Here is a 115,343-nt window from a genome sequence, read left to right as displayed (position 1 = left end):
GTAGAACTCATGACGAGCGCAGTGCAGTATTAATTAAAAATGGTGTTTTTAAAGGTTATGGTTACTTTAACTTAAATCATCAAATAAATAATATAAAGATTTTAGAAACCATAATAACTCCAATGGAAAACAATAGAGATACGCAACACATCATACAAGCCTATCTTAGAAAACATCCAAAACTTAAAATTATTCCGATAAATCTTGAAGCCTAAACATTAAAAATCTTAAATTTGAGATATGGCATTGGATAAAAAAAACACGAACTGGCGCGATAAACTTCATGAAATTATTTATGAAGCCGATACACCATCTGGAAAAGCGTTTGATATTATTCTGCTTGTTTTTATTCTTGCCAGTATTGCTTTAGTAATGCTGGAAAGTGTAAATCACATAGATGCAAAATATCATTATTGGATAAATATAGGAGAATGGGCTGTTACCATACTTTTTACAATTGAATATATTGCTCGTATTATAACAGTAAGAAAACCTTTAAAATATATATTTAGCTTTTATGGTGTCATTGATTTTTTATCTACCATCCCAAAATATTTATCTTTTATTTTTGTAGGTTCTCATGCCCTTATAACCTTAAGAGCATTGAGACTTTTAAGGGTTTTTCGTATTTTAAAAATTGCACGTTACTTGGGTGCTTCCAATCAACTAAAAGACTCTATTATAGCGAGTCGTGTTAAAATTTTTGTTTTTCTGTTTGCTGTCTTGGTGTCTTCTGTAATTTTTGGATCGATTATGTATTTAGTTGAAGGTGAAGAAAATGGATTTACAAACATTCCTAAAAGTGTGTATTGGTGTATTGTAACCTTAACTACTGTAGGTTTTGGTGATATCGCACCACAAACCGCTCTAGGACAATTTATAACCTCAATTATTATGATTTTAGGTTATGGTATTATTGCAGTTCCTACAGGAATTGTTTCTGCAGAATATGTAAAAAACAGTAATAAAAAGGATAAGGAAGACGAAGAAGCTTCCAAAAAAGGAATTATAACGGAACGTTATCCAAACGTACACTTAAATACCCAACGTTGTAAAAATTGCCATGAAGAATACCATAAAGACGATGCGCGTTTTTGTAGAATTTGTGGAACGGCTTTACATTAAATCATGACTTCTGAAAAGCTACTTATAAGTGTGGTTGGACCTACCGCCATAGGAAAAACCAGTTTAGCCATTAAGCTGGCCAATTATTTTGATACCGAAATTATTTCAGCAGATTCAAGACAATTTTTTAAGGAAATGAGTATTGGTACTGCTGCACCAACCCAAGAAGAATTATCTCAAGCCAAACATCATTTTATTCATCATAAATCTATTTCAGACCACTATAATGTGGGTGCTTTTGAAAAAGATGCTATAGAAACTTTAAACACACTTTTCAAAACCAAATCTACAGTAATTATGGTTGGTGGATCTGGTTTGTACGTAGATGCTGTTACAAAAGGTTTAGACGATTTTCCTGAAGTAGATAGTGAGATTCGTAAGAATCTTAACTTACAACTATCTAATGAAGGTTTAGAGACCTTACAGCTTAAACTTAAGACATTAGATCCAAAAAGTTACGATAAAATTGCTATCTCAAACCCACAGCGTGTTATTAGAGCTTTAGAAATATGTATTGGTACTGGAAAACCCTATTCTAGCTTTCTTCAAAAGAAAAAAAATAAACGCAACTTTAAAACGATTACCATTGGTATTACTGCAGATAGAGATATTATTTATGACCGGATCAATCGTCGTGTAGATATTATGATGTCTTCTGGTCTTTTAGATGAAGTCAAACAATTGGAAACTAAAAAAGACTTAAATAGTTTAAATACTGTGGGCTACAAAGAACTTTTTAAGTATCTTGAAGGTGAATGGACTTTAGAATTTGCTGTTTCTGAAATTAAAAAAAATTCGCGACGCTTTGCTAAAAGACAACTCACTTGGTTTAAGAGACAACAAGAAACTATTTGGATTGCACATAACGAGCCTTTTGAAAACTGTATTTCCAAGTTAAAACCATTTTTATGATTGATAAATTAAAATTATTAATTTCTAAAACTTACCATTTAAAAGATAAAATTGCGTTTTACCCAAGTATTATTGCACTTTTTGGTATACTACTAGCCTACTTTATGCTGTTTCTTGAAGAGAAAGGCATAACTAAATATCTTTTAGAGTATATTCCAGATGTGGTTGTTAACAACACAGAAACTTCCCGAAGTCTTTTAACTACTTTTATTGGAGGCTTAATTTCTATTATGGTATTTAGTTTTTCAATGGTAATGATATTACTTAATCAAGCCTCAAGCAATTTTTCTCCACGACTTTTACCAGAGTTAATTTCCAATAGACGACACCAACTCATACTAGGTTTTTATATTTCAACAATTGTGTATTGTATTTTTATACTGGTTTCTATTGAAGAAAACAGTAACGAATATCAATTACCAGGCTTTTCGGTATTAATTGCTATTGCTTTAATGCTGCACTGTTTAGCTAGTTTTATATATTTTATCCATTCCATTTCTCAGGAAATACAAATTAATAACATTATGGATAAAATTTTAAATACTGCTAAAAGGCGTTTAAATAGACTTATTGATAGTGAAGATGATACCGAAGTTAATTTTCCTGATAGTACTAAATTTCATATTTATAAGGCTACAAAAAGCGGCTATATAACCAATATCGCTCTAAAAAATATTGCTGATATAGCTAAAAAAAATGATTCTAAAATTAAAACTATTGGATTTAAAGGTTCATTTATAATAAAAAATCAACCTTTATTTAAGTCTGAAAAGAAATTAAATGAAGACTGTATCAAAGATATAACCAATCAATTTGAATATTCTACTAATGAGTTGATAGATGACAATTATGTCTTAGCATTTAAACAACTTACAGAAATTGCTGTTAAAGCTATGTCTCCAGGAATTAACGATCCTGGAACTGCCTTAAATGCGATAGATTATTTGTCCGAATTGTTTAGTATACGGTTATTAAAAAGCGATTATAGTTATACAAAAATTGAAGATGTAGCTTGGGTAAATATTACCTCTGTAAACTTTAGTACACTACTCTACCAAGTTATGGCGAGTTTAAGAACTTATTGTAAACGAGATATCTCTGTAGTTCAAAATTTAATTAAGATGCTTCAATTTTTAAAAGAAATTGCTCAAAAAAACACACATAAGGAAGCGATAGATAAAGAATTGGAATTGTTAAAAGGTGATATTAATTCGTCAATAACAAACAAAGAAGATTTAAAATTTTTAAATGAATTATTTTAAAATATTATGGATAAATACATTAATAAAATTGAACAACATTTAATTCATTTTAATACTGAAAATAAAGCTGTTTCCAATCGTGGCGTAGATTGGCATTTAGACCACAGCTTAAGAGTTATGGTTAGTGTTACGAGTCAATTGAAAAAGAGTAATCCGGATGATTATATTAAAACCTTTAATTTAAAACGTGACCTGATTTTTTTAACTAAACAAATCCCTACTGGACAGGTTCAAGCTCCAAAGCATGTTAATACACTAACCAAAATAAATAAAGAGGAAGTTCTTTCTTTATTAGAAAAAGTAAAGATCAATAATTCTCAGTATTTAAAACTTCCAAAAAATGCTTATTTCAATCATCCTTTTTTTGGACATTTAAATAGAAAACAGACCAAACGTTTTTTAGAAGTACATACACATCATCATCTTAAAATTATAGACCGTATTTTAACATCTAAATAAAAAAAAGCTTCAAATTTTAATTTGAAGCTTTTTTTATATCTAGTAATATTCTTATTCGTTAATTACCAATCTAAATCCTTCACCGTGGATGTTTAAAATTTCAACTTTATCGTCTAATTTTAAGTACTTACGTAATTTAGCAATATACACATCCATACTACGAGACGTAAAGTAGTTATCATCTCTCCATATTTTAGTTAAAGCTAATTCTCTAGGCATTAAATCATTAACATGCAATGCTAATAAGCGTAATAATTGGTTTTCTTTTGGAGATAATTTTTCTGGCTCTTGCCCCTTATAACTTAAGAAACGTAATTTAGAGTTAAGCTCAAAATCACCAATAGTAAACATAAACTCATTACTATCTGCTACAGTTTCAGTCGCTTTACGCTGTATAATGGCTTTCATTTTCATTAAAAGCACTTCACTATCAAATGGTTTATTTAAATAGTCGTCTGCCCCTACTTTGTAACCTTTTAACACATCTTCTTTCATAGCTTTAGCTGTTAAGAAAATAATAGGCACATCCGCATTTTTTTCTCTAATCTCTTTTGCCAGAGTAAAACCATCTTTATATGGCATCATGACATCAAGAATACAAAGATCAAAATCATTTTTCTTGAATTTTTCAAAGCCTTCCATACCATTTTTAGCATGAGTTACTTCGTAGTCATTCATGGTTAAATAATCCTTTAAAACAATTCCAAAGTTTGGATCGTCTTCTACTAAAAGTATTTTTTTCAATTGTTCTTCCATAGTGTTATGATATTAAGGGAAGCTTTATAGTAAAGGTGCTTCCAACGCCTTTTGTACTTGTTACACTTATATTTCCGTGGTGATCTTCTACAATTTGTTTAACGTAAGCTAAGCCTAATCCATGACCTTTTACGTTATGAACATTCCCAGTGTGCTCTCTATAAAACTTTTCGAACACTTTTTTCTGTACTTGCTTTGTCATTCCTGCCCCATGATCTTTAATATCTATTAAAATAGAGCTTCCTGCAAGATGTGTAGACACCTCAATTTTTAGAGGTTTGTCTTCTGGTGTATATTTTATTCCATTTTCAAGAACGTTTACTAAAACATTAGTGAAATGCGATTCGTTTGCTAATACGGTAGATTTTATTGCATCAAAATTGGTTATAATTTCTCCGTTTCTATCTTCTACCATTAATTCTACATGGTTAATAGCTTCTTGTAATAAGTCATGTAACTTAATACGTTCTTTAGAAATGTTAAGTTCATTCTTCTCCAACTTAGAAATCCTTAGTACATTTTCTACTTGCGCATGCATACGTTTATTTTCCTCTTTAATCATCCCTAAGTAACGTAAAACTTTTTCCTTGTCGTCTATAATTCTAGGGTTTCTAATAGAATCTAAAGCCAAATTAATAGTAGCTATTGGTGTTTTAAACTCGTGGGTCATATTATTTATAAAATCGGACTTTATTTCTGAGATTTGACGTTGTCTAATTAATTGTAATAATGCACTAGAGAATGCCAGAATTATAATACCAGTAAAAAGAATCGATAATAATAAATTACTATAAATACTTGAAAACATATAGCGTTCTCTTTTTGGGAAATTTACAAGTAAACGGTAATTATTATCATCATTTTCGTTATCAAAAATAGGCAGACTAAAGGTATCGTTATTTTCTATTTGAAAATCTTCCGATGAAATTTTAGTCGCCAAATTATTACTGTAAATGGCAAATTCAAAATCTAAATCTATATCTTCTGCTTTAAGTTTAGTTTCTAACAACTCTCTAATTTCTTCATTAGTCGTTCTTTTATAAATAGGCGTTCTAAAAGCATAATCCATATAAAACGACTCCCATAAAATTTGCTCACGCTCCGAAAGTGTAGAAATTTCATTTACAATATCTACTAAATCAACATCTTGAGCACTAGAGTTATTTAAAACTTTTGTTTCTCTATTGTTTATAATTCGTTTAACATTAATGGTATCTAAACCAATATCAAATAATGCAGAACTTAACTTAAAATTTTCTTCTAAAATCCCATTTCTATATAAGAGAGTTTTATTGGTGTTTTTATTATCTTCTTTTATATAAAAATTAATGATGGCTGTGGTATCTATTTTACCTCCATCATTAATAAGCTGATTAATTTTTATAATACTGTTTAACTTCTCCTTTTTCTCAATATTCTGAATGGTATAACCTATACTTTTTTTTACAGAAAAATTGAATTGATTTTCAAAAGAATTTATAGAATTGTTAATATAATAAGCCTGAAGGCAAATAATACCTATTAAAGATAGGCTCATTAAAACAACCAGAATTATAAATTTGTTTTTGCTCATTGACGCAAATTTAACATTTTAACATTTGGTCGTTGTGTAGTTTAACCTAACGTTAACAAATATGTTAAATTTGTCCGCTGTCTATCAATTCTATAATTTGAAAATGAATATTCTTAACTTGATGTTTTGTAGTTTTTAAGTCAAGATTTTTTATAACAAAATCGGAATTTTCTATTTTAACTTTGTCACTTAACTGATTGGAAATTATTGACTTGACTTTTTTTTCAGTACTATTATCGCGCTCTACCACTCTTTGTACTCTAATTTCTAAAGGAGCAGTAACGGTAATAATAGAATCGAAATGATTTGTATTAGAGTTTTCAAAAATTAAAGCAGATTCGTAAATAACATATTTAGAACTTTGTTTTTTTAGCCATTTCTTAAAGTGTCTAGACACTTTAGGGTGCACAATTGCATTCATTTTTTCCAATAAATCCTTATCCGAAAAAATCTTTTGAGCTATATAAGCTCTATTTAATTCTTTATCTAAATAACTTTCTGCTCCAAACAATTGTTTTAACTGCCTAATTAAGACTTTAGAAGTAACCATTAATTTTTTAGCTTCTAAATCTGCAATATAGACTGGTATATCAAATGTACTAAAACAATTAGCTACTGTGGTCTTTCCACTTCCAATGCCGCCTGTTAATCCTATAATTTTTACGCTCATTTTGTAATAATATACTCTAGTTTGGTTTGCTTCATTCGAGCATCTTTAATCTTAGGATTAATAACACGTAATTCTGGAAACAGAAAATTATTTAATGTATTCGTTTTTTTATAATCAGCAATGATTTTAAAATCTGAAGTTGTAATAGACTTAAAATCATTTAGAGGTACGGTATAAGTAACTTTAATAGTTTTTGGAAAATAATTTATAGATAAATTACTTGGCACATTTATAAGCTCTACAGAGATATCTAGCTCTCCTTCTGTAAAACGCTCTCCTTTTACATTTATTGAAAGTTGCTCTGGTACAACTTTAATTGTGTTTGGATAATTATCTAAATTAAGCTGAAATACTTTAGAAATACTTGAATTAATATTATCAAACTTAGCAACTTTATTAGATAAAGAAGTTATAGTATCAATTATATTTTTAGGACCAATTACTTTTACAGAATCTACACTTAGACTATATGGTTTTAAAGCTCCAAAGCCATTTTCAAAAGAAATCTCTGTAATTGCCTTAATGGGTACTTTTCTAACAAAATATGTATCGAAAAAAATCTTTAAATTTTGATTTACCAATTTAAAATCTTTTATTCTAGTTGATAGTTGCTCTTTTATAGCCGCAAAAGCTTTATCTTCATTTATCTGATAGTAATCTTCTGAAACTGAGAAATCGTCTGTTAGACTTAGTTTTACAGACGGATTTTTAAATACATATCTCATCCAGAAAAAACCTGAAGCCTCAAATTTAACTAAAAGATATATCTCTTCCTTATTTTCAATAACAATATCATCTGGTATGTCTTGAAAATCTATTTCAAACTGTAAAACATTAGTATAATTACTTGATAATTTAACTAATATTAAAATAAAAAAAGCCATTATAAAAAACAGAAAAAAAGCATTTAGCCGTTTTGTCTTTAGTATAGATTTTATAAACCTAATTAATTTAATCATAGTTATTTTTTAAAAAATAAATGCGGAAATAAAGCTTCTGGCGATTTTTTATTTAAAGATAAGATTATAGTTGACTTTAAAAAACCTATTCCATAGGCAAAAAATTGAATTTGAAGCGCTACTATAACTTGAAGTGCAATTAAAACATTACGCATAGTCACTAAAGCCAAAACAAACACTAAAGCGTTATATGTTAGTAATAACACAGCCAACCATTTAAATTGAGTGCCTAAGGTCACTAAAGCAATAATTACTAATATCACATAAGTAGTAGGTAACCAATAAGTGAGTTTTTTGCTATCTGGATGCCAGAAGTTTAAAATTGGTCTTACAGATCCAAATTTATAAACTTGCTGATAAAATTTTTGCCAAGAAATACGTCTTTTATGAAAAACTGAGGCTTTATCGATTAGCTTAGAGTTATAACCTAAATTCCATAATCTCAAAGTAAGATCTGGGTCTTCTCCAGGATGTATAGTTCCAAATCCTTTTGAAGCGAGAAAAGCTTCTTTAGAAATACCCATATTAAAGCTTCTTGGCTGAAATTTATTTAATGCATTTTTATGTCCTCTTATTCCTCCAGTAGAGATAAAGCTAGTCATTACAAAATTTATAGCTTTTTGTAAAGGCGAAAAAGATGGATGTGCCGTATCTGGTCCACCAAAAAAATCAACGTAGAGATGATTTAAACTTTTTTCTACTTCAATTAAATAATTTTCTGTCAAAAGACAGTCACTATCTAGTATAATATAATAATTACCTTTAGCCTTAGACATACCGTAGTTTCTAGAATCTCCGGGACCAGAATTTGCTTTATAATAGTAAGCAATATTCAGAAACTTATTAAAAGCTTTAATAATATGTTCACAGGTTAATGTACTTCCATCTTCTACAATAACAATTTCGTATGGCTTATCGAATTTAAGACTGATAAAACTTTTTAAAAGTTCATCAATTTCATTAGGCCTGTTGTAAACCGGAACAATAAAAGAATAGAGTCTTGACATGTTTACAAATATAGTAAACAAAAAAAAGCCACCTTATTAAAGGTGGCTTGAAAATATGATAAATTATATTTTTTAATTTTTAATTACTTTAATTGTTTTAGAGGCGTTACCAGAAACTACTTTCACAAAGTAATATCCTGCATTTAATTCACTCATATTTACCATAACTTTATTTGTGTTTGGTGTTGTAGAATAAACTGTTTGTCCTAAAACATTAATAACACTTACAGAACTTAATTTAGTTGCTGCATTTATAGTTAATTCATTAGACACTGGGTTTGGATAGTAAGAAAAGTCTAAATTATTTGTATTAAACTCTTCAGTACTCAATGCACTTAATAAATCTACTGTAAAAGCTCCTACATGAAAATCATAGTCTTCAATATCATTTGTAATACCATCACTTCCCCAGAATGCAAATCGAACATCTCCTGAAACAGCAGATAAATCAGCTAAATAATCTGTTCCATTAACACTTGGTTGATTACCTGCATTCCATGTTGTAAGAGTTGTCCAAGATACTCCGTTATCAGTAGTCATTAATAACATAACTTCATCATCACTACCCATAGTATCACCTGCAGAAGTTGACCCACTGAAGTTATAGTTAGTTACGGCTACTTGTACTTTTAAACCATGTGGTGTACCAGATGGAATTGTATATGTTGGTGATAATAACCACTCTCTATCTACATTACCTGTAAATAAATTTAATGCATTAGAATTTACAACGTTTGCATTAACATCAAAATAGGATCTATTTCCTCTCCAATCAGAAGCTCCTAAACCACTTGGTCCAGCAGCAACTTCTCCGTCTGCAGCTTCATCCCAACATGTAGTAGGAGGATTATTTGTAAAGTCTGTTGTCGATGGGAAGACAGTTATAGTAGCACAAGCTGTTCTAAAATTACTTGGCCCTGAGAATGAAGACAAGTCTCCACCACAAACCGCTCTTACGTAGAAAGCATAATCATTTTGAGGGTTTAAACCTGTTATTACATAAGGATTAGTAACTCCAGAAACAGTTGGTGTTCCAGTTGGCGTTCCTCCTGCCGTAACATCTACAATCTCTATATCCCATACTGTTGCAGTCCCATTATCTGTCCAGCCTAATTCTGCTGTTGTTGCAGTAATATTAGTTACTGTTAACATACTTGGTTGAGGACATGCTGGTAATTCTACAAAACTAACATCGTCAATTGCAATATCGTCATAAAAACTTCCTGAATCTGCTACAGAAAATCTTGCTTGAGCAGGTCCTGTGAAAGTTAATGTACTTAAATTAATTGTTTTTAATTCCCAACCTGCTGTATTTGTATTATAAGTTCCAACAGTATTCCATGCTGCACCATCCCAAACTTCAACAGTTAATGTTGCATTAGCATTACCTTCATTATCACTAATTTCAAAAAATGTTAATGCTGGTGTTGTTAATGGTGTTAAATCTACAAAAGGTGACTCTAAAACACTTACATTACTTGTTAATCCTGAATCATCTACTACAGCATAATAATTACCAGATGTTGTAGAACCGGTAATTGTACCAGCATTTCCTACATGGTTAGGCCCAGTTAAATTAAAGTCCCAATCGTCTCCTCCTGCAAGAGTCCAACAATCTGGAACTACACCTGCATTTTCAAAATCTTCTGTGTATGGAGCTGTAAAAGTACTACAAACAGTAGAGAAAGCTAATGGACCAACCCAAGTTGAAACATCACCTCCACAACTTGCTCTTACGTAAAATTCATAAGCATTATTAGGTGTTAAACTCATTACAGTATAAGGATTTGATACCCCAGTTGCTGTTGGTGTACCTGTAGGTGTTCCTCCAGCAGTAATATCTACAACCTCTACATCCCAAACTGTTGCTGTACCATTTTCTGTCCATCCTAAGTCTGCTGTAGTATCTGTAATATTAGCTACTGTTAACATATTTGGTTGAGGACAAGTTGGTAATTCGTCAAAATTAACATTATCTATAGATAAATCTCCTTCAAAAGTACCTGCACTTGTAGCACGGAAGGTAACTGTAATAGTCTGACCCGCGTAAGCTGCTAAATCTATTGTTGCTAGTTCAAAAGGGTCTGTATCATTAGCTTGTTGTTGACCTGAAATTGTAAATACATTATCTGTACCATTAACTAAAACATCAAGTGTTCCCATAACTACACCATACATATGATAGTTGAAGCTTAAAGATGGAGCTGTTAATCCTGATAAATCCACAGAAGGTGATATTAATTCTGTGATATCTCCAGAAGCACCAGCAGAAGCTTCAGTATAAAAATAGTTTCCAGTTGTAATAGTAGGACTTGGTCCTGTATCTGCTGAACCTGTATCTGTTCCTGGGGCAGACTCCCAGTAGTATGCTCCTCCAGTTCCTGTCCAACAATTAGAAGAAATAAATGCTGAAGTAGCAGTTGGGAAAGCTTCAAAATCCTCTAAATAAGGAGCTACAAAAGCATTACATGCTGTTGTAAATGTAAAAGGACCAACCCAAAGACTCAATGTGCCTCCTCCACAATCGGCTTGTACATAATAGTCATAACTCATATTAGCTGTTAAACCAGTTGCTTGGAATGAATTAGTCGTAGCAGTATCCGTTGCCATATTTGTTGGTGCATTACCTGAAGGTAAAATTTCTATATTCCAGTTTGGTGTTGCTGTAGAATTATTATCTGTCCAACTTAAATCTGCAGTTGTTGTTGTAATATTCGCAACTGCTAAATCACTAGGATCCGCACATAAAATCTCTCTAATATCTAAAGTATATGCTGTAGATTGTGGTGTTGCCCATGTTGAAATTACAACATAGTAGGTTTGACCGTTAGTTACATTATAATCAAAATCAAAATCTGCAGTAGATGCTCCATTTGTAGCTCCAGCTATACAAGTCGTTCCAATATCACCACAACTACTATATAAAAACATACCTGCATAATTAGCACCAATACCAGACAGAGCAAAATTTATTGTTGCGTCTGATGTTGCTGTATAAGCATACACAACATCGTCACCATTTAAATAACCGTTTGTGGAACCACAACTAGCACCAGGTGATCCGTTATAATCATCTGCATACACGTTAGTATTATCTGAAGTATTGTAAGGTAAAGCTCCAACAACAATTGGGTTACCACAAACCTGACCTACTGGTGGCGCTGGTCTTGTTTCAAAACTTTCCTCTGTACATCCCATAGCATTTCCATTTGCATTGTAAGGGGTAATGGTTACATAATATAATGTACTATACATTAACGTTGGTAATGCATAAGAAGTTGAATTACCATTATCTACATTATTAACTACATCTACTCCTCCAGGAGTAGTTCCTACAGATAAAAAGTATCCAGTTGGTACTCCTGTAGCTGCAGCCCAAGTTAAATTACTTTCTTCATTAACGTTTGTAGCTCCATTTAATGGTGCTGTTAAAGTAGTACAGTTTGGTGGATTTGATGCTACTTGAGCTCCACTAAAATTATCAATATAGAAATAGTAGTCTCCAGAAGCCCAAGTATTTAATACTCTTAATTTCACATCTGAACCGTTTGGTAAAGAAGCTCCAGGTATTACAACATTAAAAGTTGCACAAGTATTAGCAACGACATGGTTTGAATCGTTTATAGTTCCAGAAGGAGCTGTAGTCCACGTCGTTCCATTATCTAAGGAAAATTGTAATTGAGCCGTACCCCATCCTGCTGGAGTAGCAACTGTTGCTGCAGACCAGTTTACAATTTTATAATCAAAAGAAACTGTTAAATCTGTTCCATTAGATTGCCCAACAAAATTGGGAGTCCCTAGATTTCCAGTGGAAGTAGTTGCTCCAGAATAGATATTAGATCTAAATGAATTACCTTCACAAGCCTGCGTTGCAGTACCAAAATATCTATTTTGAGTCCAGCCAGCCGGTAAAGCGGTTGCCGCATTAAAATTCTGAGAAAAGCCTACTTGTCCGAAGGTTATCGCAGAACATAACAGCATTAAGAATAATGTAATTTTTTTCATATGAAATTTTAAAATTTGTTAGTAAACTATGAAAATAGGTCTTTAATCGATAATAATCCTAGTAATACGATAGACTTTCGATAAAATCATTATAATACCCGATAACATACATCAACTAATACGTTGTATTAATAAAAAAAGGAGCTATACCCAGGGTAAAGCTCCTTTTTTAAGAATCAATTAAAACTAATTAATTATTTAACCACGCTTTTCTTAAATTATTTTGTGCTTCTGTAGCATCTGGATTTACATTTAGTGTTTCACCCATAGTATAAGATTGTGTCAACTCTTTATTAATTACTATTTCTTTACCATCTCTAACTAATACAACATTAATTTTTGTTCCTGGTTTCCACATAAAAACTTTAGTAAATATAGCGTTAGCGTTTTGTAAAGACACCGCTTCTCCGTCAATAGACTTTATAATATCGTTCGCTCTAACACCATTCTCAAACCAAAAGCTATTTTTTTCAACTAAAGGTGTAAAAAATATAGTGCCCTCATTTGGATTTGCTGTAACAATTAAAGCATTACCATTTTGAATATAATTGGTTTTTATTTTAGCTTCACTAACTTGTAAACCTACTTTTTTAAAGAAGTCATTATAATTAATTGGTGTGTTTCCAACAACATGAGTGTCTAAAAATGCTCCAACACTTGGATAAGTCATTGCTGTAATTTCTGTAATTAAATTATCGTCTACAAAAGGTTTATTTTTACCATATTTATTAGACAATTCTTTCATTAAAGATAACATACTTCGATTTCCGTTAGAAGCTTCTCTCATTAAAATATCAATACACATTCCAATTAATGCGCCTTTCTGATAAACATTAATATACTGGTCTGCATATGGGTCTTCCAAAATATTTTCACTCATTTCAGTAAAACTCATAGCGTCATTCATTGCCGATGCAGAATTAATTTTACTTAAAATTTTAGCATAAAAATCTTCTTGAGACTGTAATCCTTCATAAATCTGGAAGTGAGTTGCGAAATATTCCGTTACACCTTCATACATCCACAAGTGTTTAGAAAATGTAGGATCATTATAATCGAAATAATGTACGTCTTCAGAATGTACACTTAATGGTGTTACAATATGAAAAAACTCATGAGAAACTACGTCTATCATACTTTCTGCTAAAGCTTCTTCAGACATCATTTCTGGTAAAATCACCACTGTAGATGTATGGTGCTCTAAAGCTCCAAAACCTCTAGGAGCATCTTCATTATTACCAGCTAAGTATAAATAAATATCATATCTTGGTGTACTATTAATATCTCCTAAGTATTTTTTTTGAGCTTGCATCATTTTAAACATAACGTCCTTAATGGTTGAAGCTTTATGAACTCCTGTTGGGGAAAATACACTTAAAACAATTTTAATATCACCAACTAAAAATTCTTCAACATCCAACTCACCATAAAACATTGGGTTATCTGTAATGTCAAAATATCTTGGTGCAAAATAACTAGATACTGTTTGACCATTATCCATAGCTTTAGAATTGGTTTCCTCTAAAGCAGAAGTTCTTACTAGACTAGATGGAGCCACAACATCTAATTTATATTGGCTGTTTTTTAAGCTGTCAAAATAACCAATAAAACCGTGTAAATTTAAAACATAGTTTGTTGGTTCTATATTAGTTCCAGATGGAGAAAATGGCACTTCATTACCTATTCCTCCTCCGCCATTAGCTGCTTCTTGATCAAAAGTATCATTTACATTATAAGTTATGTAATCTAATTGCGTAGCATTAGAAATTGCCCAAGAGTTCGTATCTAATTTTGTAAATGCTATTTCATTTCCTTTATAATCGAAAGCTTTAAAATTTTCAATGTATTTACCAAAGTCGCTAACAGAATAAGTTCCTTGGACTACTCTAGGCAATCTATAAGTTACAGTTTCGGTAGTAAAGCGTCCTGGATTAATAGTTACTGGAACTTGATCATCTTTTACTTTAGAAATCTCTATTTTAGTTTCTATAGGATTGGATAAAGCTAAATCATTACCAACTGTAGACTTTGAGCCATTACATCCAGTTAGTAACAAACTAAATGCTATTGCAGAATAAATTATTTTTTTCATTTATTTTATATTATGTTTTATTATAAGTAGTCAAAATTAAAATTTGTTACATATTATGGTTATAAAAACTTTGTTAAAATCTTTTTATCATATAACTAACTTATAATTTATCTATTAGTATCTTTGAAAAACTTATTGTAACACATGCAGTTTAAACATCCAGAAATACTTTACGCGTTATTTTTACTGGTTATTCCTATTTTAATCCATTTATTTCAATTAAGAAAATTTAAAACAGAAGCATTTACAAATGTTGCTTTTTTAAAAAATTTAAAATTAAAAACACGCAAAAGTTCTCAGATTAAAAAATGGCTAATATTAACCGCGCGAATATTATTTCTTTCCGCTCTTATTTTAGCCTTTTCGCAACCTTACTTTTCAAACAATTCTAAATTAAACACAAAAAAAGATATTGTTATTTATTTGGACGATTCTTTTAGTTTACAAGCTAAAGGTTCTTCTGGAGAATTATTTAAAACTGCTTTACAAAATTTAATTTCTACACTACCAGAAAACGAAATATTTACACTTTTTACTAATAATGCTGTTTTTAGGAACACTTCTGTAAGTGCTGTAAAAAATGAGTTGTTACAATTAAAATATTCAGCAAATCAATTACCATATGCTTCTGTTTTATTGAAGGCTAAAAGTTTTTTTTCTGATTCCAAAGATTCTAAAAAGCATTTTATCTGTATTAGTGATTTTCAAGAGAATAGTGATCTTTTTGAGGTTGATAAAAATGAATTTATACTTGACCTTGTACAATTAAAACCAGAAAAGACAAATAATATTTTTATAGATAGTTTATATGTTACAGAAACCACTGCCACACATAAAACATTAAAGATAAAATTAAATTCAAACCATAATACAGAGCAGACATTACCAATTTCTTTATTAAATAATGGAAAACTTGTTACTAAATCTTCTATCCAACTTGATAAAACCAATGAAACCGAATTCACAATACCTAATGACAGTAATTTTAAAGGAGAGCTTGTTTTTAACGACAATAATTTAAGTTTTGATAACCATTACTATTTTAGTCTTGCAGAAAAGCAATCTATACATGTTTTAGAAATTAAAAATTTAAAAAGTAATACCTTTTTAAAACGCATTTACACAGAAGATGAGTTTAATTTTACATCTGTAGAACTACAGCAATTGGATTATAGTGTCATAAACCAACAACACACCATAATTTTAAATGAAATTTCAACTATTTCGCCTTCATTGGTTAACAGTTTAAAAACTTTTAAGACAAATGGCGGTACTTTGGTTATAATCCCTAATACTGAAACCGAAGCCGACCAATACAATAACCTTTTAGCAACCTTAAATCTAGGTGTTTTCGATAATTTAAATACAAATTCTAAAAATATTACAGAAATAAATTACGCGCATCCTATTTATGCTAATAATGTGTTTGAAAAACAAATTAAAAATTTTCAATATCCAAATGTAAAAAACAACTTTAGCAGTTCAAATTTAAGATTAGCTAAAGTATTAGGTTTTGAAAATGAAACTCTATTTCTTGGAGAAAAAAACAACACCTATATATTTACAGCAGCTTTAGGCATAGAGAATTCTAATTTTACATTACAAAATTTAGTTGTTCCAACATTTTACAATATCGCATTACTAAGTTTACCTTCACAAAAACTGAATTATATAATTGGTCAAAAAAACATTATCAACTTAACCGTTACACCAAAAAATGATGCTGTAGCTACATTAAAAATGAACGATAATAGTTTTATTCCTTTACAAAAACAATTACAAAAAAGTATAGAAATAACCACAGATGAATTACCTGAAAAATCTGGACATTACACCGCTTTTTATACAGAAAACCCTATAACCACCTTAAGCTATAATTACAATAAAAGTGAAAGTCAATTAAGTTATCATGATTTGAGCCAATTTAATAGTGTAAACAATTCTGTTTCCAATACTATTGAAAGTTTACAATCCGAATACAATATCAAGACGCTTTGGAAATGGTTTGTTATTTTTGCTTTATTTTTTATTGCTGTAGAAATGTTACTTATTAAATTTTTAAAATGAATTTATTAATAAAAAACGCCAAAATTATAGATGATACGAGCTCTCATCATCTTTTAACAAAAGATATTTTAATTGAAAATGGAGTACTCAGTAAAATAGAAGATTCTATAGAAAACACATCTAATTACGAAACTTTAAAGTTAGAAAATTTACATGTATCTCAGGGCTGGTTTGATAGTAGTGTGTGTTTAGGAGAACCTGGTTTTGAAGATCGAGAGACCTTAGAAAATGGATTAAATACTGCTGGGAAATCTGGATTTACTAGTATAGCCATGAATCCAAACTCTAAACCTGTTTTTAACGATAATGCACAAATTTTTTCGGTAAAAAGTAAAACACAACATCACGCTGTAAATTTAAAACCCATTGGAGCACTTACAGTTAATAGTGATGGTGTAGATTTGGCTGAACTTTATGATATGCAACAAGCAGGTACTATTGCTTTTTATGATTATAAAAAGCCCATTTCAAACCCCAATTTATTAAAGATTGCGCTACAATACACAAAACATTTAGAAGGTTTTGTATACTCACATCCTTTAGAACAAAAAATTTCAGGTAATGGAGTTATGAATGAAGAAAAACTAAGCACTATGCTTGGTTTAGCTGGCTCACCAAATTTAGCGGAAGCCATGCAGGTTGCCAGAGATTTATTTTTATTAGAATATACTAAAGGAAAACTACATATTCCAACCATATCAACTAGAGAAAGTATAGATTTAATAAGAGAAGCCAAAATTAAGGGCTTACAAGTTACTTGTAGTGTTGCCATACATAATTTGTTTTTTACAGATGAAATGTTGCATGATTTTGATACAAAGTACAAAGTGAATCCACCACTAAGAACTCAGCAAGATATTGATGCATTATTAGAAGGTTTAAGTAATGGAACCATAGATTATATTACCAGTGATCATAACCCACTTACCATAGAAGACAAAAATGTGGAATTTGAGCATGCATCTTACGGAACTATAGGTTTAGAAAGTGCTTTTGGTGCTTTAAACACCTTGTTTAGCACTGAGATAGCTATTAAGCTTTTAACTCGCGGAAAAAAACATTATCAGATAGAATCTTTTAGTATTGAAGTTGGTGAAAAAGCCAATTTAACTCTATTTAATCCAGATGAAGATTATTTATTTGATAAATCTTGTGTGTTTTCAAAATCTAAAAACAGCATATTCTTAGATCATGATTTAACAGGAAGAGCTTATGGAATTATATCAAATAACCAAATAATTTTAGGTAAATAATGACAGAAAAAACCATTCAAGAAGGTAAACTATATGCTGTAGTAAGCTATTTAACATTTATAGGATCTATTATAGCCATTATAATGAATAGCGATGTAAAAAATCCTTTTACTACTTTTCATAACCGACAAGGTTTAGGCTTATGCTTAAGCTTTTTATTATTAGGTTATTTTTTAGGTCAATTTGATAGTTGGTTAATCTCCGGACCATTTTTATTTGGTTTTGGATTACTTTTGGTCTTTGGTGTTATTACTGCTGCAAGTGGTAAAATGGTTTTAATACCAGTAATTGGTGCACTATTTCAAAAAATTTTTTCAAACATTATTAAATAATTTATGACTTCATTTTCAATAAATCATATCACAAGATCTTCAACTTTAAAAGAAAAAGCACCTTTACTTATATTATTACACGGTTATGGTAGTGACGAGAATGATTTATTTTCGTTTGCTCCCGAATTATCGGAGGAATTATTTATTATTTCACTAAAAGCTCCATACCAATTACAACCTTACGGAAATGCTTGGTATGCTATAAATTTTGATGCCAATAATGATAAATGGAGTGATAATGACCAAGCGATTCAATCCAGAGAGCTTATAGCTACATTTATAGATGAAGCTTGTTCTCATTATCCTGTAGATAAAGATAATGTCACTTTATTAGGATTTAGTCAAGGTTGTATTTTAAGTTTTTCGGTAGGTCTAACCTATCCTGAAAAGATTAAAAACATTATTGGTTTAAGCGGTTATATCAATGAAGATATTATCAAATTAAAAACTCAAGACGCTTACAAAAATATAGATATTTATGCCTCACATGGAAGTGTAGATCAAGTTATTCCTGTAGATTGGGCCAGAAAAACTAGTCCATATTTAGAAAAACATCATATTAAACACATTTATAATGAATTTCCTGTAGGACATGGTGTAGCACCTCAAAACTTTTATGAGTTAAAAGACTGGCTGGAACAGAAACTTTAATACCTCTGGTAAGGATAAAGTAAAGTTTCGATTTCCTTAAACTTAATATCGTTATTCTCATCAATACTATAACCAATTAAAATTTCTCCCCATAAGGTTCCATCCGAAAAGTCGGCTATAAGCCATTTATGATTTAAGAATTTAACCGAATTTAAAAGCATTCGGTTACCATTTCCGCCTGGATATGGAATTATGGGATGAGTGTCGCCATCCTGCATATTCATAGAAAGTAAAGCATCTTTAACAACAGGCATTAACTTTTCAGAATCGATACCATTATCCTGAAAAAATGAAATAGCATCATCGCTATAATTTAAATCAAATTGTGATAAATCTGAAATTTTATCTTTAAGCATACTTATAGAATCTGAATACACTTCTACTCTATTTTCTGCGGTTTTTAAATTTTTATCGTAATCTTCAATAATACTTTTTGAATTGATATATTGAAACAATACTAGTAACAAAGTAAAAATAAACAGGTACATAAAAACTCTATTCTTCATAAATTCTAATTATTTAAGTTTTAAAATTAATCCATCATATGCTAAATGAATATGATCTGGTAAACGGGCTTCAACTTCATCATGAAATCCTAATTGGTGACTTATATGTGTTAGATATGCTTTCTTAGGCTTTATTTTATCAATCATTTCTAAAGCTTCACTTAAGGTAAAATGAGACGGACTAAAACTTTCCCTAAGAGCATTTATAACCAAAACATCTAAATTTTTAAGTTTCTCTAACTCAACAGAATCTATAGTTTTCATATCGGTTAGATATGCAAAGTTTAAAAATCTATAACCAAAAACTTGAAGTCCGTTATGGTAGCCATTTATAGGAATAACTTCTAAGTTATTTAATTTAAATGGTTTATTTTCAATCACTCTAGCTTCCACAACAGGAGAACCCGGGTATTTATTTTCTGTAGTAAATATATAATCAAAACGTGTTTTTAGCTCTCCCAATACACGTTCATGTAAATAAAAAGGCATTGCACCTTGCTTGAAACAAAAAGGTCTTATATCATCTAATCCTGCGGTATGGTCTGCATGTTCATGAGTAAAAAGGACACCATCTAATTTAGATACTTTTGCTTTTAACATTTGCTGTCTAAAATCTGGCCCACAATCGATTACATAGGTATAAGAATCCCACTCAACTAAAATACTAACCCGCAAGCGTTTATCTTTTGGGTTTGGGCTTAAACAAACCGGATGTGTACTTCCTATAATTGGAATTCCTTGAGATGTCCCGGTACCTAAAAATGTTATTTTTAAACTCATAAATGTCTTCAACAAAAGTAAGTTATTTTTTTCTTTATGATAAATGAAAATGATACATTTGTAATGCAACAGAATCTACTAAAATGGAAGAAATCACATTAAAAGGCGATAAAGCATTTGAAAACATCCCTTCAATAAAGGACAAAGCATTACGTATTAATTTAAATGAAAATATTTACGGAACCTTTGCCGAAATTGGAGCTGGTCAAGAAACTGTTAGGCAGTTTTTTAGAGCTGGAGGTGCTTCTGGTACTATTGCAAAAGCCATGTCTGCTTATGACAAAGCCTTTAGTGATGCCATTTATGGTATTGAAAACGATAAACGATATGTAACTGAGGCGCGATTAAGAAAAATGCTAACTCATGAAATTAATCTTATTGAGCAGCGTTTAAGTCGTGAGGAACATCCGAATAAATTCTTTTTTAGTTATGCCAATACTGTGGCTACTATAGATTTTGCAAAAAAATATAAAGGTCATGGTTGGGTTGGAATTAAATATCAAATAGATCCTAATGAAGCTTATAATGAAATAATACTTCATATTCGTTTTAAAGAAAATGATGCCAGATTACAACAAGAAACCTTAGGTATTTTAGGCACTAACCTTATTTATGGTGCTTATTACAAATACAATCAGCCTAAAAAATTACTAAAATATTTATACGACCATTTAGATAAAGATCAGTTAGAAATAGATACCATTAACTTCTCGGGACCAGTATTTGAAGATGTAGATAATCGTCTAATGAGTTTACAACTGGTAAAAAATGGGATGACAGATGCCGTAATGTTTGCTCCAGACGGAAATAACGTTTTACCAGCACGTGTTCTTTATAAGAAAAACATTTTAGCCTTAAGAGGTAGCTTTAGACCGGTTACCAATGTTAATATGGACATGTATAAGAAATCTTATGATATGTTTATTAATGAAAACAAGGTTGATGAAGCCAATACTCAGGTAATTTTTGAAATTACGTTATCAAACCTACGAGCTGAAGGAGAAATTGATGAACAGGATTTTATGGATAGAGCGCGTTTATTATGTTCTTTAGGGCAAACAGTCCTTATATCCAATTTCCAGGAATACTATAAGTTAGTAGAATACTTCTCACAATACACCAAGAGTCGTATGGGCTTAGCTATGGGCGTTAATAATTTAGTAGATATTTTTGACCAGAAATATTACACACACTTAAGTGGAGGAATTCTGGAAGCTTTTGGTAAGTTATTCTTTAAAGATTTAAGAGTTTACTTATATCCAATGAAAAATGATGATGGTACACTTACTACAAGTGATAATGTGAAGGTGCACCCAAGAATGAAAGAGCTTTACAAATTCTTTAAATATAACGGAAAAGTTATAGATATTGAAGACGTTAATGAGGAAAGCTTAGTAGTATTCTCCAGAAAAGTATTAAAAATGATTTCTAACGGAGAAGATGGTTGGCAAGAAATGCTTCCTGAAGGAGTTTCTAAGCTCATAATGGAAAAGAGCTTATTTGGCTGCGAAACCGAAGAAGGTTGCAATACAGAATTTTAAATAAAAAAATCAAGTCTATTAGACTTGATTTTTTTTATCCGCTTTATCTTTTTATTTGCTTTCTAATATTTTTATAGAGTCAATTTTCTTCTGAAGCCTTAAAATCTCTTCATTATTAGAATTTACAGCAGGAATACGTCTTACAGAATCTAAAATGGTTTCCGCTTTTTCTAATAACTTTTCTTCTTCATTAAAGTATTCTCCAATGCCTTCACTTGCACGCCAAGCTTCATTTAACTGGTCATAAACCGTCTTTTCCCATTTACTCGGGTGTTTTGCATCAATCCACACCACATCTCTGTATTCGCTATCTATTAACGTTAAATCTGGTGTTGCAGAGCCATCAAATTTTGAACTTCCATCGCGCACAGAAGAAATGGTTCCTAAGAAAAATAAACGCTTTCTACCTGCTAAATTTTTAATGTAAGGTCTAAACTCTACGGGTTTATTTACCGACCAATCATACTCTTTTCTGGATTCAATCACTTTTAAAGGCATTGCCGAAACGCCTGCATAACCTTGTTTTTTAGACGCATGATCGTAATAATATAACTTATCGGTTCCGTCTGCTGGAATAAACACACTAAAGGTTAAACTGGTGCGCTCATCTCCTACCGGTTCTAACCCAAACCAATGATATAACCCTGAATAGGCATCAATTTTAGTATCTTCAAAATTAAAATCGGTTACAAAGGGTTGCTGATTCTGGTCGTCTGGTAAATTTGGAATTTTTACTGCGGTTTCCATATTCCATGGCAAAGGGTCGCTAAAGCCTCCTAAAAATTTAAGAGATTCGGCTTGTAATTGAGATACTTTTTCAGACAAGGTATTTTGTCGCGTTAAATAAGGATGATTCTTCATTTCTTCAGGAGAAATGTATGTTCCTTTTCCAATAGTAACACGTTCCAAATAATCGTTAAAATCATGTTCCCCATTATCTATAACCATAACACCACCAAAACTTGGATATGGAAAGAAAAATCCTTTCCATTTAATTAAACTTACGACTTGTACCCAGGCGCCTTTATCGTTTTTCATGTAATAGGTATCGCTTGGCTCGTAATTAAAGAGTTGCCACAAATTAAAACGTTGTACAACCGCATTATAAGTGTTTCGGCTCCATTTTAAAGATTCTCCAATAGAAAATGTAACAGGAATTCTATTTTCACTTGAAAAACGAGGAAATGGCGTGGTACTGGATACGGCAAAAACTTCCTCGGTATTATCATTTAAGCGCTGCATCACATATTTTTCAGATGGCTGGATAGCCATAGTCCACTGGTTTGTGGTATCTATTCGCACCAAATGTGGTAAAGACACATCTTTGGTTTCTCCTACACTTTCATTAGCCATAGAGAAAATATTTCTTAAGGGTTGAATACGTTCATTTTGAGTTAGCGGCAATTCATTTATTTCAACTTTATTTAAATCGTTAAACACATTATAAGTTTTCATGTAGTCATACAATTTAACCTGCCAACCTAAAATATAAAGCAGTCCAAAAAAGATAATTAAGCTAATAAGTATAACCACTCGTCTTAATATTGAAGCCGATTTCCGGAACCATCTTAAACCAAAAAACAAAATAAGACCGCTTAATAAAATGATGAAAATAAATTTTCTAAAAAACAGTAAGGCTGGCTGATAGTCGTCTCTTAAAAAAAACAATAAGGCAATAATAACAATAGTCACAAGAATAGTTATTCCTTTTTGTTTGCCTCCTTTATTCCAATAGTTTTTTATCATGGTTTTGTGATTTTAGCTTTTAGCCGTTTGCTATTAGCTTTAGAAATTTAATTAAATAAATAACAATATAAATTTAGATTTACATTAATCCTTTATCCTTTAAACGTTCTCTGGCAGACTTTTTCTCTACTTCTGGTTCTTCTTTTATTTCTTCTTTAGCAACTTCTATAGCTTTATTGTCTTTGTTCTTTAAATCTTCAAAAACATCTTTCCCTTTATTTAAAGTATTTTGCACAACATCTTCTAAGGTTTCACTTTGAGCTTCAATGACTTTAGAAGATTTTAAAATAAATCCGGCGAGATACGTTCCAATTAAAGTTCCCACAATTGAAGACACAAATAGCTGGATTGTAGCAATTTCTATTGGTAAAAATAATTTTGAAATTAATATGGCTACAATAAATAATAATGAAATATAAACCAGTCGCATTAAAAAATTCTGCTCATAAATAAACCCTTTTGTACTATGTGGGGACATTTGTAACTCTTTAGAGTACATTATTTTATTTAAAGTGCGATATATTTTATTGCTTTTAGATTCTCTCCAGTACAGTAAGATTCCGAAAAGAATAGCTGCTATAAATATGATTAATTCTAAAGTCATCGTTTTTATTTGTTATATACGTCTAAAGTTACGCAATTTTGTTACTAATTATTTCTATGACCCAATCTTTAAAACCGTCATCCCAAGTCGCATAGGTTTTGTAAAATTGAGCTTTATCGTACCAATACAAGTGCAAAACATCTTTAGGTGAAATATCTGTAAGTAATTTCCAAATCAAATCTTTTTGGTTTACTGTTAAAGATGAATGTGGTTCGTGCAGGGCAAAATATAGGTCGTCTTTAATTAAATCGGCAATTTTATATTGATTACTGATTTCTATTTTTTCCAGATATAGTTCTACAGACATGACATGTTTTCGAGATTCTATATCCAGTTTATTTAAGTAGCTTTTAAACAATAAAGGATCGTTTAAAATATCTTTTTTAGCATGTGAAGCTTCTTTTATAGCTGAAATTAGTTCAAACTTTTTAATACGGTCGTAACGCTCGTCTTGAGTTACTTTTTCTAAATCGCAAGAAATAATGGTATGGTCTGTTAACTTTTCTATTAATTCTGGTTGCTGCATATGAAAAATCAACACATCATGTAATGTATCTTTTATAGCTTCTTTATACCAGTTAAGATCTTTAAAAACTATAATAGGTGTTATAAAATCTCGAAGTACATAAACGCCGCCAAATGCTTTAGTAAAAAACGATTCCGTTGTAAAAGTGAGACTATGTAAACTTAAATCTCTATCTCTTAAATCTCCATAGGTGTTAGCAGATTCTAATAATTTAGCATGTAGTTTTTCATCTATAAAATGATGTCCTTCTTTAAATGTTTCAATTAACCGGCGTTGCTCTTTTTGTTTGTTTTCTAAATCGTTTATTAAATGAAAACTAATATCTACTGTTTTGTATTTTAAAACATCTAAAGGCTCATAAAAAGCATCTATAAATTGGTCAAAATCGATACAAATAGCACAATCTCTAGTAATATCTTTTATTTTATCGCCATGAATTCTAAATACGTCTTGCATCATATCTCTATCGAAGGTATGAAATGGCTCAAAAACAGGTTTACGATGTTGTAAAGGTGAAATTAATATACCATGTAAGTTGGCTTCTCCATTATTTAGGTACGCACTATTATCTTTTTCTATAGCAATCTCAGGGCTCCAGCCCATACCATCAATATGGAAACTGGTAAGTTTAGTTGGTGTGAAGCCAAGTTTTATTAAGCACTCATTATAGCGCTCAACTAATTTCCCACTAATAGGAATGAGCTCATTATTATATAAATTGGCGTCTTTAAGTTTTTGCATAAAACAATAGTATCCTAAGTATTACTTCCCAAACTGCTCTCTGGCTTTGGTTTCAATTTGTAATTGATTAATTCTAGCGTCTACTTTACGTTTGAAATCGGTATCTGCTATAGTAGCAACATTATCTAAATAACGTACCACTTCTTGACGTCTAATATCCGAAAAGTTTAAGCCTTTCATATTAGCCTTCATAACTTCTTGAAGCATATTAAACTTGGTCTCGTAATTTTGTTTGAAATAAATTTCTGGATTTTCAAACCAATCTTCTTCTAAATCAAAATCGGTTAAACGCAACGACACCGCACTTTGAATGTTTCTAACATCTCTTGATGAAAAGAATGGAAAAATAGCCTGAATTTCTTTATATAACGCAGCATAAAACAAATGCGAATTGGTTTTATGCAAACTTTCGGCTTTTGCATACGCTTCTAATACACGAGCTTCTGTAGGTTTTTCTACGCTACTTAAAATATCGCCCATGTTTTTAGCTAAACCTTGGTCTTGTAAAAACGTGTAATTGTCTGGCGATTGCATGTTTACAAAATCGGGCATAGTTTGATCTAATTTGCGCCACCATAAATGATCTTGGTCTAAGAAATCGTGTTCCGTTCTTGCGCCATCAATTTTAAAACGACCTTGCACACGAGAAATAACAGCTTTATCCAGCATTTCCGGTAAATTTGTAAATAATCCTATAGAACTATTTCCGTAATTTACCGCATAAGCACCTTCGGTATAACGTAAAAAGACTCCAATAACCTCTTTAACACCAGCCGATACACCTTGCGCTGTTCGCTCTTGTAAATTATTTTCGGCATCATCAATAGGTGCAAAAATAAGTTTGGTGGGGTCTTGCATAGGCTTCATCCACTCCACCATTTTCTCGGCAGAACCACCTTGAAACGTACTAATTAAAGTGTCTGGCATTGGATGAAACAAAAATGGAATATCTAAAGCATCACTATGCTCTTTCAATTTAGTAGCAATAGCAGCTATAAGCATACTTTTTCCTGTTCCTGGAATTCCGTATCCCATAAACACAGGCATAAATCCGCCTAATTCCTGAAACGGGTTTTTCTTTGCTTCAAAATCGTAACTTAACATACGTTCAGTTAAACGTCTTGCAAAGTGTTTAGCATCGCGGTTTCCTACAATTTGTTCAAACTTAATTTTATTAAATTCTACACTTTTTGCAGTACCCGAAAACACATTGTTCCATCCCGAGATTGAAAAATCGGAATTTTCTAGTTTATACGTTCTATCTTCAATAGTTGCGGTATATTCTAAAGTGCTTTTTCTTAGTTGAATTTCAGCTATTAAAGCTTCAAAATACACCACCGTAAAATCTATAACATCTTTATCGCTTTTGATTAATTCTGGATGAGATAGATATTTATCGAAATAAAACATAGCGCATGAAAATCCTTTTAAAGGCGATAAAAATGAGACTTCTGGTATGCCTGCAAATTTTTGTTTCATTACCGATAAATCATCCGACGCAAAAGGTTTTAACTGATGTAAAATATAATACGACATTGCAAATAACATAAAAGCAGTACCTGTATGCATTTTACTTTCGTACTCTCGCTTTCCGTTGGTATCTAAAGCCGATTTATTTTGAATCAAGCTCGATAAACCTGAAGCATCATAATATGAATCTTTTATCCATGTCCCTAAAGTTAACCCTTCTTGAACTGCGTAAAGTGTCTGATTTAAAAATAAAGGAATTGCAACAGAGTCTGGTAATAGCCGTTTTTTTAAAGCAAGTATGGTTTTAGAAACCGAAGTCGTTTCTGCACTACCGCCATTATTGGCTTTAGACAAATACAATAAAATTGAAGTGTCTTTAGCGTCTTTATCTTTATGTTTTGCTCGAGAACTTTGCTCCCATTGTACACTTTTTAAGTAAGATGAAGCTTCGTCACGAAGTGTGTCTAATTCGTTTTGTTTTATTGGAAAGGTTGAGTTGTGCTGCATATTTTTTTATAAGTTGAAATTTTATTGATATAGAAAACTTAATACTTAATTCTTAAGACTTGCTATCTCAAAAGGCATTTCTGCCAGTTTATTCATTAATTGTGGAGTTTTGTTGTATAATAATTGGATGATTCTATGTGGTGCAAAAACATATTTAGAACTTTCTACATCATTCCATTTTTGAAGCGTTTGTTTGTTAAAATAACTACCTTCTGAAAAGGTACTTCCGGTTTTGACTTCGTCTATTTTTAAACTTAAAGCGTAAGATTCTAACGGAATTTCTTTTTTAGCAATACTTTCTAGTATAGCATGCGTCATTTCATTTTCATCTTTCGCAAATACATTGTGAAATGGTCCTAAATCGATACGCTTAATATAAGTAGGATGAATATCTTTTATACGTTTATCTACACCATAAGCCATAGTATCTAAATTCATTTCTCTGTCTGCAACTGCATTTAAGGCGTCGTATAAGTTTTGCTTGTCTTTTTGTACATCCTTACCATCGTAATTGAAGTACATATAACACACAAAAGGTCGATTTTGAGAAACATCGAAAAAACTCCAGCTTACTAAATATTGTCCTTTAGCTTGATCTTCACTTTCTACCAGTTTACCTTGTACAAAGCGATTAAAAATATATTCCTGTTTTACTGATGTATAATAAACTATGGATGACGCTTGAAATAATTGATCGCGCTTTATGGGAACTTTCTTTTTAAGTAAAATATCTAAAAACTCGTCTTGTATCTGGCTAATATCTTTTAATTTATGTAAGTAATTATCTCTTAAAGATAAGTCATTATATAAGTAGCGAAACTCTAAATAATTAGGAAAACCCGATTCGGTTAAGTCTACTTTCATATTATCTTCATCATCATACATATACTTAATACGCATGGCTTCTATAGAATACAGTAACAAATCGCAATACTGCTTAAAAAACACCACTTCTTGTTGCGTACACAATTTATGTCTTTGCACAGATACAATAAGTTCTTTAAGAGCAAAGTCGACTTTTTTATGATAAAAAACATACTGCTCTTTACTGTCTAAAACTGCTGAATCTAATGGAGTTACAATCATAATTTATTATTAACCTCTTTACTCTGAATGAAATGAATTTCTTTTTCAAATTCTCTTAACGTTCGTAAAACACTTCTTCTCATAAAAAAGTAAGGCATTCCTAACATAAAAAATGCGTGAATAAATAAAAAAGGAATTATAATTACGCTAAAAAAATCTTCTCCAGAATTTATAATTTCTGGAACCATTAATATTCCGAAAACAAAATAGAATATAATAACGAAGCCATAAAAGACAAACATAAAATTATTCCATGCATTTACCTTTGCTTTAATAATTAGTGTATCTCCAAAATCTTGAAAAGTTCCAGTTATTTTTGCTCCGGAAAATTTACTATCTCCAAAGCGTAGTCTTTTTTTAATTTCAAAATCTCTAGATGTTACAATACCTTTATAACTGTTTTTACTTGAAGTGAATATATCTTCTAATCTTGAAAAAGGATTGTTAATTTTTGCAGAATCTACATGTTTTTTCAATGCAGGCACAAATTCACTTCTTTGAGTATTTAATGAAATTGAAATTTCTTTAAGCAATTTTAATTTTTTCAAAAAATCTTCCATTCACTACTTTTTATTTTTTATTAAACAATAGTTTTTAGCTTTATATAGATTTATTAAAATGTACTTAATAAAATCATAATTGCGTTAAGGATTGAACGGTTTGTCTGAACTCTTTTTTAAAGCTTTTTGTAGCTTTAAAAAAAGTGAGTAGTGAAAGCCTGACCTACTTTTGCCTTAAAAGCAAAAGTAGGTAACGCCCTAATTATTATTTTAATTACTTATTGACTTCTCGATACTATTTTCTCCTAAGGTCGAAAAATCTCGAAATGACTGATTCTATGATTTAACTTAATAAATCGTCTCCTGCATCTTTTTTAGGTGCTGGTGCTCCATTTCCTGCTCCCGAAGCATCATCTCCAGCAGGTGCATTGGCATCTGCTTTGTAATAATCTTCAAAAATTTCTTTCATATCGATGCCATAACGGTCTGCAAAATTTTTCTGGATATCGACATCTTTGGTTCTAATTTCTTGTAAAGCTTCTGCATAACTGCTATACACACCTTGCATTACTTTTTCATGAACCGGAATATTATCCATCATTTCCTGTCTTGCTCTTGCACTTGCACTATGCATAGACGCTAAAGTTTCACCAATATGCTCATCGGTTTTAACTCCTAAATGCTCTAATATAGCCGCAAATTCCTGGTCTGTACGTGCTTTTAATGCTACCACGTAACCATCGTAATATTTTAAACGTTCTTCGGTATCACTCTTTAATTTGGCTCTATGGGTTTGTAAATTAGAACGTAAAGAGGTTAACACTTTGATTGTTAAGTTATGTTTGTGTACAAAACTGTCTTTAGAAGCTGCCAAAGTGGTGTAGGCATTTTTAAGACCTTCTAGCTCTTCTACTTTTTGCTCTACTGTAGTTACTTTTGCAATAGCTTCAGAATATGCTGTACTTTGCTTATCTACCACATCTTCTAACGCTTGACGTGCTTGTTTTAGTAAAGCGTATTGCTCTTCTAATTTAGCTTCAACTTCTTTTTTCTTTTCTAAAGCCTTAGTATGATTTTTAGAAGCTTCAAAAATAGCCACTTGCAGCTTATCTTCTACTTCTTTAATTTCTACTTCACGATTTTTTAGACGTGTTACGGCTGCTTGCGATTTAAAAGATAATTCGCTTAATAACGTTTGTACATCTGCAGTTTCAATACGTTCCTGAAACATTGCTTTTGCTTTATTGTCGGCTCCAGCACGTACTTTTTCTGCGTCTTTTAACGCCTGTTCTGCTTTGGCAATTTTACTTTTGCGTCCCCAAAGGTTATTCCACCAGGTATCTGGTTTATTTTGAGCATCTTCTAACTCTACTTTAGCACGTTCTAAAGCTTTTTGAGCATCGTCTATAACTTTTTGCTCGTTTGCATTTAAAGATGAAAAACGTTCGAATAAAATACCAACCTCATCTTGATAATCGGTTAAATCTTTTATAGCATCTAAAAGACTTGTTCTATCCTTTTCTGCCATTCCAACCACATCATCTAATGTCGCATTAAGAATTTTCTGGCGACGTTCTGGATCGTCTTCCTGAGATAATTTAGATTTCATGGTATCAATTGCTTTTCCCCAATTGACGTCTACTTTTTCAGATTTCTGATTAGAATTAGTTTCTAATAAATCAAATTCGTCAGCCATAAGTATATTTTTAGTTTTTGGTTAATATTAATGTGGTGTAATTTCGATAAAAAAAATGAAGTTAGAAATAAATTACTTCACTTTATAGGTAGCAAATGTTATAAAATTGTTACATCATTTATTTCTGAACTTAAAATTTGTAATTTTAAAAAAACTTATATCCTATGAAAAACCTTATAATGAGCATGATTTTACTTTCTATAGTAAGTTCATGTAAAACCGATGAAAAAGAAAGACGTCCTGAGTCTACTGTAACCACAGAGATTGAAGTACAGGAAGAAACAATAATAACTCCTGAGTTACGAATTAAACCCATTGAACATGCCAGTTTGATTTTAGAATATGGTGAGCATGTAATTTATGTAGATCCTAATGGTAGTGAAGCACTTTATAAGGGCTATAAAAAACCGAGCTTAATTTTAATAACCGATATACACGGAGACCATTTAAGTCCAGAGACTTTAGATTTTATAGATACAGAAGGCGTAAAATTAGTTGTGCCTAATGCTGTAAAAGAAAAATTACCAGATCCTTTAAAAGCTAATAGTATTGTTTTAAATAATGGAAATACCACAGAACTTAATGGTATTAATATTGAAGCGGTACCTATGTATAATTTACGTCCTGAAGCCTTAAAATTTCATGAAAAAGGCAGAGGAAATGGGTATATCCTAACACTTGGTGGAGAACGTATTTATATTTCTGGAGATACTGAAGACATCCCGGAAATGAGAAACTTAAAAGGTATTGATAAAGCTTTTATTTGCATGAATTTACCATATACCATGACGGTTGAAAGCGCTGCAAGTGCGGTTATGGATTTTGAACCAAAAGAAGTTTACCCATACCACTATAGAGGAACCGATGGTTTTAGTAATGTTGAAAAGTTTAAAATGCTAGTTAATTCTGCTACCGATAATGTAAAAGTTATACAATTAGATTGGTATCCTAATAAGGATGATGTTAAGTAGTAGTTAGTTATAACAAGATTAAATATGGCACTTAACAAATACTTTCTAACATTATTAATATTAATTATTTCTACAAAAAGTTATACTCAGAATGATACTATACAAAAAAAATATTTTTCAATTGGTACTGACACTAAAGGTATAGCTTTTGGGAATCCAAATATTTATAATGGGGTAAAGTTGGATTTGGTTGCTTCCGGAGAACAAATGAATGGAGTTCAATTAAATTCATTTTCTTCCCATACTAATAAAATAAATGGTTTTTCTATAAATCTAATAAATCATGGAGCAGAAAAAATCAATGGATTTACTGCTAGTTTCATGATTAACTCAAACAAACTAAATGGTGTTTTTGCAGGTTTTGGAATTGGTTCACCTAAAAAAAATATAGAAAATCGAAGCATAAATGGAGTTCCTGTTGGTGTACTAATTAATGCTGAAAAATTAAATGGACTGATAATAGCATTAGGAAATAGTTATTCTAAACAAATGACTGGTATTTCAATTTCATTATTTAATCAAACAGAAAATTTACATGGTCTACAAATTGGATTAATTAACTACGCTGGTAATAACCCAAAACTTTTAAGATGGTTACCGTTTTTTAATTTCCATAAATAAATAAAACATAAAAAACCTCAAATTGAAATCAATTTGAGGTTTTTCTTATTAATACTTAATACTATTTTTGAGTACTGCTAACTACAGACTGCCAACTGCCGATTAAAAACTATCGAACCAGTTTCTTATATTTAATACGCTTCGGCATTAGGTCTCCACCAAGACGTTTTTTCTTGTTTTCTTCATATTCAGAATAGCCGCCTTCAAAGAAATACACTTCAGAATTTCCTTCAAAAGCTAAAATATGTGTACAAATACGATCTAAAAACCATCTGTCGTGAGAAATTACTACTGCACAACCTGCAAAGTTTTCTAAACCTTCCTCTAAAGCTCGTAATGTATTTACATCTAAGTCGTTAGTAGGCTCATCTAAAAGTAATACGTTACCTTCTTCCTTAAGCGTCATAGCTAAATGCAAACGGTTACGCTCACCACCAGACAACAAACTTACTTTTTTGTTTTGCTCGCTACCTGAGAAGTTAAATCGGCTTAAATAAGCTCTAGAGTTAACTTCTTTTCCTCCCATAAGTATTAACTCCTGCTCGTCGCTAAAGTTTTGCCAAATAGTTTTTTCAGGATCAATATTTGAGTGACTCTGGTCTACATAAGCAATTTTAGCAGTTTCCCCTACTTTAAATTCGCCCTTATCTGGTGTTTCTTCGCCCATTATCATTTTGAAAATGGTAGTTTTACCAGCACCATTAGGACCAATAACACCAACTATTCCTGCTTGAGGCAAATTAAAGTTTAAATCGTCATAAAGTAATTTATCGCCAAATGCTTTACTTACACCAGTCGCTTCAATGACATTAGTTCCCAAACGTGGACCATTAGGAATATAAATTTCTAATTTCTCGTCAAGCTGCTTCTGGTCTTGACTCATTAATTTATCGTAATTCTTTAAACGCGCCTTTTGCTTGGTTTGTCTTCCTTTAGCGCCTTGTTGTACCCATTCTAATTCTCGCTCTAAAGTTTTTTGACGTTTAGATGCTGTTTTAGATTCTTGAGCCATACGCTTAGACTTCTGGTCTAACCAAGACGAATAGTTTCCTTTCCAAGGAATACCTTCTCCTCTATCCAATTCTAAAATCCAACCTGCAATATTATCTAAGAAATATCTATCATGCGTTACTGCTATTACAGTTCCTTTATATTGTGCTAAATGTTGCTCTAACCAATGTACAGATTCTGCATCTAAGTGGTTAGTAGGCTCATCTAGTAATAACACATCTGGTTCTTGTAATAATAAACGACATAATGCCACACGACGTTTTTCTCCTCCAGAAAGCACTCCAATTTTCTTATCGCCTTCTGGTGTACGTAAGGCATCCATAGCAATTTCCAGCTTAGTATCTAATTCCCATGCGTTAGCAGCATCAATTTCGTCTTGTAAAACGGCTTGACGTGCCATTAATTTATCCATTTTGTCGGCGTCAGAATAAACTTCCTCTAACCCAAACATGTCATTAATTTTGTTGTATTCATCAAGAATTGCAACCGTTGCTGCCGCTCCTTCTTTAACCACTTCCAAAACGGTTTTTTCCGAATCTAATTCTGGTTCCTGCTCTAGATAACCTGTAGTGAACTCCTTATCGGAAGTCACATCTCCCTGAAAATTCTTATCTATTCCCGCTATAATTTTAAGTAAAGTGGATTTACCTGAACCATTTAAACCTAAAATTCCAATTTTAGCTCCGTAGAAGAAACTTAAATAAATGTTTTTTAATACAGGTGTGTTAGCCGACTTGAACGTTTTGGTAACGCCAGTCATTGAGAAAATTATTTTTTTATCGTCAGCCATTCGTGTAATGCTTTTTATTATTATTTAAAAAAATGTGAAGTAAACTAAATTATACGCGACCTTTTAATGCGTTAAAAACCCATGCAATTGCAAAGAATCCAATACCTACAGCACCAAAACCCCAACCAGCAACATCGTCGTAACGATAAATTGCTAATGCGATAATTATAAGACCCATAATAATCATTATAGTGGTAGCCCACCCCAATACTGTATTTTTATTCATTGCCATATTCGTTCTTTTATATTTTTAGTAAGAACAAATATCGTTTTTTTTGCATAAAAAAACAGCTTAAAAGCTGTTTTTTACAATCACTAAGACTTGTTTTAAAAAGGGTATTTTAAAATTAAAACATTGGGACTTCTATAAAAAGTAATTCTGTTTTGGTTTTAGTATTTATTTTAAATGAAGAAGCTTCACTTATTCCAATAGCATCTCTGTTTTCTAAAACAGTATCTTCAATTTCTGTAGTTCCTGAAATTATCAAAGTGTAAACCCCATTTCGTTCATCAGTTAAATTGTAGATAAATGACTTGTTTTCATCTAAATCTATACGAGATACTATTGCGTCCTGATGAATTTTAAGACTTTCAGAATTATTATTTGAAAAACCTGTTACTAAAGTTTGAAGTTTATTATCACGATCTTCTGCTTTAAAATGAGCTTGTCCGTAACGTGGCTCTACCTCTTTTTGATTTGGCATAATCCAAATTTGAAACAGTTTTAATTCTTCAGTAGCAGATCCATTAATTTCAGAATGCTGTAAACCTTTGCCTGCACTCATAATTTGAACTTCACCAGGTTTAACTTCCTGCCATTCATTATGCATAGAATCTCTGTGTTTTAAAACTCCGGATAAAGGAATTGTTATAATTTCCATATTATCATGTGGATGGGTTCCAAATCCCATACTTGGTGCAATAATATCATCATTTAAAACGCGTAAAGCTCCAAACTGGATTTTATTAGGGTCAAAATACTGTGCAAAACTAAACGAATGTTTTGCATTTAACCAACCGTGGTCTGCGCCACCTCTTTCTTCTGATTTATGTATGATTTTTTTCATGATTTATGGTCTTATTTTATCTAATAATTCGTTTAAATTTTTTGCTTCAGCATTAGAAAGGTTTTCTGTAAACAATTTATGTCTACCAGAAGGAATTTCTTTTAGCAATTCTAAACCTTTCTTGGTTATTTGAATATGAACAACTCGGCGGTCTGTTTCACAATTTAAACGCTCTATTAAAGCTTTATCTATTAATTTATCGGTTAAACGCGTCACGTTTGGAGAACGATCTATCATCCGACTTTTTATAGTTTGCACTTTTAATGGCGCTTTTGCCCCACGTAAAATTCTAAGAATATTGTATTGCTGCGGAGACAAGTCGAAAGTTTTAAAAAAATCATTTTGAATGCCAGACATCCAGTTAGCCGTAAACATAAGGTTTAACATTGCTTTCTGTTGTTCACTTTCAAATTTAGAATTGATGTCTTTTGCAAAATCGCCCATACTATGATGTTTTTAAAACTTCTGCTTCCAGTTGCGCTACAGCTGTTTTTAATTCTTTTAAAAATTCTGGATTTACAACTTTATCTTCATTAAAATTTTCATTAAAAGATGGCAATCTAAATTTAGAAACAATATAAGCGTCGTGATTTGGAAAGCGATTCTCTGCAATCTCAAACACAGATTGTGCTCCTCTTGGTCCTGGTGAAGTACTCATTAACAGCATTGGTTTTTTGCTAAAAAGTTTTACATCAACTCGACTCATCCAATCAAATAAACTTTTAAACACTGAACTGTAAGCACCATTATGCTCTGCAAGAGACAAAATAAGTCCGTCTGAAGTTTTAATTTTTTCTAAAAGTTGTTCTGCTTTGCTAGGTATGCCTGCCTCCTGCTCTAAGTTTACACTATAAGTAGGTACATCAAAATCGTTTAAGTCTAATAATTCTACCTTAGCTTGTTCTATTAAACTTCCCGCAAAGGACACTAGTTTTTTGTTTATTGAGGTTTTACTATTACTTCCTGCAAATGCAATTATTCTTTTCATATTATATTTATTTTTTTAGGTTTTTATATGTGATGTAGTTAGTTACAATTAAAATAGTAGCAATTAGCGCAAACAAAAATTCACCATCTTGAATCATAGTATGTGCAAAAAATGCTAAAATGACATTATATACAAAACCAGCATAAACCCATTCTTTTAAAGTTTTAAACTTGTTTTGCCATAATATAATAAGTCCTAAAATTTTTGCTATTGCTAAGGGATAAACTAAATATGTCGGATATCCAAAATTAGCAAAAGCTCCTGCAATCATCTCTGTTTCTGAAAGATACATACTAACAGAAAATAACATTAAAGCTGTAAATAATGCCTTAGTGATGAAGTAAATTATTTTTATATAGTTCATAGATTATAAATTTATTTTCAAATATAAATAAATTTTATATTCCATGGAAATTAATTCCGTAGAAATTAAAACCGATTAGTTATTCGAAAATTATACGATAACGTTTTCGAGTTATCTAATTCTTCATTAAATTCGTAGCGAAATAGAATTTTATACAATATGGATTTAAACTTCAATAAAAACGAAGATCATAATAAGCTTTTAGTTTCCGATTTAAAAAAACGGTTGGCACATGTTAAACTTGGTGGTGGACAAAAACGCATTGATAAGTTACATGCTCAAGGAAAAATGACTGCAAGAGAACGTATTGACTTTTTATTAGATAACAAAAAACCTAGTATAGAAATAGGTGCATTTGCTGGAGAAGGTATGTATGAAGAACATGGTGGTTGTCCTTCTGGTGGTGTGGTTGTAAAAATGGGTTATGTTAAAGGAAAACAATGTATTGTGGTTGCTAATGATGCTACTGTAAAAGCTGGTGCATGGTTTCCGATTACAGGAAAGAAAAATTTACGTGCTCAAGAAATAGCAATAGAAAATAAATTACCCATTATTTACTTAGTAGATTCTGCTGGTGTTTATTTGCCTATGCAAGACGAAATTTTTCCAGATAAAGAACATTTTGGTCGCATCTTTAGAAATAATGCCGTAATGAGTAGTATGGGAATTACTCAAATTGCTGCTGTTATGGGTAGTTGTGTTGCGGGTGGCGCATATTTACCTATTATGAGTGATGAAGCTTTAATAGTAGATAAAACAGGAAGTATTTTTCTTGCTGGAAGCTATTTAGTTAAAGCTGCTATTGGTGAAGTGATTGATAATGAAACTTTAGGCGGAGCAACTACACATTGTGAAGTTTCTGGAGTTATAGATCATAAGGCTTTAGACGACAAAGATTGTTTAGAAAAGATACAACGTATTATTGATAAAATTGGAGATTTTGATAAGGCAGGTTTTAACCGTGCAGAATCAGAAGAACCAAAAGAAGATGAAAAGGAAATTTACGGTATTTTACCAAAGTCTCGCGCAGACCAGTATGATATGCGAGATATTATTAAACGATTGGTTGATAAAAGTGAATTTGATGAATATAAAGAAGGCTACGGACAAACTATTATTACAGCATATGCTCGTATAGATGGCTGGGCTGTTGGTATTGTTGCAAACCAACGTAAACTTGTAAAAACTAAAGCAGCAAAAACCAAACCAAGTGAAATGCAATTTGGTGGTGTAATATATAATGATAGCGCAGATAAAGCCACTCGATTTATTGCTAACTGTAACCAGAAAAAAATTCCTTTGGTCTTCTTACAGGATGTTACTGGTTTTATGGTTGGTAGTAAAAGTGAACACTCTGGCATTATAAAAGATGGTGCAAAAATGGTAAATGCCTTATCTAATTCTGTAGTTCCAAAATTTACTATTATCTTAGGAAACAGCTATGGTGCAGGAAATTACGCCATGTGCGGTAAAGCATACGACCCAAGATTAATTGTAGCTTGGCCAAGTGCAGAATTAGCTGTAATGAGTGGAAACAGTGCTGCGAAAGTATTATTACAAATAGAAACTGCATCTTTAAAGAAAAAAGGTGAAGTGATTACTCCTGAAAAAGAAGCTGAATTATTTAATAAAATTAAAGCACGTTACGACAATCAAGTTTCTCCTTATTATGCAGCGTCAAGAATCTGGACGGATGCCGTAATTGACCCTTTAGATACTAGAAAATGGATTTCTATGGGAATAGAAGCTGCCAACCACGCTCCTATCGAGAAACCATTTAATATGGGTATTTTACAGGTTTAGTTATGAGGTTTTTTTTAATTTTTATTTATCTGTTTTTTAGTCATTCCAATGCGCAGATTGAATTAGACATAATCCTACCTGTTAATTATTCAATTCATAAAAACAAGAAAGATGTAGGAAAAAATAATGAAATTGCTGTTGATTCTGTAGTTTCAAATATTGATTCTACTCTATATAAAAATTTAAAAAACTTTACCTTTTTCGATAATAAGCGTCTGCTAAAAAAGTACAGTTTTCATACGTTTGGATATAGCGATAACAAATCAATACAACAATGGATTGTCCCAATTAGGGTTTATTTTGACCCTTTAATTGATAAATCAATTGTTTCTAATTTTAAAAGATTTATTATTCCTTTCAGTTCCATTGAAAATTTAGATATTTCTGTAGTCGATGACATAAATAAAGCTAACTACTATTTTAAAGTTTTTGATAAAGAAATTAGTGCATTTACTCATGAAGATTTGAAGGATTTTTCTTTAGAAGAAAAGAAAACCTTAACTTTTAGTTTGATGACCTATAATTTAAATGTCAAATCTAACAATCAAATTTACAGTTGCATATTTAAAATAAGCTCTAAAGAGTTAGAAAACCCATTGTTTTTAAGTAAACTAAAAAAAGGTTTTTATCTTAGTTTAAATCGATTTTATTCTAGTTCTCTAGCTGAAAATTATTCAATTTTAAATAAAAATACAGAATATGTAGAAGAAGTGTCTGATTACGATTTAGCTATGCTTAAAATACATTATCATTATATTTTTAAAACTCCAGTATATCTGAATCAATTTGAAATATTAGAAAAAAAATATCATTCTATAAAATAACTGTCTATGAAATCTATTTTGTGTTCAATAATGCTTTTAACCCTTTCAAATTTAGTCTTAGGTCAACATGAAACGGTTAAAAATACAAGAACATATATTTCTTTAAAGCAATATAAAAAAAAGTATAATCAACCACTTACAAAACAAGATAGCATACATTTCTTAATTCGAGAAGGTGATACTTTAGTTTGGGATAAAAACTATATAAGACCAAAAGGAAAGAGTGTTCCATACGAATATAAAGATGATTCATTTTTAAAATTATATAAAGAGATTGCTTTTAGAGCAAGTAAAGATTCTACAAAGAAATCTGAACCTATGAGATATTGGAAAAATGATTTAAAAATTTTCATTTCAAATTCAATTGACAAAAAAATCAAGAAAGATTTTTTTAATTTTTCAAAAGAAATTTCTAAAAACATAGATTCCTTAAATATTAAACAAGTAAAAACTGTTGAAGAGTCAAATTTTATTATTTATCTAACTGGAGACTTCGAATATGAAAGTAGAATAAGTAATTATAAATCTACAGACTATTATATGTATTGGAATGGAAATAGTCAAATATATAAAACAACTATACGAATTATAAAAGAGGACAATTTTAATACTTCTCTTTTATTAAACACAATGAAAGATTATTTTTTAAAATCTTTAGGTCATTTTGAATTAGATTATAGCCTTGGCTGTAATAATTACTTTTCTGGTTGCCAAAACGGCGATGTTAAATTAACAAAATTAGATTTAGAACTTTTAAGATATCATTATTCATACGGTATTTGTAAAGGAACAAATATTGAAACCTTTGAATCTCAACACGAAAAAGCTAAAGAAGCTTTAAAAAAACACAATCATCGTGTTGGTTTTTTTCACTCCTATTAAAAAGAAAGAGCGCCAATTGGCGCTCTTTTTTCTTTAAATTATTAGGGTTTAATCTAAAGTAAATGAAGTAGAAGAAACAATTCTATTTCTATCAAATACATTTACTTTGTAAGTGCCTTCTGCAAAGTCTTGCTTGCTATTAGATTTTGCTATGTATTCACAAACGTCTAAATCTTTAGCTTCATAATTAAATGTACTAATGGTGCTGTAATAAACCGTTTGGTCTTCAAAAATCACAGCTTCATTAGCACCTAAAACATTATTTTTAGGGTCTAAAATTTGTACAAAAAAGGCTTTGTCTCCAGGAGCTACTAGTGAATTTTTTGTAACCGTAAAACAAACCTTCAACTTATCTACTCTACTTGCATTATCTGTTTCAATAATTTTACCCGAACTTCTTACAATAACACCTTCAGCTTTAAGCTTTGCTGTATTTAAAACGGCTGCACTTTCAACCACATTAGCTAAAGCAGTATTTTGCATAGATAAAGAATCACTAAACATTTTATTGTTTTTTAACTCCATATTGGTACTATCTAAAGACGTTGCCAGATATTTATTCTCTACTTTTAACTTGTCGTTCTCTTTCATTAACTCATTCATTTGTCTTTTAAGCGAGTTATATTTATTAACGTATCCATTAAGATTTTTTACCGTTAATTCTGCTTTTTCCAATTCAGCTATTAAACCTTCAACTTTAACTTTTTCGGCTTGTAACTCTCCAGTTAAAGCACCTTTTTCGTTAATAGCGACCTCTAAATCCTGCTTAGAACCATTTAAATCATTTATAAGTTGTTCTCTTTGTTCGGTCAAACTCATTTCCATTTCTTTACTATCCTTATGTAAAGTAAATGCGTAAGCACCTACTGCAATAATTAGAGCTACTGCAATACCAAGTGCTACTTTTAAACCTCTGCTTGCGTTTTCTGACATAATTTCTAAATTTTGGTTAAGATTAAATTTGATTTCTATTGTTTATATATTGTAAATTTATAGGTCTATAAAAAGCTTAAATGAAAAACTTTATTTTATTTACCGAAACTCATCTCAAATCGATTTTAAAACCTCGATTGTATGAAACTAAATTTGGTGAACATATACATTTACTCTCCAATATTACTAACATTAACGCTCAGATTTCAAAAAGTGATGTTAAGTATGTGTTAATAGGTATTAACGAGTCAATAGGTATAAACGCAAACTTAGGCTATAGCAAGGCTTACAACGCTTTTAATGCCTGTATTAAAGTTTTGTTAAATACGCAATCCAATCACTTTATAGACCCAAAAACTGTACTTTTATTAGGATCATTTGAATATCCTGATTTTCAAAAGGAATTAAAAAAACTAGATTTAAGCACTAAAAAAGATTTAAAAAAAGCCAGACAAATGGTTAGCATGATAGATACAGATATCTCCAAGCTGGTGCACGATATTGTTAAAGCAGGTAAAATACCTATTGTTGTTGGCGGAGGTCATAACAACGCTTATGGATGTATAAAAGGCAGCTCTTTAGCTTTAAAAAATCCTATTAATGCTGTTAATTTTGATGCTCATACAGATTTTAGACCATTAGAAGGCAGACATAGTGGGAATGGCTTTAGTTATGCTATGGATGAAGGCTTTTTAAAAAACTATTTTATTTTTGGGTTGCATGAAAATTATACATCGAAAGCTATTTTTGATAGCATTGAAGCTCAACCAACAATAGCATTTAATACATTTGAAGATCTTAGAGTAAGACGACGTCTAAAATTTAAAAAAGAATTAAAACGTGCTAAACAATTTATATGCAATACACCTTTTGGTTTAGAAATTGATTGCGATGCAATTGAAAATATTAATAGTAGTGCAAAAACTCCAAGCGGATTTAGTGTAGAAAAGACACGACAATTTATTTCTTATTTCGCAAAACAAAAACAGGTAAGTTATTTTCATCTTTGTGAAGCTTCTTGCTCTAAAAAAGACGAAACACAAGTAGGAAAATTATTGAGTTTTTTTATAACCGATTTTATAAAAGCCCAAAATGATTAGTATCATACCATATTCTGCAACTTATGCAACAGAATTTTATGATCTTAATGTAGAATGGTTAAAAGCTTATTTTTATGTAGAACCTTATGATGAAGAGGTTTTAAGCAATCCTAAAACCTATATTTTAGATAAAGGTGGTTTTATTTTTTTTGCAGAAAAAGACTCTACTATTATTGGTACTTATGCTTTAATGCCTCTTAAAGATTCCAGCGGATTCGAGTTAACCAAAATGGCTGTAAAACCCGAGTATAGAAATCTTAAAATTGGACAACAATTGTTATCCCATTGTATTAATTTTGCAAAACAAGAACAGTTTAAAAGTTTAGTGTTGTATTCTAGTACCAAATTAGAAAATGCCATTTATATTTATAAAAAAAATGGTTTTAAAGAAATCCCAGTAGAAGAACACTGTAACTACAAACGTTGCGATATTAAAATGCAATATTTTGATTTATAGAATTTTATGAAAAAATTACAGTTAGAATATATTCGTTTAGGTCTCGTTTTTATTTGTTTCGTTGGTATAATAAGCCTATTATTTGCATATATCAACCAGTTTGATGCGCAATGGTTTCAAATTATTGGAGAACTACTTACCATACCAATTCTTGTTGGTATAGCCATTACTCCTATTTGGATGGTTATAGATCTTATAAAAAAAAATATAGCCGATAAGGCTATATTTAATCTTACATTTTTTATTTCAGTTATAAATGTGGGTCTTTTAAGCTTCATGGTTTTCATCTAGCTCTAAAATCTGAGCCGCATGGTCTTTAGTCTTAACTTTATCAATAACATGGGCAACTACGCCATTTTCATCAATTAAAAAAGTTTTACGGTGTATGCCGTCATATTCCTTGCCCATAAATTTTTTTAAACCCCAAACACCAAAAGCATTTATAACTTCTTTTTCTTCATCTGCCAGTAATGGAAATGGGAATTTATACTTTTCTTTAAAATTGGTTTGCCTTTTTTCAGAATCGGCACTAACCCCTAAAATTTCATAGCCTTTATCTTGTAGTGTTTTATAATTATCTGTTAAGTTACAAGCTTCTGCTGTACAACCTGGCGTACTAGCTTTTGGATAGAAAAAAACAATTAGTTTTTTGCCTTTATAATCTTTTAATGAAACCGGATTTCCCGACTGGTCATTAACTGTAAAATCTGGTACTTTATCGCCTTGTTTTAATGTGTTCATAGTTGTAAATTTGAATATTCTCAAAAATACAACTTATGACTAAACAAGAAAAGGTAGATTTCGTTATAAATACGTTAAATGACTTATATCCAGAAATCCCTATTCCTTTAGATCATAAAGATCCGTACACACTGCTCATTGCTGTATTACTATCTGCACAATGCACAGATGTTCGTGTCAACCAGGTTACACCTTTACTTTTTGCTAAAGCAGATAACCCACATGATATGGTTAAACTGTCTATTGAAGAAATTAAAGCCATTATAAGACCATGTGGTTTAAGCCCAATGAAAAGTAAAGGCATTTACGGATTATCTAAAATTTTAATTGAAGAACATGATGGCGAAGTACCACAAAGTTTTGAAGCTTTAGAAGCTTTACCTGCGGTTGGACACAAAACGGCAAGTGTAGTCATGAGCCAAGCTTTTGGAGTTCCTGCATTTCCTGTAGATACGCATATTCATAGACTTATGTACCGCTGGAATTTAACTAATGGCAAAAGTGTGGCTCAAACCGAAAAAGATGCCAAACGCTTATTCCCAAAACACACTTGGAACGATTTACACTTACAAATTATTTGGTATGGTCGTGAATATTCGCCTGCCAGAGGTTGGGATTTAGATAAAGATATTATTACCAAAACTATTGGTCGAACATCGGTTTTAAAAGCTTATGAAAAGCTGGTTGCAAAGCGAAATTAATCATTTGACTTTGTCAATTTTTTCAATTAACTTCGGTTAACATTAGATATAAAAAATTAAAACGATCTCATATCAAGTCGTTGTAAGCGATTTAAAAAAAACTGTAAATGAAGATATTTTTATTAGGAATTTCACTTTTTCTATCTTTTCATATAAATGCTCAAAAAAATGAAACCATAAAATGGATTAATGAAAATTCAATCAAAATTGAAGATGCCAATCCAAATACAAATCTTTCAATTTTTAATGACAATATTCCAAAAAAATTCGAAAATGCAAAAATATTTGGATTTGGAGAAGCTACTCATCACGGAAAAGAGTTTTTCGATATAAAGGCTAAATTCTTCAAATATTTGGTCGAAACTCAAAATATCAAAGTTTTTATAATTGAAGATTCTTATCCTTCAGAAGCTGGAATAAATGAGTGGATTAGCGGTGGTAAAGGTAATGTGGAAACTATTGCCAATAATTTTGGTATTGTTCCTTGGTATTGCAAAGAAATTGTAAACCTTTTGGAATGGATGAGAAGTTACAACCTCAATAAAACAAAAGACGAGCAAATTCAGTTTTATGGTATGGACATTCAGAACGTAAAAGGTATTAATCAAGAGATTCGAGATTTAGTTAAAAATTATAATATTCCTATAAGTGAAGAACTTCTTTTAGTAACAGATATGTGTGTGAATAAAAAAGTTGAATATGGTAAATCAAACGATTGGGCTAATATTCAAACTCCAAAGCTAAATGAAATTGAAAACATTTTAGTAGATTTTCAAAAAGGTGTTAAAAATGAAGCCAATATTAAGTTCAATACGGCAATTAGAGCCTTAAATTATTTAAAAAAATACACTTATTATGTACAAAACTATTATAGTCAAGACAGAGATTTGAAGATGTTTGAAAACATTAAATGGATAACTGAAAATAAATCAAAAAATGGGAAAGCATTTATTTGGGCTCACAACGAACATATAAATAATAAAGGATTTGCGAATTATTCAAATCGAAACATTAATAATTTAGGCTGGCATCTAAAAGAATTTTATAAAGATGATTATTACAGCGTAGGATTTGATTTTGGCAAAGGTACACTTGGTGGTTATATTTTCAAAAAAAATAAACCAGCTACATGGAAAACTTATCAGATAAATGAACCATTTCCTGATACTTACGCAGAAACACTTAATGAGGTAAAAGAAGATATTTTCTTTATTGATATTTCAAATGCATCAAATAATGATACCACCAATTTCTTTAAAAGAAAAAACAAACAATTATTATTAGGAGCATCTGGTTACAATCCAAAACAAAATAATTTGTTTACAAAAAAAATTTCAGAAATGTATGATGGTTTAATTTTTATAAAAAATATTACAGTGCCAAATTATAAATTGAGTGAAAAATAAACGTTTTATAACAGCAGTTTGCAACAACTACTAGGCTTGGGTTTCTCTCCGAATTTTTTCCGAAAATTCAAAGCCAAGTTTTTTACTTGGAATCATTAGTAATAAATCGTCGCAGCTGTTGCAAGCCGCAAGACGTTAAACGAAAAAAAAAAAAAACGTCCTGAAAATTTCAAGACGTTTTTTTATTCTATAATTGAATACTTATTATTTTTTCTCTTCCATTAAAGCGAAGAATTTATCAATATTTGGCATAATAACAATACGTGTACGTCTGTTTTTTGCTCTGTTTTCATTAGTGTCATTATCTACTAGAGGTTGGAAACTACTTCTACCTGAAGCAATTAATCGCTCCGACTCTACTCCAAATTTATCTTGTAAACGTCGTACTATAGAAGTGGCACGTAACACACTTAAATCCCAGTTATCTTTAATAAAAGCCGTACGTATAGTTCTAGAATCGGTATGTCCTTCTACCATAACATCTAAACTTGGTTCAGATTTTAATAAATCGGCTATCTTTTGCAATACTCCATCTGCTTTGTTACTCATTTTATAACTAGCAGTTCTAAATAATAAATTATCTGCAATAGTAATCATTACAACCGTTTCATTTATATTAATATCTACTTCACCATTAGCATCGTCATTTAATGTGCTTCCTGCCATAGTTTGTTTTAAGTTGTAAGCTACAGCCAAATTCATAGAATCCTTTAAGGTTTTTGCGCCACTTACTGCAGCGGGATCCATTTTAGAAATGGTTTTACGCATTTGTTCTCTGGCGCCTTTTGAAATTACAGCACCATCCGAAGTTGTTAATTTAGAATTGCTCTCTTCTCTTAAGGCATTAATTTTTGCATTGTAAGTGTCTATTCTAGCTTCAATTGCTTCAAATTTAGCTTCTAATTCATCACGCTCTACAGTGGTTTTCTGTAATTCTGACTTAAGTTGATTTCTGTCTGTTTCTAAAGCAACGTATTTCTTTTTAGAAACACAGCCTGTAAATAGAATAGCTGTTAGTAATACTGCTGATACTTTTTTCATAATTAAATTTTTTGTGGTTAAAAATTGATTTCTGAGAGTCGAAAAGTATCATATTAAATATGCGCTACAAACTAAAACATAAAAATTTAAGAAAGATTTATGCATTTCACCGATAAAAATTAACTTTTTAACGGATTTTTTAGTTTTATAGTAATTGGAAAGAATATAAAAAATTAAATATTGAACTTAGTTTTTGTAAACTAAGTAGAAAAAAAACGTCCTGAATTTTCAGGACGTTTTTAAATTTAGTTTAAAATAGCTTCAAAAGTTATATTCTTGTAAGTTGTAACTTTTAATGCTTTAGAGTAATTCAAAATAAAACTAATGGTTTCATCTTTTGGGTTCAATTTTTCAGATTTAGGATTTTTAGAGTAAAGTTTTGCCATGTTATATTTTTATTGGTTTTAATAAATAACGGCAACTATTTTACTTTAGTATATTAATTGGTTAAAATAATATTATGCTTTTCTATCACCTTTCTCATATTAATTAAAGCATAACGCATTCTACCTAAAGCAGTATTAATACTCACACCAGTACGCTCAGAAATTTCCTTAAAACTCATGTCTTGATACATACGCATCATTAAAACTTCTTTCTGGTCTTCTGGCAACTCTTCAATTAAACGCCTTACATCTTTTTGTACTTGCTCTTTAATAATCACTTTTTCCGCATTAAGAGCACCATCGCTTATTACTGAAAAAATATTGAAGTCTCCAGAGTTATCAAACTTTGGCATTCGGTTATTTTTTCTAAAGTAATCAATAACAAGATTATGTGAAATACGCATTACCCAAGGTAAAAACTTACCTTCTTCATTATACTTTCCTTTTTTTAAAGTCTTAATCACTTTAATAAAAGCATCTTGAAAAATATCTTCAGTAACGTCTCGATCTCTCACTTTAGAGAAAATAAATCCGTAAATAGATTGTTTGTGTTTTTTAATTAGTAATTCCAGCGCGTACTCATCGCCTTTTATATAATTACTAACCAATAGTGCGTCGGAAGTTTGAGAATTTTGCATAGGTGTTACTTTTTAGTCATCTAAAATTAGATTCGGGTTATTAATTTTAAAAAGTAATACTCTAAGCTATAGGCAATTATTATTTAGAATGGTTTCAAATATAAATGAATTTAATTTATATAAGCAAATATTGTTCCAAAGAAAATTAAAACTTTAACAATTTATTGTGCAATAACTTTTTTTATTAGCCCGTAAGGTTATGTTATCTTTGTTTCATAGAGCTAAACTATGAAGAAGACCTTACCACTTTCCGAAGTCAACCCTAAACAAAATATCATAATTAAAGGTGCAAAACTGCACAATCTTAAAAATATAGATGTTGTAATCCCTAGAAACAAATTAGTGGTCATTACAGGTCTGTCGGGTTCCGGAAAATCTAGTTTAGCTTTTGATACCTTGTATGCGGAAGGTCAACGACGTTACGTAGAAAGCTTAAGTAGTTATGCAAGACAATTTTTAGGTCGTCTAAACAAACCTAAAGTAGATTATATTAAAGGTATCGCGCCTGCAATTGCAATTGAGCAAAAAGTGAACTCTACAAATCCGCGTTCTACCGTAGGTACAACTACAGAAATTTATGATTATTTAAAGTTGCTATTTGCAAGAATTGGCAAAACCTACTCTCCTATTTCTGGAAATGAAGTAAAGAAAGATACGGTTACAGATGTTTTAAATGCCGTAAAGAAATTACCTGAAGGAGAAAAGCTTCTTCTTATAGCTCCTGTTTACTTAGAAGATGGACGTGAACTTTCCGATAAATTAAATGCGCTTAACCAACAAGGTTATGCCAGAGTTTTATTTGAAGATGAAGTCATACGAATAGACAAAACAGATCATATTACTACCACAGAAAATTTATTTGTCGTGGTAGATAGAATTATCACTAAAGACGATGAAGATTTTTATAATCGTTTAGCCGATGCTATTCAAACCGCTTTTTTTGAAGGTAAAGGAAATTGCTACATTAAAAATCTAAATACAGAAACCACAACGCATTTTAGCAATAAGTTTGAGCTGGATGGAATGACTTTCTTAGAGCCTAACGTTCACTTATTTAGTTTTAATAATCCTTATGGAGCGTGCCCTAAATGTGAAGGTTATGGTGATGTGATTGGCATAGACGAAGATTTGGTCATTCCAAATACGGCACTATCGGTTTATGAGAATGCTATATTTCCTTGGCGTGGTGAAAGTATGAGTTATTATAGAGACCAATTGGTTAATAATTCACATCACTTCGATTTTCCTATACACAAACCTTATTTTGAATTAAGCGACGCACAGAAAGATTTAATCTGGACTGGGAATAAGCATTTTGAAGGTTTGAATAGCTTTTTTGCAGAGCTTGAAGCTAAGGCTTACAAAATTCAAAACCGTGTAATGCTATCGCGTTACAGAGGTAAAACCAAATGTAAAGTTTGTAATGGTAAGCGTTTACGACCAGAAACTAATTATATTAAAGTAGCTGACGCCACACTTACGAGTTTGGTAGAAATGCCTATTAACGAATTAAAATCGTTTTTTAATACAATTACTTTAAATGAAAATGATACTAAGATTGCAGAACGTTTACTGGTTGAAATAAAAAACCGTTTACAGTTTTTAACTAATGTTGGTTTAACCTATTTAACTTTAAACCGAAAATCTAATACGCTTTCTGGCGGCGAAAGTCAGCGAATTAATCTTGCCACATCACTTGGTAGTAGTTTGGTTGGATCTATGTATATTTTAGATGAACCCAGTATAGGCTTACATCCAAAAGATAGTGAACAACTTATAGACGTTTTAAAAGCCTTAAGAGATTTAGGTAATACGGTAATTGTGGTTGAACATGATGAGGATATCATGAAACAAGCCGATGAGATTATAGATATTGGTCCCGAAGCTGGAACGCTTGGCGGACACGTAGTAGCTACAGGAACGTTTAAGGATATTTTAAAATCAGACTCTTTAACTGCTCAATATTTAAATGAAACTTTAAAAATTAAGGTTCCAAAAAAACGACGTACGTCTAAATACTCTATAGAAGTAACTGGAGCACGAGAACATAATTTAAAAAATATAGATGTTACATTTCCATTAAATATGCTTACTGTGGTAACTGGTGTTTCAGGAAGTGGAAAAAGTACCTTAGTTAAAAAAATTCTTTATCCGGCTTTACAAAAGGAACTTACAGGTTTTGGAGATAAACCCGGGCAATTTACAGCGCTTAAAGGTAATTACTCTACTATTGAACATATTGAATTTGTGGACCAGAATCCTATTGGACGCTCGTCCCGCTCTAATCCTGTAACTTATGTAAAGGCTTATGATGACATTAGAGCGCTGTATGCAAAACAGAAGTTAAGTGATATAAGAAACTACCAAGCCAAACACTTTAGTTTTAATGTAGATGGTGGACGTTGTGAAACTTGTAAAGGTGAAGGTGAAGTGACCATAGAAATGCAATTTATGGCAGATGTGCACTTGGAGTGCGACACGTGTAAAGGGAAACGATTTAAAAAAGAAGTATTAGAAGTTACATTTGCAGATAAGAATATAGACGATATTTTAAACCTTACCATTGATGATGCTATTTCGTTTTTCAAAACAAATAATCAAAGTAAAATAGAACGCAAATTACAACCTTTACAAGATGTAGGATTGGGTTATGTAACTCTGGGACAAAGCTCTTCTACCCTATCTGGTGGAGAAGCACAACGTATAAAACTAGCCACTTTTTTAGGTAAAGGAAGTCAAAAAAATCAAACCTTATTTATTTTTGATGAGCCTACTACAGGTTTGCATTTTCATGATATTCAAAAACTACTAAAATCATTTAATGCATTAATAGACAACGGTCACTCTATTATTGTTGTAGAGCATAATTTAGATCTTATAAAGTGTGCAGATTATATTATTGATTTGGGTCCTGAAGGTGGAAAAAATGGAGGACATTTAGTCGCATGTGGGACACCAGAGGAGATTGTACAGAATAAAAATTCGGTTACAGCAACATACTTAAAAGATAAAATCTAGTTATCTAGGTAAATTTTTTAAAAACATAAAGCTTACAAACTTATAATAGCTGTTTTTTTGCCTAATGTCTTTACCTGTTTGCCTTTTAATCCTAATTTTTTTTACTGTAAATAACATATGACATATTATTACAATAACAATTAAAACTAAGGCAGTAAAAAAAAACAAATAGTTCATTGATTCGAATAGTAAATTGCCTATTAGCAATTCATATATGTTTTAGGTATCAAATTCTAAAATTAATATGCAATATAGACAATTTACTATGTATTTTTTAAATGGTCTAAATTTTTATACAGAAATTATTTTGACTCAATATATTTTATAAGTTGTTCTAATTTCTCTCTTAATTGTATATTTTCATTCTTAAGTTCGTCTAACTCTTCTTTTAATTCCATAATATAAATAAAGTTTTCTTCAATTTTTTCAAGATTTTTTACTGAAGTAGATCCTAAATCAATATTCATATTATTACTCTTAATTTCCTCATAAGATTTTACGTTTGGTAAATGCCCATTATCTTTAACAAACTCAATTGCTTTGTCCAAAGGAGTAAAACTATACGTTTTATTAATTGATGAAAAATTATTAAAGTAGTTATCAAACACATAGTCTGGATATGTCGCTGTTGTTGTAATAAAATCGCCACTTGCAAACACAGAACCTTCAACATTTAAAGCTCTTGTATAGTTACCTGTCCCCAAAATACTCATATCTACATTTACAGCAAGTCTATCATTAGCAAAATCTCCACCAATTAATGGAGCCGTACTATTTGAGTTTTCAATATACAATGTATTATCAACTCCACCTGTACTTCTACCCGCATTATAACCAATTAACACACGACCACTTAAAGATCTAGAAGAACCTATAGATGCACCTGCATCAGTACCTATAATGGTGTTATTATTTCCGTTCTCATTAAACTCTTCGGTATCTTGACCTATCCAAACGTTATTTGAACCATTTCTAATTCTTGAACCAACGCCATCTCCCATAGCAGTATTGTTTGCACCAGTTCCTCCACTAAATCCCATTAATGCTCTATAACCTATTGCTGTATTGCCATTTCCATTGATGTTTTCAGCAGCATCATTTCCCATGATAGTATTATATTCTACAAAAGTTGCATTTTTTAAAGCATCGTGACCAATAGCCGTATTAAAAGTACCTGTAGTTAAACTTTCAGCAGCTCCATGACCTACAGCGGTATTTCTATGACCTCTAGTTTGGTCTTGCAATGCATTAAATCCTATACCAACATTGTAACGCCCATGAAAAGCGGAAGTTGCACTTGTGGTTATATTTTGTCCTGCATTAGTCCCAATCATTACATTTTCTTTATCTGCTGTGTTTAAATCTGCTTGCCCTGCATTATCTCCAATATAGATAGAGTTTCCAGTATTTAAAACTTCTAATTTACCATTTGTTAACATAGTAAAATGTTCCGTTCCAGCAATGTCAAATCGTATCGTGTCGTCGTCTATTCCTTCTTCTGTTTGAATTTTTGTATCATCATCAGAATCTGCAATAGTTTTTATTTCAACCGTTCCTCCATCAACTAAAGATAAATCGGCTGTTACATTATTAATAGATAAATCTTGTGTATCTAATCCTCCACCTGCTATAGTTTGCCAAGTTACATTACCTAAACCATCCGTTACTAATGCCTGTCCAGATGTACCATCTACTGTAGGAAAACCGTATACTACACCTGCAGTAGTATCATCACTAGACCCAATTTGTAATTGTCCACCAATTCTTAAAATATTATTATCAAACTCACCATATAATAATGGCGTTACACTAGAAGAGTTTTCAATAAATAAAGAATTATTTATTCCATTATCTCTTCCTGCTTGATAACCTATTAAAATTCGACCATTATACGCAATTCCTCCACCAGAACCTGCTTGTCCAGCTCCAGAACCTATAATTACATTTTGTGTTGCTCCAGAATTAGCATTTAACCAATCAGCATTAGCCCCTAAAAAAACATTATCTGGTCCATCTACATTTGCTCCTGCTCTATAACCTAAAGCTAAATTATCTACAGCGTCTGTAGAATTAGATAACGCGCTAGCTCCAATTGCAACAGTATTTGTTACATTCCCACTAGCACCACCCAAAGTACCACTTCCTATAGCAACAGTACTTTCAGGATCTAAATCTGCATCCAAAGAACCTACACCAATTGCTATATTTCTACTACCAGTAGTAGCTCTATCAAATGATCCAAGCCCTAAAGCAATATTATTAAATCCAGAAGTAACATCATTACCTGCTTCATAACCAATAAAAACATTTCTATTGGTTGTCAAATCGTCTGCTGCACCAGCTCCTTCACCAATAAAAACCGAGCTTCCATTATTCAAAAACTCTAATTGTCCTTGGCTTGTAAATCTTGCTCTAACAATATTATTTGTTCTAATATCTAAATTTTGATTATCTGTTGTTCCTAAAAAATTAGTTCCATTTACAGTACCTGCATTACCTGTTAAATCCCAACCTGTTGTTGAAGCACCTCCAAATGGTAACCATGATGTAGTGGCATTATTCCAATAATAAAACCCAGGAGCATCTGTACCATCTGTTGTGGTTAAATAAACAATCATGGAGTCTTGTGCAAGTGTTGGATTAGTAGATGGAAAAACATCTATTCTAGGTATTAAAATACCATCATTATTTGTTGGAGTTGCTTGATTAGATGCAACGATATCTATTGTTGCATTTGGATTAACTGTTCCAATACCTACTTGAGCAATTAATGTGGTTGTAAGTAGTATTAAAAAACTTGAAAAAAGATATTTCATAATATAATGGTATTAATTGAAACAAACTTAATCCTACAAGTCAAAATTGTCAATTTAAGATACTACTATAATACTACTATAGTAACATTATATTAGTGTATATTAGCAACAGCAAATTATTTTCTATTCAATTTTTATGTCAAAATATTATATTTCATTTAGCTTTATATTCATCATTTGTTTGAGTGTTAATGGACAAATAGATTTAAGAAACATAAAGCTTAAGCTAAAAAAAACTTCAAATTCTAGTGAAAGAGTTAAATTAATTACAGAGATAATTAACTATTACCAGAATCGAAATTTAAGTGACAGCACATTCTTTTATGCTGAAAAATTAAAATATATTGCAGATAAAAATAATGACAGTTTAGTTCATGCTAAATATTATACATTAAAAGCAAAAACATATTATTTAAATTCAGACTATATTAATACAGAAAAATTTGCTTTAAAAGCAATAAAAATTTATCGAAATAATAATTTAGTTGAGGACGTCGCGAATACACAACTCATTCTAGGTAATATATATCAAATTCAAGATAATAATAAAAGTGCATTACAAAATTTTACAGAAGCGCTACCCTACTTAAAAAATAAAGATAAAATTTCTGGACTACTAGGCTTAGCTGCTGTTCATGGACAGATTAACAACTTAGAGGCCGCATTAAATTATTATAATGAAGCCTACAAACTTTCTACCACATTAAATCTTGAGGAATATAAATTTGACATTTATAATGGTTTATCTGCCGTTTACAACAATAGTGGAGATTATGAAAAAGCATTAGAGTCGCTAGAAAAGGCACTAACCGAAACTAAGAAAAATAATAGATATTTAGCTCAGGTTGTTTGCTACCATAATATAGGCTACTTACAAAAAAATTTAAAAAACTTTAGGGAAGCAAAGGTTACTTTCGAAAATGGGATAAGCATTTTCAATAAAATATCAAACACATATATGATGGCTTCAATATATATGTATTATTCGGAAGTTATTGCTGAACTTGGTAATATTTCAGGAGCTGAAGATTATATACTTAAATCTGAAAATCTCTTTAATGAAATTAACAATTCTAGTACTAAGCCTTCAATATTAAATATTAAGGCTAAGATTGAAGGTTTTAAAGGAGACCATTATAAAGCTATTGATTATTTAAAACAAGCCAATAGTATAAAACATATTGATGATATAGAAATTGCAGAAAAGAACAAACTGCTGTTAGCCAATTTTTATGATAAAATTGGAGATGTTAATAATGCCTATAAGGCATATAAAAACTATACTCAATTTAAAGATAGTATAAGGAACAGTCAAAATAAACAGAAGATAGAACGTTTAAAATTACAATTTGACATATCAGAATATCAACAAGATTTAAAAACTAAAGAACAAGAACTTAATTTACTTAACGAAGCAAAAAAAGCAAGTAATTATAGAAACACCTTGCTTTTTTTACTCGCTTGCGGTCTAGTAACATTTATTTACAGACAGCGCAAATTAAATAAAGCTAAAGAGTTCGCTCTTATTGCTGAAAAAAAAGTTATTACTTTAAAAGAAGAGAAATTAAGTAGTGAAATGGCAGTAAAAAACACTGAGATTACAGAATATGCTATTCATATAAGTGAAAGAAATAGAATGCTGGAGTATTTTACGAATGAAATAAAAAAAATTAAAGCTCAGTCTGATAATACTGAAGTAAAATCTCAATTACAAAATTTACAATTCTACGCTGAAGAAAATCTAGATATAAATAGAGAAAAAATTATATATAACAGTAATATAAAGAATACAGAACAGTCTTTTATTTCAAAATTAAAAGAAAAATACCCCAACCTTACTCCTAAAGAAATTAAGGTCGCTACTTATGCTTTACTAAAAATGAGTTCTAAAACAATTTCAAATCAAATGGGAATAAGCATACAATCTGTTAACAATTATAGATTTACCATTAGGAAAAAATTAAATATCCCAAAGAACAAATCAATTGATGAATATTTAAGAGATTTAAATTAAAAAAAATAAATTTAGTGATACTAAAAATATAAAAAAGATATTAAAAGTGTAATTATTGTTGCAAAAGGTATTACAAAGGTGAAATAAGTTAGAGTTAATAAAGAAGTTTTTAATAAGGTTCCTATCCATTGCTTTTTATAATAGTTTTTCACAGCAATAACCAAATATACAAAGCAAGAAAGTATAGCCAAAACATCTAAGTAGTCTGGAATATCATAAATGTAATTTGTGGTCATAATTCCAGAAAACACGAAAAAGATAAAAGCAAAATAGTAAAAGCTAAATACCAAATGATTGGCATAAATTTTACGTTTGAAATAAAACAGTCTTAACAATAATGCGAAAATAGGTAAAAGAAAAAATAATGTTATTGGAATGCTATCCATAAACCGTTTGTAAATAGAGCCTGCTTTTGGATTTTTATAAAATTTAAGTGTTTGTTTATAGAGTAATTTACCAAAAAAACCTGCGTCTTTTTTCAGCCCCATTTCTCTTAAAATTATAGATTCATCAGCATTTATAGCTATTAAAGAATCTACTTTTTTTTCATCAAAGTTTAAATGATTAACATTTTCATTGTTTTTTTCCGATTTGTTAGCAATAGAATCAATTTCTTTCTCGGAAAGTCCCAAAAGCGCCTTAGAATTATTTAATGTTTGCTTTACCTGTACCTTATGTAAAGAATCTTCAATTCTTTGCTTTTCTATAGCCTCAATTGATTGTGCTTTTTTATTTTCTTGAAATATTTCAGATAAGCTAGAGTCTAAATAATCTGCACTTTTTTTTACTTGGAAAGAAAATAAAAAGAAAAATAATAAAGTGCTAAATAAGTATAATTGTGCTGGATGTAAATAAGTTAATCGTTTACCTTTAACAAATTCTGATGGCAAAAAACCTGGTTTTGTAATAAGTGGAATAAAACTTTTAAAAAAACGAGCATCAAAAGCTAAATAATTTTGAATGGTATTATTAAATAATTCTTTTAAAGTTAATGTATCTTCCTGTATTTGGCCACAATTAGGACAAAATTTGTATGATGTACCAAAAGGTTGATTGCAATTTTTACAAGAATGATAAGCCATAATTTGTTAGCAGTTTTACCGCTATAAATTTAGGTGTTTTATTTATAAATTATAGAATCTTTCTTTTTTTGGCACGCGAATTGAATTTAACCTATTAAATAGCGATAGCCGAAACGCTTAACAGTAGGCAAAATCTAAAACCCTTTACTATGAAAACAATAGTACTTTTATTAACAGGTTTGTTATTTGGAATAGCACCTGTTGCAGCAGAACAAAAATCTGCATCGCAAGGTGAAGATTTAAGATCTAATTTTTATTTTGATCAACCTATCTCTTTTATAGAGCGTGGTGTAGAATTTTTAGTATTTCCAGACGGAAGTTTTGATTTTAATACCGAATTGAATACGACTCCTGGAGATGTATACTATAGACGCAACTCAGCAACTAGAGTATCGTTTAACACTAATGTAACTTACGGAGCACCTAGGGTAAATTATATACAAGGAAACAACTTTTCTAGTGGTGTTATTATTACACATGATAGTGAGGGCCGAGTAAGACGAATAGGAAATGTATTTTTAAATTACAACTATTACGGTCAATTAAAAAGAGTTGGCTCTGTATATTTAAGATATAACAGATTTGGTTTAGTTTCTCAAATTGGTGGCTTACGTATTCATTATCATAGAAATACGCAACAAATCTCGCATACCTCTGGTTTCGTAAACAGATATAATAGACATTGCGGAGTTTGTAGTACAATTAATTGTGGCGTAAATCATTTTTCACAACCTTACAATAATGGAAACAATCCTAATGATGATTACTATTATTATAAAAAAGGAAATAAAACTAAAAAGGTTAAGAAGCTTAAACGCCTTAAATCTTAAATAAACCAAAAGCTCAAGTCATTACACTTGGGCTTTTACTTTTTGATAATCAATAGGTTAACTTAAAATTTTAATTTTGGCACGATGATTGAAAATAGATAAATAGTTTAACTTAAATTTTACACTTATGAAAAAATTAATCATGTTACTTACAGGTTTACTAATTGGATTAGTAAATGTAAACGCTACAACGCCTGCGGAAACTTCAGCTATAAATACATCATATGGTTTAGGCTATGGAAATTCTTTCATATTTGTAGAAAATAATATTGAATTTTCAGTTTTTCCAGATGGACAATTTGATTTTGTAATTCCTAATCAGAATCCAAATATTTCAATTTCGGTTAATACTAATGCAGGAAGCTTTAGTTTTAATTCTGGTTACGATTATAATCCATATGTACAGTATGATGAATTTGGAGCTATAATTCAAATAGAAAACACGCCTGTTTTTTATGATTATTATGGTCGAGTAAATCAGATTGGATCAATTTTTATTAATTATAACAACAGAGGTTTTATTCGCAATGTTGGAGGTTTATATATACATTATAACAATTACAATGTGTTCTCTCACTGTACAGGATTTATTAATGTTTATAATAGAGTTTATATCCATAGACCTTGGCATAGATATTACAGAATTCCACCTAGAAATTATTGTGTGGTTTACAACAGACCTTATCGTGTAAACTATGTTCCAGTAAGATATGCTTATCATAGACCTTTTGCTAATAACTACAGAAGAACCACTGCAGTTGCAACGAGACGCGGACATACAATTTCTAGAAACAGAAGTTTAGCAACTAATGGTAGAGGTTTAAAAAGAGCCGACTACTCTAACTATAGAAGAAACTCTGTGGCAACTAATAACTCAACCAGAACACGTTCAAACGCAACTTCTAGAACTCCTAGAACATCGAATGCAACGAGAAATTCAAGAGCATCAACTTCTACAAATAATACAACGACCCGAACACGTACTAGATCGACTATTGGAAACAATACATCTAACAACGGGAATCGTTCAGGCTCAAGAACACGAACATCAAATTCTTCTACTATTAAAAGAGGAAACACAAGTTCAAGAGTATCTTCTCCAAGAAAAAGTTCTACGAGAACAAGTACTCCAAGAGTTAGTAATAGTCAATCTAGAACAAGTAGAAATTCTAAAACTATAAGTTCACCTTCAAGAAATACATCGGTGAAATCAAGATCTACAAGAACACAAAGCAGATCTACAAATACAAGATCTTCAAGTAGAAGTTCAGGATCAAGAAATAAAAAAGGATAATATTTAGTTTGTTAATTTAGTTCAAAAAGTCTTTTAAATAGTTTAACCTCTATTTAAAGGACTTTTTATTTTTAACAACCATTGGTTCATGATAAAATATATATCGGTAGAGAGTTTAAATTTAAATACCAAATAAGCGTAAAACAAACTACAAAGTGCCGTTTTAATCACAATACTTAAAAATGGATATTCCATTACATCCCAGAAATAAAAAGCGACTAGAAGTAAAACAATAACACTTATAGTTTGCCCTGTTTGTTTTGTAAACGGTGAGATTTTAAATTTTAACCAGACAAACCACAATTTAATACTATTGTAAATAAAAATAGTAATGCAGCTTGCTAAAGCAGCACCTTCTAGTCCAAAAGCGGGAATAAAAACCAAATTCATGACTACGGTACAAATAGCAATAATAACCCCGAAAAATAAAACCATTCTGTAATAATCACTATAAAATAATATAGAATTATTATTTCCTAAAACACTATTAAACAGTTTTGCTACACTAATAATAAAAACAACAAAAAGCCCTTCAGAATAATTATTAGGCATAATTGCATAAAGTGATTTTATATTTATTAATATTAAAAGAAAGATTAATCCACTAACAATTAATAAAGTAATGGACGACTTTTTATATAACAAATCCAGCTCCTTTTTGTTTTTATCATTTAAGTATTGAGCAGTTAAGGAATTTGTAATTTGCTGCATGGACCTTAATGGCACATCTATTACTGTAGCTATAAAAATTGCAACGCTATAATAAGCAACATTGCTTAATGAAGGTACTAATTGCCCAATCATGAATTTATCAAGTTCAAGAATAATTAAAGCTACAGAACCTGCAATAATTATTAATCCTGAATACTTCACCATGGTAAATTTATCGGTCAAACTTTTAATTTGAAAAGATGGTTTTTTCAAACTAAACGCATAAAACGCCATAATGATTAGACGCAAAAAATAAATTAAGACCGTAGTATAGATAAACTGGTCTATAGTGATATAATTAAAGTGAAGCACAAATAGCAAGAGCATTATGGCAACTCTATGAAACACTTCTTTTATAAAATTACCAAATACAGAGTGCAAATGAACTTTGCTCCAGGCATAAAAAATTTCAAAATAAGCAAATGCAATAGCCGTTAAGTAAATTAACCACACATAATCTTTTATAATCGCGTTTTCTTTAGATAACCAAGTCGAAATACTTTCGTAAGCCAATTGACCAATTAATCCAAAAGGAATCACTACAATTAATGGCAACAATAAACTAAAGCCCAAAAAACGCTGCTGCTGGACTCTGGTTTTATACTTTGTGAAAAATTTTACTATAGTATTATGAACACCAAATGCCATAAGAGGCATTAAAATATTGGCTGTAGATAAAATATAAGACACCAAACCAAAATAGGTTTCGGATAAGAAATTTGTATATAAAAATAAGATATTAACTGCACCAACTAAAAACCCCAAATAAGTAATTAAGGTATTATGTATAGATTGTTTAATAACAATTCCCATAGATTATGTTTAAATAATATCGGCTAACTCTTTAGTTAGTGCTTTACGGCTAAACCCAGAAATAGCATTAGAGGTAACATTTAATTCACCGTTTAAAAATAATTCAAAACAATTTAAAATACGCTGCTTTAAAGCTTCTTTTTCATTGTATAAATAATAAAACCCAGTTTGGGTTTGATGAATTAATCCTTCTACATCACTTCCATCGGGTCCAATAGCTAGTATTGGGCGTTTGGCATTAAAATATTCAAATAATTTTCCTGGAATTATGGCTTTAGTATCTTCTGAATCTATTTCAATAAGTAACAATACTTGCGATTTTTGCTGATGAAGAATAGCTTCTTTATGACTTACATAGCCTAAACAGTTGGTATAGGTTTCTAAATTATTTGCTTTAATTGCTTTTAAAATATCTGATCCTACTGCGCCAATGAGCTTAAGTTCAAAATGAGTTTTAAACGATGGATTTTCAGAAACAAGCTCACTTAAAACCTGCCATAAAATTTGCGGATTTCTTTCAGAAAGTAAAGACCCAATATGCGCTATTGAAAATTTTTGATCTAATACAGAATTCTCTACGTGCTCAACATCATAACCATTTGTAATAACTTTAATGGGTTGTTGTGTTATTTGTGAAAATTCTCTTTTGGTATTATAACTGGTGACTACAATAGAATCTGCAGTGTTTAAAACTGTTTTCTCAAGTTCTTTATGTTTTTTTGAAGCTTTTTTAGTGAGCTTTAATTTTTTATGATAACCTATAGTAGTCCACGGATCTCTAAAATCGGCAATCCATTTTACAGCTAGTGCTTCCTCAAGTTCTAAACCAATTAAATGTAAACTATGTGGTGGTCCAGTTGTGATAATAGTATCAATTTGTTCTTGCTTGATATAATTTTTAAGAAAATTAACCGATGGTTTTACCCAGTTTTTTCTGGCATCGGGTATAAAAAAATTCCCTCTTATAAATAACAAGATTTTTTCAATAAACGACTGATTTTCCTTAGAAGAAATAATGCCTTTACTTATAGTTTTCGTTTTAGATGAAAATAACTTAGCAAATTTATAAGGTTCGTTTATTGGTAATTTTAAAATGGTTGTTTCTTTTGAAACATCTTCTTCTAAAGACTTATCCAGTAACGGATAATTAGCATTTTCCGGACAGAATACTATAGGTTCAATATCATATTCTGGTAAATACTTTACAAATTTTAACCAACGCTGTACGCCTGGTCCACCTGCAGGTGGCCAGTAATATGTGATAATTAAAACCTTTTTAGGCATTCTTTTTACGGTATATAAAAAACACGCCTAAAATTAATAATAATCCCACCAAAATGGAACTTATTAAAGCAATTGTGCTTCCGGTCTTAACCACTTCTGGTTCAAAAGTAAATAGTATAGTATGGTTTCCTGCAGGTATTTTTAAGCCTCTTAAAGTGTAATCTACCCTGTAAATAGGCTGCTCTTTTCCATTAATAGTAGCTTTCCATCCTTTACTATAATACATTTCAGAAAAAACCGCAAAACCTTCATTTTTATTATTTGAAGTATATTCTAATTTATTTGGCTGAACTGTTTTTAAAGTGATGGTTGCTGTAGAGTCTACTAGGAAATTTTCAGATTTTAAATGTTTATCTGTAGTTACAGCAAGTTCTTTAGATTCTAATTGTTCTAAAGCTAAAAGTTCTTCATTTGCATTTGCTAAAGTCTTTACACGTTTTACAAACCACGCATTTCCATTGGCGTCTGGATTTACAAAAGGATAAGCACCTTGTTCTTCATCTGAAGCAATTACATATTTTACATTAAATAAATTTAAAATATTAGGATTGTTTTTTGAAATATAAAAACTATAAACATCATCAAACCTGCTTAATTTTGCGGCGTGATAACCATTTAAGGAGTTGTGAAAATAAGCCGACTTAGCAGGTAATCTGGACTCTACATCTAGTACACGAAATGATTCTTCATCCTTTAAAATAGCCAAATCTGCTTTATTTGCCTGATAAGGTTTAGTCATGGCTCTAGAACTCACAAAACTATCATTATTAACATAACGTCGATCTACACCAACTAAATCGAATACAATTAAACAAGCAAAAGCAATAATTAGAATGTTTTCTGAAATTTTTTGTTTAAGAAACCCAAAAATAACCGCAGAAGAGATAAGTATTAAAATTAATGTTCTAAATGTATCATTAACAAAAAATGTTTTTCTGTCTGCTCTTAGCGCGTCTACAAATGCCTGTCCATATTCTCCATAGGCATTTCTGTAATAACCATCATTCGCTCCAACAAAATCAAACAAGCTACCACTAAACACTAGAAACAACACACATAAACCACCCGTTATAGACAAACTATATACTAATGCTTTTTGTTTTTGTTCTGGTTTGCCAAAATCTGTTATTAATTTATGTAATCCAAAAACAGCTAAAACAGGAATACATAGTTCTAAAATGACTTGTATGGAACTTACGGCTCTAAACTTATTATAGAATGGCACATAGTCAATAAAAAAGTTTGTAAGAAACTCTAAGTTTTTTCCATAAGAAAGCAATAAAGAAAGAATACTACCAGCCAAAAGCCACCACTTTAATCTTCCTTTAACCAAAAATAAAGCTAAAACAAACAGAAATAAAATTACCGCTCCAATATAAGCAGGTGCTTCAACTATAGTTTGATCGCCCCAATACGTTGGGGTATTCTCCACTTCTTTTTTAGCTTCTACTGGAGAAGCTCCTAAAGTTTGATAAAATTTATAGGTTTCAGAATCCTTACCAACATCTTCTCCACTTCCACCACCTAAAAACCTCGGTATAAAGAGGTTGAATGATTCTAAAAGCCCATAACTATATTCAGTAATATATTCCTTAGATAGACCTGTCGTAATCTCTTTTTTAGAACCATCTGGATTTATGGTCAGCTCACTTTTACCACGAGTACTTTCTTTAACGTATTCTTGAGTCGCCATGAAATTAGTCGCATTAAGACCTATTGCTAAAACAAGAGCAACACATAAAATTCCTACAGATTTGAAATAATGCGGTAAAAGTTTTTTCTTGTAGGCGTCTATTAAATAGACGATACCTAAAACTAAAATTAATAGCATTAAGTAATAGGTCATTTGGAAATGATTAGCTACTAGTTCTAAACCCAATGCTATCGTAGTTAATAAAAATCCTAAAATGTATTTACGCCTAAAAGTATAAATTATTCCTGCCAGAACTAAAGGCATATAAGCTATAGCATGCGCTTTACTATTATGACCTACTCCAATAATTATGATTAAATAGGTAGAAAAGCCAAACGCTAGAGCTCCTAACGCTGCCATTTTGAAATCTAATTTTAAGCTGAGTAATAAGATATAAAAACCAATAAAATATAGGAATAAATAATCTGCAGGTCTTGGAAGAAAACGTAAAGTTAAGTCTAAAGATTTAATATAATTGTGAGGGTATTTTGCGCCTAATTGATAGGTAGGCATACCTCCAAAAGCACTATTAGTCCAATATGTCTCTTCACCAGAAGATGTTTTAAATTCCTTTTGTTGTTGTGCCATACCAATGTAGTGCACAATATCACTCTGATAAATTTCTTTACCTTTTAAAACAGGACTAAAGTAAAGTAATGCTGCAAGAACAAATCCTATAACAATTAATATATGTGGTAAGATTTTTTTAAAATTTAGACTCATATCGTATTAGTAGTAAAGCTCCAAAATACAGCTATTTTTTATTATATTAACTGCTTAATCAATTTCTTCATAATCCACATATTCCCCAACGTCTTTGTTTGAAGATTTTTGTTGTGGCATTTTATCTATGGTTATTTCTCCTTCTTTTTTATGCTCTGTTTGCTGCTGTTGGTTTTGACCAAATTTAGTTTCTGCTTTTTTTATTAATGTTTTTAATAAAATTGGTGCGAAAATGCGGCTTAATATTTTAAATAAATAATAAAATAAAGCGATATATAAAATAATTTTAAAAAAGCCAGTTAGTGATGCTTCCTGTATCATAAATCTAATTTTAGACAAAAATACAATTATCGATATTTTATTTGGTATCTAAAGCCTTAAAAAATATATAATATATTATATTTGAATTTAAACCATTGTGTTATGACAACTACCCAAAAACTATTTTTCATATTACTCCTATTTTCATTTACCGTACAAGCTCAATACACCGATTTAATTAATTCAAATCGTCCTGGAGTCTCACGTAGTGCTTGGGCAGTAGGTAAAAATGTTGCTCAAGTAGAAGCAGGACCTTACTATGTTAAAGAAAAACATGCCTTATTAGAATCTGAACTATCGGGCTTTGGAGTTGATTTTGCTGCTAGATATGGTTTATTGTTTGAAGAGCTAGAACTAAATATTGAAGGCATCTACCAAAGCGCAAATTTTACAGACAACAGAAGTACGATTCCGTTCGAAACTAAACGATCAAACTTTAAAAATTTAGTGTTAGGTGCCAAGTACTTGGTTTATGACCCGTATAAGAATAAGGAAGAGGAAAAGCCAAATTTATTTAGCTATCATGCAAACAAACGTTTTAAATGGAGTTCTTTAATTCCTGCAGTTGCGGTATATGTAGGAGCTAATTTTGATACTAAAGATAACCCTTATGTAGCTCCAGGTATAGAAGGATTTAGCCCTAAAGTAACGATAATGTCTCAAAATAATTTTGCGAGTGGTTGGGTTATGGTTATTAATTTAACCAAAGACCGCATTGGAACAGATTTTTCAGATTTTCAATACATTATCACCTTTACAAAAGCTATAAACGAAAAATGGGTTGGATTTGGTGAAGCTCAAGGGATTTATAGTGACTTTTATGCCGATAATCTATTTAGAGTTGGTGGCGCTTACTTATGGAGTAAAGATTTTCAGTTGGATGCCGGAATTACTTTTAATACAAAAGACACACCTTCTGTGTTTAACATGAATTTAGGTGTTTCTTACCGATTAGATATGCATGTCGACCCAGAACAAAAGGATAATGGTACAGATGTTATTGATGAATATGAGCGTAAAGAAAATAAAAAGCGCGGCAGAAAAAGCAAAAAAGACAAAGAGAAAGGTGAAGGAGAGCCAACCCGTAAAAAAGAAACTAAACTAATAGATTTCGAATAAAAATTAAGCCACACAATGATTCAAATTCAAAAAGTTACTAATAAGGCTTTATTAAAAACATTTGTAAAAGTTCCTTTCGGAATATATAAAAACTCTAAATACTGGGTGCCTCCAATTATTTCTCAGGAGATGAAAACTTTTGATGTTAATGAAAACCCTATTTTTAAAAATGCAGAAGCCACTTTATTTATTGCATACATCAATAAAAAACCGGTTGGGCGTATTGCCGCCATTATAAATTGGCTAGAAGTTAATGACCAAAAGGTTAATAAAATGCGTTTTGGTTGGTTTGATTTTATAGATAATGAAGAAGTTTCTAAAGCACTTTTAAACGAAGTATATAAAATTGGAGCTCAAAATAATCTAGAGTTTATGGAAGGCCCTGTTGGTTTTTCAAATTTAGATAAAGTAGGTGTTATGACTTCTGGCTTTAATCAAGTAGGAAATATGGTCGCTTGGTATAATCACGAATATTATATTAAACATTATAAATCTTATGGTTTTATTACCGAAAAAAAGTACGAAGAAAATAAATTTCCATTTTCTAATGTAGATCCGAATTTATTTTTAAAAATTCAGGACCTTATAAAAAAACGCTATCAGCTTAAAGCTTTAAAGTTTACAAAAACAGAAGAAGTTATGCCCTATGCCGATAAAATGTTTGATTTATTTAATGAAACATATAAGGATTTGTCCTCTTTTGTGCAAATAACAGAAATTCAGAAAGCATATTTCAAGAAAAAATTTCTATCCTTTATTAATCCTGAGTACATTAAATTTGTTGTCGATAAAAACGATGATTTAATTGCATTTGCTATTGTAATGCCAAGGTTTGCAGAAGCTTTACAAAAAATGAGAGGCAGATTGTTTCCATTCGGGTTTTTAAAAATTTTAAAAGCTAAGAAAAATAGTAAAGATGTTATGTTTTACTTAATTGGCGTACATAAAGATTATCAAAATAAAGGAGTAACCGCTGTTATATTTAACGAGTATTTTAACACCTTTTCTGAAAAAGATATTCAAATGTGTTACAGAACTGCAGAATTAGCCGATAATGAAGCCATAAAGAAAATATGGAAACATTTTGATCCTAAAGTTTATATAACAAGGGAAACGTTAAGAAAATCATTACACTAAAATTAAATAATTTAAATCCTTAGATACTAATTGCAGTTTAACGACAAAAAACGCGTCTTGGCGTAATTGATAATTATAAAACCTTTTCTGACTATTATCAAACGGTAAAAAACCTATTTAGACAGTATATTGAAGCATATTTTAATCTGATTAGTATGCTAAAACAAATTATTTTAATCTTTTTTTATGTAACTACATCGATTTCGTTTGCTCAAGTAGGTATTGGCACGATAACACCAAATGCAAATGCCATGCTAGATATAGAATCTTTAGATAGTGGTTTACTTATAAATAGTCTAAGTTTGTCTTCTACAACATCTTTTGCACCAATGAATGCTCATGTAGAAGGAATTATAGTTTATAATACAACTACAATTAATGATGTTAGTCCTGGTTTTTATTACAACAATGGTTCTACTTGGCAAAGAATTTTAAATTCAGTTGGTGGCGACTGGTTTATTACAGGTAATACAGGTACTAATGCAAATACAAATTTTATTGGTACTACAGATAATCAAGCCTTTAGCTTTAGAACAGACAATAGACTAAATCATACTTTAGAAACAAACGGTACACTATCTGTTTTTAGACCAAATTCAGTTCATATAGGAGAAAATGTCGGATCTTCAGGAAACGGTAATGTAAACGTTTTTATTGGCTCAAATACAGCTATTAATAATGGTGCTGGCGATAGAAGTACAGCGGTTGGTGCAAATACATATTCAAGCAATACTAGTGGTGCCAATAATAATGTTATAGGTGCCAGAGCTATGGAAAGTAATACAGGTAGAGACCATAGTATTGCTGTTGGTTATAAATCTTTAGAAAATGCTAACGCAGATAGAAATGTGGCTGTTGGAAATTATGCTTCAAGAAGTCTTGTAAATGGTGCAAGAAATTTTTCTTTAGGTGTTTTTGCCCAAAACACAAATGTCTCTGGTAATGATAATACTAGTGTTGGTTATAACAGCATGTTTTCTTTTACAAGTGAAGATTTTAGTACAGCAGTTGGAGCTAATGCATATTTTAATGGAAGTTACAGAAATGCTAATGCTATAGGTTATAATACTGTAGTAGATGCAGACAATATTTTGCATTTAGGGAATACTTCAATCGTTCAAATTAGTGGCCAAGTAAATTTTACAACCTATTCAGACAAAAGAATAAAGACTAACATTAAAGAAGATGTTGTTGGAACAGAATTTATTACTCAACTAAGACCAGTAACTTATAATTTTGATATTGATAAACAAAATGAATATTTAAAAGTAAAAGAAAGTCCAATTTACCCTTCTAAATATGATATTGAAAACATTGAATTTTCAGGTTTTATAGCTCAAGAAATTGAAGCTGCCGCAATAAAAAGTCATTATAATTTTAACGGTTTGTCAAAACCTGAAAAAGATCAAGCATTATATATGGTTACCTATTCACAATTTGTTGTACCCTTAGTAAAAACAATAAAAGAACAACAAGAAAGACTTAAAGAAATAAAGAAAGAACTTCAATTACTAAAAAATAAAAAATAGCATTATGAAAAACATTATATATATTTTAATTATTCTCCCTTTTTTTAGTTTAGCACAAGTTGGTATTGGAACCACAAACCCTAATATTAATGCTGCGTTAGAAATAGCTACAACAGATAAAGGTTTATTATTACCAAGATTAAATTTATCAAATACAACTAGTGCTGCTCCTTTAACTGCACATGTTTCTGGTATGCTAGTCTATAATTTAGCTAGCATTGGTGATGTTTCTCCTGGTTTTTATTATAATAATGGTACCGCTTGGCAAAGAGTGGCTACAAGTGTGGCTGCTGGTACTGGTTGGAATTTAGATGGTAATGCAGGAACCAATAGTTCTAACGATTTTTTGGGCACACTAGATAACCAGGCACTAACTTTTAGAGTAAATAATATACCTAAATTAAGATTAGAAACCAATGGTACAATTGCTACACTAAATACTGGAAATTCAATTTTTATTGGTGATGGTGCAGGAATAAATGATGATTTAAGTAATAATGAAAATATTTTTATCGGTAATAATGCTGGTAATGCAAATACAACAGGGGAATTAAATACTGCAATTGGAACAAATGCTTTTGAAAACAATGTTTCGGGTTCTAGAAATATATCTTTTGGATTAAATAGTTTAAGAAATAATACAACTGGTAACGATAATATTGCAATAGGAGACTTAACTTTAGAAAACGGTAGTTCTAATAATTTTAATGTAGCAATTGGTAATCAATCTTTTAGATATACCACAACAGGTACAAATAATGTTGGTGTTGGTTATTGGGCTGGTAGAGAAAATAGGGGCGGCACAAATAACGTCGCTATCGGTAGTTCTGCACTCCAGAATAATACTAATGGAAGTTTCAATACCGCTATAGGTAATCAAGCGTATGATAATGGAAGTCACAACAACACAACTGTTATTGGTTATAATGCAGATGCAGGTGGAGATAATAGAGTTAATCTTGGTAATACATCAATTACAAGAATTAGCGGTCAAGTTAATTTTACAACCTATTCAGACCGAAGAATTAAAAAAAATATAAAGGAAAATGTGGCTGGTCTAGATTTCATAATGAAATTAAGACCTGTAACATATAATTTAGATATTAGTACTCAAAATAAGCTTTTAGGAGTAAATGAATCGCCAGATTATGATTCAAAATACGACATTGAAAAAATAAAAATTTCTGGATTTATTGCTCAAGAGGTTGATGCTGCAGCAAAAGATTCTAATTATAATTTTAGTGGTGTTAAAACGCCAACCGAAAATGATCCGCTATATGCTTTAACTTATGCCGAATTTGTTGTACCATTAGTTAAAGCTGTTCAAGAACAACAAAAAATGATTGAAGAAATTGAAAGGGAAATTGCAACTATTAAAAAAAATAATAAAGAAAAATAGTTTTAATCTAATTTACAAAGTGGAAGAATTAGTTTGTACTAATACAACTAGAACCTCATACAAACATTAATTCATAATGAATCAGAATTGTACATCATTAGCTGTTCTTTATCTGAAAAAATATACCGTTTATCCTAAAAAACAATAGATTAACCTTTATTGACAATTAACAAACCATGTTTATAGTGGTCTATGTTTACTTTCAGACAAACAATTAAGTAACCATTTAGACCATGAGAACAATTTTATTTTTATTTTTACTTACTACATCGATTTCTTTAGCACAAGTTGGGATTGGAACTACAAATCCAAACCCAGATGCTCTTTTAGATTTAACTACAACAGACCAAGGGTTACTACTTCCAAGAGTAATTTTAACCGATTCAACCTCAGCAGCTCCATTAACAGCACACGTAGCGGGTATGTTTGTTTATAATACAACAACCTCTGGAAACGTTAGCCAAGGTGTATATTATAACGACGGTATAAGTTGGAGACGGTTAAATTCTGCTGCAAGAGGCTGGCTTTTAAATGGAAATACTGGTACAAACAGTACTACAAATTTTTTAGGAACTACAGATAATCAAGCTTTAACCATAAGAACTAATGATATTGAAAAAGTTAGAGTTGAAACTAATGGTACAATTTCTACACTAAATACTGGTAGATCAGTTTTTATTGGTGAAGGCGCTGGAGCTAATGATGATTTAACAGATAATATAAATACATTTATTGGTTATAATTCAGGAATGTCTAACACAGATGGGCTTAGAAACACTGCCTTAGGAGTTAATACATTAAGTTCTAATATCTCTGGCAGAAATAACACGGCAATTGGTGGCTTGGCTTTAACCTCAAATATAAGTGGTGACTCTAACATTGCTGTAGGAGCATTTTCATTATCAAATAATACTGATGGTAGAAATAATATTGGTTTAGGAAATCAAACACTTAGATCAAATATTTTTGGAGAGGGAAATGTAGCTATTGGAGATTATGCTGGAAGAGTCCTAGATTTTGGTAACGCAGTGGATATTGACAATAACTTTAATGTCTTTGTTGGTAGCGGTGCTGGAAATTCAGATCGAAATTCCTCAAGAAATGTATATATAGGATATGATGCTGGTGCTGGAGATTATGATTTGACTGGTAATACTGGTACATTAGAAGATAAGGTTGGAAATGTTTTTATAGGAAATCAGGCTGGTTATGATGAGAGTGGAAGTAATAAACTTTATATAGAAAATACTGCAAATGATGCTGACAATGCATTAATCTACGGAGAATTTGATAACAATATTTTAAGAACAAATAGTGAATTTCAAATTGGTAACCCTGCAACATCAGGTTATGCGTTTCCTACAACCGATGGTACTGCAAATCAAATTTTAGTAACAGACGGCTCTGGTGCTGTAAGTTGGCAAAATGCAAACACTTCAACCCTATCTTTAGTAAGAGCAAGAATGACAAGTGCTCAAACTTTAGTTTCTGGTTCTCAAAAATTATTATTCGACACAACAGATTTTGATTTAAATAGTGAATTTGACACTGTAAACAATCAATTTGTAGCTGGATCTGACGGGTTTTATAATTTTAGTGCACAATTTAGTACAGATGCACAAACTAATACCACAACATATACTCTTGTAATTTATATCAATGGTTCTATCTATCAAAGGGTTGAACAAAATCATAGTGGTAGCGGAAGAATTACGAGGCAAATTTCTGCAATCGCTCAATTATCTGCCACAGATATAGTACATATAGAAGTTATAACCACTGGAACTGGTGCTGGTACTAGTGTATTAAATAACAATACAAGGACTTGCTTTAATATTGAAAGAATACGTTAATAAAAATAAAGTACTTAAATGTTTTTTAGATTAGTCATAAAAAAACCGGATTCAAAATGAATCCGGTTTTTTTTTATGGGTTTTATTGAGTGATTATTCTCCCATTGCAGCCATTAGAGCTGCAGACATACGTTTGTAAGTTCCGTTTTCTAAACGCTCTCTAATCGCTTCAAAAGCAGTTAAAGTTTCTTCTACGTCTTCTAAAGTATGAGTTGCTGTTGGTATTAAACGTAATAGAATTAATCCTTTAGGAATAACAGGATAAACGACTATAGAACAGAAAATACCATGATTTTCTCTTAAGTCTTTTACCAAAGCCATAGCCTCAGGAATACTACCATTTAAATACACTGGTGTAACACAACTTTGTGTTGTTCCAATATCAAATCCTTTAGCTTTTAAACCAGATTGTAATGCGTTTACGTTTTCCCATAACTTATTTTTAAGTTCTGGCATAGTACGTAACATATCTAAACGTTTTAATGCGCCAACTACTAATTGCATTTGTAGCGACTTAGCAAACATTTGTGAACGTAAGTTGTATTTAAGATAATCTATAATTTCTTTGTCTGCTGCAATAAATGCTCCAGTACTCGCTAAAGATTTTGCAAAAGTAGCAAAATACACATCAATATCTTCCTGTACACCTTGCTCCTCTCCTGCTCCTGCTCCAGTTTTACCTAAAGTTCCAAAACCATGAGCATCATCTACAAATAGTCTAAAATTAAATTTCTTCTTAAGCTCTACAATTTCTTTTAAACGACCTTGCTCACCACGCATTCCAAAAACACCTTCAGAAATTACTAAAATTCCTCCTCCGGTAGTTTCAGCCATTTTAGTAGCACGCTCCAAGTTTTTTTCTAAACTTTCAATATCGTTATGCTTGTAGGTAAAACGCTTACCGTGATGTAAACGAACGCCATCAATAATACACGCATGTGCATCAACATCATAAACAATAATATCGTCTTTTGCTACTAAAGCATCAACTGTAGATACCATTCCTTGGTAGCCAAAATTTAATAAATAAGCTGCTTCTTTATTTACAAATTCTGCTAATTCATTTTGTAATTTCTCGTGTAAATCTGTGTGACCAGACATCATACGGGCTCCCATAGGATAAGCAGACCCATATTGCGCTGCAGCTTCTGCATCTACTTTACGAACTTCTGGGTGATTTGCTAAACCTAAGTAATCATTTATACTCCAAGTAATAACGTCCTTACCCTGAAATTTCATGCGGTTAGAAATTTCTCCTTCTAACTTTGGAAACACAAAATAGCCTTCAGCTTGTTCTGCCCATTTTCCTAGTGGACCTTTGTCTTTATATATTTTTTCAAATAAATCTTTCATAAAAGATAACATTAATTCTGAGATGCAATATCTCCAATAATTATAACCTTGCAAAATTAAGAAATTAAACTTTGCAGACACAATTATTACGCAATGATTATTAACAAAAAAGTTAACCTAAATGTGAATTTTAGATTAACTTTTTATTAAATTTTTGAAAAGTTTTACTTTATGTACTGAATACTTTGTGCTGCCTCTTCATTTTGAGTATCGAAAAAGCCTTGGTCATTCATCCATTTATCGCTATAAATCTTACTCATATAACGTGACCCATGATCTGGGAAAATTACCACGACATTATCTGTCGGCTTAAAATAATCCATTTCATTCAGCTGTTTTAAAGCTTGTACAGCTGCTCCAGAAGTGTATCCTGAAAACAAACCTTCTGTTTTAGCTAACTCTCTGGCTGAATGTGCACTTTCTTCATCGGACACTTTTACAAATTCATCTATCGCATCAAAATCGGTAGCTGTAGGAATTAAGTTTTTACCTAAACCTTCAATACGGTATGGATAAATTTCTTTTTCGTCGAATTCTCTTGTTTCGTGGTATTTTTTAATCACCGACCCAAAAGCATCAACCCCAATCACTTTAACGTTAGGATTTTGTTCTTTTAAGTATTGAGCTGTTCCAGATATAGTTCCTCCAGTTCCGCTACAAGCAACTAAATGTGTGATTTTACCTTCAGTCTGGTTCCAGATTTCTGGTCCGGTTGTATGGTAATGTGCCGCAGTGTTTAATTTGTTGAAATATTGGTTGATGTAAACAGAGCCTTTAATTTCGTTATGAAGTCTTTTAGCAACTTCATAATAAGAACGCGGATCGTCTGCTTTTACATTGGCTGGACACACATATACTTTTGCGCCCATGTTTTTAAGCATATCAATTTTATCGGCAGAAGATTTTGAACTTACTGCCAAAATACACTCGTAACCTTTTATAACACTTACCATTGCAATACTAAAACCTGTGTTTCCAGAGGTCGTTTCTATAATAGTATCGCCAGGTTTTAGAATGCCTTGACGTTCTGCTTCTTCAATAATATGTAATGCAATTCGGTCTTTAGAAGATTGACCTGGATTAAAAGATTCTACTTTTGCTAAGTAATTCCCTTTAAATCCTTTGGTTATTTTTTGCAGTCGAATTAGTGGTGTATTCCCTATTAAATCTAAAACGCTATCAAAAACTAGTTTACTTTTATCCATAAATTATGTTTAAAGCAATCAAAATTGCTAATCCAAACCTTGCAAAAATAGTGAAAAAAAACCGATTAGCTGTTAATGTTTTCCAAATCTAATAAAAAGGCATATTCTAATGCCACTTCTTTTAAAGCTTCAAAACGTCCGGAAGCCCCGCCATGTCCCGCAGTCATATCGGTTTGCATTAATAAGATGTTCTGGTCAGTTTTTAATTCTCTTAATTTTGCTATCCATTTGGCAGGTTCCCAATATTGCACTTGCGAATCGTGCAATCCTGTAGTTATTAAAGTATTTGGATAGTTTTGAGCCACCACATTATCATAAGGACTATAAGATTTCATATAATCGTAATAGATTTTCTCATTAGGATTTCCCCACTCGTCATACTCACCAGTTGTAAGTGGAATGGTATCATCTAACATAGTAGTTACCACATCTACAAAAGGCACTGCAGCAATAACCCCATGATATAATTCAGGATTTAAATTCATTACTGTACCCATTAATAATCCTCCTGCAGAACCGCCCATAGCATACAAATGCTTTGGTGATGTATAGTGTTCTTTAATTAAAAATTGAGAACAGTCTATAAAGTCGGTAAATGTATTCATTTTACGAAGCATTTTTCCATCTTCATACCAGTCACGTCCCAAATATTCTCCACCTCGAATATGACAAATTACATACACAAAGCCGCGATCTAGTAAACTTAACCGTACTGAAGAAAAATAAGGATCTATTGTAGAACCATAACTTCCATAAGCATATTGTAATACGGGATTTTTTCCGTTTAACTCCAATCCTTTTTTAAACACCATAGACATCGGAATTTTCTTTCCATCTCTTGCGGTTGCCCAAAGTCGTTTGGAATCGTAATTTTCTTTATTAAAACTACCTAAAACTGCCTGTTCTTTTTGAATCGTTTTAGTTTTAGTCTTAAAATTATAATCTATTACAGCGCTAGGTTGTGTTAGCGAATTAAATCCGTAACGTAAGGTATCACTATCAAAATCCGGATTATTGCCCATATATGCGGTGTAAGTTTCACCATCGAAAGGTAAATAATAGTCTTCGGTATTATTCCATGCCATAATGCGTAGTTTATTTAAACCTTGCATACGCTCGTTAATAACTAAGTACTCTGAAAAAATTTCTATATCTTCTATTAAGACATCCTCACGATAAGGCAACACATCTTTCCAATGTTCTTTTTCAGTCTGATGTTCTGGGGTTTTTTGAAGTTTGAAATTAGTCGCGCCATCTTTATTGGTAATGATGTAAAAATAGTCTCCAAAATGAGCGATAGAATATTCTAAATCTCGAACACGTTTTTGAAACATCTCAAAATTATGGTCTGGCGTATCTGCATTGACATATTGGTACTCGCTTGTTGTCGTAGAACTTGAACCAATAATTACATATTTACGAGACTTACTTTTATAAACAAAGGTGTTAAACGTCTCGTCCTCTTCAAAATACACCAACACATCCTCTTCCTCTTTTGTGTATAATTTATGTTTATAAATTTTATCGGATCTTAAAGTGACTGCATCTTTTTTAGTGTAAAATAAAGTTTTATTATCGTTTGCCCATACAGAGCTTCCGGTTGTATTTTCAATTTTATCGCTAAAGACTTCGTGTGTTTTTAAATCCTTTATTTGTAAAGTGTACTGGCGTCTACTTATTTTATCTACTGTAAAAGCCACTTTGGTATTATCTGGACTAACACTAAAACTTCCTAATTTAAAATAGGTGTAACCTTTAGCCATCTCGTTACAGTCAAACAACACTTCTTCTTCGGCGTCTAAACTTTCTTTTTTACGAGTATAAATAGGGTAATCCTGTCCTTTTTCGAATCGTGTTATATACCAATAACCGTTAAACTTGTATGGCACCGAAGAATCGTCTTCCTTTATTCGGGCTTTCATTTCTTCAAATAAAGACTTCTGAAATTCCTCTGTATGAGACATAACCGTTTTGGTATACGCATTTTCCTCATTTAAATACGCAATGACTTCTCCATTTTCACGTTCATTTAACCAATAGTAATTATCTACACGCACATCGCCATGTATTTCTAATTTTTTAGGTTGTTTTTTTGCTTTTGGTGCTACTAAGTCTGCTATAAGTTTTGTCATTTGTATGTTCATTCTAAAGTGTAAAAGTACTTTTTATTCAATTAATTTTAAACACTTCGCTCCTATTCTTTTCTTTTATGAAATTGAATAATATCTTTGTAGCTGAAACATTTAAAATTATAATATTATGTTTGGAGATATGATGGGAATGATGAGTAAACTAAAAGAAGCTCAGGCAAAAGTTGAAGAAACTAAAAAACGATTAGATACAGTTTTGGTAGATGAAAAAAGTAGTGACGATTTACTAAAAATTACTCTTACCGCTAATAGAACTATAAAATCTATTGATATTGACGATGAATTGCTTCAGGATAAAGAGCAGTTAGAAGATTATTTAATTTTAACCTTAAATAAAGCTCTAGAAAAAGCAACCAATATTAATGAGGCAGAATTAGCTGCTGCTGCAAAAGATGGTATGCCTAATATTCCTGGGATGAATTTCTAATTTGTTAGAATCAAGATTTTAGAACAAAGAATAAAGACTGCTTATCATAAAAGATTTGCAGTCTTTTTTTATTTAAAATATAGGCTATTAATCCAAAATAGTAGAAGACTCAATAATATAATAGCAATACATACTGCGATTAGTTGTTTTTTGCGAAGTGTAGCAAATTCTTTATTTAATCGATTTTTAATCTCTAATTTTTCTGCTTTTGTAAGTTGATTTTGTAATTGTTTAGAATTCGTTTTTTTAGAGTTTAAACGCTCTAACTCCTCACCATAAATAGTCTTCATTTTCGAAAAAGGTAGTTTAGCCGTTCTGGTAAATACGGAAGATTGGTTTCCAAAACCTATATAACCTGAAGTAGCTTTTAAACGTCTTCCTTTACTTCTTCTCATTTTAGATTAAATTAATTACCTCTCGACTCCGCTCGAGGTGACATACTTAATATTCATCATTTAATTTATAGCTCTTGGCTCATGGCTCTTAAGATCTATATTCAAAAATCCTATAAACTCATCAACACCTCACAAAATTTCTCATGCATGGCGTTTGTATAATCGTGATGGGTAACGATTCGTTTTTTTCCTTGTCCCATATCACTTAAACGAATATGATGTGCACTCATTTTAGCATTAAAATCGGCATCTGTAAATTTACCGTTTAATTCAAAAATGATAATGTTGGTTTCTACAGGTTCTACTTTTTTAATATAATCTAAGGTGTTTAAAACTGTTTCCAACGCTTTAGCTTTTGCGTGGTCTTCAGCCAAACGTTCAAATTGATGGTCTAACGCATAAATACCTGCTGCTGCTAAGAAACCAGCTTGTCGCATCCCACCACCAAATATTTTACGTATTCTAATGGCTTTTTCCATAAACGCTTCATTTCCAACTAAAACAGAACCAACTGGACAACCTAAACCTTTACTTAAACACACAGAAATGGTATCAAATTGTTTCCCATAATCCAAAGCAGTTTCGTTTTTTGCAATTAAAGCATTCCATAATCGAGCACCATCTAAATGAAACCCTAATTGATGCTCATCGCAAACCGTTCTAATTTTTTTAATTTCTTCAAAATCCCAGCATGCACCGCCACCTTTATTGGTGGTGTTTTCAACTTCTACCAAGGTCGTTAACGGACTGTGGTAAAAATCGGGCGGATTAATAGCTTCAACCACTTGTTGTGCGGTAAACATGCCACGATTTCCGTCTAACAATCGGCATGACACACCACTATTAAAAGAAGCTCCGCCACCTTCATAATTAAAAATATGAGCATATTTATCGCAAATAACCTGATCTCCTGGTTGTGTATGCAATTTTATAGCTGCCTGGTTTGCCATAGTTCCCGTAGGAAAGAACAAGGCGTGCGTTTTACCAAATTGTTTTGCGAGTTTTTCTTCTAAGGCATTTATAGTTTCATCTTCTTTATATACATCGTCTCCCACCTTAGCCGTCATCATAGCATCCAACATACCTTTTGTCGGTTTGGTAACCGTATCGCTTCTTAAATCTATAATCATTTTTATGAATTCTTCATTTAGAGCTATAAAAATAAGAGGTTTTGTTTTTATTTGCTGTGTTAAATTCTATTTTTGTTTAAAATTCAAGTTATGATTACTTCAGATCAGGTAAAAACCTTAAATACACGTCTAGTTAAGCTACGACACTATCTTTGACTTAGATAATAAAAAAATTCAAATTCAAAACGAAGAAGAACAAACCTTCGACCCTAATTTTTGGAACGATTCTAAAGCTGCAGAAGTCGTTATGAAATCGCTTCGTGAAAAAAAGCAATGGATTAAAGATTACGATACTGCTCAAGCTCTGGTTGAAGACTTGGAAGTGATATACGAGTTTTTTAAAGAAGAGGAAGCAACTGCTGAAGATGTTACCAATCGTTACGAACTTGCCGAAGACGCTATTGAAAATCTGGAGTTCAAAAATATGCTTTCTGAAGATGGCGATAGTTTAAGTGCAGTACTGCAAATTACCGCTGGTGCAGGTGGAACTGAAAGTTGCGACTGGGCACAAATGTTAATGCGGATGTATTTAATGTATGCTGAAAAAAATAATTTTAAAGTTAAAGAACTTAACTTTCAGGAAGGTGATGTGGCTGGAATTAAAACAGTAACCTTAGAAATTGAGGGCGATTTTGCATTTGGTTGGCTAAAGGGTGAAAATGGCGTACATCGCTTAGTTAGAATTTCACCTTTTGACAGTAATGCGAAACGACATACCAGTTTTGCTTCGGTTTATGTGTATCCTCTGGTTGATGATACTATTGAAATTGACATCAATCCGGCTGACATTGAAATTACTACCGCAAGATCCAGTGGTGCTGGTGGACAAAATGTAAATAAAGTAGAAACTAAAGTACAATTAACACATAAGCCTACGGGTATTCAAATTTCATGTTCAGAAACCCGATCGCAGCACGATAACCGTTCTCGAGCCTTGCAAATGTTAAAATCTCAGTTGTATGAAATCGAACTTCAAAAACAATTAGCTCAACGTCAAGATATTGAAGCCGATAAAATGAAAATTGAGTGGGGAAGCCAGATTAGGAATTATGTGTTACATCCATATAAACTTATAAAGGATGTAAGAACAGCTCATGAAACTGGAAATGTTGAAGCCGTTTTAGATGGAAATATTCAACCATTTTTAAAGGCTTACTTAATGATGATGGGACAACAAACTACAGAAACAGATCAGTTGTAGCTCATAAATTACCCGTTTGATATTTAGAATTCTTTATTTTTCCAGTTTTCCAAAACCTCTAAAAAATAGTCTGGCGCTTTCATTGGTCTTTTGGTTTGCATATTTATAAATACCAATTCGGTTTTTGCAGTAACTAATAATTCTTCGGCTTCATTATAGATTTCATAATCAAATTCTAAACGAACATTCGGTATTTTAGACAATATGGTTTTAATCGTTAAAACATCATCATATAACGCCGATTTTTTGTATTTTACCGATACTGAAGTTATTGGTAAACCAATACCACTAGCTTCCATTTTTTTATAAGAAATTCCCATCTCTCTTAACCAGGCTGTTCGTGCTTCTTCTAGGAATGTCGGGTAATTCCCGTGATGTACAACACCCATCTGGTCGGTTTCAGCATAACGAACTCTAATAGAATGACTGTGAATTTTTTTATCTTTATACATAAATTTATGTTACTTTTGAAAAGTGATCTAGTATGAGGAAAAAAAACTAAAAATTCAATACTATTTGGTTTTTTTTTTCAGTTTTTTGTTCACATATTTGTCAGGAATTAAAACAGAAGCTTTTTCCATAGCTTCTATTTATAACTAACTAAAAAAACACCTTATATAAACTATGGCTTTAACTGCGCAATCGGTATGGGATAATTGTCTACTATTCATAAAGGATAATATACAACCTCAAGCTTACAAAACCTGGTTTGAACCTATAGTAGCGGTAAAGTTAGCAGATAAAGCTTTAAGTATTCAAGTACCGAGCAAATTTTTTTACGAATGGCTAGAAGAGCATTACGTAAAAATTTTAAAGGTCGCACTAACAAAAGAACTTGGAGCAACCGCAAAATTGGTTTATATTATTAGAATGGAAAATACTTACGGGAATAAACAACCGTTTACAGAGAAAATCCCAAGTTCTAATAGAAGTGCTGTAAAATCTCAAGCTATAGACGTTTCTTTTAAAAATAAAAGTCCGGAATTAAAAAATCCTTTTGTAATTCCTGGAATTAGAAACGTAAAAATAGAATCTCAATTAAACCCTAATTATAATTTCGATAATTTTTTAGAAGGTGACTCTAACCGTTTAGCAAGAAATGCTGGTTTAGCAGTTTCGGCAAAACCGGGAGGCACGTCTTTTAATCCCTTATTAATTTTTGGTGGGGTTGGTTTAGGAAAAACACATTTAGCGCATGCTATTGGTGTTGACATTAAAGATAAATATCCTGAAAAAACGGTTTTATATATTTCTGCGGAAAAATTTCAGCAGCAATATGTAGAATCGGTTCGTAAGAATAACCGAAATGATTTTATTCATTTCTACCAGTTAATTGATGTGTTGATTATTGATGATGTACAATTCCTTTCTGGTAAAGCAGGAACACAAGATGTATTCTTTCATATCTTTAATCATTTACACCAAAACGGGAAACAGGTTATTTTAACCAGTGATAAAGCACCGGTTGATATGCAAGATATCGAGCAACGTTTATTATCTCGATTTAAATGGGGTCTTTCTGCCGAGTTGCAAACACCAGACTTTGAAACACGTATTGCCATCTTAAAAAACAAACTGTATCGTGATGGTGTAGAGATGGAAGAAGACATCATTAACTACATTGCAAAACATATAAAATCTAATATACGTGAATTAGAAGGTGCCATTATCTCATTAATTGCACAATCTTCTTTTAACCGTAAAGAAGTTACTATTGAATTAGCTAGACAAATTGTAGAGAAGTTTGTTAAAAACACGAAGCGTGAGGTTTCTATAGATTATATACAAAAAATTGTATCGGATTACTTCCAAATGGATGTAGATACACTTCAATCTAAAACCCGTAAGCGTCACATTGTACAAGCTAGACAACTCGCTATGTTTTTTGCTAAGAAATTTACAAAAGCTTCTTTAGCCAGTATTGGTTCTCAAATTGGAAAGCGTGATCATGCTACAGTACTTCATGCTTGTAAAACTGTAGATAATTTATCGACAACGGATAAACAATTTAGAAAATACGTAGAAGATTTAACCAAAAAACTTTCGGTTTAAAAGTTTATTACTATGACTAAAATACTAATGGTGTGCTTAGGTAATATTTGTCGCTCGCCTTTAGCTGAAGGCATTTTAAAATCAAAATTACCTCAAGACCAATTTTTTATAGATTCTGCTGGAACCAGTAATTATCATATAGGCGCTTCTCCAGATAATCGCTCTGTAAATATAGCAAGGCATAACGATATTGATATATGTCTTCAAAAAGCTCGACAATTTACTAAACAAGATTTTAAGGATTTTGATATTATCTATGCAATGGACAATTCCAACTATAGAGATATTACCGCTTTAGCTACTACGGAAGATGAAAAAAATAAGGTGAAACTTATTTTAAATGAAACTTCTCCCGGAGAAAACAAAGATGTCCCAGATCCTTATCATGATACCCAGAAAGGATTTGAAACTGTTTTTAATATGCTAAATGAAGCTTGCGAGGTTATTGCAAAACGATTAGCATAATTTTTAAGAACTTAATTTTAAAAATTCCATTTGTAACTTTGCATGATTTTCGACTATAGAAAATTATAACAAAAAGCTAATAATAAATTACAACTATAAAAAGTTAATACGTAAAATGACTCCTAAAGGAAAACTTTATTTAATACCTACTACTTTAGGAGAATCGGATCCTTTCAAAGTCTTACCCGCAACTATAAAAGATATTATTACGCATACCGATTATTTTATTGTGGAAAATGAAAAAACGGCTCGTAAACATATCAAATTAATTAATCCTGAAAAAAAACAGTCGGCTTTAAAATTATTTCCTTTAAATAAGTTTACAGAACCTATTGAATTGTTAAGCTATTTAAACCCTTGCGAGCAAGGCATAGACATGGGATTATTATCTGAAGCTGGTTGTCCAGGAGTAGCAGATCCTGGTGCAGAAATGGTCAAGCTAGCGCACGAAAAAAACATTCAAGTTGTACCTTTAGTTGGTCCATCTTCTATCCTACTGGCTATGATGGCTTCTGGTATGAATGGTCAAAGCTTTGCGTTTAATGGCTACTTACCAATTGATAAAGCGGAGAAAAAAGCAACGATAAAAAAATTAGAACGTTTATCTCATGATTACAACCAATCTCAAAGTTTTATAGAAACCCCATATCGAAATAATAATTTGTTGGAAGATTTGTGTCAAAATTTGAATGATGCTACTGACATCTGTGTGGCATGTGATTTAACTTTGGATACAGAATACATAAAAACACAATCGGTTAGTGCATGGAAAAAAACAAAGATTGACCTGCATAAACGTCCAACGCTTTTTATAATCCATAAGCCGCTTTTTTAAGTTCTAAATTCAAAATTTAAAGTTTTGAGACTTAGACTACCATTTTTCTAAATAAAAACGAATAATTGAACCTTGAACTCAGAACTCTAAATTCTAGATGACATAGTTAAAAATCATAAAAAAGTGACTAATAGCTCCTGCTAATACAAAGAAATGCCAGATAACGTGGTTATACGGTAATTTTTCTACCGCATAAAAAATAATTCCTACGGTATAAAAAAATCCACCAGCAAATAGTAATAGTATCCCATTATAATCTAAAACCGATTTTAAGGCACTAAAATCAAATACAATAAGCCAACCCATGGCTAAATAGAGTAACGTAGATAATTTTTCAAATTTACCAGTAAAAAAAAGCTTCATAATAGTACCTAATAAGGCTATAATCCATACTACAGCTAATAATAACAACCCCTTACTAAACCATAAACTAATCACTAAAACAGGTGTATAAGTTCCTGCAATAAGTAAATAAATACTCACATGGTCTAAAATCCGAAATCGATGTTTTAAGCGCTCATTTTCAACAAAATGATAACAGGTAGATGCGGTAAATAAAATGATTATAGATAAGCCGTAAACCACTAAACTTAATTGGCTGTAATCTGAAATTACTGTATGTTTTACAAGCAAAAACACAAGTCCAAAAATGCCTAAAACAGCACCAAGAGCATGAGTGATACTATTTAAACGTTCTTCAGTTTTTGTTTGTTGGCGCATTTGTTTTTTGGCTTGACCATTTTTTATGAGCTTCAAAATAATTAAAATCTAAAGCTGTTTCTAAACCTTCAATATCTTTAGACTGTAAGTTCCTTAGTAAAATATCTTCAATTAAATAATCTTCTTCCACTTCTATGGGGTCATACGTTTCTTTAAGAGAAATATTAAATAAACTTGCAGTGGTATTAAACCAAAATGCTCTCCAGCCACTTCGTAATTGTTTAATTAAATCGAATGTCGTTTTGCCTGTTTGTCTGTAAATTAACTTAACAAGTATTTGTCCTTCTGTACGGGTTAATTTTTTTAATTCTTCTGAAAATTCTTCCTCTATATATTTCTGAATTTTTTTAGCATAGGCTTTTCTATCACTTTTTCGGTCTAAGGTTTCTAACCGTTTATTTAAACTCTCCAATCTATCGGCTGCTAATTTAGCATAAGGATAAACCTTTAAAGTTTTTCGCCTTAAAATAAGATAACGTTTGTTAGCCCAATAATTCTCAAATTTCAGTTTTGGAAGCACGGTGACTTCATCTAAAACAATACTTGACTTAGGGATAGAATCGCCTTCTATATAGATATAAGATTCATTTTCAAAATCTACCTGTAAACTATCAGGTTCTTGAGCAAATCCAAAGAAGGTAAATCCTAAAAAAAGTAAACAAATTAATTTCATAGTTATAAATGAACCAAAATCGTTCCAAATAAATAGTTTCTACAGTAAAATTAAGAATTAAACATTTCCTTAAGCTTAAATAAACGTGAATATTATTATTTTAGTGAAAAATTAAATAAAAAATGTCTAAAAAAAGTATACTAAACAAAAAGTCGATGGACTTTTTAGAAAAGTATTTAAATAATGCTGCTCCTACAGGATACGAATGGGACGGACAAAAAATCTGGATGGATTATTTAAAGCCTTATGTGGACGAGTTTATTACCGACACTTACGGTACTGCTGTTGGAGTGATTAATCCAGATGCTAAATACAAAGTTGTAATAGAAGGACATGCAGACGAAATTTCATGGTATGTAAATTATATTACAGATAACGGACTTATATATGTGATAAGAAATGGTGGTAGTGACCATCAGATTGCCACAAGTAAAATTGTAAACATTCATACCAAAAAAGGAATAGTTAAAGGTGTTTTTGGATGGCCAGCTATTCATACCAGAGATAAATCTAAAGAAGAAGCTCCAAAACCAGATAACATATTTATAGATTGTGGTTGTACTACTAAAGAAGAAGTTGAAGCTTTAGGAGTTCATGTGGGTTGTGTCATTACTTATCCGGACCAATTTCATATTTTAAATGAAACAAATTTTGTGTGTCGTGCTTTAGATAACCGTATGGGTGGATTTATGATTGCTGAAGTCGCTCGTTTATTAAAGGAGAATAAAAAAGAATTACCTTTTGGTCTATATATTACTAACGCAGTACAAGAAGAAATTGGTTTACGAGGCGCACAGATGATTACAGACCGTATTAAACCGAATGTAGCAATTGTAACCGATGTAACTCATGACACCACTACTCCAATGATTGAGCAGAAAAAACAAGGTCATGTAGAAAACGGTAAAGGTCCCGTAATTGCTTATGCACCTGCTGTGCAGCAAAAACTTAGAGATTTAATAACAGATACTGCCGAAGCTAAAAAAATTCCTTTCCAACGTGCCGCATGCTCTAGAGCTACAGGAACTGATACTGATGCATTTGCTTACAGCAATGGTGGTGTTGCAAGTGCTTTAATTTCTTTACCGCTACGTTATATGCATACCACTGTAGAAATGGTTCATAAAGATGATGTGGAAAATGTTATTAAATTAATTTATGAAACACTTCTAAACATTAAAGACGGAGAAACATTTAGTTATTTCAACAAATAAAAAATTTAAGCCTCCAAAAAGGAGGCTTTTTTATTATGGCAGATGAATTAATCGATATTGCAAACAAAAAGGGGCAATTTACAGGCGACGTTGCTCTTAAGTCCGAGGTTCATAAAAAAGGATTATACCATCACACTGCACATGTTTGGCTCTATACTTTAGAAGGTGAAATTCTTTTACAGCAGCGCGCTAAAACCAAAGCAATTCATCCTTTACTATGGGACGTTTCGGTTGCTGGACATGTAGATTCTGGAGAAACGATAAAACAAGGTGCTTTGCGAGAAATGAAAGAAGAACTAGGTTACGACTTAGAAGAAAGTGACCTTATTAAAATTGGGGTGTTTGATTGTTTTAAAAGTTACGATTTCGGAATAATAGATAATGAATTTCATAATACGTATATAGCTGAATTAAAAGTTCCTATTTCACAACTCACACCTTGTAAAACTGAAGTAGAAGCTATCAAGTTGGTTAATTTTAAAACCTTTGAAAACTTATTAAGTCAAAGTAAAACTAATCTACATTTTATAGAAAGCAACAAAGCTTACTACTTAACGGTTTTAAAAACAATTAAACAACAATTAGCATTATGACTATCTTAATACTTTCTGCATTATTACCGGTACTTTTAGTGCTGCTTTATATTAATTATAGCGATAAGCACGAGAAAGAGCCTAAAAAACTTCTTATAGTCTCATTTGTATTGGGAGCTGTATTAAGTGTTGTTTTAGCACTCATTATGTACTTTGGTTTTGATATCATTTTACCACTTAAGGACGATTTTAGCATTCAGCAACAAATTATTAAAGCTTTTTTAGTCGTTGGTTTTACTGAAGAATTTAGCAAATATATTATTGTAAAATATTATGCCCAACCTAAAAAGGCCTTTAACGAACCTTTTGATGGGATTGTTTATGCAGTAATGGTTTCCATGGGTTTTGCAGCAACCGAAAATATTATATACGTTACTCAAGGTGGATTTGAAGTAGCCATGCTTAGAGCATTTACAGCTATTCCTGCTCACGCCACTTTCGGAATCATCATGGGCTATTATATGGGCTTAGCTAAGTTTTCTTCCAATAGAATACTTTATAACTTTTTAGGCTTATTTTTTGCTGTACTGTTTCATGGCTTATATGATGTATTTCTATTTTTAGATTTTATCCCAGGTATAGCTGCAGGAGCTTTTATTTCTTTAATAGTTGCTATCGTTTTATCCAGAATTGCTATAAAAAAACATCAATTTAATTCCTATTTTAAATAAAAAAAGCCAAAACATTAGTTTTGGCTTACTTTAAGTAATTAGATAGTTTATAATCTTGATATCACCGTATCTGCATCTAAATAGTTTGGTATTCCGTCTCCATCAGTATCATCGTTTAAAGGATTACCATCACCATTTCTATCATTTGTAGGATCTCCATCTCCATCACTATCCACATTTAAGTCGGTATCTTCTAAATCTTCATCTCGAGTCAAAACACCATCACCATCATCATCATTATCAAAAAAGTTACTCAAGTTGTCACCATCTGTATCTTCATCAAAACCGTTACCGTTTCCATTTAAATCTTCTAAGTGAGATGGAATATTATCAACATCATAATCTGTATCATTTCTGTCGATTAAATTAAAATTAAAGAAAATAGGAGAATAAGGAGGAATATTACCTACAGGTGCAGAAAAGTAACCTAAACCAGAAGGAATAAATACAGCTCCTATGCCATGATTATGGTATACCACAGTTCCATCTGAAGTATCTTCTGTGAATGTTTCTGCTGTTTTAAAACTAATCAAACCTTCTCTAAAGCCTGGGACAACACCTGGAGCAGCTCCTAAGGCAGTTAAATTAAATGAAAATGGTAATGGTGAACTATCAAAAGAGGTTTCATCTGATAGTATTCCTTTATAACTAACAATTGCTCTATCTAATTGATGCAAAGCACTTCCTAAACCTTCTCTAACAACCAAATAATATAATTTATATTCAATACCTTGATTATCTGTAACCATTTTAAATTTCAGAACGTTTGATGTAACCGATGGATCATTATTTAACATATCCATAAGTGATAAAGTTCCTGGTGGAGTTGTATCTGTGATTTCAAAATATTCAATTTCAAAAGTATCATTCTCTGTGTTCGAAACTGGCGATGTAGACGTGTCACTGTAGGTGGAGTTATTCTGAAACTCTTCATAATTATAATAGTGTGTTTCAAGAAAATTTTCTATTTCTACCAAGTCTTCTGCATAAACTTCTGAGCGATCCCTGTCTGGTATAGGTTCTGCAGTATCATCATCCTTTTTACAAGCAGTAAAAAAGGTAAAAAGCACTAGACCTAAAATTGTTATTTTACTTAATTTCATAATTAGTATTTTTGTGTCGCAAGATACATTTTAAAATAATGTTCTAAAACTAGTAAACGTAGATTTTATAAAAATTATATGCGAATAGATAAATTTTTATGGTGTGTTAGATATTACAAGACCAGAAGCATTGCTACTACAGCTTGTAAAAAAGGACACATTAAAATAAATGACCAAGTGGTTAAACCTAGTCGGGAAGTTTATCCAACCGACACAATAAATCTAAGAAAAAATCAAGTAAATTACAGTTTAAAAGTGCTAGATTTACCTCCAAATAGAGTTGGCGCAAAACTGGTAGACATTTATAGGGTTGACACTACGCCAAAGTCGGAATTTGAAGCACAGGAACTTTTAAAATTAGCTAAAGATTACTATCGTAAAAAAGGTGTAGGAAGACCAACAAAAAAAGATCGAAGAGATTTAGACAGTATTGAATTTTACGACGAAGAAGAATAAAGTATTTAATATGACAGAAGCAGCACACATTATTTTAGACCACACAGAAATTTCTCATAAAATTAAACGAATTGCATATCAAATATACGAAAGCAATGCTACAGAGACCGAAATTGTACTTGCTGGAATTGCAGATAGAGGCTATGAATTTGCTTTATTATTAACAGAAACTTTAAAGAATATATCTCCATTAGAAGTAACGATTTGTAAAGTTTTTGTTGATAAAAAAACACCTCTAAACGAAGTGAAAACTTCTATTAGTGCTAGTGATTATGAGAACAAATCTGTAATTCTTATTGACGATGTTTTAAACTCTGGCGCTACTTTAATTTACGGTGTAAAACACTTTTTAAATGTACCTTTAAAACAGTTTAAAACCGCAGTTTTAGTAAACCGAAATCATAAAAAATATCCTGTAAAAGCAGATTTTAAAGGTATTTCGTTATCTACATCCTTAAATGAACATGTTAAGGTAGATTTTACTCCAAACCAATTTAAAGTCTTTTTACTTTAAAAGGTTTTCAATTTGCTTTATGGACTTTTCTAAAGTAACATTGTTTACGATGTGTTGTGCTTTAGTATAAAAATAAGAACGTTCAAAAATATGTTTAGCAATAAATTCTTTTAAAAGTTCATCGCTAGTAAATCCTGCTATAATTGGTCTTTTACTTTTCTCGTTAGATAATCGAATTACTAAAGTATCAATATCTGTTTTAAGATAAATACTTATTGTTAGGGGACTGTTGTTTATTAAATCCATATTGTCGTAATAACATGGTGTCCCACCACCTAAAGCTAAAATAAAAGAGTCTTTTTTATTTATTAATTCTTCTAAATAAAAACGTTCCTTTTTTCTAAAATAAATTTCTCCTTGTTCAGAAAAAATCATTTTTATAGTTTTATTTTCTTTGTCTTCAATATATTCATCTAAATCAATGCAAGGCATATTTAATGATTTAGATAATGAGTAACCAATAGTCGATTTACCACTACCCATATAACCTAGCAAAATTATTTTCATATTGTTAATTATTGATTTTTAAAATGTTATATCCTTAGGCTGCAAAAAAACGAAAAAAAATTTAAAAAAAACTTGTACAACTAATTAAAGGTACTATCTTTGCACCCGCAATGATGCACGACCAGTTAGCTCAGTTGGTAGAGCATCTCCCTTTTAAGGAGATGGTCCTGGGTTCGAGCCCCAGACTGGTCACTTAAAAAAGCTAAGTTTATACTTAGCTTTTTTTTTGCTCTTCACTTTACATATTCTAAATGTTAATATATTCAAAAATTATATAAACAATTTCATTTAAATTGATTTTGTTTAAGTATTTTTACTAAACAATGAACAGTATAAAAAGTAAATTTAGCATTAAAGACCTGGAAAATCTTTCCGGTATAAAAGCACATACTATTAGAATTTGGGAAAAACGTTATGGTTTATTTAACCCGAATAGAACAGATACAAATATAAGATACTATAGTGTTGAGAGTTTACAAAAGATTTTAAATATCGCTTATTTAAATAATAACGGGTACAAAATCTCTAAGATTGCTAAATTAGACGAAGTCACAATTTCTACTAAAGTATCTGAACTTGCTCAAGAGGCAAATAGTAATAATCATTATGTGGATTTATTTAAACTATCAATGTTAAACTTTGATCAAAGTTTATTCACTAAAATATATAGAGAAATAGCCTCAAAACATCCTTTTGAGTATCTTTTTTACCATATTATAGTTCCATTTTTAGATGAAATTGGCTTATTGTGGCAAACCAATACAATTACACCTGCTCACGAACACTTTATTGTAGAGCTTATAAAGCAAAAAATATTACTTAATATAGAACGTATTTTAGAAAATAAAGAGGATTCTAAATTATCTAAAGCTTATGTTATTTTTTTACCAGATAATGAAGTTCATGAATTAGGGGTTTTATATTCAAATTATGAAATTTTGAAACAAGGCCACCATACTTTATATTTAGGACAAAGTGTACCCATTAATAGTATGTTGCCGTTTTTAAATTTGTATAATGAAATTACGTTTATAACCTGTTTTACAGTTCATCCGGAAAAGGATTTATTGGAAAGTTATCTAAATGAATTTCAAAATAAACTTCTTAAAGACACTTCTAACCAATTACTAATATCCGGACGTTTAACAGCTTTTATAGAAAAAGAAGATTGTGATCAAATTAAAAGTTTTAAAACAACAAAAGAGGCTTTAAACTACATAATTCAAACCACTAAATGAATAAAGAAATTGCCATCATTGGTTCAGGGTTTTCATCACTATCCGCAGCATGTCATCTCGCAAAATCAGGATACAAAGTAAGTGTTTTTGAAAAAAACAGCACTGTAGGTGGAAGATGCAGACAGTTTGTAAAAGATGGTTTTACATTCGACATGGGACCAAGTTGGTACTGGATGCCAGATATATTTGATAAATTTTTTGCCGAATTTGGTAAAAAAACCTCAGATTATTATCAGTTAGACAAATTAAGTCCTGCCTATAAAATATTTTTTGAAGATGACACCATAACCATTGGTGATTGTATGGATAAAATTTGTGTGGAATTTGAACGCATTGAACCAGGAAGCTCGATACCTTTAAAAAAGTTTATAAAAACGGCTCAAGAAAATTATGATATTGCTATAAATAAAGTTGTTTTAAAGCCTGGTTTGTCTCCGTTGGAACTTATAACACCAGAAACAGTCACGCGATTAGATCAGTTTTTTAAAACGATAAGTAGTGAAGTTAGAAAACGATTTAAAAACCCTAAATTAATATCAACACTAGAATTTCCTGTTTTATTTTTAGGAGCCAAGCCCAATAAAACACCTTCTTTTTACAGTTTTATGAATTTTGCCGATTTCGGGCTAGGCACTTGGCATCCAAAAGGTGGCATGTATCAAATTGTATTGGCTATGGAAAGCTTGGCAAAAAGTTTAGGTGTTATTTTCTTTACTGAAAGCACTGTTTCAAAAATTAATGTTGAAGATAAATCTGCTAAAAGCATTGTAGTAAATGGTCAAACAAAATACTTTGATGTTGTATTAAGTGGTGCAGATTATCACCACTCTGAAACACTTTTAGACCAAACGTACAGACAATATTCAGAAAAATATTGGAGCAAAAAAACATTCGCTCCTTCTTCTCTACTCTTTTATGTTGGTTTTGACACTAAAATTAAAAACGTAGAACACCATAATTTGTTTTTTGATACCAATTTCGAAAAACATGCGCAAGACATCTATGACCATCCAAAATGGCCATCAGAACCATTGTTTTATGCTAACTTTCCTTCAGAGACAGATTTAACTATGGCTCCTAAAGGTTGCGAAGCTGGCTTCTTCCTAATACCAATTGCACCTGGATTAGAAGATACAGAAGCACTAAGAGAAGATTATTTTAACATTATTTTATCACGTCTCGAGCTAAGAATTGGTCAAAAAGTTAGAAATAATATTATCTTTAAAGAGAGTTTTTGTGTAAATGACTTTATAAGCGAGTATAATTCTTATAAAGGTAATGCCTATGGAATGGCAAATACTTTATTACAAACAGCTTTTTTACGTCCAAATTTAAAGAGTAAAAAAATAGATAATTTATATTTTACTGGACAATTAACAGTTCCGGGTCCAGGTGTCCCGCCAGCATTAATTTCGGGTAAATTGGTGGCAGATTTAATTAACAAACATCACAATTAAAAATGAAGAGTTTATTCGATTCGGTTTCATATAAATGCAGTAAGGTTGTTACAACTTCTTACAGCACGTCATTTTCTATGGCAACAAAAATGTTGTCTAATACAATTCGGCAAGACATCTATAATATTTATGGTTTTGTTCGTTTTGCAGATGAAATTGTAGATAGTTTTCATGATTACGATAAACCGTCATTATTTGAAGATTTTGAATTGGAACTGGAAAAAGCACTTCAGAATAAAATAAGTTTAAATCCGATTCTTAATGCCTTTCAATATACTTACCATAAATGTAATATAGAAAAACATATGGTGGACGCGTTTATGTCCAGCATGAAACTAGATCTTACAAAACAAAATTATTTGACAGACGAAGAGTACAAAAATTATATTTATGGTTCTGCAGATGTGGTTGGTCTTATGTGTTTAAAAGTGTTTGTGAAAGGTGACAACAAAAAATACGACGAACTAAAGGACACAGCAATGTCCTTGGGTTCTGCGTTTCAAAAGGTGAATTTTTTAAGGGATTTGAAGGCGGATTTTGATACTTTAGAACGTACTTATTTTCCTAATACAGATTTAAATAATTTAAATGAAGAAGATAAACAATTCATAATAAAAGATATAGAATCTGACTTTGCCAAAGGACTTGAAGGTATCAAACAGTTACCTATCGAAGCAAAATTTGGTGTTTTTATGGCATATAGATATTATAGTCAGCTATTAAAAAAATTAAAGAAAACTCCAGCTTTAGAGATAAAGTCGACCAGAATTAGAGTCCCTAATTATAAAAAAATAGAGCTTCTAACACGAAGCTATGTAAAATATCAACTTAATTTAATGTAATAGCATAATGTTTACAGTTTACTGGATATTAGTTTTTTTAGGCGTTTTTTTTGGCATGGAGTTTATGGCATGGTTTACACATAAGTATGTTATGCATGGTTTTTTGTGGTCACTTCACCAAGACCATCATCATAAGAAGCATGACAGCTGGTTTGAGCGTAATGATGCCTTTTTTATATTTTATGCTATTGTAAGCATGATCTGTTTTTATTTATGGAGTTATAAAAGTGTATGGTATTGTTTACCAATTGGCTTAGGTATTATGGCTTATGGAGCTACTTATTTTATTGTTCATGATATTTTTATACATCAAAGATTTAAGTTGTTTAGAAATGCTAATAATTGGTACGCTAAAGGTGTAAGACGTGCACATAAAATGCACCACAAACATTTAGGAAAAGGAGATGGAGAGTGTTTTGGGATGTTATTTGTGCCGTTTAAATACTTTAAAAAATAATATATTTTATGTCTGCTAAGCATTTCGATTATATCATTATTGGAAATGGTTTAGCTGGTTTACAGTTAGCCTTAGCTTTTGCAGAGGATTCCTTTTTTCATGACAAAAAAGTAGCGTTAATAGATCCAGATAAAAAACAAGTAAACGATAAAACTTGGTCTTTCTGGGAAAAAACACCTACAAAATTTAATCATTTAGTTTATAAAAGCTGGCAAAAAGCTCTTTTTTACGGTAACCAATCAAAAAAGGAATTAAACCTAACACCATATACATATAAATCTATACAGTCTATAGATTTTTACACACATGCTTTTAATGTTTTAAAAACTAAGTCTAATTTTCAATTTATTTTAGATGAAGTTATTTCTGTAGACTCAAATATAATTTCTGTGAATACGAAAAATGAAACCTATACCGCATCGCATGTTTTTGATAGTCGTATTCCTGATGATTTTTTTAATGACAACAATAAGGCTATATCCATAGTTCAGCATTTTAAAGGCTGGACTATAAAGACCGATGAAGCAATTTTTAATCCTGAAGCGATTACGATGATGGATTTTAGACTGAAAGATGGCAATCAAACCACTTTTACCTACGTGTTACCTTTTTCTGAAACTGAGGCGCTTATAGAGTTTACTTTTTTTACAAAAGATTTGGTTGAAGATGCTGTTTACGATTCTTACCTAAAGCGTTATATTTCTGAACAACTAAATATCTCAAATTACACTATTACAGAAGTTGAAAAAGGTCAAATTCCCATGACGAATTTCCCTTTTGAGAAATATAACACCAAAAACATTACTAAAATTGGTACTGCAGGAAGCTGGGTTAAAGGTTCTACAGGTTACAGTTTTAAACACACTGAAAAAAAAGTGAGTCAAATTTTAGAAAATCTAAAATCAAATCAAAAACCCTCTAAAAATTTATTTATTTCAAAATATAAATTTTACGACAAAGTGTTTTTAAAAGTGTTAAGCGACAGTAATGAGAAAGGCGAATGGATATTTAGTCAATTTTATACTAAAAACGGTATACAGACCATGTTTTCCTTCTTAGATGAAGAGTCTTCATTTACAGAAGACTTAAAAATTATGATGAGTTTATTTTCTTGGTCTTTCATAAAAGCATTTTTTAAGACTCTTTAATGTTACTGTTAATAGACAATATCACCTACAATTAATTTATCAATTACACCGCGTATTTTTTCGCTATTCCAGTTTCGTGCACCTTCTTCAATAACAACAATTCTAGAATGTCTATCTATTAAAAGCGTCCTTGGAAGTGTTCTAGGTTTAAAATAAATATCTTCTGCTTCACTTTTAGGAGTATAAACAGGAATACTATACGAATTCTCCTTTAAGAATTTTTTTAATACAGACGGATCTTCATTGGAAATAAAAACAAATTCAACATTATTCTTATAATCTTTATATAATGCATTTAAAGAAGGTAATTCTGCAATACAAGGTGGACACCAAGTAGCCCAAAAACTCACTATGGTTACTTTATATTTTGCCTGATATAAGTTAAAATCTTCACCATTAATATGTTTTAGCTCGAACTCGAAGGAATCTATATCTCTACGCTCAGACCTGGATTCTATATAAGGCGGAAATTGAGCTATTAACGTGTTTAGAGCTAACTGAAGTTGTCGTCTAGTTTGTGGTATTATTAAAATTAGAATAATAATTACACTTAATATATTTGAAAAATTGGCTTTCGGCTTTTTGATTCTCATCTTATTAACATAAAAAAAGCTCCTGAATAATAATCCAAGAGCTTTAGTATTAAAGGACCTAATTTGTATTAGGCATTATTTTCTCTTTTAATTAAATTTAAAGCAGAACCTTCGTTATACCAAGCGATTTGAGACTCGTTATAAGTATGATTTAATTCAATCACATCTTTAGATCCATCTGCGTGTACAAACTCTACATTTAAAGTTTTTCCAGGAGCAAATTCATTTAAATCTAAGAAATTGATAGTATCATCTTCTTGGATTTTATCATAATCTGCTTCGTTAACAAAAGTTAAACCTAACATACCTTGCTTTTTAAGGTTTGTTTCGTGGATACGCGCAAAAGATTTTACGATAACAGCAGCAACACCTAAATGACGAGGTTCCATAGCCGCATGCTCACGAGAAGAACCTTCTCCATAGTTATGATCTCCCACTACTATAGATTTTACACCAGCAGCTTTATAAGCACGTGCTGTATCTGGTACACCAGCATATTCTCCATTTAATTGATTTTTAACAAAGTTTGTTTTTTGGTTATAAGCGTTAACCGCACCAATTAAACAGTTGTTAGAAATATTATCTAAATGTCCACGGAAACGTAACCATGGTCCTGCCATAGAGATATGGTCTGTAGTACATTTACCATGCGCTTTTATTAATAATTTAGCACCTTTAATTTCATTACCAATTGGCTCGAAAGGTGTTAGTAATTGCAAACGTTCTGAATCTTCACTTACCACAACACTTACACCGCTTCCATCTTCCATTGGTGCTAAGTAACCATTATCTTTAACTTCAAAACCTTTAGGTGGTAATTCCCATCCTGTTGGCTCATCAAATTTTACTTCCTCTCCATTTTTATTTGTTAAGGTATCCGTCATAGGATTAAAATCCAAACGTCCTGCAATTGCTATTGCTGCAACCATCTCTGGAGATGCAACAAATGCGTGTGTATTCGGGTTCCCATCGGCACGTTTAGCAAAGTTTCGGTTAAACGAATGTATAATAGAGTTTTTAGGTGCATTTTTAGGATCGCTATATCTTGCCCATTGTCCAATACATGGTCCACAAGCATTTGTAAATATTTTAGCGTCTAATTTTTCGAAAATTGAAAGAATGCCATCACGATCTGCTGTGTAACGTACTTTCTCAGAACCAGGATTAATACCAAATTCTGCTTTAGTTTCTAAACCTTTATCTAATGCCTGTTGTGCAATTGAAGAGGCACGAGATAAATCTTCATAAGAAGAGTTAGTACAAGAACCTATTAATCCCCACTCTACAGTTAGTGGCCAATCGTTAGCATTAGCTTTCTCCGTCATCTCACTTCCTGCTGGAGTAGATAAATCTGGAGTAAAAGGACCATTTAATAATGGAGATAATTCTGATAAGTTAATTTCTATAACTTGGTCAAAGTATTGTTCCGGATTAGCATATACTTCAGCATCTGCAGTTAAGTACGACTTCACTTCATTTGCTGCATCTGCAACATCTTCACGGTCTGTAGCACGTAAATAACGCTCCATAGACTCATCATATCCAAAGGTAGATGTTGTTGCGCCTATCTCTGCTCCCATGTTACAAATAGTACCTTTACCAGTACATGACATGGAGGTTGCACCTTCACCAAAATATTCTACAATAGCACCAGTTCCACCTTTTACAGTTAAAATGTCTGCTACTTTTAAAATCACATCTTTAGGCGCAGTCCAACCAGATAATTTACCGGTTAATTTAACACCAATAAGTTTTGGAAATTTTAATTCCCAAGCCATTCCTGCCATAACATCTACAGCATCTGCTCCACCAACACCAATAGCAACCATTCCTAAACCACCTGCATTTACAGTGTGAGAATCGGTTCCAATCATCATTCCTCCTGGAAATGCATAATTTTCTAAAACTACTTGATGAATAATACCTGCACCTGGTTTCCAGAAACCAATCCCATATTTATTAGATACAGACTCTAAAAAGTCAAATACCTCACTACTAACATCGTTAGCGTGTTTTAAGTCTGTTGCAGCACCACTTTTGGCTTGTATTAAGTGATCACAATGTACAGTAGTTGGAACAGCAACTTTATCTTTTCCTGCTTGCATAAATTGCAATAAAGCCATCTGTGCAGTTGCATCTTGACAAGCAATACGATCTGGAGCAAAATCTACATAATCTTTACCGCGAGTAAACGCTTTGTTTGGTGTTCCATCCCAAAGGTGAGAATATAAAATTTTCTCAGAAAGTGTAAGAGGTTTTCCTACAACATTACGTGCAGCATCTACACGCTCTGTCATATTACTATACACCTTTTTAATCATATCAATATCGAATGCCATATAGTTTGTTTTTATTATTTAGTTAATTAATTTTTTGCCCTGCGAAATTACGAAAAATCTAAGAATTTTAAAAATTCCTTATTAAGCTTTCATAAGAAGTGGGTTTTCTTTAAAAAATATTAATTTATTAAGACTTTTTTTATTAAAACACTAGTTTTGAAACTCCTAAATTATGAAATTGTTAAAATTTTATTCAAATCTCTTTCTTATAAATTTTGAATCTCTAAGTTTTGTAAAAGGAATTTCATAAAAAATATATAGCAGAAATGCCAAAATAAATGATATAATCCAAAAGACTAAAAGACAAAAGACATTAGTTATCAACGATAAATCATCAATCTTGATGAAGTATTGCATAGTTAAAAGTACAATACTGTAATTTACAAGATATAAGCTGTAAGACCATAGGCTTATTTTAGTGATAATAGTATTTAAAAAACCATTAATTTTAATTTGATATAGTACTGGAAACAATAATAAAATACTTAACGAAAGTAACGGCAAGTAAAACACATTAAAAAAAGTATATTCTATATTAGGTTTTATTCCTGTATAAAAAATATAAAAATGCATTAACAAGAACAGTAAACCGCCTGCAAAAGCACTCATATAGCGGTACTTTTCCCAATTAGACGGCATGTATTTAAAAATATAAGCTGCTATAAACCCATAGTAAATACTATCCAATCTAAATATTACAACCTTTCTTAATGACGCTGACCATTCCGCAGTGGTTTCAGATAAATTTAAATCGAAATATATACGGTTTAAAGTAATTATTAAAATGCAAACCAAACTAAGTTGTAAAAAAAGTTTAGCCGTAATTTTTCTTTTTAAAACAACAAATAACAGCAATAGAGCTGGCATAAAGACATACGCAAACTCTTCTATTGACAAACTCCAAGATTCCGTAAAAAAATCAGGTTGAGCAGTTTTAAAATTTTGAAGAAATAAGAAATAATTTAAAAAATTAATGTTTGTACTTTTAAAAAGAAAATAAACTAAACCAATATTAATAATTAAAATTAAATAATAGTTTGGTAATGTTCTAAACCAACGCCTTACCCAAAAATGAAATATATTTTTAAACGTTGTTTGTTCTAATTCTATTTGTTTTAAAATTATAGCTCCAATTAAAAACCCACTTAAAACAAAAAAAACATCGACGCCTATTGTACCAAAAAATTTAATTGCAAAAACTATTGAAGAACTTGAATTTGGAGCAATTAAGAGCGTAGAATGTGAACAAAGGACTAATAAAATAGCTATTGCTCTAATGACATCTAATCCAAAAACACGTTTTTTAGTAAATTTCAAAAGTTTAGTTAAAGTTATAAATCTAAATTATAATCTTTTTAGTTTAAAATAAGCTTTTTATAATATGCTCAATTGTAATTCCTTCTGCTTCGGCTTTATAATTTTTAATCATTCTATGACGTAAAATTCCTGTGGCTACCGCTTGAACATCTTCAATATCCGGAGAAAATTTACCATTTACGGCTGCATGAGTTTTAGCTGCTAGAATAAGATTTTGTGATGCTCTTGGACCTGCACCCCAATCGACATAACTTTTAACCAAGTGTGTAGCTTCATTACTTAAGGGTCTGGTTTTTCCAACCATACGAACTGCATATTCAATAACATTATCTGCTACTGGAATCCTACGAATTAAATCCTGAAAATCTATAATTTCTTGTGCTGTAAATAAAGCATTTACTACAGGTTTTTTGTTTGACGTTGTAGCTTTAACCACATCTACTTCTTCTTGAAAAGAAGGATATTCTAAATTAATAGAAAACATAAAACGATCTAACTGTGCTTCTGGTAAAGGATAAGTTCCTTCTTGCTCTATAGGGTTTTGAGTAGCCAAAACAAAATAAGGCAAGTCTAGATTATAGTGGTGTCCAGCGACAGTTACAGATCTTTCCTGCATAGCCTCTAACAGTGCAGCTTGTGTTTTTGGAGGTGTACGGTTAATCTCGTCTGCAAGAATTATATTAGAAAAAATAGGACCTTTTAAAAATTTAAAGGTTCTATTTTCATCTAAAATCTCACTTCCAAGAATATCACTCGGCATTAAATCTGGGGTAAACTGTATACGCTTAAAATGTAATCCTAAAGCCTTAGAAATTGTATTAACCATTAATGTTTTAGCTAGACCAGGAACTCCAACTAGCAAAGCATGTCCGCCAGAAAATACACTAATTAAAATCTCCTCGACTACTTTATCTTGACCAATGATAACTTTTGCTACCTCTTGTTTTAATTGGGTATATTTTTCAACTAAATTTTCTATCGCTTTAACGTCTGACATCTATATATGTTTAGGTTTACTAAAATAGTAAAAAGTATAAAAAAACCTTTGAAATACATCAAAGGTTTTTAATTAGATTATTTAAAAAGTTATAACTATTGCTTTAACCAATTACTATTAAAGTCACAGCTTCTATGAGATTCACTTACTTTAATATAAGTATCCATTATTTTTTCATCCTGCCATTTGTCTATAGCTTTAAAACGCTTTTCGTTTAAAGCTAATTCTTTAATTTTCAAGTAATCTTTGGCGTAATCTGCAATATGCTCGTCTGTTCTATCTTTTACCATTAATAACTTATATTTTAAAGCACCTTTTCTATCTTGTTCCGAAATTACTTCACTGACATCACCTTCTTTTAAATTCTGAATCTGGCTATATAATTCAGGGTCCATTTTGGTTAATTCAAAACTAAAATCTTGAGTAACTGGGTTCCTAAGTAATCCTCCTAATTTTCCAGATTCTTCATCTTCACTAATTTCTTTAGCAGCATCTTCAAAGGAAATTTCTCCAGCTTCTATTTTTACACGTACCTCTTCTAATTTCTCTTTAGCTTCAGCTACAGAGCTATTTGCTATTTTAGGCAATAGTAAAATGTGTCTAACATCGTATTCCTGACCTCTAATTTTTTCTAAGTAAATAATATGGTAACCAAAATCTGTTTTAAAAGGTTCTGAAATTTCTCCTTCTTCCATTGAAAAAGCTGTTTCACGAAACTCTTTTACCATTCTAGGTTTTTTTCTGTTTAAGGTATATTTACCACCTTTTGATGCGGAACCTGGATCTTGAGAATAGAATACTGCTTTAGAACTAAAACTTGCTCCATTTTCTAAAACATCTTTTCGGTATTCTTTTAACTGATTTATAATTCTTTGCTCCTCTTCTTCAGTCACCTTGGGCTCTAAAACAATTTGTAATACTTTAAGTTCTGTTCCAAATGTTGGACGCTCGTCTTTCGGGATTTTATTAAAAAACTCTCTTACTTCTTCTGGTGTAATTTCAACTTCATCTACAATCTTCTTTTGCATTTCTGAGGCTAAACGTTGTGACTTGTTAATCTCGAACATTTCCTCTCTAAATTCCTTTTCATTGTCCTGATTATAGAACTTTAACAGCTCTTCCATAGAACCATTGGTCTGAGCTAAAAACTGCTGTATTTGTTGATCTACATAAGAACGGATTTCTAAATCTGAAATAGAAATACTATCCTGTATAGCATGATGAGCATATAGCTTATCTTCCAATAACTTTCCAAATATCTGACATCTCGAAAACTCCTTAGTAGAAACTCCCGCTGCCTTTAATTGTAAAATATTTTTATCAATATCACTATCTAAAACAATATAGTCACCAACCACTGCAGCAACGCCATCTACTTTTATGGCTTGATTTGGTATAACAGTATCTTTTACAGTTTCCGTTTCTTCTTCTAAAATAATTTCTTGTGCAAAAATGGTTTGAACACTTGCTAGTAAGCTTAATGCTATGAGGCTATATTTAATTGAAAATTTCAAATTTTTTATTTTTAATTGCATCTTTGGTAATATCTGTTTCTATTTTTTTTAATAAATCTACTTTACGTTTGTTTATTACAATCTGATTTATGGTTGGTCTTACATATTTTAATGGTGCAATCTCACCGCGTAATAAAACGTCTTTAATTTGCACCAAATATAAGTCTATTGAATCTGTAAGCTCAATAAAGTTAGACTTTTTTAACAATTCATTTTGATTGTCTATTGTAATAACAGGAAGCTTATTTAAAACTTGACTGGAGCGTACCCAAACAGAATCATTTAAAGCATAGGACTTAAATTGAATTTTTAGACGCTCCAAATCGGCTTTATCCTTTTTATTATAACGTCTAAATTTTGTTTTAATTTGCTCTAAACTGTTAATGTCTTTATTTACGGTTATATATTTCAGCTTCACCAAATCTTCATTGAGCTTAAATGCTTCAGAATTATTGGTATAATAAATTTTAGCGACTTCATCTTTAACTATAGTATCTAAATTTCTACTCACTAATGCCTCTAAATAAGCATTACTGTATAGGTCTTTTTTATATTGTTCTACCAAAATATCAAACTCTTCAAGTCGTTCATCACTTAAATTTTGTTTTGCTCCATTTAAAAGCAGCTGCTGTTTTGCCCATTCGTTAATATAATTTTGAACAAACGCAATACTATCATTCCCTTTTAAATCTTTTGGTGTTTTTTCTATAAGATCACTTTTAAATAAATATTCGTCATTTACTCTAGCAATTGCATTGTCTGCTTCTTCTTTTTTGAAATACTCACAAGAAGACAGCAAAATTAGCAATACGATATAAGTGGCGTTTTTAATCAATTTAATTGTATTTATTTTTTAATTGATTTAATTCAGACTCATTTATAGTAACCTTATATTTTTCTCTAAGAGACTTTACCCAATTTACCTCTTTTTCATCTTGAAAATCGCTAATTACCGAACCTTTAGCCTCTTCAAAAGTTTTTTGTCCTGCTGGTAAAATTTCTTTTACATCTATTACTAAGTAAGCATTATTATGGAAATATACTTTAGAAACCCCTTTTTTAAGTTTTAAATCTGACGGTAATGCTGGGTCTTCTAATTCATAAGTTCCAGAGTTGATGGTTACATTAATTTCAGAAGTATTATACTTGTTTGCCAATTGATCTTGTGCTATTTCGTTTTTTAAATCTTTTGCAACTTTTTTTGCAATATCTTTTTTAGCTGAAGAACTTATAGTTGCAACAATTCTAGTTTTAAATTTATAGTTGTTTTTATGAGTTTCAAAATAATTTTTTAAAGCTAAAGAATCGTTTGTAGCAGCATTCCAAATTTCGCTTCCCATTAAATCAAATAATAGTAAACCTTCCTTATACTCATTAAATATAGCAGCAAATTCCTCATTTTCATTTGCTAAATTTTCTTCCTGATATAATGATAGGTTACGATCTATAAAGTCTTTGTACAATTGGCTCACAAGAAGATTAAATGGCTTCTTACTTTGAATTTTACGTTGACTATTAGTTAAAAAATTAGCAAAGTCGTTAAACGTAAGTGCCTTATTTTTAATTAAAACTAAAGTTTCATTAGTTTTAATGTTTTCTGGTGCAGACCATAAACCTTTAAAATAATCATCATTAAGAGCCTTTTCAAAAGTTTTTAGTTTTGAATTATTATAAGAAACATTATAAATCTTCATTAGTTTCTCTATACGCTTATCGTTTAGGATTCTAGACCTCGAGTCTTTTCTCACTTTAGATTCTAAACCAAATTTTTCATTTTCAAATGTATCTAACTTATTTTTAGCTATTAATTTAGAAATATGCCATCCAAACTCTGTTTTAAAAGGCTTGGTGTATGCACCTATAGTATTTAAAGCAAATGATGCTTCTTCAAATTCTGAACTGCTTAACTGTCCGCCAGTAAATGGAGGCAAAACACCACCTCGATTGGCAGAACTCTTGTCTATAGAATACTGTTTTGCTAAAGACTCAAACTCTTCGTTTTGCTCTAGACGTTTATATATTTGATCTATTAATGCTTTATCTTGTCCTGGAACCATTATATGTGCCACAGTAATCTCTCCACGGTTGTCTCTAACATCGTTAACCTTTACAATATGGTATCCAAATTGAGTTCTAAAAGGCTCTGAAATTTCTCCTACTTTAGTTTCGTAAGCTGCATTTTCAAATTCGTAAACCATTTTAAAAGCTGTAAAATACCCTAAATTTTCAGCAAAAATTGTGGCACCATTATGAACATCTTTTTGCACAGCTTCGTAACCTTCTTGCAAAACACGAGCTCCAAGTTTTTTTATTTCCTCTAAAGCTAAACGTTCTTGTTCAGGAGAGGCATTTTGGTCTATTTTAACCAAAATATGGTCGGCGTTAATCTCTTTTTTTAAACGCTCATAAGATTCCATAACCAATTGATCGGTTACTTCATTATCATTAATATATTTATCAATTAACTGTCTTTCATAACCTTCTAACTCACGCTTATAAGCTGGTTTTTCATCTAAACCTAAACTGTAAGCTTCTTCTAATTTAAGCTTATAGTTAATAAACAGATCTAAATAGCCTTCAACATTTTTTTGAGATTCATCTTGAACCAAATCTAAGTTTTTATTATAAACACGCTCAAACTCTTTAGTATATATAGGTTTGTCGTTTACAGAAAATAAAACGTCGTTTTGCTGAGAAAACATGGTAAATGCAAATGCCAGAAAGAAAAAGGCGTTTAACGTAAGTTGTTTCATTATAAAGAATTAAAAATTTGGAACACAAAAATAGTAATAATAAGCGATTAAACAATACTATTGAATAGGCTTAGTTAAACGGCACAATTTTATATTTATTATAGGTTTTTTTATATCTAAACCTTTATTTTTATAAAAATTTATAAACCGTGAGAAAACTTAAATTAATATGGGACTTTAAAGGTCCAGATGCATTAAAAATTGCAGAACATCACGAAAAGCATATAAAAGAATTTATCTCGATAAAAAAAACACAATTAAACATTACTGGTTTTAATTTGGTAAACGACCTACATGCAATTGCTTTTATGGTTGTTTTAGAAGATGAAATGAAGCCTATTAGAGACGCTTTAAAACCACACAGAGGTCAATTATTTGAAGATACCTAGATTTAAGCTATGTAAATAGCTGATATTCAGCAACTCAAATAACTGAGCAATTCTTTAAAAAAATAAGTAAAAAATAATTTTATAATATAATAATAGTTATATTTGCAGCCACTTTGAGTTAACCTCTGGCGAGATCCGTGAATGTTGGCTTGAAATAACTATAAATAAATTAAAAATGGAGTCGTTAGTAAATTTTGTACAAAACGAATTTGTAACTAAAAAAGATTTACCTGAATTTTCTGCTGGAGATACAATTACTGTATTTTACGAAATTCGTGAAGGTGAAAAAGTACGTACACAGTTTTTTAGAGGTGTCGTACTGCAAAGAAGAGGTTCTGGAGCTTCAGAAACTTTTACAATTAGAAAAATGTCTGGTACCGTTGGTGTAGAGCGTATCTTCCCAATTAACTTACCTGCTTTACAGAAAATTGAAGTAAACAAAAAAGGTAAAGTTCGTAGAGCTCGTATTTTCTACTTTAGAGAACTTACTGGTAAGAAAGCTAGAATTAAAGAAGCTAGAAGAAAATAATTTTTTCTACTTAATAGTATTTAAAGCCTTGATTTTTTCAAGGCTTTTTTTATTTTTAACTCCATGAGTTTAGAGTTTATTCCAGACAAGGTATTTAAGAATTTGTCGACACCACCAAAACAGGCAGAATACGATAATTGTACGTTTGTAAATTGTAATTTTAAAGAGGCATACCTCTCTGGATATAGTTTTTTAGAATGTGAATTTGTAGATTGTGACCTGAGTTTGACCAAACTAAAAGATGCTACTTTTAAAGAAACAGATTTTAAAAATTGCAAAATGGTTGGTTTCCCTTTGCTTGAGTGTAATCCATTTTTATTAAGTGTAAAATTTAACCACTGTAAACTGGATTTAGCACTTTTTAATTCTCTTCAACTCAAACATACAACGTTTGAATCTTGTTCTTTACAACAAACTGATTTTACAGGTGCAAATTTAAGTTTTTCAACATTCAATAATTGCAACCTTAAACATGCTATTTTTGAGCAAACCAATTTAATGTCTACAGATTTTAGAACTGCCGAAAATTTTTCAATTAACCCGGAAAAAAATCAGCTTAAAAATGCTAAATTTCTTAATACGAATCTTTCAGGACTTCTGGATGCATTTCAATTAGACATTTCATAAAAGAAGTAACTAAAAATAAGATTCTAGTAAATAAAGGTCAAAACTTTTAATAAAAAGTTAAAAGCAAGGTTGGACTACAATTAAACTTTAATAAAACTAAGCATTTTCGTATATTCGCTTCGCTTAAAATTTTAGATCAAATTAAATCCAATTATATGTCAAACACACCAAAAATAATTTATACCATTACAGATGAAGCGCCTGCTTTAGCAACACGATCGTTCTTGCCAATAGTAAAATCGTTTGTAGAACCTTCAGGTATTCATATTGAAACTAAAGATATTTCCTTAGCCGGACGTATTTTAGCTGTTTTTCCAGATTTCTTAAATGATGATCAAAAAATAGCAGATGATTTAAGTTTATTAGGTGAATTAGCAAAACAACCTGAGGCTAATATTATAAAATTACCAAATATAAGTGCTTCTATGCCTCAATTAAACGAGGCGATTAGCGAATTACAAGCTAAAGGTTATGCTGTACCAAATTATCCGGAAGATGCAAACACAGCTGAAGAAAAAGATATTAAATCTCGTTACGATAAAATAAAAGGATCTGCTGTAAACCCAGTACTTCGTGAAGGTAACTCGGACCGTCGTGCGCCTAAAGCAGTAAAAAACTACGCAAAGAAAAATCCACATTCTATGGGGGCTTGGTCTAGCGACTCTAAAACTCATGTTGCAACTATGAGTGCAGGTGACTTTGCCCACAATGAAAAATCGGTTACTTTAAATGAAGTGACTTCGGTTTCAATAGTACATACAAGTCAAGACGGTACAAAAACAAGTTTAAAAAGTAATTTAAACCTATTAAAAGGTGAAATTATTGATGCCACCGTAATGAGCAAGAAGGCATTACTAAGCTTTTTAGAAGAACAGGTAGCAGATGCTAAAGCATCTGGTGTTTTGTTTTCTTTACATATGAAAGCGACTATGATGAAAGTCTCTGACCCAATTATCTTTGGTCATGCAGTTCGTGTATTTTTTAAAGATTTATTTGAAAAACATGGAGAAACCTTTGATGAAATTGGTGTAGATGTAAATAATGGTTTTGGAAACCTGGTTAAAAATTTACAGGAATTACCTGAAGCAAAACGTCTTTTAATTGAAGAAGATATAGCTACAGCTTTTGCTGATGCTCCAGATGTTGCTATGGTTAATAGCGACAAAGGTATTACCAATTTACATGTCCCAAGTGATGTAATTATTGATGCATCTATGCCTGCAATGATTAGGACTTCTGGACAAATGTGGAATGCTGAAGGGAAACAACAAGATACTAAAGCAGTTATTCCAGACAGTAGTTATGCAGGCGTATATACGGCAACTATAGACTTTTGTAAAAAGCATGGTGCTTTCGATCCTACCACTATGGGAACTGTTCCTAATGTAGGTTTAATGGCTCAAAAAGCTGAAGAATATGGATCTCACGATAAAACTTTTGAAATCGAAACAGCTGGAAAAGTAGATGTGGTAGATGCCGATGGAACTGTTTTAATTTCTCATAACGTTGAAGCTGGTGATATCTGGAGAATGTGTCAAGTTAAAGATGCACCTATCCAGGATTGGGTAAAACTAGCGGTTACCCGAGCTAGAGCTTCACAAACACCTGCTGTATTTTGGTTAGACGAGAACAGAGCTCACGATGCCGAATTAATTAAAAAAGTAAATACGTACTTAAAAGATCATGATACTGAAGGTTTAGAAATTCATATCTTATCTCCTATAAAAGCTACAGAATTCACTTTAAAGCGTGTTAAAGATGGTTTAGACACGATATCTGTAACTGGAAACGTATTACGTGATTATTTAACCGATTTATTCCCAATTTTAGAATTAGGAACTTCGGCTAAAATGTTATCTATTGTACCATTAATGAATGGTGGAGGTTTATTTGAAACCGGTGCAGGTGGTTCTGCTCCAAAACATGTGGACCAGTTTACAGAAGAAAACCATTTACGTTGGGATTCTTTAGGTGAATTTTTAGCACTAGCAGTTTCTTTAGAACACTTTAGCACGGTTAACAATAACCCGAAAGCTAAAATTATAGGTGACGCCTTAGATGAAGCAACTGAGAAGTTATTGGAAAATAAAAAAGGACCAAGCCGTAAAGCTAAAGAATTAGACAATCGTGGTTCTCACTTTTACTTAGCCATGTATTGGGCTGAAGCTTTAGCAAATCAAACTAAAGATGCCGAGTTAAAAGCACAATTTGAAAACATAGCTAACGACCTTAAAAATAACGAGTCTACTATTGTTGCCGAGTTAAACGATATTCAAGGTAGTGCTGTAGAAATTGGTGGTTATTATATGCCTCAGGAAATTTTATTAGAAAAAGCAATGCGTCCAAGTAAAACATTAAATTCTATTTTAGGTCAATTAAAATAAGCTTAAAACTTATAAAGTAAAAAAAGCACCCATTTTGGGTGCTTTTTTGGTTTTTAGTTAACTATTACTTTTTTAATAACTTTTTTTGAATCAGTGCTTAATTCTATTAAATAAATTCCAGAATTCAAATTTGACATGTCTATAAAATCAAAATCGTCTGTTTTAGTAACTAACAGAATACCTCTTAAATCATATATCTTTACAAGATTAATTTTATGATTGTTGAAATTAATTAATGTAACCCCTTTCTCTTTAGTGGTGGGATTTGGATAAAGATTAAAGGCAATTTCTGAAAAGTCTACAGTGCTTAGCACAGATTCAATAATTTCGGTCTGAACTGCATTTGTAGTAATTGGAGCATTAAAATCAAAAAATATTTGAGCAGAACTACCACTAATAAAATCTCCAACATTTAAAGTTTGCAATGGTTTAACTTGATACACTATAAAGCCCTTACTAAGTTCTTCATCTACTGATTGTGGTACGAGGTTGATAGTATCAAAATTAAATTCTAGAAAATTAAAAAACACATTTTTTACAGTATATGCATGACTAGAACTTAAAACCTTAAATGTACTAAATTGACTATTAAATGGTAGTTGGTCTAATATAGATACATTTAATGCATTAGCATTTCCTGTATTTTGAAATCTAATAGTATATGTAAGATATTGATCAATTTCATTATAATAAATCGAGTCACCTTGTAAAACTAATTTATCATTAGGATCGTAAGAATTTACAACGGGTTGATTTAGAGTAAATATATTATTAGATGTATTGATATCGTTTACCATAACTGTTTCAACCTCAAGCAGTAATGTTTGACCTAAATCCATTATAGGAGGCACTGCATTTTGAAATTTAAGGGTGTTTTCTGAAATTTCTAAAGGACCTAAAGAAGAAATTTGGTAAACTAACTCATTTAAAGTCTGACTTGTAGTAGGAATTGTACTGTTTATAAACGTTTGTTGCGTTTGATTATATGTGAAAGTAATATCTAAATTCTGTAACGTCTGGCTACCTAAATTTTCTGTTATAATTTTATACTGGGATACTAATCCAGGTCTAGCCGCATTTAATGGAACAATAGTCACAGCTACATCATTGAAAAGAGAAGAACTCGATAAACAAAATTCAATGTTTTGAGTATTTCCAGAATTTGTAAAGGTCACATTTTGCGTTAATGGATTACTTTGTATATTATTTGGTAAATTGTTTAAACTAAAATCATATGAATTGATATTTAAATTTATTGTTGAGTTATTAGAACTGAATATACTACTATTTTGTGGCGTTGTTATGGTAATGGGAATATTCTGTAATTCTATATCTGTAGTTGGATTACAACCAGACAAATCTTCATCAAAATTTATAATTATATTTATTTGGTTACATTGGCTACTTAAACTATCGCCATTCATAGAAAAGCTTAAATCATTTATTAGATAATTACGATCTATTTCGTTACAATATTTTAAGCCATGTGCACCAAAAAATATAGAAGAAGATTGAAATGTAAAATTAGCTAATCTATTTAAAATTAAATCATAATTTAAAGTGTTCAAATTTGAATAACTTAAAAAGTTGTAAAAAATTCCGTTTCCTGAGTTTGCTGATGAAAAATCCCATGTGTTTAGTGCTTGATTAAACTCACTTGCAAAATAAAACATATTACTAAACACTTGTATTCCAGATGTGTTCCAGTTATTAAGGGGTTGATTAAAACTAGTGGCTTCAGAAAACATGCTGCTTAAACTAGTTGCTCCAGAAATATTCCAAGAATTTAGTGGCTGATTGAAATTTTCTGCCTTGTTAAACATCCCAGCAAATGTGGTTACACTTGAAGTATTCCAATTTGAAATATCTTGATTAAACTGTTTAGCATTACGAAAAGTATTTTGCATAGTAAAAACAGTTGACACGTTCCAATTATTTAAGGGCATATTAAAAGATTCTGCTCCATTAAATAAATTATTAATGCTTAGTACATTACTAGTGTCCCAACTATTTATATCTTGATTAAAAGCTTTTGCATTCCTAAATACACCTGTTAAAGTTTGTACATTTGGAAATTGCCAATTATCTAAAGGCTGATTAAACATTATAGCATCATCAAATAATAAGGTCATGTCTATAACGTTACTTAGGTTCCAAGCATTTAGAGGTTGATTAAATGCTTGAGCATTTTTAAACATACCTTCTATAGATGTTACATTAGAAGTATCCCAAGTTGAAATATTCTCATTAAAACTAATCGCATCTAGAAACATAAATTGCATATCTGTTACGTTTGATACATTCCAATTATCTAATGGTTGATTAAAAGATTCTGCTCCAAAAAAAGCATAGGATAAATTCTGAACTGATGAAGTATTCCAGTTATTTATAGGTTCATTAAATAAAATAGCATTAGCAAACATATAACTCATAGAAGCTACGTTAGAAACATCCCAACTATTTAAGGGTTGATTAAAAGCTTCTGCTTCTTCAAACATACTTTCCATATTTGTAACATTTGAAACATTCCAAGTAGCTAAAGATTGATTAAATAATGATGCTTTCTTAAACATATCTTTCATAACTGTAACATTACCAACATTCCAATTATTTAAAGGTTGATTAAAATTTATAGATTCTTCAAACATACTATTCATATTTGTTACGTTTGAAACATCCCAATCATTTAAAGGTTGGTTAAATATCATATCGTCTGGATAGGATAGATTTATATAAACTTTAGCAAACATACTAGCCATATTTGTTACATTTGAAACATCCCAGTTATTGATATCCTGATTAAAAGATAAACAACCCGTAAACATACTTTCCATATTTGAAACACTTGAAACATTCCAAGAATCTAAGGGTTGATTAAAAGCGATTGCTGAATTAAATGTTCCAGACATATTTTGCACATTAGAAACATCCCAATTATTTAAAGGTTGATTAAAAGCTTCTGCACTAGCAAAAAAAGACGACAAATCTATTGCATTAGACATATTCCAACTATCTAAAGGTTGATTAAAGTTTTTTGCATTAACAAATATTTTTGAAAAATTAGATATTGTTGAAACATCCCAATTATTAATATTAGAATTCATATGAGTTGCTCCAAAAAACATACCTTCCAATGAGGATACATTTGTAAGGTTTGGAATATCACTTGCATTAATTTGTATATTCTTACAATTAAAAAAAGCATTAACCATAGATGTCCAATTTATAGAGCCCCATTGTTCTACACTTCTAATTTTATTATTTGTAGTTGAATTTGTAGTATATGCAAAATTTAAGTGTGGAAAAATTCCAGTAATAGAAATATTATATTGTCCAGCTTGTGAATAAGTATGGGAAATATTAGTAGCTACGTTATTTTGTGTGGTTCCATCTCCAAAATCTATAGTGTAGTTATATGTTTCATTAAAATCTGTCGGTATTTCTATGGTTAATCCATTAGTATTATCAACAATCCATGAAGTTACAAATGCTCCAGGAATTAAAGTACTATTACAATCAAACACATGTATATCTTCATTGACAGTCCAACCATTTACTATTAAACTGTCTCTTTCAGATTCTTCACAATACTTTAAGTTTGTATTAAAAAGTGTTTGAGGATTAATAGAAGAATTATTTAATGTAGCTAGAAAACTTTCATAATTTAAGATAGATAAATTTGTGTTTGCAATAAAATAGTTAAGGGTTACAGTATCGTTAAAATTCCATAAATGAAAATCTTGATCAAAACTGCTACAACCATTAAACATATAAGACATGTTTGTAACATTTGAAAAATCTAACACAGATATATCTTTATTAAAACTAATACATCCATCAAACATATAAGACATGTTTGTTACATTTGATGTAAACCATGAATTAATATCTTGATTAAAACTAAGACAAAATCTAAAGATACCATACATAGAAGTAACACTAGAAGTATTCCAATTATTAAGCGGTTGATTAAAGTTTTCCGCTCCACGAAACATCTCAGTCATATCGATAACATTTGAAACATCCCAATTGTTTATTGGTTGATTAAAGTTAATTGCTCCTTTGAACAAATTAGACATGTTTGTTACATTTGAAACATTCCAATTATCTAACAAACCATTAAATTGGATGGATTGATTAAATAAATAACTCATATTTATAACATTTCCAACCTGCCAATTATTTAAGTTTTGATTAAATGATTCTGCATTCGAAAACAATCCATACATATTTGTTACATTAGATACATTCCAATTTGAAATATTTGAATTAAAGTGTTTAGCGTAAGTAAACATTTGATTCATATCAGTCACATTACCTGTATTCCAACTCGAAATATTGCTATTAAAGTTTTCTGCATTTGAAAACATTTCTGACATATTTATAACATTTGATACATCCCAATTATTCAAAGACTGATTAAAATTTAAGGCATTATAAAACATACCAGACATATCTGTTACACTAGACACATCCCAATTACTAAGAGGCTGGTTAAAATTTATAGTATTAGCGAACATATAGCTCGTATTTTGAACATTACTTACATCCCAATTATTTAAAGATGTGTTTAGAGAACCGCAACCATCAAACATATGTCTCATATTATTAACATTGGAAAGGTTAGGAACATCCAAACTATTAATAATTAAATTATTACATTTAAAAAAAGCATATTCAAAGCTATTCCAAACTATATCTCCCCATTGCTCTATAGTTTTTAACTTTTCTCTATTTTGTTGTGTTGAATTTTGAAAGTTTATTCTAGGAAAATCGCCAGAAATTTCTACAGTATAAACTCCAGGTTGGGAATATGTATGTACCGGAATGTTACCTGAAACATAACTTTCTGTATAACCATCTCCATAATCTACTTGAAAATTATATCCAGACCCAGTTATTGGAATTATAATAGTTCTATCTACACTATTTTCAATTTCCCAAGTTGTAACAAATGGAGCTTGTGAATAAATAAATGAAGAAAATAATAAAAAGATTAATAGTAAAACTCTTTTCATGCTTACTAATTTGATTATTTAATACAATATAAATATATAATTACATTCATAAATTATTAATTGTTATTTATTTATGCTGAAAAATTAAAAACTTAACTATAACATATAGATTAAGCTACTATGATTCAAGTAGTTTTTCGTAATTTTACATATCATATACCCCATCACTTGAAAACACCATTATCTCATCTATTTATATCTTTTTTTCTTTTAATTAGCAGTTTTAGCAATGCCCAAGAAAGCATTACTCTTAGTGGTACTATTACCGAACTTAAAACAAACGAAAGTTTAATTGGTGTAAACGTCATTATTCCCGAACTACAAACGGGTGCTGTTACTAATGAATATGGTTTCTACTCCATTACAATTTCTAAAGGATCTTATAAAATACAAGTATCGTTTTTAGGTTTTAAAACCATCAATCAAAATTTAAACTTAACGCAAAGCACTATACAGAATTTCAAATTAGAAGAAAGTTTTGAAGATTTAGACGAAGTCGTTATCACTTCCGATGTAGAAAAACTTAATTTACGTACGCCTCAAATGAGCGTGAATACCTTAACAGCTTCAACTATAAAAGATATACCAGTGGTTTTTGGCGAGGCAGACGTTATTAAAGCAATTACTTTACTTCCTGGCGTAACTAATGCTGGAGAAGGCAGCAGCGGATTTAATGTTCGGGGCGGTGCGGCAGATCAAAATTTAATTTTATTAGATGAAGCAACTATTTATAATTCGTCTCACTTATTTGGGTTCTTCTCTGTTTTCAATCCAGATGCAATTAAAGATATAAAACTTTACAAAGGTGGCATTCCTGCGCGTTATGGTGGTCGTGTGTCTTCTGTGTTAGATATTTATCAAAAAGAAGGAAACAGTAATCAATTAGCTATGAATGGTGGCATTGGTTTAATTTCTAGTCGTTTACTTATTGAAGGTCCACTAAAAAAAGAAAAAGGATCATTTTTGTTTGGTGGTCGTTCGTCTTATGCGCACTTATTTCTTCCCCTTTTCGATAATAATAATGTGGCTTATTTTTACGATTTAAACACCAAACTAAGTTATAATTTAGACGATAAGAACAATATTTACCTTTCAGGGTATTTTGGTCGGGATGTATTTAATATCTCCGATAGTTTTGAAAACATTTATGGTAATGCAGTTATAAATTTTAGGTGGAATCATTTATTTTCTGATAAATTATTTTCTAACATGTCTTTAATTTATTCAGATTACTATTACGGATTAGACTTAAACTTCGTAGAGTTTGAATATATTTCAGGAATAGCAAACTTTAATTTTAAATACGATTTTAAACATTATATCACAGATAAGTTTAAACTTCAATATGGAATTAATAGTATCTACCATACCTTTAATCCCGGAGAAATTGAACCTTCTACACCTACATCTGGTATTAACCCTAGAGAACTAATTAAAAAATACGCTTTCGAAAATGCTATTTATATAGATGCCGAGCATTCTATAAACAACAATCTTACACTTTCCTACGGGCTAAGATTAAGCTCTTTTTTACGCTTAGGTCAGAATGAATTAAATACATATTCCAATAACAACCCTGTCAATTATAATCCAACCTTTGGAATCTATCAAAAGGCAAATCCTACAGGTGTAGAAACGTTTAAAAGAAGTGATATTATCAAATCTTTTGCAAATTTAGAACCTCGCTTTTCATTATCCTATCAATTAAATGAAACGACATCTTTAAAAACAAGTTATAACCGCTTATCTCAATATTTACATTTGTTGTCCAACACAACCTCGCCAACACCTTTGGATATATGGACACCTAGTGGTAAATTTGTAAAACCACAGCTTTTAGATCAGGTTGCTTTTGGCTATTTTAAAAACATAAGCAATTCTAAATACTCCTTAGAAGTTGAAACGTTTTATAAAAAAATACAGAATAGAATAGACTATATCGATGGTGCAGACTTAATAGCGAACGATGCTATCGAACAAGTGATATTAAATGGAGAAGCACGAGCTTACGGTTTAGAAATGTTATTCAAAAAAAATAAAGGTCAATTTAAAGGTTGGGTTGCTTATACACTTTCTAAAAGCGAACAACGCACACCAGGACGAACAGCACTTGAAACAGGTATAAATAATGGTAATTGGTATAATACGGCTTACGATAAAACTCATGATATTTCCGTAACAACAAGTTACGACCTAAATAAAAAATGGAATCTTAATGCTAATTTTGTATTTCAAACGGGTCAGCCCACTACTTATCCAAACGGACAATACCAATATAATGGCTTAAGTATTCCTAGTTTTAGTAATAGAAATGAAGATCGATTACCTAATTATCACAGGTTAGATGTATCTGCTACTTATACACCAAAACCAGAAAAAAAACAAGGTTGGCAAAGTTCCTGGGTATTTGGAATTTATAATGTTTATAATAGGTATAATGCCGCATCTATTAGCTTTGGCGAAAATCGTATGACAGGCCAAAATGAAGCCTCTAAACTAACCATTTTTGGTATTGTTCCTTCAGTTAGCTATAATTTTAAATTTTAATTGTATGACACGCATAATTATACTACTTCTTACCACCTTAGTTTTCTGTAATTGCGAAAATGTTATAGATCTAGAAGTGCCTACAGCACCTGAAAAACTTGTTATTGAAGCTTCTATTAATTGGTTTGATAACACTCCTGGAAACGAACAGCAAATCATACTAACCCGAACAGCTCCTTATTTTGATACAAATGTGCCTCCTGCTTTAAATGCTGTGGTACGTATTACAGATTCTAATAACAACACCTTTAACTTTATAGACACAGACAACACAGGTATTTACAAAACCTCAAACTTTATACCTGTTCTTAATGAAACCTACATGCTAAACATTACTTATAACA

General features: G+C 31.0%; 101 protein-coding genes and 1 tRNA gene (2 of these 102 only partly in view). 51 read left to right on the top strand and 51 right to left on the bottom strand.

All coding sequences use genetic code 11. The annotated features are described in order from the left end of the window. The 5 genes in view from C7H52_RS07315 to C7H52_RS07295 are tightly spaced (at most 25 nt apart) and all read left to right on the top strand, a layout consistent with a single transcriptional unit that may run on beyond the window. Positions 1–215 carry the 3' end of an exonuclease domain-containing protein gene (locus C7H52_RS07315; RefSeq protein ID WP_106463246.1) on the top strand. The gene continues 1,159 nt to the left of window position 1, outside the view, so only the last 215 of its 1,374 coding nucleotides appear in the window; the start codon falls outside the window, past its left edge; the stop codon is at positions 213–215. Between the two features lie 25 nt (positions 216–240). After that, the gene (locus C7H52_RS07310) at positions 241–1,125 is read left to right on the top strand and encodes an ion transporter (protein WP_106463245.1); all 885 of its coding nucleotides are present in this window, start codon (positions 241–243) and stop codon (positions 1,123–1,125) included. Positions 1,126–1,128: 3 nt separating this feature from the next. After that, positions 1,129–2,037 (top strand): tRNA (adenosine(37)-N6)-dimethylallyltransferase MiaA, encoded by a 909-nt coding sequence (gene miaA, locus C7H52_RS07305; protein ID WP_106463244.1) that lies wholly within the window; start codon positions 1,129–1,131, stop codon positions 2,035–2,037. Continuing rightward, positions 2,034–3,299 (top strand): DUF2254 domain-containing protein, encoded by a 1,266-nt coding sequence (locus tag C7H52_RS07300; protein ID WP_106463243.1) that lies wholly within the window; start codon positions 2,034–2,036, stop codon positions 3,297–3,299. Before miaA ends, C7H52_RS07300 begins: the two co-directional genes overlap by 4 nt. Before the next feature lie 6 nt (positions 3,300–3,305). Continuing rightward, positions 3,306–3,758 (top strand): DUF1569 domain-containing protein, encoded by a 453-nt coding sequence (locus C7H52_RS07295; protein ID WP_106463242.1) that lies wholly within the window; start codon positions 3,306–3,308, stop codon positions 3,756–3,758. 51 nt (positions 3,759–3,809) lie between these two features. On the opposite strand, the gene C7H52_RS07290 is transcribed toward C7H52_RS07295, so the two are convergent. The 7 genes from C7H52_RS07290 to C7H52_RS07260 all read right to left on the bottom strand — a co-directional run bounded on the left by C7H52_RS07290 (position 3,810) and on the right by C7H52_RS07260 (position 14,820). Further along, a complete protein-coding gene (locus tag C7H52_RS07290; RefSeq protein ID WP_106463241.1) occupies positions 3,810–4,514 on the bottom strand; it encodes a response regulator transcription factor in 705 nt (234 codons plus the stop codon). 4 nt (positions 4,515–4,518) lie between these two features. Then, positions 4,519–6,087: a sensor histidine kinase gene (locus tag C7H52_RS07285; RefSeq protein WP_106463240.1), complete on the bottom strand. Its 1,569-nt coding sequence runs from the start codon at positions 6,085–6,087 to the stop codon at positions 4,519–4,521. A gap of 64 nt (positions 6,088–6,151) precedes the next feature. Then, complete coding sequence (coaE, locus tag C7H52_RS07280; RefSeq protein ID WP_106463239.1) at positions 6,152–6,757, bottom strand: dephospho-CoA kinase; 606 nt, start codon at positions 6,755–6,757, stop codon at positions 6,152–6,154. Then, complete coding sequence (locus tag C7H52_RS07275) at positions 6,754–7,716, bottom strand: CdaR family protein (protein WP_146130022.1); 963 nt, start codon at positions 7,714–7,716, stop codon at positions 6,754–6,756. The genes coaE and C7H52_RS07275 overlap by 4 nt, the downstream gene beginning before the upstream one ends. A 2-nt stretch (positions 7,717–7,718) precedes the next feature. Beyond that, the gene (locus C7H52_RS07270) at positions 7,719–8,723 is read right to left on the bottom strand and encodes a glycosyltransferase (protein ID WP_106463237.1); all 1,005 of its coding nucleotides are present in this window, start codon (positions 8,721–8,723) and stop codon (positions 7,719–7,721) included. Positions 8,724–8,795: 72 nt separating this feature from the next. Next, positions 8,796–12,728: a fibronectin type III domain-containing protein gene (locus C7H52_RS07265; RefSeq protein ID WP_106463236.1), complete on the bottom strand. Its 3,933-nt coding sequence runs from the start codon at positions 12,726–12,728 to the stop codon at positions 8,796–8,798. Between the two features lie 190 nt (positions 12,729–12,918). Further along, on the bottom strand, positions 12,919–14,820 hold the full coding sequence (locus tag C7H52_RS07260) for a M61 family metallopeptidase (protein ID WP_106463235.1): 1,902 nt from the start codon (positions 14,818–14,820) through the stop codon (positions 12,919–12,921). 144 nt (positions 14,821–14,964) lie between these two features. Between C7H52_RS07260 and C7H52_RS07255 the strand changes: the two genes are divergently transcribed. From C7H52_RS07255 to C7H52_RS07240, 4 genes are read left to right on the top strand one after another with little or no spacing between them, the layout of a single operon-like run. Then, on the top strand, positions 14,965–16,887 hold the full coding sequence (locus tag C7H52_RS07255; protein WP_106463234.1) for a BatA domain-containing protein: 1,923 nt from the start codon (positions 14,965–14,967) through the stop codon (positions 16,885–16,887). Further along, complete coding sequence (locus tag C7H52_RS07250; RefSeq protein ID WP_106463233.1) at positions 16,884–18,140, top strand: dihydroorotase; 1,257 nt, start codon at positions 16,884–16,886, stop codon at positions 18,138–18,140. The genes C7H52_RS07255 and C7H52_RS07250 overlap by 4 nt, the downstream gene beginning before the upstream one ends. Beyond that, positions 18,140–18,472: a hypothetical protein gene (locus tag C7H52_RS07245; RefSeq protein WP_106463232.1), complete on the top strand. Its 333-nt coding sequence runs from the start codon at positions 18,140–18,142 to the stop codon at positions 18,470–18,472. The genes C7H52_RS07250 and C7H52_RS07245 overlap by 1 nt, the downstream gene beginning before the upstream one ends. A gap of 3 nt (positions 18,473–18,475) precedes the next feature. Then, entirely contained in the window at positions 18,476–19,123 is a 648-nt protein-coding gene (locus C7H52_RS07240; RefSeq protein ID WP_106463231.1) for an alpha/beta hydrolase, read from the top strand. Here C7H52_RS07240 and C7H52_RS07235 read toward each other — a convergent pair. After that, entirely contained in the window at positions 19,120–19,629 is a 510-nt protein-coding gene (locus C7H52_RS07235; RefSeq protein ID WP_106463230.1) for a hydrolase, read from the bottom strand. The genes C7H52_RS07240 and C7H52_RS07235 overlap by 4 nt on opposite strands. 9 nt (positions 19,630–19,638) lie before the next feature. After that, positions 19,639–20,409 (bottom strand): MBL fold metallo-hydrolase, encoded by a 771-nt coding sequence (locus tag C7H52_RS07230; RefSeq protein ID WP_106463229.1) that lies wholly within the window; start codon positions 20,407–20,409, stop codon positions 19,639–19,641. A gap of 83 nt (positions 20,410–20,492) precedes the next feature. Here C7H52_RS07230 and C7H52_RS07225 point away from each other — a divergent pair, with 83 nt between their 5' ends. Then, the gene (locus C7H52_RS07225) at positions 20,493–21,950 is read left to right on the top strand and encodes a nicotinate-nucleotide adenylyltransferase (RefSeq protein ID WP_106463228.1); all 1,458 of its coding nucleotides are present in this window, start codon (positions 20,493–20,495) and stop codon (positions 21,948–21,950) included. Positions 21,951–22,001: 51 nt separating this feature from the next. Here C7H52_RS07225 and C7H52_RS07220 read toward each other — a convergent pair whose 3' ends face one another. From C7H52_RS07220 to C7H52_RS07190, 7 genes are all read right to left on the bottom strand, one after another. After that, a complete protein-coding gene (locus C7H52_RS07220) occupies positions 22,002–23,696 on the bottom strand; it encodes a hypothetical protein (RefSeq protein WP_106463227.1) in 1,695 nt (564 codons plus the stop codon). A 79-nt stretch (positions 23,697–23,775) separates the two neighbouring features. Further along, positions 23,776–24,300, bottom strand: coding sequence for a hypothetical protein (locus C7H52_RS07215; RefSeq protein WP_106463226.1), 525 nt, complete (start codon positions 24,298–24,300; stop codon positions 23,776–23,778). A 28-nt stretch (positions 24,301–24,328) separates the two neighbouring features. Then, complete coding sequence (locus C7H52_RS07210) at positions 24,329–25,567, bottom strand: DUF6638 family protein (protein WP_106463225.1); 1,239 nt, start codon at positions 25,565–25,567, stop codon at positions 24,329–24,331. A gap of 21 nt (positions 25,568–25,588) precedes the next feature. Continuing rightward, positions 25,589–27,544: an AAA family ATPase gene (locus tag C7H52_RS07205; protein WP_106463224.1), complete on the bottom strand. Its 1,956-nt coding sequence runs from the start codon at positions 27,542–27,544 to the stop codon at positions 25,589–25,591. A 45-nt stretch (positions 27,545–27,589) separates the two neighbouring features. Beyond that, positions 27,590–28,630, bottom strand: coding sequence for a hypothetical protein (locus C7H52_RS07200; RefSeq protein WP_106463223.1), 1,041 nt, complete (start codon positions 28,628–28,630; stop codon positions 27,590–27,592). Further along, on the bottom strand, positions 28,627–29,190 hold the full coding sequence (locus C7H52_RS07195; RefSeq protein WP_106463222.1) for a hypothetical protein: 564 nt from the start codon (positions 29,188–29,190) through the stop codon (positions 28,627–28,629). The genes C7H52_RS07200 and C7H52_RS07195 overlap by 4 nt, the downstream gene beginning before the upstream one ends. Before the next feature lie 283 nt (positions 29,191–29,473). Continuing rightward, positions 29,474–30,826 carry a microtubule-binding protein gene (locus C7H52_RS07190; RefSeq protein WP_106463221.1) on the bottom strand — a complete coding sequence of 451 codons (1,353 nt, stop codon included), beginning with the start codon at positions 30,824–30,826 and terminating at the stop codon, positions 29,474–29,476. A gap of 164 nt (positions 30,827–30,990) precedes the next feature. On the opposite strand from C7H52_RS07190, the gene C7H52_RS07185 reads away from it, so the two are divergent. Together C7H52_RS07185 and C7H52_RS07180 are read left to right on the top strand one after the other, a co-directional pair. Next, positions 30,991–31,797, top strand: a complete 807-nt coding sequence (locus tag C7H52_RS07185; protein ID WP_106463220.1) for an MBL fold metallo-hydrolase — start codon at positions 30,991–30,993, stop codon at positions 31,795–31,797. A 24-nt stretch (positions 31,798–31,821) separates the two neighbouring features. After that, positions 31,822–32,418, top strand: a complete 597-nt coding sequence (locus tag C7H52_RS07180; protein ID WP_106463219.1) for an LA_2272 family surface repeat-containing protein — start codon at positions 31,822–31,824, stop codon at positions 32,416–32,418. Positions 32,419–32,527: 109 nt separating this feature from the next. On the opposite strand, the gene ettA is transcribed toward C7H52_RS07180, so the two are convergent. The 6 genes from ettA to C7H52_RS07150 all read right to left on the bottom strand — a co-directional run bounded on the left by ettA (position 32,528) and on the right by C7H52_RS07150 (position 36,638). Then, a complete protein-coding gene (gene ettA / locus C7H52_RS07175; protein ID WP_106463218.1) occupies positions 32,528–34,219 on the bottom strand; it encodes an energy-dependent translational throttle protein EttA in 1,692 nt (563 codons plus the stop codon). A 49-nt stretch (positions 34,220–34,268) separates the two neighbouring features. Then, positions 34,269–34,451, bottom strand: coding sequence for a CAL67264 family membrane protein (locus C7H52_RS07170; RefSeq protein WP_106463217.1), 183 nt, complete (start codon positions 34,449–34,451; stop codon positions 34,269–34,271). Positions 34,452–34,566: 115 nt separating this feature from the next. After that, entirely contained in the window at positions 34,567–35,286 is a 720-nt protein-coding gene (locus C7H52_RS07165; protein WP_181256221.1) for a pirin family protein, read from the bottom strand. Between the two features lie 3 nt (positions 35,287–35,289). Next, a complete protein-coding gene (locus C7H52_RS07160; RefSeq protein ID WP_106463215.1) occupies positions 35,290–35,730 on the bottom strand; it encodes a MarR family winged helix-turn-helix transcriptional regulator in 441 nt (146 codons plus the stop codon). Position 35,731: 1 nt separating this feature from the next. Further along, positions 35,732–36,274 carry an NADPH-dependent FMN reductase gene (locus C7H52_RS07155; protein WP_106463214.1) on the bottom strand — a complete coding sequence of 181 codons (543 nt, stop codon included), beginning with the start codon at positions 36,272–36,274 and terminating at the stop codon, positions 35,732–35,734. Between the two features lie 7 nt (positions 36,275–36,281). Next, the gene (locus C7H52_RS07150; protein WP_106463213.1) at positions 36,282–36,638 is read right to left on the bottom strand and encodes a DoxX family protein; all 357 of its coding nucleotides are present in this window, start codon (positions 36,636–36,638) and stop codon (positions 36,282–36,284) included. A 159-nt stretch (positions 36,639–36,797) separates the two neighbouring features. Between C7H52_RS07150 and C7H52_RS07145 the strand changes: the two genes are divergently transcribed. From C7H52_RS07145 to C7H52_RS07135, 3 genes are read left to right on the top strand one after another with little or no spacing between them, the layout of a single operon-like run. Next, positions 36,798–38,441, top strand: a complete 1,644-nt coding sequence (locus C7H52_RS07145) for an acyl-CoA carboxylase subunit beta (protein ID WP_106463212.1) — start codon at positions 36,798–36,800, stop codon at positions 38,439–38,441. 2 nt (positions 38,442–38,443) lie between these two features. Next, on the top strand, positions 38,444–39,265 hold the full coding sequence (locus C7H52_RS07140) for a hypothetical protein (RefSeq protein WP_106463211.1): 822 nt from the start codon (positions 38,444–38,446) through the stop codon (positions 39,263–39,265). Positions 39,266–39,271: 6 nt separating this feature from the next. Beyond that, positions 39,272–40,147 (top strand): hypothetical protein, encoded by an 876-nt coding sequence (locus C7H52_RS07135; protein ID WP_146130021.1) that lies wholly within the window; start codon positions 39,272–39,274, stop codon positions 40,145–40,147. Between the two features lie 48 nt (positions 40,148–40,195). Here the strand turns inward: C7H52_RS07135 and C7H52_RS07130 are convergent, their stop codons facing one another. Beyond that, positions 40,196–41,080: a chromosome partitioning protein ParA gene (locus C7H52_RS07130; RefSeq protein ID WP_106463209.1), complete on the bottom strand. Its 885-nt coding sequence runs from the start codon at positions 41,078–41,080 to the stop codon at positions 40,196–40,198. Positions 41,081–41,160: 80 nt separating this feature from the next. On the opposite strand from C7H52_RS07130, the gene C7H52_RS07125 reads away from it, so the two are divergent. Genes C7H52_RS07125 through C7H52_RS07115 form a run of 3 tightly spaced genes read left to right on the top strand, consistent with a single transcriptional unit; the run spans position 41,161 to position 42,928 of the window. Beyond that, complete coding sequence (locus C7H52_RS07125; RefSeq protein WP_106463208.1) at positions 41,161–42,180, top strand: formimidoylglutamase; 1,020 nt, start codon at positions 41,161–41,163, stop codon at positions 42,178–42,180. After that, entirely contained in the window at positions 42,173–42,637 is a 465-nt protein-coding gene (locus C7H52_RS07120; RefSeq protein WP_106463207.1) for a GNAT family N-acetyltransferase, read from the top strand. Before C7H52_RS07125 ends, C7H52_RS07120 begins: the two co-directional genes overlap by 8 nt. Before the next feature lie 6 nt (positions 42,638–42,643). Continuing rightward, positions 42,644–42,928, top strand: coding sequence for a hypothetical protein (locus tag C7H52_RS07115; protein WP_106463206.1), 285 nt, complete (start codon positions 42,644–42,646; stop codon positions 42,926–42,928). Here the strand turns inward: C7H52_RS07115 and bcp are convergent. Continuing rightward, a complete protein-coding gene (bcp, locus tag C7H52_RS07110) occupies positions 42,905–43,378 on the bottom strand; it encodes a thioredoxin-dependent thiol peroxidase (RefSeq protein WP_106463205.1) in 474 nt (157 codons plus the stop codon). The genes C7H52_RS07115 and bcp overlap by 24 nt on opposite strands. A 35-nt stretch (positions 43,379–43,413) precedes the next feature. On the opposite strand from bcp, the gene C7H52_RS07105 reads away from it, so the two are divergent. Both C7H52_RS07105 and C7H52_RS07100 read left to right on the top strand, forming a co-directional pair. Then, complete coding sequence (locus C7H52_RS07105) at positions 43,414–44,079, top strand: endonuclease III domain-containing protein (protein ID WP_106463204.1); 666 nt, start codon at positions 43,414–43,416, stop codon at positions 44,077–44,079. Between the two features lie 107 nt (positions 44,080–44,186). Then, on the top strand, positions 44,187–45,485 hold the full coding sequence (locus C7H52_RS07100; protein ID WP_106463203.1) for an erythromycin esterase family protein: 1,299 nt from the start codon (positions 44,187–44,189) through the stop codon (positions 45,483–45,485). Between the two features lie 204 nt (positions 45,486–45,689). Here the strand turns inward: C7H52_RS07100 and C7H52_RS07095 are convergent, their stop codons facing one another. From C7H52_RS07095 to C7H52_RS07090, 3 genes are all read right to left on the bottom strand, one after another. Beyond that, on the bottom strand, positions 45,690–46,526 hold the full coding sequence (locus C7H52_RS07095) for an OmpA/MotB family protein (RefSeq protein WP_106463202.1): 837 nt from the start codon (positions 46,524–46,526) through the stop codon (positions 45,690–45,692). A 245-nt stretch (positions 46,527–46,771) separates the two neighbouring features. Next, on the bottom strand, positions 46,772–46,912 hold the full coding sequence (locus tag C7H52_RS13435; protein ID WP_181256220.1) for a hypothetical protein: 141 nt from the start codon (positions 46,910–46,912) through the stop codon (positions 46,772–46,774). Between the two features lie 53 nt (positions 46,913–46,965). Next, positions 46,966–47,550, bottom strand: coding sequence for an RNA polymerase sigma factor (locus tag C7H52_RS07090; RefSeq protein WP_106463201.1), 585 nt, complete (start codon positions 47,548–47,550; stop codon positions 46,966–46,968). Between the two features lie 228 nt (positions 47,551–47,778). On the opposite strand from C7H52_RS07090, the gene uvrA reads away from it, so the two are divergent. Further along, positions 47,779–50,568 carry an excinuclease ABC subunit UvrA gene (gene uvrA / locus C7H52_RS07085; RefSeq protein ID WP_106463200.1) on the top strand — a complete coding sequence of 930 codons (2,790 nt, stop codon included), beginning with the start codon at positions 47,779–47,781 and terminating at the stop codon, positions 50,566–50,568. Between the two features lie 302 nt (positions 50,569–50,870). On the opposite strand, the gene C7H52_RS07080 is transcribed toward uvrA, so the two are convergent. Beyond that, positions 50,871–53,384: a bZIP transcription factor gene (locus C7H52_RS07080; protein ID WP_106463199.1), complete on the bottom strand. Its 2,514-nt coding sequence runs from the start codon at positions 53,382–53,384 to the stop codon at positions 50,871–50,873. Positions 53,385–53,520: 136 nt separating this feature from the next. Here C7H52_RS07080 and C7H52_RS07075 point away from each other — a divergent pair, with 136 nt between their 5' ends. Next, entirely contained in the window at positions 53,521–55,398 is a 1,878-nt protein-coding gene (locus C7H52_RS07075; protein ID WP_106463198.1) for a tetratricopeptide repeat protein, read from the top strand. 20 nt (positions 55,399–55,418) lie between these two features. Here C7H52_RS07075 and C7H52_RS07070 read toward each other — a convergent pair whose 3' ends face one another. After that, positions 55,419–56,480, bottom strand: coding sequence for a DUF3667 domain-containing protein (locus tag C7H52_RS07070; protein WP_106463197.1), 1,062 nt, complete (start codon positions 56,478–56,480; stop codon positions 55,419–55,421). 149 nt (positions 56,481–56,629) lie between these two features. Here C7H52_RS07070 and C7H52_RS07065 point away from each other — a divergent pair, with 149 nt between their 5' ends. Both C7H52_RS07065 and C7H52_RS07060 read left to right on the top strand, forming a co-directional pair. Continuing rightward, on the top strand, positions 56,630–57,310 hold the full coding sequence (locus C7H52_RS07065; RefSeq protein WP_106463196.1) for a hypothetical protein: 681 nt from the start codon (positions 56,630–56,632) through the stop codon (positions 57,308–57,310). Positions 57,311–57,437: 127 nt separating this feature from the next. Beyond that, the gene (locus C7H52_RS07060) at positions 57,438–58,604 is read left to right on the top strand and encodes a hypothetical protein (protein WP_106463195.1); all 1,167 of its coding nucleotides are present in this window, start codon (positions 57,438–57,440) and stop codon (positions 58,602–58,604) included. A gap of 42 nt (positions 58,605–58,646) precedes the next feature. Here C7H52_RS07060 and C7H52_RS07055 read toward each other — a convergent pair whose 3' ends face one another. From C7H52_RS07055 to C7H52_RS07040, 4 genes are read right to left on the bottom strand one after another with little or no spacing between them, the layout of a single operon-like run. Beyond that, positions 58,647–60,128, bottom strand: a complete 1,482-nt coding sequence (locus C7H52_RS07055; protein WP_106463194.1) for a lipopolysaccharide biosynthesis protein — start codon at positions 60,126–60,128, stop codon at positions 58,647–58,649. Positions 60,129–60,137: 9 nt separating this feature from the next. After that, a complete protein-coding gene (locus tag C7H52_RS07050; protein ID WP_106463193.1) occupies positions 60,138–61,412 on the bottom strand; it encodes a glycosyltransferase in 1,275 nt (424 codons plus the stop codon). Then, the gene (locus C7H52_RS07045) at positions 61,405–63,828 is read right to left on the bottom strand and encodes a YfhO family protein (protein ID WP_106463192.1); all 2,424 of its coding nucleotides are present in this window, start codon (positions 63,826–63,828) and stop codon (positions 61,405–61,407) included. Before C7H52_RS07045 ends, C7H52_RS07050 begins: the two co-directional genes overlap by 8 nt. 54 nt (positions 63,829–63,882) lie before the next feature. Further along, on the bottom strand, positions 63,883–64,149 hold the full coding sequence (locus tag C7H52_RS07040; RefSeq protein ID WP_106463191.1) for a DUF4834 family protein: 267 nt from the start codon (positions 64,147–64,149) through the stop codon (positions 63,883–63,885). 102 nt (positions 64,150–64,251) lie between these two features. On the opposite strand from C7H52_RS07040, the gene C7H52_RS07035 reads away from it, so the two are divergent. The 5 genes from C7H52_RS07035 to C7H52_RS07015 all read left to right on the top strand — a co-directional run bounded on the left by C7H52_RS07035 (position 64,252) and on the right by C7H52_RS07015 (position 71,186). Beyond that, entirely contained in the window at positions 64,252–65,268 is a 1,017-nt protein-coding gene (locus C7H52_RS07035; RefSeq protein WP_106463190.1) for a transporter, read from the top strand. 15 nt (positions 65,269–65,283) lie between these two features. Beyond that, the gene (locus tag C7H52_RS07030) at positions 65,284–66,405 is read left to right on the top strand and encodes a GTP cyclohydrolase (protein WP_106463189.1); all 1,122 of its coding nucleotides are present in this window, start codon (positions 65,284–65,286) and stop codon (positions 66,403–66,405) included. 155 nt (positions 66,406–66,560) lie between these two features. Continuing rightward, entirely contained in the window at positions 66,561–67,934 is a 1,374-nt protein-coding gene (locus tag C7H52_RS07025) for a tail fiber domain-containing protein (RefSeq protein WP_106463188.1), read from the top strand. 4 nt (positions 67,935–67,938) lie between these two features. After that, the gene (locus C7H52_RS07020; protein WP_106463187.1) at positions 67,939–69,333 is read left to right on the top strand and encodes a tail fiber domain-containing protein; all 1,395 of its coding nucleotides are present in this window, start codon (positions 67,939–67,941) and stop codon (positions 69,331–69,333) included. Between the two features lie 233 nt (positions 69,334–69,566). Beyond that, positions 69,567–71,186 (top strand): C1q-like domain-containing protein, encoded by a 1,620-nt coding sequence (locus C7H52_RS07015; protein WP_106463186.1) that lies wholly within the window; start codon positions 69,567–69,569, stop codon positions 71,184–71,186. Between the two features lie 93 nt (positions 71,187–71,279). Here the strand turns inward: C7H52_RS07015 and C7H52_RS07010 are convergent, their stop codons facing one another. From C7H52_RS07010 to C7H52_RS07000, 3 genes are all read right to left on the bottom strand, one after another. Further along, the gene (locus C7H52_RS07010) at positions 71,280–72,539 is read right to left on the bottom strand and encodes an aminotransferase class I/II-fold pyridoxal phosphate-dependent enzyme (RefSeq protein WP_106463910.1); all 1,260 of its coding nucleotides are present in this window, start codon (positions 72,537–72,539) and stop codon (positions 71,280–71,282) included. Between the two features lie 164 nt (positions 72,540–72,703). Further along, on the bottom strand, positions 72,704–73,744 hold the full coding sequence (locus C7H52_RS07005; RefSeq protein ID WP_106463185.1) for a PLP-dependent cysteine synthase family protein: 1,041 nt from the start codon (positions 73,742–73,744) through the stop codon (positions 72,704–72,706). Positions 73,745–73,809: 65 nt separating this feature from the next. Then, positions 73,810–75,876: a S9 family peptidase gene (locus C7H52_RS07000; protein WP_106463184.1), complete on the bottom strand. Its 2,067-nt coding sequence runs from the start codon at positions 75,874–75,876 to the stop codon at positions 73,810–73,812. 127 nt (positions 75,877–76,003) lie between these two features. Between C7H52_RS07000 and C7H52_RS06995 the strand changes: the two genes are divergently transcribed. Continuing rightward, complete coding sequence (locus C7H52_RS06995; RefSeq protein ID WP_106463183.1) at positions 76,004–76,321, top strand: YbaB/EbfC family nucleoid-associated protein; 318 nt, start codon at positions 76,004–76,006, stop codon at positions 76,319–76,321. A 68-nt stretch (positions 76,322–76,389) separates the two neighbouring features. Here the strand turns inward: C7H52_RS06995 and C7H52_RS06990 are convergent, their stop codons facing one another. Both C7H52_RS06990 and C7H52_RS06985 read right to left on the bottom strand, forming a co-directional pair. Beyond that, positions 76,390–76,716, bottom strand: coding sequence for a hypothetical protein (locus C7H52_RS06990; RefSeq protein ID WP_106463182.1), 327 nt, complete (start codon positions 76,714–76,716; stop codon positions 76,390–76,392). 110 nt (positions 76,717–76,826) lie between these two features. Beyond that, positions 76,827–77,846 (bottom strand): threonine aldolase family protein, encoded by a 1,020-nt coding sequence (locus C7H52_RS06985; protein WP_106463181.1) that lies wholly within the window; start codon positions 77,844–77,846, stop codon positions 76,827–76,829. 90 nt (positions 77,847–77,936) lie between these two features. Here C7H52_RS06985 and prfB point away from each other — a divergent pair. Further along, positions 77,937–79,047, top strand: a protein-coding gene (gene prfB, locus C7H52_RS06980; protein WP_146130020.1) for a peptide chain release factor 2 whose coding sequence is annotated in 2 segments (ribosomal slippage) — positions 77,937–77,999 and positions 78,001–79,047 — 1,110 coding nt in all. Because the reading frame shifts where the segments join, the coding sequence is not laid out codon by codon here. A 23-nt stretch (positions 79,048–79,070) separates the two neighbouring features. Here prfB and C7H52_RS06975 read toward each other — a convergent pair. After that, complete coding sequence (locus C7H52_RS06975) at positions 79,071–79,499, bottom strand: acyl-CoA thioesterase (RefSeq protein WP_106463179.1); 429 nt, start codon at positions 79,497–79,499, stop codon at positions 79,071–79,073. 172 nt (positions 79,500–79,671) lie between these two features. Between C7H52_RS06975 and dnaA the strand changes: the two genes are divergently transcribed. The 3 genes from dnaA (at position 79,672) to C7H52_RS06960 (ending at position 82,399) form a co-directional block, all read left to right on the top strand. Continuing rightward, complete coding sequence (gene dnaA / locus C7H52_RS06970) at positions 79,672–81,099, top strand: chromosomal replication initiator protein DnaA (RefSeq protein WP_106463178.1); 1,428 nt, start codon at positions 79,672–79,674, stop codon at positions 81,097–81,099. Positions 81,100–81,111: 12 nt separating this feature from the next. Further along, on the top strand, positions 81,112–81,564 hold the full coding sequence (locus C7H52_RS06965) for a low molecular weight protein-tyrosine-phosphatase (RefSeq protein WP_181256219.1): 453 nt from the start codon (positions 81,112–81,114) through the stop codon (positions 81,562–81,564). Between the two features lie 115 nt (positions 81,565–81,679). After that, a complete protein-coding gene (locus C7H52_RS06960) occupies positions 81,680–82,399 on the top strand; it encodes an SAM-dependent methyltransferase (protein ID WP_106463176.1) in 720 nt (239 codons plus the stop codon). 93 nt (positions 82,400–82,492) lie between these two features. Here the strand turns inward: C7H52_RS06960 and trhA are convergent, their stop codons facing one another. Beyond that, positions 82,493–83,119: a PAQR family membrane homeostasis protein TrhA gene (gene trhA, locus C7H52_RS06955; RefSeq protein WP_106463175.1), complete on the bottom strand. Its 627-nt coding sequence runs from the start codon at positions 83,117–83,119 to the stop codon at positions 82,493–82,495. Then, entirely contained in the window at positions 83,097–83,792 is a 696-nt protein-coding gene (locus tag C7H52_RS06950) for a DUF4294 domain-containing protein (protein ID WP_106463174.1), read from the bottom strand. Before C7H52_RS06950 ends, trhA begins: the two co-directional genes overlap by 23 nt. A 122-nt stretch (positions 83,793–83,914) precedes the next feature. Here C7H52_RS06950 and C7H52_RS06945 point away from each other — a divergent pair, with 122 nt between their 5' ends. Genes C7H52_RS06945 through C7H52_RS06935 form a run of 3 tightly spaced genes read left to right on the top strand, consistent with a single transcriptional unit; the run spans position 83,915 to position 86,270 of the window. Then, a complete protein-coding gene (locus C7H52_RS06945; protein ID WP_106463173.1) occupies positions 83,915–85,006 on the top strand; it encodes a M42 family metallopeptidase in 1,092 nt (363 codons plus the stop codon). Positions 85,007–85,041: 35 nt separating this feature from the next. Further along, a complete protein-coding gene (locus tag C7H52_RS06940; protein WP_106463172.1) occupies positions 85,042–85,599 on the top strand; it encodes an NUDIX hydrolase in 558 nt (185 codons plus the stop codon). Next, positions 85,596–86,270, top strand: coding sequence for a PrsW family intramembrane metalloprotease (locus C7H52_RS06935; protein WP_106463171.1), 675 nt, complete (start codon positions 85,596–85,598; stop codon positions 86,268–86,270). The genes C7H52_RS06940 and C7H52_RS06935 overlap by 4 nt, the downstream gene beginning before the upstream one ends. Before the next feature lie 47 nt (positions 86,271–86,317). Here the strand turns inward: C7H52_RS06935 and C7H52_RS06930 are convergent, their stop codons facing one another. Further along, on the bottom strand, positions 86,318–87,373 hold the full coding sequence (locus C7H52_RS06930) for an FKBP-type peptidyl-prolyl cis-trans isomerase (protein WP_106463170.1): 1,056 nt from the start codon (positions 87,371–87,373) through the stop codon (positions 86,318–86,320). A gap of 78 nt (positions 87,374–87,451) precedes the next feature. Here C7H52_RS06930 and C7H52_RS06925 point away from each other — a divergent pair, with 78 nt between their 5' ends. Both C7H52_RS06925 and C7H52_RS06920 read left to right on the top strand, forming a co-directional pair. Continuing rightward, positions 87,452–87,829, top strand: coding sequence for an RNA-binding S4 domain-containing protein (locus tag C7H52_RS06925; RefSeq protein WP_106463169.1), 378 nt, complete (start codon positions 87,452–87,454; stop codon positions 87,827–87,829). Between the two features lie 10 nt (positions 87,830–87,839). Beyond that, positions 87,840–88,343, top strand: coding sequence for a phosphoribosyltransferase family protein (locus tag C7H52_RS06920; protein ID WP_106463168.1), 504 nt, complete (start codon positions 87,840–87,842; stop codon positions 88,341–88,343). Here C7H52_RS06920 and C7H52_RS06915 read toward each other — a convergent pair. Further along, positions 88,335–88,850: a shikimate kinase gene (locus C7H52_RS06915; RefSeq protein WP_106463167.1), complete on the bottom strand. Its 516-nt coding sequence runs from the start codon at positions 88,848–88,850 to the stop codon at positions 88,335–88,337. The genes C7H52_RS06920 and C7H52_RS06915 overlap by 9 nt on opposite strands. Before the next feature lie 119 nt (positions 88,851–88,969). Here C7H52_RS06915 and C7H52_RS06910 point away from each other — a divergent pair. The 6 genes from C7H52_RS06910 to C7H52_RS06885 all read left to right on the top strand — a co-directional run bounded on the left by C7H52_RS06910 (position 88,970) and on the right by C7H52_RS06885 (position 93,992). Next, a tRNA-Lys gene (locus C7H52_RS06910) sits at positions 88,970–89,042 on the top strand. A gap of 131 nt (positions 89,043–89,173) precedes the next feature. Further along, positions 89,174–90,088, top strand: a complete 915-nt coding sequence (locus C7H52_RS06905) for a MerR family transcriptional regulator (RefSeq protein ID WP_106463166.1) — start codon at positions 89,174–89,176, stop codon at positions 90,086–90,088. Continuing rightward, positions 90,085–91,545, top strand: a complete 1,461-nt coding sequence (locus C7H52_RS06900) for a phytoene desaturase family protein (protein ID WP_106463165.1) — start codon at positions 90,085–90,087, stop codon at positions 91,543–91,545. Before C7H52_RS06905 ends, C7H52_RS06900 begins: the two co-directional genes overlap by 4 nt. A gap of 2 nt (positions 91,546–91,547) precedes the next feature. Continuing rightward, a complete protein-coding gene (locus tag C7H52_RS06895; protein ID WP_106463164.1) occupies positions 91,548–92,387 on the top strand; it encodes a phytoene/squalene synthase family protein in 840 nt (279 codons plus the stop codon). 7 nt (positions 92,388–92,394) lie between these two features. Continuing rightward, a complete protein-coding gene (locus tag C7H52_RS06890; RefSeq protein WP_106463163.1) occupies positions 92,395–92,844 on the top strand; it encodes a sterol desaturase family protein in 450 nt (149 codons plus the stop codon). Positions 92,845–92,852: 8 nt separating this feature from the next. Beyond that, entirely contained in the window at positions 92,853–93,992 is a 1,140-nt protein-coding gene (locus tag C7H52_RS06885; RefSeq protein ID WP_106463162.1) for a lycopene cyclase family protein, read from the top strand. 8 nt (positions 93,993–94,000) lie between these two features. Here C7H52_RS06885 and C7H52_RS06880 read toward each other — a convergent pair whose 3' ends face one another. The 7 genes from C7H52_RS06880 to C7H52_RS06850 form a co-directional block, all read right to left on the bottom strand. Beyond that, positions 94,001–94,585 carry a TlpA family protein disulfide reductase gene (locus C7H52_RS06880; RefSeq protein ID WP_106463161.1) on the bottom strand — a complete coding sequence of 195 codons (585 nt, stop codon included), beginning with the start codon at positions 94,583–94,585 and terminating at the stop codon, positions 94,001–94,003. Between the two features lie 68 nt (positions 94,586–94,653). Continuing rightward, positions 94,654–96,924: an aconitate hydratase gene (locus tag C7H52_RS06875; protein ID WP_106463160.1), complete on the bottom strand. Its 2,271-nt coding sequence runs from the start codon at positions 96,922–96,924 to the stop codon at positions 94,654–94,656. 189 nt (positions 96,925–97,113) lie between these two features. Further along, positions 97,114–98,241, bottom strand: a complete 1,128-nt coding sequence (locus C7H52_RS06870) for an acyltransferase family protein (protein ID WP_181256218.1) — start codon at positions 98,239–98,241, stop codon at positions 97,114–97,116. A gap of 43 nt (positions 98,242–98,284) precedes the next feature. Then, the gene (locus C7H52_RS06865; RefSeq protein ID WP_106463158.1) at positions 98,285–99,238 is read right to left on the bottom strand and encodes an AAA family ATPase; all 954 of its coding nucleotides are present in this window, start codon (positions 99,236–99,238) and stop codon (positions 98,285–98,287) included. A gap of 95 nt (positions 99,239–99,333) precedes the next feature. Beyond that, a complete protein-coding gene (locus C7H52_RS06860; RefSeq protein WP_106463157.1) occupies positions 99,334–100,773 on the bottom strand; it encodes a peptidylprolyl isomerase in 1,440 nt (479 codons plus the stop codon). Next, positions 100,736–101,587 carry a peptidyl-prolyl cis-trans isomerase gene (locus C7H52_RS06855; RefSeq protein ID WP_245918579.1) on the bottom strand — a complete coding sequence of 284 codons (852 nt, stop codon included), beginning with the start codon at positions 101,585–101,587 and terminating at the stop codon, positions 100,736–100,738. Before C7H52_RS06855 ends, C7H52_RS06860 begins: the two co-directional genes overlap by 38 nt. Before the next feature lies 1 nt (position 101,588). After that, positions 101,589–103,505, bottom strand: a complete 1,917-nt coding sequence (locus C7H52_RS06850) for a peptidylprolyl isomerase (protein WP_106463156.1) — start codon at positions 103,503–103,505, stop codon at positions 101,589–101,591. A 149-nt stretch (positions 103,506–103,654) separates the two neighbouring features. Here C7H52_RS06850 and C7H52_RS06845 point away from each other — a divergent pair, with 149 nt between their 5' ends. From C7H52_RS06845 to C7H52_RS06830, 4 genes are all read left to right on the top strand, one after another. Further along, positions 103,655–103,894 (top strand): hypothetical protein, encoded by a 240-nt coding sequence (locus tag C7H52_RS06845; protein ID WP_106463155.1) that lies wholly within the window; start codon positions 103,655–103,657, stop codon positions 103,892–103,894. A 175-nt stretch (positions 103,895–104,069) separates the two neighbouring features. Further along, positions 104,070–104,423, top strand: coding sequence for a 50S ribosomal protein L19 (gene rplS, locus C7H52_RS06840; RefSeq protein WP_106463154.1), 354 nt, complete (start codon positions 104,070–104,072; stop codon positions 104,421–104,423). 63 nt (positions 104,424–104,486) lie between these two features. Then, positions 104,487–105,050: a pentapeptide repeat-containing protein gene (locus tag C7H52_RS06835; RefSeq protein ID WP_106463153.1), complete on the top strand. Its 564-nt coding sequence runs from the start codon at positions 104,487–104,489 to the stop codon at positions 105,048–105,050. Positions 105,051–105,205: 155 nt separating this feature from the next. Beyond that, on the top strand, positions 105,206–107,434 hold the full coding sequence (locus tag C7H52_RS06830; RefSeq protein WP_106463152.1) for an NADP-dependent isocitrate dehydrogenase: 2,229 nt from the start codon (positions 105,206–105,208) through the stop codon (positions 107,432–107,434). A 53-nt stretch (positions 107,435–107,487) separates the two neighbouring features. Here the strand turns inward: C7H52_RS06830 and C7H52_RS06825 are convergent, their stop codons facing one another. Next, positions 107,488–112,452: a BspA family leucine-rich repeat surface protein gene (locus C7H52_RS06825; protein ID WP_106463151.1), complete on the bottom strand. Its 4,965-nt coding sequence runs from the start codon at positions 112,450–112,452 to the stop codon at positions 107,488–107,490. A gap of 120 nt (positions 112,453–112,572) precedes the next feature. On the opposite strand from C7H52_RS06825, the gene C7H52_RS06820 reads away from it, so the two are divergent. Both C7H52_RS06820 and C7H52_RS06815 read left to right on the top strand, forming a co-directional pair. Further along, positions 112,573–114,999 carry a TonB-dependent receptor gene (locus C7H52_RS06820; protein ID WP_106463150.1) on the top strand — a complete coding sequence of 809 codons (2,427 nt, stop codon included), beginning with the start codon at positions 112,573–112,575 and terminating at the stop codon, positions 114,997–114,999. 4 nt (positions 115,000–115,003) lie between these two features. Then, positions 115,004–115,343, top strand: partial view of a DUF4249 domain-containing protein gene (locus C7H52_RS06815; protein WP_106463908.1) — the 5' end (the start) only. The gene runs 476 nt beyond the window's last position; the window shows 340 of its 816 coding nt (coding positions 1–340); its start codon is at positions 115,004–115,006; its stop codon lies beyond the right edge, outside the window.

It is taken from the genome of Aurantibacter aestuarii, from assembly GCF_003008425.1.
Classification (GTDB): Bacteria; Bacteroidota; Bacteroidia; order Flavobacteriales; family Flavobacteriaceae; genus Aurantibacter; species Aurantibacter aestuarii.
This window is presented reverse-complemented; position numbering and strand designations above follow the sequence as displayed.

Coding starts and splice junctions, on each gene's coding strand:
- C7H52_RS06960 (WP_106463176.1), top strand. CDS start 81,680: ATGACTCCTAAAGGAAAACTTTATTTAATACCTACTACTTTAGGAGAA.
- C7H52_RS07030 (WP_106463189.1), top strand. CDS start 65,284: ATGATTCAAATTCAAAAAGTTACTAATAAGGCTTTATTAAAAACATTT.
- bcp (WP_106463205.1), bottom strand. CDS start 43,378: ATGAACACATTAAAACAAGGCGATAAAGTACCAGATTTTACAGTTAAT.
- C7H52_RS07250 (WP_106463233.1), top strand. CDS start 16,884: ATGAATTTATTAATAAAAAACGCCAAAATTATAGATGATACGAGCTCT.
- C7H52_RS06850 (WP_106463156.1), bottom strand. CDS start 103,505: ATGAAACAACTTACGTTAAACGCCTTTTTCTTTCTGGCATTTGCATTT.
- C7H52_RS06975 (WP_106463179.1), bottom strand. CDS start 79,499: ATGTATAAAGATAAAAAAATTCACAGTCATTCTATTAGAGTTCGTTAT.
- C7H52_RS07145 (WP_106463212.1), top strand. CDS start 36,798: ATGGATTTAAACTTCAATAAAAACGAAGATCATAATAAGCTTTTAGTT.
- C7H52_RS07210 (WP_106463225.1), bottom strand. CDS start 25,567: ATGCAAAAACTTAAAGACGCCAATTTATATAATAATGAGCTCATTCCT.
- C7H52_RS06900 (WP_106463165.1), top strand. CDS start 90,085: ATGAATAAAGAAATTGCCATCATTGGTTCAGGGTTTTCATCACTATCC.
- coaE (WP_106463239.1), bottom strand. CDS start 6,757: ATGAGCGTAAAAATTATAGGATTAACAGGCGGCATTGGAAGTGGAAAG.
- C7H52_RS07215 (WP_106463226.1), bottom strand. CDS start 24,300: ATGACTTTAGAATTAATCATATTTATAGCAGCTATTCTTTTCGGAATC.
- C7H52_RS06890 (WP_106463163.1), top strand. CDS start 92,395: ATGTTTACAGTTTACTGGATATTAGTTTTTTTAGGCGTTTTTTTTGGC.
- C7H52_RS07125 (WP_106463208.1), top strand. CDS start 41,161: ATGAAAAACTTTATTTTATTTACCGAAACTCATCTCAAATCGATTTTA.
- C7H52_RS06875 (WP_106463160.1), bottom strand. CDS start 96,924: ATGGCATTCGATATTGATATGATTAAAAAGGTGTATAGTAATATGACA.
- C7H52_RS07260 (WP_106463235.1), bottom strand. CDS start 14,820: ATGAAAAAAATAATTTATTCTGCAATAGCATTTAGTTTGTTACTAACT.
- C7H52_RS06940 (WP_106463172.1), top strand. CDS start 85,042: ATGGCAGATGAATTAATCGATATTGCAAACAAAAAGGGGCAATTTACA.
- C7H52_RS07205 (WP_106463224.1), bottom strand. CDS start 27,544: ATGCAGCACAACTCAACCTTTCCAATAAAACAAAACGAATTAGACACA.
- dnaA (WP_106463178.1), top strand. CDS start 79,672: ATGGCTTTAACTGCGCAATCGGTATGGGATAATTGTCTACTATTCATA.
- C7H52_RS07025 (WP_106463188.1), top strand. CDS start 66,561: ATGCTAAAACAAATTATTTTAATCTTTTTTTATGTAACTACATCGATT.
- C7H52_RS07285 (WP_106463240.1), bottom strand. CDS start 6,087: ATGAGCAAAAACAAATTTATAATTCTGGTTGTTTTAATGAGCCTATCT.
- C7H52_RS07310 (WP_106463245.1), top strand. CDS start 241: ATGGCATTGGATAAAAAAAACACGAACTGGCGCGATAAACTTCATGAA.
- C7H52_RS06825 (WP_106463151.1), bottom strand. CDS start 112,452: ATGAAAAGAGTTTTACTATTAATCTTTTTATTATTTTCTTCATTTATT.
- C7H52_RS07130 (WP_106463209.1), bottom strand. CDS start 41,080: ATGTCAGAAAACGCAAGCAGAGGTTTAAAAGTAGCACTTGGTATTGCA.
- ettA (WP_106463218.1), bottom strand. CDS start 34,219: ATGGCTGACGATAAAAAAATAATTTTCTCAATGACTGGCGTTACCAAA.
- C7H52_RS07225 (WP_106463228.1), top strand. CDS start 20,493: ATGGAAGAAATCACATTAAAAGGCGATAAAGCATTTGAAAACATCCCT.
- C7H52_RS07140 (WP_106463211.1), top strand. CDS start 38,444: ATGAGGTTTTTTTTAATTTTTATTTATCTGTTTTTTAGTCATTCCAAT.
- C7H52_RS07270 (WP_106463237.1), bottom strand. CDS start 8,723: ATGTCAAGACTCTATTCTTTTATTGTTCCGGTTTACAACAGGCCTAAT.
- C7H52_RS07040 (WP_106463191.1), bottom strand. CDS start 64,149: ATGATACAGGAAGCATCACTAACTGGCTTTTTTAAAATTATTTTATAT.
- C7H52_RS07060 (WP_106463195.1), top strand. CDS start 57,438: ATGAAAAAATTAATCATGTTACTTACAGGTTTACTAATTGGATTAGTA.
- C7H52_RS07200 (WP_106463223.1), bottom strand. CDS start 28,630: ATGATTGTAACTCCATTAGATTCAGCAGTTTTAGACAGTAAAGAGCAG.
- C7H52_RS06835 (WP_106463153.1), top strand. CDS start 104,487: ATGAGTTTAGAGTTTATTCCAGACAAGGTATTTAAGAATTTGTCGACA.
- C7H52_RS07000 (WP_106463184.1), bottom strand. CDS start 75,876: ATGACAAAACTTATAGCAGACTTAGTAGCACCAAAAGCAAAAAAACAA.
- C7H52_RS06965 (WP_181256219.1), top strand. CDS start 81,112: ATGACTAAAATACTAATGGTGTGCTTAGGTAATATTTGTCGCTCGCCT.
- C7H52_RS13435 (WP_181256220.1), bottom strand. CDS start 46,912: ATGGCAAAACTTTACTCTAAAAATCCTAAATCTGAAAAATTGAACCCA.
- C7H52_RS06995 (WP_106463183.1), top strand. CDS start 76,004: ATGTTTGGAGATATGATGGGAATGATGAGTAAACTAAAAGAAGCTCAG.
- C7H52_RS06905 (WP_106463166.1), top strand. CDS start 89,174: ATGAACAGTATAAAAAGTAAATTTAGCATTAAAGACCTGGAAAATCTT.
- C7H52_RS07075 (WP_106463198.1), top strand. CDS start 53,521: ATGTCAAAATATTATATTTCATTTAGCTTTATATTCATCATTTGTTTG.
- C7H52_RS07235 (WP_106463230.1), bottom strand. CDS start 19,629: ATGAAGAATAGAGTTTTTATGTACCTGTTTATTTTTACTTTGTTACTA.
- C7H52_RS07055 (WP_106463194.1), bottom strand. CDS start 60,128: ATGGGAATTGTTATTAAACAATCTATACATAATACCTTAATTACTTAT.
- C7H52_RS06945 (WP_106463173.1), top strand. CDS start 83,915: ATGTCTAAAAAAAGTATACTAAACAAAAAGTCGATGGACTTTTTAGAA.
- C7H52_RS06915 (WP_106463167.1), bottom strand. CDS start 88,850: ATGAAAATAATTTTGCTAGGTTATATGGGTAGTGGTAAATCGACTATT.
- C7H52_RS06920 (WP_106463168.1), top strand. CDS start 87,840: ATGACAGAAGCAGCACACATTATTTTAGACCACACAGAAATTTCTCAT.
- C7H52_RS07185 (WP_106463220.1), top strand. CDS start 30,991: ATGAAAAACCTTATAATGAGCATGATTTTACTTTCTATAGTAAGTTCA.
- C7H52_RS06885 (WP_106463162.1), top strand. CDS start 92,853: ATGTCTGCTAAGCATTTCGATTATATCATTATTGGAAATGGTTTAGCT.
- C7H52_RS07135 (WP_146130021.1), top strand. CDS start 39,272: ATGAAATCTATTTTGTGTTCAATAATGCTTTTAACCCTTTCAAATTTA.
- C7H52_RS07015 (WP_106463186.1), top strand. CDS start 69,567: ATGAGAACAATTTTATTTTTATTTTTACTTACTACATCGATTTCTTTA.
- C7H52_RS07170 (WP_106463217.1), bottom strand. CDS start 34,451: ATGGCAATGAATAAAAATACAGTATTGGGGTGGGCTACCACTATAATG.
- C7H52_RS06935 (WP_106463171.1), top strand. CDS start 85,596: ATGACTATCTTAATACTTTCTGCATTATTACCGGTACTTTTAGTGCTG.
- C7H52_RS07300 (WP_106463243.1), top strand. CDS start 2,034: ATGATTGATAAATTAAAATTATTAATTTCTAAAACTTACCATTTAAAA.
- C7H52_RS06950 (WP_106463174.1), bottom strand. CDS start 83,792: ATGAAATTAATTTGTTTACTTTTTTTAGGATTTACCTTCTTTGGATTT.
- C7H52_RS07020 (WP_106463187.1), top strand. CDS start 67,939: ATGAAAAACATTATATATATTTTAATTATTCTCCCTTTTTTTAGTTTA.
- C7H52_RS06990 (WP_106463182.1), bottom strand. CDS start 76,716: ATGAGAAGAAGTAAAGGAAGACGTTTAAAAGCTACTTCAGGTTATATA.
- C7H52_RS07265 (WP_106463236.1), bottom strand. CDS start 12,728: ATGAAAAAAATTACATTATTCTTAATGCTGTTATGTTCTGCGATAACC.
- C7H52_RS07095 (WP_106463202.1), bottom strand. CDS start 46,526: ATGAAAAAAGTATCAGCAGTATTACTAACAGCTATTCTATTTACAGGC.
- C7H52_RS07120 (WP_106463207.1), top strand. CDS start 42,173: ATGATTAGTATCATACCATATTCTGCAACTTATGCAACAGAATTTTAT.
- C7H52_RS07070 (WP_106463197.1), bottom strand. CDS start 56,480: ATGGCTTATCATTCTTGTAAAAATTGCAATCAACCTTTTGGTACATCA.
- C7H52_RS07045 (WP_106463192.1), bottom strand. CDS start 63,828: ATGAGTCTAAATTTTAAAAAAATCTTACCACATATATTAATTGTTATA.
- C7H52_RS07050 (WP_106463193.1), bottom strand. CDS start 61,412: ATGCCTAAAAAGGTTTTAATTATCACATATTACTGGCCACCTGCAGGT.
- C7H52_RS06895 (WP_106463164.1), top strand. CDS start 91,548: ATGAAGAGTTTATTCGATTCGGTTTCATATAAATGCAGTAAGGTTGTT.
- C7H52_RS07195 (WP_106463222.1), bottom strand. CDS start 29,190: ATGGAAGATTTTTTGAAAAAATTAAAATTGCTTAAAGAAATTTCAATT.
- C7H52_RS07290 (WP_106463241.1), bottom strand. CDS start 4,514: ATGGAAGAACAATTGAAAAAAATACTTTTAGTAGAAGACGATCCAAAC.
- C7H52_RS06925 (WP_106463169.1), top strand. CDS start 87,452: ATGCGAATAGATAAATTTTTATGGTGTGTTAGATATTACAAGACCAGA.
- C7H52_RS07115 (WP_106463206.1), top strand. CDS start 42,644: ATGAAAAAATTACAGTTAGAATATATTCGTTTAGGTCTCGTTTTTATT.
- C7H52_RS07255 (WP_106463234.1), top strand. CDS start 14,965: ATGCAGTTTAAACATCCAGAAATACTTTACGCGTTATTTTTACTGGTT.
- C7H52_RS06860 (WP_106463157.1), bottom strand. CDS start 100,773: ATGCAATTAAAAATAAAAAATTTGAAATTTTCAATTAAATATAGCCTC.
- C7H52_RS06865 (WP_106463158.1), bottom strand. CDS start 99,238: ATGTCAGACGTTAAAGCGATAGAAAATTTAGTTGAAAAATATACCCAA.
- C7H52_RS07155 (WP_106463214.1), bottom strand. CDS start 36,274: ATGAAAAGAATAATTGCATTTGCAGGAAGTAATAGTAAAACCTCAATA.
- C7H52_RS06930 (WP_106463170.1), bottom strand. CDS start 87,373: ATGAAATTAAGTAAAATAACAATTTTAGGTCTAGTGCTTTTTACCTTT.
- C7H52_RS07010 (WP_106463910.1), bottom strand. CDS start 72,539: ATGAAAGATTTATTTGAAAAAATATATAAAGACAAAGGTCCACTAGGA.
- C7H52_RS07275 (WP_146130022.1), bottom strand. CDS start 7,716: ATGATTAAATTAATTAGGTTTATAAAATCTATACTAAAGACAAAACGG.
- C7H52_RS06880 (WP_106463161.1), bottom strand. CDS start 94,585: ATGAGAATCAAAAAGCCGAAAGCCAATTTTTCAAATATATTAAGTGTA.
- C7H52_RS06820 (WP_106463150.1), top strand. CDS start 112,573: ATGATTCAAGTAGTTTTTCGTAATTTTACATATCATATACCCCATCAC.
- C7H52_RS07230 (WP_106463229.1), bottom strand. CDS start 20,409: ATGAGTTTAAAAATAACATTTTTAGGTACCGGGACATCTCAAGGAATT.
- C7H52_RS07180 (WP_106463219.1), top strand. CDS start 31,822: ATGGCACTTAACAAATACTTTCTAACATTATTAATATTAATTATTTCT.
- C7H52_RS07150 (WP_106463213.1), bottom strand. CDS start 36,638: ATGAACTATATAAAAATAATTTACTTCATCACTAAGGCATTATTTACA.
- C7H52_RS07090 (WP_106463201.1), bottom strand. CDS start 47,550: ATGCAAAATTCTCAAACTTCCGACGCACTATTGGTTAGTAATTATATA.
- C7H52_RS06985 (WP_106463181.1), bottom strand. CDS start 77,846: ATGATTATAGATTTAAGAAGCGATACGGTTACCAAACCGACAAAAGGT.
- C7H52_RS07160 (WP_106463215.1), bottom strand. CDS start 35,730: ATGGGCGATTTTGCAAAAGACATCAATTCTAAATTTGAAAGTGAACAA.
- C7H52_RS07295 (WP_106463242.1), top strand. CDS start 3,306: ATGGATAAATACATTAATAAAATTGAACAACATTTAATTCATTTTAAT.
- miaA (WP_106463244.1), top strand. CDS start 1,129: ATGACTTCTGAAAAGCTACTTATAAGTGTGGTTGGACCTACCGCCATA.
- C7H52_RS07220 (WP_106463227.1), bottom strand. CDS start 23,696: ATGATAAAAAACTATTGGAATAAAGGAGGCAAACAAAAAGGAATAACT.
- C7H52_RS07240 (WP_106463231.1), top strand. CDS start 18,476: ATGACTTCATTTTCAATAAATCATATCACAAGATCTTCAACTTTAAAA.
- C7H52_RS07105 (WP_106463204.1), top strand. CDS start 43,414: ATGACTAAACAAGAAAAGGTAGATTTCGTTATAAATACGTTAAATGAC.
- trhA (WP_106463175.1), bottom strand. CDS start 83,119: ATGCGCCAACAAACAAAAACTGAAGAACGTTTAAATAGTATCACTCAT.
- uvrA (WP_106463200.1), top strand. CDS start 47,779: ATGAAGAAGACCTTACCACTTTCCGAAGTCAACCCTAAACAAAATATC.
- C7H52_RS07065 (WP_106463196.1), top strand. CDS start 56,630: ATGAAAACAATAGTACTTTTATTAACAGGTTTGTTATTTGGAATAGCA.
- C7H52_RS07080 (WP_106463199.1), bottom strand. CDS start 53,384: ATGAAATATCTTTTTTCAAGTTTTTTAATACTACTTACAACCACATTA.
- C7H52_RS07035 (WP_106463190.1), top strand. CDS start 64,252: ATGACAACTACCCAAAAACTATTTTTCATATTACTCCTATTTTCATTT.
- C7H52_RS06830 (WP_106463152.1), top strand. CDS start 105,206: ATGTCAAACACACCAAAAATAATTTATACCATTACAGATGAAGCGCCT.
- rplS (WP_106463154.1), top strand. CDS start 104,070: ATGGAGTCGTTAGTAAATTTTGTACAAAACGAATTTGTAACTAAAAAA.
- C7H52_RS07165 (WP_181256221.1), bottom strand. CDS start 35,286: ATGAAAAAAATCATACATAAATCAGAAGAAAGAGGTGGCGCAGACCAC.
- C7H52_RS07190 (WP_106463221.1), bottom strand. CDS start 30,826: ATGGCTGACGAATTTGATTTATTAGAAACTAATTCTAATCAGAAATCT.
- C7H52_RS07245 (WP_106463232.1), top strand. CDS start 18,140: ATGACAGAAAAAACCATTCAAGAAGGTAAACTATATGCTGTAGTAAGC.
- C7H52_RS07100 (WP_106463203.1), top strand. CDS start 44,187: ATGAAGATATTTTTATTAGGAATTTCACTTTTTCTATCTTTTCATATA.
- C7H52_RS07005 (WP_106463185.1), bottom strand. CDS start 73,744: ATGGATAAAAGTAAACTAGTTTTTGATAGCGTTTTAGATTTAATAGGG.